The organism is Marinomonas arctica, from assembly GCF_003259225.1.
Taxonomy (GTDB): domain Bacteria; phylum Pseudomonadota; class Gammaproteobacteria; order Pseudomonadales; family Marinomonadaceae; genus Marinomonas; species Marinomonas arctica.
This window is the reverse complement of the sequence record NZ_QHJF01000017.1, coordinates 1-115,343: the sequence shown is the minus strand read 5'-3', so window position 1 is coordinate 115,343 and position 115,343 is coordinate 1. Positions and strand designations below refer to the sequence as shown.

Below are 115,343 nucleotides of genomic sequence, written 5' to 3'. Positions count from 1 at the left end.
TGGCAAATAAACCCTTTATAGCCATCAATTGTTCTACATTTTCTGATGAGCTGTTTGCCAGTGAGTTATTTGGCTATAAGAAAGGAGCATTTACCGATGCGAAAAATGATAAAGAAGGGCTCCTTTCGTCGGTAAACGGCGGTACGATTTTTCTGGATGAAATAGATAGTCTATCTTTAAAGTCACAAGCAGCGTTGCTGAGAGTGTTGCAAGAGTCGGAGTTTAGGCCGATTGGTTCAAATGAGGTATTAAAGACTAATGTTAGATTTATCGCAGCCGCTAACTGTGATCTTGAACTTAAAATTGAACATCATGACTTTCGACAAGACCTGTATTTTAGGCTATTTATCTTGTCTATAAAGGTGCCTGCGTTGAGAGATCGCAAAGAAGATATTGCTTTACTAGTAGAACATTTTATTGAAAAACTCAATTCACAATATGGATTAAACAAGAAAGGGGCCAGTGATAGACTAATGAGTTGGTTTTACTCTCACTATTGGCCTGGTAACATTAGAGAATTGGAAAACAGTGTGCATCGTTATTATTTGCTTGCTAATGGAGAGCTATTAGATACTTCTGAAACGCCAGAGGCTAATTTTGATTTCCCCCCTTCTGCTTTACCTCGATATATACATGATAAACCTAAGCATAATGGCTCGTACGAAAATAATATTATAAATGAATCTGATCTTAATAGTGATATTCAGGATTCAGATTTAATTTTCTCAAGTGCAAAACGTTTAGCAATTGAGAAATTTGAAGCGAAATTTGTATCTAGATTACTTGTTCTGACTAATGGCAATGTCACAAAGGCGGCGAGTTTATGTGGGAAAGAAAGAAGAGCCTTTGGAAAGCTAGTCAAAAAATATCATATAAAAAGTAATGAGATACACCTCTACTAATACTACATTTTTTTAAGAGGCCGTGTTTTTTAACACGGCCTTTTTGTTTCTAAAGAAAAGAGGTGTTTTTTTATACCCACTTAATATGGGGTATTTATAACCCTGATGGGTGTTTAAATTATTACCCACCACATTTAATTATAAATTTTTCTTTAAAATCAAAGGTTTGAAATTCATTATGAGTTGGCACTTATTATGCTTTAAAGATAAATCACAAATGTAATGAGACGAATCTGATGAGCATAAGTTACTACTATCAAACAGATGTAGCTCGATTGATTAAGAATTATTTGAAGGAACATCCAAATAGTGAGGATACTGTTTTAGGTATTACTGATTGGTGGGTAAAGCAACAAAAAATAATGGATTCTATGGCTGCGGTAGATAATGCTTTAAAAATTTTAGAATTACAGGGTGAGGTAAGTTCGGTGACTCGAAATAACCAAACCTATTTCAGGTTAAACGATAGATAACTGACAGTAATTCAATTTATTCACTTGAAAGTTGGAGATTAAATTTTGGAAAGTAATCAGAAAAAATTATCCAGGGTGAGATCACCAAGAGTACACATCACATATGATGTCGAAATAGGTGATGCAATTGTTCGAAGGGAGTTGCCTTTGATTGTTGGCGTGTTAGCTGATTTATCTGGCATGCCAGCGGTTTCGTTACCTCCGGTTAAAGAGCGAGTATTTGTCGAAATAGACCGCGACAACTTTAATGATGTGATGACCGGTAATGCTGTTCGCTTGGTTTATAAAGTTGATAACGTCTTTGACACAAGTGCTGGGCCGCTTAACCTTGAGTTGCTGTTCAATAGTATAGATGCCTTTGAACCTATCAATTTGGTGAAGCAAATTGATGTTACTAATAAGCGCTATGAATCAAGAAATCGCATACGAGATATGATGGCTAAGCTGGATGGCAATGATCCTTTAGACGGCATTCTTGCGGAAGTATTGGCTGATGATACGCTGCAAAAAGAACTTAAGGACCTCTTTGGCGCAGCTGAAAAATGGTCTACGGTGGTGCCAACAGACTTAGTTAATCGAATGTTGAAGCAAGGCCGTATGGCGTTAGATGAAAGCCAAATTCCTTATGCTTTAGAGCTTATTGGTGAATTTTCGGTCTCGATATTGGAGGGGGTTGCTGAATTGAACGGCCGATTCGCCAGTGATTTGATGGGAGATAAAATCGCTCAAATTGACAATCAATTGACCAATCAGATTAATTTGGTGATGCATGCTCCTGAGTTTCAAGCATTGGAGGCAACTTGGCGTGGTCTGCATTTCCTAGTTAAGAATACTGAGACTGGCACCTCTTTAAAGATTCGCTTGTTGAATATTTCTAAGCGTGATTTGCTTAAAGATCTGCAGAAAGCGGTGGAATTTGATCAAAGTGCTTTGTTCAAAAAAATCTATGAAGAAGAATTTGGTACATATGGTGGTGATCCTTTCTCTTTCCTCGTGGGCGATTACGAATTTGGTCGTCATCCAGAAGATATAGAGTTATTGGAAAAAATTTCTGGTGTTGCCTCATCCGCTCATGCTCCTTTTATTTCTTCTGCTTATGCAAAACTCTTTGATATGGAAGATTTTTTTACGCTTTCTCAACCAAGAGACTTAAGTAAGATTTTTGAGAGTGCTGAGTTAATAAAATGGCGTAGCTTCCGTAGTAGTGAAGACGCACGTTATGTGTCCTTAACCCTGCCTAAAGTATTATTACGGTTACCCTATGGCCCCGATACCGTGGTTGCGGAAGGCTTTGATTTTATTGAGGACGTGGATGGTTCGGATGCACATAAATACTTGTGGGGTAACCCAGCTTTTGTACTCGCTCAGCGAATTACCAATGCCTACTCAAAATTCGGTTGGTTAGCGGCTATTCGAGGTGTAGAGGGCGGTGGATTAGTCGAGGGGTTGCCAGCACATACGTTCAAAACACCAGCAGGTGATATCAAGCTAACTTGTCCTACTCAAGTGTCGATTACTGATCGCCGTGAAAAAGAGCTGAACGATTTAGGCTTTATGGCGATTTTGCACTGTAAAGGCAGTGATAAAGCCGCATTTTTTGGAGGGCAGACAACTGGGCAACCTCAAAAATACAATACCGAGGCAGCGAATGCGAATGCGCGAATTTCTACTATGTTGCCTTATGTGTTGAATGCCTCTCGTTTTGCCCATTACATTAAGGTCATTATGCGTGACAAAGTGGGTAGTTTTACCACCAAAGAAGGCGTCTCTGATTATCTTAATAACTGGATTAGTAATTATGTGTTGGTTGACGATAGTGCTCCGCAAGAAATGAAAGCGAGTTATCCGCTCAGAGAATCACGGATTGAAGTGACGGATGTACCTGGTAAGCCTGGAAGCTACCGTTCTATTGTATTTTTGCGTCCGCATTTTCAACTAGAAGAGTTAACGACGTCTATTCGTTTGGTGGCGGAGTTACCTTAACCCTAGAAATTAATACATTAACTACTTAAGAGAGATAGGGATTATGGATTTAATACTATTGCAATTTGGGGTTCCCAATTTTAATGGAACCAATACTGATGCGACGGGTGTCGGCTCGCTTATAGACGGTGCTGCTGGCGAGGGTGATGGACCGGCATGGAGCGAATTAAAAGCGAATGCAGGTGGTGCACAATTTGATTGGACTAATTGTGTTGAGCTGGTGTCTATCAATCAAGGCATTAAACAACAGATTACAACGGATGTGAGTAATAATGCTCGAACATCGGGGCGTCCTATGATTACAGATTTTACTTGTGTGAAATATGTGGATCAGACGTCTCCTAAGATGTATGACTTTTGCCTGAGAGCAAAAACGCTTGATGTGGTTGGTGGTACACCGACGATTATCTGGGTACTACGTAACTCTGGGGATCAGTTTAATATCATTATGCGCTTTGAATTGCGTCTCGCATTGATTAGCGAAATTGACTTTCAATCTCATCCCAATGACATGCCTACCGAGCAGTTTAAGCTGAACTTTACGGAAATAGGTTGGCATCATCAGGTGCAAGGCGCCAATGTTGGTAATCAAGGCGGTTTCTCGGCAGCGGCTTGGAGTGTGGCTAAAAACCGTCCTATTGCAGCGCTATCAAGCTAGGGTAATGTCAAAAATGGCAAAAGCTTTTTTTGAAAAAATTACTCATGCTGGACAAGCAATCAGCACCCAAGAGTCTGTTATAAAAAACGTAGAATATATTTTAAATTTTGGCGGATTTTTAGATGCGGGTGTTGATGGCTATAGCCATCGTTCGATATCTACCATGGAAGGTATATATCGCAACGGATTGACAGCCATAGTGGATCAGTCCTTGGATAATCAGGGACAAATCACTCAGTTTCAAAACGATATTGTTCAAGTACTGAAAGTATTTGAACCGCGCATCAAAAAAATTTGGGTATTGAACATAGGTATTAGCAACCAGCGATCCCGTTGCCAGTTAAAAATAGAGCTAGAAAATGAGCATTTTGAGCAAGGTTTTATTTTTGGGTGAAAAGTAAACAATAACGAAGGAGGCTCCGTGTTTTTTAGCGGTGCATTTCTGATGAGTGCTGGACGTATTTTAGATACAGGATAAAAAGTTTATGTCTCAAAATTATCCCTTTTTTCAACAAGAAATGCGTTATCTACGCCAATCGGTAGAGTCCTTCAGCCATACTTACCCAGATGTTGCCGCAGAATTGAAATTGAGTGCTGGTCGTTCTGACGATCCGCATGTAGAACAATTGCTTCAGTCTTTTGCATTTATGACGGGTCGATTGCGGGCTGATTTAGAGCAACAGCGAGACCAGATACCAAATCAATTATTACATAGCCTTTACCCCAATTTGGTGCGCTCTTTACCGTGCATGGTGGTATTACAAGCGAACGTAGAGGCCGATGGTGCTAATTTTATCAATGGTTATTGTTTCGATAAAGGTCGACAATTTATTGGCACGGCGTCACGTATAGGAAATAGTGGTCAAAAAGAAAAAGTGGAATGCCGATTTGAAAATTGCTATCACACACAATTATGGCCATTGGATGTTATTAAAACAGAGATATTGCCAAAGAATTTATTTTCTGGATTAGACGAGCTAAATATCTCACCTGGACGCGATCTTCAATCGGTAATTTCATTAACTGTTTCTAATATAGGTACAGAGTCAATACAAGATTATCCCATTGAACATTTACGTTTTTATATTGCTGATATTGAGCAAAGAGCGAAAATTTTTAAACTGTTAAATGATGATTTAATAGGCGTTGCTGTACGAGTCGGTGATAAAGTGACTCGATTGGACAGTGACACTTGCCCTTTATCGAAAGTGTTGAAATGGCAAGGTTTTGATGATGATCAAAATGTCTTACCTGATGATGCTGGTAGTCAACGAGCTTATAGATTATTACAAGAATATTTTGCTTTTGTGGAAAAATTTTATTTTTTAGATATAGCCGAATTGCATCATAGTGGTGTACTTCGTCATGCACAGAACAGTTTTGAAATACTTTTTTTACTAGAACAATCTGCAAATGCAATTTATCTACACAAACGCTGCTTTAGGTTAAATTGCTTTCCTGCAATAAACCTATATGAAAAAACATTCAAACCTATTCAACTTCAGCATAATCAACATGAGTATCGCCTTTTAGCAGATGAAAGGCATTATTTACAAGGTGAAGTACACAGTATAACGGAAGTGAAAAGCATTTCTTTTAATGGGCGGAGTCAAGTGCTGAGTTCATGGTTAGGCCCCAATGGAAAAGGTAATGTTAATCAATACTATGTTACGCGGCTATCTGGATTATTAACACCAGGAGAGCGTGGATGTGACACTTTTTTATCCATCTACGATCCAGATTTTTCTCCCAGTCAACCCGTCGATCAGACTCTTATTGTTCAAGGACTTTGTAATAATAGACGTTTGCCTGAGGCGCTTCGTGAGGGACAGAACTTACAGTTAGTTGGCTCAGGTCCTATGTTGAATGCCTCTATTTTAGGCATACCTACTAAGTTTAAAGGTGCCAGTTTAGTAGGTAAAAACAATATAAAATTATTATCACAATTGTCGCTTAACTTGGACGCCCTTGGTTCGGGCAATGAGCGTTTGGCGTTGTTAAAACAAATTCTACGTTTGTATTGTGATCCCTTGTCTCCATCCCATAATAGACAATTGGAAGGGTTAGTCAGTATGTCATCACAAATGGTGACAAGGCGAATTGGTGGTGATATGTGGCGTGGACATTGTCGGGGCAATCAAATCTCATTGGAAATAAATGAAGATTATTTTTCCGATGCTAACCCGTTATTGTTGGGTAGCGTACTGAGCTATTTTTTCGGTTTATATACAACACTGAATCATTTCGTACAGCTGCAATTGATTAGTGATCAACGCGAAGGAGTGTGGCATCAATGGCAACCACGCATTGGCGAAAAGGTTATTCTGTAGCTCAGCTTTATACCCAACCTGATGCTAGTTGGTCATTTCATCAGCTAGCGCATTTGCTACTTGGTATGAAGGTGGGTGAAGACGATGTACTAGAATCCCTGACAGCAAAAATTACGTTTGTGGCTTCCTTGCAACGTAGTCTTCCTCCAGGAGAAATACGAAAAGTGTTATTTTCTGAAGACATGATGGAGACAGCTTTATTAAAAGAGACAGTGAGACAAAAAGAAAAAAATAACAAAGCAGGCTCTACAAACTGGTTGAAAAGTAAGAAACACACAATTGAGTGTTCTTATTATAACTTGACTGGACTAGACGGACCGTTGGCTGAGCCATTTTCCGATATGATGCGTGAAGATAAATATTACGGGGAGGGGGCAATGGCCGCCTTTATAAATATTTTTAATAATCGTATTCACGCATTGCGTTATGTTATTCACGCTCAAACTAATTATACCCTCACTAATAGTAAAGCGAGTGAAAGTACTATAGGGGAGTTTTTATTGGCGTTAAGTGGTCATTACTATTCAACGCAGCGAAGTTTACACGGTCAACATGACGATACTTTATTAGCATTATCCGGTCATTTGGCGAACTGTCGCATGACATTGTCAACCGTTAGAAAACTGTTTGAAATTGTCTTGGCGTTGCCTGTGGTGAAGATGAATAGTTTGATTGGTCGTTGGCTTAGTGTGCAATCGACTGATCATTCTCGTCTCGGTAAAAAAAATCATCGTCTAGGTAGCGAAGCGGCTTTAGGAAAGAGAGTTTGGGACCAACAAGCCGTATTTGAGCTTGAATTAGGGCCGATGACTAGGCAGCGCATCAGTGAATTAGTTCCTGGTGGTATTTTTCATTATCAATTACGAGATCTATTGGCTTGGATTAGTGAAAGACGAGTGGATTGTTTGATTACATTTATTTGTTTGCCAGACAGTCAGGCAGAAAACAATGCCACTTTGCTGAGTGCTCAATTAGGTGTTACGAATCGATTAGGTTACGGATCAGCACTAATCGCTCGGACTCAACGAGTGCAACGTATTCGTTTTTTAATCGCTACGGTGTTTTAAATGTATACCATGAAGATTGCCTTTTATGGTGTGTTTTGGTTATCAATACTTTTTTTGTCAGGTTGTGAGACGGCTGCAAGCATTGGCAATAGTCTTGATAAAGGCATGGCGAAAGTTGTGCCTTTCTATCATTTTGATAAGACATTATTAGAGTCTGTCTACATACAGTCTTCTGTCGACAGTAATAATAATGTACCGGTTGCACTGGATATTGTATTCGTCTTTAACGATAAGGCGGCGGAAGTGTTGAGTGCGTTAAGCGGTCCAGATTGGTTCATAAATAAAAAAAGATTATTACTTCGTTATCAGAAAAAGTTAGTTGTCAGTGAACAGGAAGTGGTGCCATACACAGCAGAATACGTTTTGATTTTGCCAAAAAATTATTTTAATGCCGTTTCTGTTTATCTTTTCGCTAATTATCTTGACCAAGATGGTCAATACCAAGCAGACCTTACTCAATATAAGGTGCTGAAAATAACTTTAAACAGGCAAAATTATTTGCTTGAGGAACATAAACCATGAGCCAATTTGATAGTTTGCCTCTTTCTGTTTGTTGGCATGAAGGAATGTTGTTATCTCCCCAACATTTTCAGCAAAATCATATCTATTGGGAGAATCAATTGCAGAGCCTGATGCGAAATATTCCCTATCATTGGGGCATAATAAATATGGCTATTGACGAGGCAAGGTTATTAGAAGGCGTGGTTTATTTAAAAAAACTACGGGCTATTATGCCCGATGGTCTTCAAATAAATTATGACGTCACTGAGCACGCTCCTATTCAGATTGATTTAAAAAAAGACGTGCAGTTTGACGATCAGGTTGCATTAAAGATTCAGCTAACCGTACCTATTCGCGTATCTGGTAGCGCAAGTAGCAGCTCTGATATTCAGCGTTTTAATGTCGTCGACGGGGAACTGGCGAAAGACGACAATACAGGAGATGGGGAGACTGAGGTTTTACGATTGCAGCCCATCCTGTCATTGCAAGTTTCCAATCGAGTACGAGAGCAATACGTTGCTTTACCTCTTTTGGAAATCAGTAAAATTGATAGTGCACAATACCAAGTAACATCCTATTGCCCACCGATGTTACGTATAGACGCCGACAATTTTATAGCCTATGAAGAAGCTCGAATGGAGCGCTTCCCCCTTCAACTTCGTTTACAAAATATGGCTTTTATGATTCGTAAAAAAGCACGACTTTTGGCTGGTTTTTCTGAAAATGGCGAAGAACTGTTGGGGAGCCGTGTTAGTGATCAACATCGATTGTGGATTCGCTCTATGGTTCAGCATTTAGCGGAGCTGGAATTGATAGTGGATAATGGTGTTAGTTCCCCTTGGATGGTGTATCAAGTATTAGCTCGATTGATTGGTTCAATGTGCGAGTTGGATTCAAGTCGTATTCCTCCTAAATTACCACCTTATCTACATTTAGATTGTGGTAGTGGGTTGGCATTTGCTATTCAGTATATCGAACAGCGATTGGAAGAAGTGAACTTACGTTACTCAAGTTTAGTCTTTGAAGAAAGCCAAGACGGCGTATTTTCCATTGCTTTTGATAAAGCATGGAGCCGAAATAAGTTACTTATTGAGTTAAAACCCCGCCAACAACAAACACAGTCCGATTTAGTTCAATGGATGACAGATTGTCGAATTGCATCAGGAAAAATACACAAAGAGCTTTCTATAAAACGCCTTTTAGGCGCCAGTGTTGAGCGAACTGAATATGATGAGGCGACAGGTATTACCGCTTTGCCTGGACACGTATTATTTTATATTTCAGTTGACCCTTTGTATGTAAAGTCCGGACAACCCTTAGTGGTGGCTTGTACCAATGGTAAGTTAAAACCAATGCAACCGAAGCGCATTGTTTTGCATCTTCCTCATGATGTGAAAATGAAAGAGGGTGAATGACGATGGCCAGAACAGACTTCAATCTTGTTAATTTGATGAATCAGTTTTATCAGCAGATTGCTATGGTTAAGCGTTGGATTAATCATGATCAGTTGGCCTTAGAAGCAAAAAAAATCCTGAAACTTCAGGCTATGCCTAATGACGAAGAAATAGCGACCGCCATTAGTTTACACCTGAGCCAATGGCTGGGTGATAAGCGTTTGTATTGGCGAGATAAATTGACTGAAAGGCAGCAAGTGTTATTAGATCAAGCTTGTTTTGCTATGGTAGCCCTTGCTGATGAATTATTTATTATTGAATTAGATTGGACAGGGCGAGATTATTGGCAGCGGGTATTATTAGAGGAGCATTTTTATGATAGTTGCTCAGCTGGTGGTACCTTTTATAGGCATTTAAATACTCTTTTAGCCCATGGCAAATATGATCAACTTGAAGTACAGCTGTGTGCCGTATATTTGCTTGCGCTGCGGCTCGGCTTTGCTGGGCGTTATCGCGATAAAGAGCCCATATTAGAAGTCTATCGCCATAAGTTATTTAAAATTATCACTCAACATCAACCTATAGCTGCTCAGTATATCCATGTTCAAGCTTATGAACATTGCATGGCGTCACAATATGAGCAGCGTCTCGCCCCATTATCGAATTGGTATCGTTGGACTGTTTACAGTATTAGCCTGTATTTTTTAATAGGGGCAGTGGTGTGGTTGTTATTGAATCAGGGGCTTGAAAAATGGCTACTGACCTAACTGGAATGATACGTTGGATAGAGCAATCTCTTTCAAAATTTGATCGTATTACTCTGCAAGTAGAGCGATTGTATCAAAGTCTTGTGGCGCGATTATCCCCTTTGATTGAGCAGCTTAAACCGATTTGGCAGGATCCTCTTTGGCAAATGATTGGCCTCATCTTATTAGTGATCATTGTCGTTGGGGTAGGATTATGGTTGATTAAAAAAGGCTCTAAATGGTTGCTGTTACTGACCAAGTCTTTGGTTCGGCTTATGTCATGGCTGGTTGATCTTTTTAGTATGCCAGTGCTTTGGTTGATTAAAAAATTTAGAGGAAAAGAAAAACCAAAAAATAAGAAGAAAAGTTATCGCCAGCTCGTTGGTATGGCTCAAATACGTCGCGCAGTGAATGCGATAGAGTATTTAACAACTCAACGAGAATGGCGCTATCAAGTAGAGTGGTCGCTTATAATTGGTCAGGAACAGAGCGGTAAAAGCCAATTAGTGCAATCTATTAAACAAGGTAAGCGAGCACAATTGTTACCAAGAGAGAAGCGCTTATTAACCGCGGCTAGTGGGTGGCATTTTTTTGACCATGGTGTGGTCATCGAATCTTCAATCGATACCTTGGATGATAACCTTGAGCAACTCAATTGGTATCGCCCAGAGCGTGCCCTTGATAAGATTATTTTATGTATTTCTGCAGAATCTCTACTGCATCCAGATGCGCCGGCAGCATTAGAAGAGCTTGGCGAACAGCTGTTTCAACAACTTTGGAAAACTCAAAAGAAGACGGGTTTTGTGCTGCCTGTTTATGTCTTTATCACGCAATGTGATCGCATTGAAGGCTTTCCAGCTTTCTGGAAAGCACAAGATGATAAGGTTAAACAGCAGATGATCGGTTGGTCAAATCCGTATCGCCTAGAAACCGCATTTAATGTCGAGTGGATACACGAAGCGTTTACGCAATTATTGGCGTCTTTACAAATTACTCAGCTGCAAGTGGCATCCGGTGGTGAAGAGATAGCCGACATAGACAGGTTTATGCTCTTCATACACCAATTTTCAGCTTTGCAGCAGCCGCTTACAAAAGTGATGGCGTCGACTTTTGTTCGTAGCAGCTTACAAGAGGCTTTACCCCTTAGAGGTATTTATTTTTGTGGGCAGTTAGACGATAAAACGGCCTTTATTGAAGATGTTTTTCAACAAAAAATCTTTGCAGAAAAACACCTTAGCTCCATATTAGAAAAACGTCGATTTTCTAATAATAAAGTGTTACGACAATTTCAGATTGGGGTTTTGGCTACTGCATTGGTAATGTCTTTGCTGTTTGTGTTCGATGTTACTCGTGTCGTTCAATTTAATACTTTTAGTCAAGATAAACTCAAACAACTTCATTCTATGTTGGTAGATTGTAGTGCTCAAGGCGCCGATACTTTTAGGCTCATGCAAGGTTTGAGTGATGTTGGTGAGCGTTTGTTGACGATATCTATGCCGTTGTCTTGGTTGGACATGATCGAGGTAGAAAAACAGCAATTGGTAGCGCAGCATTTGCTCGAAAAAAACCTTTTTATTGCTCTGGAGTGCCGATTAAAGCAAAGAGCTGATGCTCTGCTGTTGGCAACACAAACCCCTTTGGCAGTGGGTAATTATCAGGCATTGTCTCAACAGCTAGAGGATTACCAGCAAAATTTAATTGAATTTGAAAACGAGCAAGCGTCATTTGAAACACTCGCAGGTCCATTAAAAAATAATCGCGGGTTAAGTACGGCATTAGCTAAGTTACTTAATTATCTGTATGACAACCCGGTACCCAATAGTATTAATTTTGCCAGTGACCTTATTGTTGGGGCGGTACGTCGAGCCGAGTACAGTCCTAGTTGGATGCGTAACGACGAATCCTTAGTAAGCCGTCAGCTTAGTACGCAATTTTTAGAAACGCTCACAGGCGAGCTACAAATTGCTTTATTGCAACATGCTGAAAATATTCCCCTAGCACCACTAGAAGCTTTCAATGCCCAGACTGTTTGGATGGCGAGAGATCGGCGTTTGCCAGCGTCTACGGTCATCCAAGATTATAAAAAGTTAAGGCAATGGAGCGTCAAGACAAGCAATGATTGGCTTGCAAACTCGAACAGCACTAGTCCTTGTGGCCGCATTGCCGAACAAATGAATACATTACGCCAAGAACTGGTAGTGCATGGTTTTGACAGTCGTCAATTAGAGCAATTAGCCGAGCGCTTTTCGCCACAATCGTGTGATCAAATCGTGCGAGAAAGCTTTGCCGAGTTAAGTTTTGCTCCTTTTGGGGCGTTGTTTGAGTTTGGCCCCAAAGGGCTATTGATAAAAACACCTGAGCTGCAAAAATTAGCCGAAAAGGTCGAGGCTATTACAGAGCTGTCTTTTGTAAAAGACAGCTATCCTCCAGTGATAGATTCATCTGAAGGTGTTGATCAATGGCAGCAAGCGCCTTTGCAACAACTGATTGATGTTTTAGTGAATTATCAACAATTCACTGATGAGCATGGAGACACTGCGTTATTTAACAGTGCCTTGGATGTGCGTTTACAACAAGTCACAGAGCGCTTATTAAGTGCAGCCATGATACGACCTGCCCAACGCATAAAAGCGCCAAAACCAGTCAATGATCTTATTGATTATCGTGAAAGAAGTGTCGCAGACGCCGTGAATAGTTTTAAGCAGGTTCAAGAGCTCCTGTTACAAATTCAGATACTTCTTCAACAACTTGGTGATACCAGCAATGTTTTAAGGCTTAACCAACAAGTGCAGAAGTTCATTTTGCAGCAGCTGACTCAATTGGACAGGCTGGTGAGTGATTATCAACTCTATCAGCCTTTGCCTTTTCCTCAATGGCAAAAGCCAGATTTTGCTCAGGCAATGTTTAACATTCAGGATGATAAGCAGGCTGAACTTTATTTGACCAATCAGCAGCAAAAAATGAGCTATTTTGCGTTTAATTATGCTCAGCCATTATTGCAATACTTGCAAAACAGTGACACAGGGTTAAGCGATCCTAAAGTACAAATATGGATGGCTACTTTGCAAGATTTAGGGCGCTTTGAGCGTGGTGAGCCTAATAATCAGGTTGTCTTATTGAATGATCTGGTCACTCAAAAACTGGCCGATATTTCCAATAGCCAATGCCCACAGAGTGAATATTTTGATGCAACACACAGTTCTGGAAGTTGGTTTGCTAAACGTCGTGAACAAATAGAGCAGCAGGTTGGTTTGCATTGTAGCAGTGCCGATAAAAAAGCCCTAGTTGCACGCTATACATATTTAGCTGAACGCTTCAACCAAGAGGTTGCTGGTCGGTATCCATTTGCTGAGATACACCAAGCCGGTAACCAGGATTTGAACTCGAAAGCGTTGCAGGCGTTTCTCAAAGACTACCATGAAAAGTCAGAAAATCTCTTAGCTGATCTGGATAAACAAAACCAAAAAGACGGCAGTATTCCAGCGTCTTGGCGTGAATTTATCGAGCAGATGAATGTGATCGATGATTTCTTCGCTCAAACTTGGCAAGCCAAGAATAAACAGTGGCAAGTTCACATGCAGGTCACTTTTGACGCCCAAGGTGATTTATTAAAGGCTTCAGAAGGCAGTAATCAGATTATTGAATGGGTCTTACAAAGTGGTCGAACACAGGCGCTTTTCCCTAATGGCAATAACACTATCATTTGGTCACCCGGCAGTCGCATGCAATTGGATTTACGCTGGGCGACCGGCTCAGCCTATTTGCCCATTGGCTTACCCGGTATTCATTCTGATCCCACGCAATTGGGGACAGCAAAAGCATTAACCGCAAGTTTTGTCAGCCGAGGTTCATGGGGGTTGTTTGAGTGGCTGACGTTATACGCTAGCGATTCTGCCGAATTAGACAATGAGAGTATGTTGTCGTTTTACGTCCCTGTGGGGGTAAAAGGTGAGCGAGTGTATCTCGAAGAACCCGCGTATGTCAGTCGATCAAACTTATTGGTACAAGCGTTTGTTAGTGATGACAAAGGTGAGCAGCATGCCATTGTTTTACCGCGCCATTTTCCCACTCAGGCGCCGGGGTTAAATGATTAATAGTTAAATAACCAATGATCAAATACTGAATAGTGACAGGATTAAAATAGGAACCCATTATGAGATTCGAAGCGGCTACCCATTCCCCCGATGCCTACATGCAATTTCACATGGGCTATACGCTCACCCAATTAATGGCGCCAATAGGAGAGGAAAGGGTGGGTGCGTCGGTACGCCATAATGGTGTGTATTCTAGTATTAAAGAAGCTCGTAAGGCCGACGATCCGACTTTGCCGATGGGGGTTTGGACCTATGAATTTAAAACAGCCGACTGGTCGCAAGTTAAAAATATTGCTCTTAATGCCTTGGCTGAAAAAAGCAAAGATTTACAGCTAGGTATTTGGCTGTTTGAAGCGAATTTGCATTTAGAAGGTATAGGAGGCATCGCCCCAGCGGCTTTATTAATACAACAAATGTGCGAAATCTATTGGGCAGACATGCACCCAAAAATGCTAGATGGCGACTTGGAGTTTCGAACCAACCCTCTTAATTGGATTAACGACAAACTCACCCCCATTATCAAAAGTTTAGCCATGACTGAAACGAATCTAGATGGCGAAGAATTGAGCTGGAATGATTGGGAAAATGCCCAACATTTTGAAAAATTAAAAAAACAAAATCAACTCAAATCGCCTTGGAAAGGCCCAACCAGCCAAGATTTTAAACAACGTTTGGCCGCTACCGATACAGAGTATTTTTTGGCTCTTATTAGCCAATTAGAGGACGCATTGCAATCATTAGAGCGGCTACAAAAATGGTTAGACGACTGTTGTGGTGATGCGAGTCCAAGCTTTAGTGATATCAAAGGTGTTTTGCACCAAATAAACGACACTTTACATCAAGAGCTTACTCGTCGGGGTGTGTCTTTTAGTAGTCAGCTAATAGGCGAAGATAATGGTGCGGATATGAATGGCGATGGGGAGTCTGAGAATGGCGCAGGCCATAATAACGGTAGCGGAGGTGATGGAGAAGGAGGTAATGGAGAAAGGTCTAATGGTGTTCTGCTCACCCGTGATGACGCTTTTGCATCTCTGCGCAGGGCGGCTGACTTCCTAATCAAAGACGACCCACACTCCATGGTGCCTTACCTTATTTACACCGCCTGCGACTGGGGAAAACTCAGTGCACCAGAACTGTATCGAGAAATTTTTCTACAAAAAGGTGGTCAGATCAACGTGTTTGAAATTATGGGCATTGAAGGACAGGGAGGGAATTAATCCAACCCAATTGGGTAAAGAACAACCCAGCCAATAGAATAAAGTTAGAGCGGTTTTGGTTTTAGTGAATTGAAAAATAAAGGTTTTTATTTTTTATGCCGAATTCTTAAATTGGCAATCTTATTGCAAAACTAATGAAAGTGAAAATTAGGGTCAGATCAAGAAACTGTAGATACGGTAAAATTTTTGAACCTAATGGGTTAATTAACACAGAAAGGCTTATAACGTGGAGGGGTGAGTTTTTGCTCGGACCCTTCATTAGCAAATATTGTACCTCTCAGGTTCGTTATGGAGCATAAGAATGAATACAAGAAATCAAGTAACTAGTCGATCACGTTCTGGTAGTTTCAGTGGAACCATTACAGGTAACGTTAGCACAGGGTTATTTAGTTCACGCGAAGTTGGCTCTGCTCAATATCACCACAGTGCAACCAATAGAGTCACTACTGTATCTTCGCTTACGAATACTTCAGGAGCAACTGGTGCACATGTAGCCGGTGTTGGTACTGGGCTAATGACAGCTGTTGAAGCCTTAGCCGCACGTTCCGGAGCAACAAAAGTCCAAACTTCAAACACAGCTCCAACAGCTCAACCCTTTTATGAAAGAGTAGGGTATACACCGGAAATGAATCAATATGAGAATGCACGAAATGCGTTAGCTCCTTCTTTTGTCGGTGATCCCGTGGGGCTACATGCAACGTCAAAAAGAATGACTGCTACATGGGAAAAACCAATTTGAAAATTGGTGTCAGATCAAGAAACTAGAGAATATGAATAGCGCATGGTGAATAAGATTTGTTGATAATTGAAGACTTATAACCCAGAGAGAATAGTTTTTGATCTGAGCCCCAAATTTGAAGCCCAAAGAGGCAAATAATCATGAATCGAAATGCAAAGAAAAAACGCGATAAAGCACAAGAAAAACATATAGAAGAAGCTCGGACTGGTCAACATGACCATGATCGCGAGAGAACGGAGAAATTCGCCAGCCTTGCAAAGGCAAAATCTGAATCTAGAACCGAACCAGTACACCACGTAGTTATCACGACAAACCCAGCTTCGCACGGTCTAAAAATTAACCAGACTATCAATCCAGCAGATCCTAATACTAATATAGTTGCCAAGGACATAACTGGATCTGGATCTCAAGGACGACAGACGTCATATGAATTATCAGCTGACCCCGTGAAGGGGTCACACGGACGAGATCGTGCGGCACAATTTCATGTGCATTGGAGTGACGGTCCAGGAAAAAGAGCCGAAGCATCACACCAAAAAGTGAGTGCTAACGGTGAAACACGTTATCGAGCACTGAGTGTAGATAGTCGGAAGGCCTTAGAAGAACGTACCCGCGCCACAGGTTATGACGATACTGAGAAGCGTGCCGTAAAGGCATCAAAGTAATCAGTTGTCAAAATTTGGGTCAGATCAAGAAACTAGAGTAAGCGAATAACGTATGGTGAATAAGGGGTGGTTGATAATTGAAGACTTATAAACCAGAGATAATAGCTTTTGATAACCCCTAAATTTGAAAAAGTTACCATCATTTATCTAGAAGGATAATTGTTATGTCTAGTAAAGAATATCCGAAAATACAATCGCTCAGAGATGCTGCATCCGGTTTTTTTGGTGCTACGATAGGTCAATCTTCTAGGATCAAAGAACATTATGGACGCCTAAGCAGTGTGTCTCTTAATCAGCCAAGACACCACAACATGTTGGGAATTTTGTGTCACAGGAAAATCATGCTCTTTGGAACTCTACTACTCCTGTCACTCGACTTGATGTTTTTGCAATGGCTATTACCCCGTTTAGAAGGCCAGTGGCACATTTTTCCGCACAAAATGCAGTGGTAGGAAATCAAGGATATTTTGCTGATAACGAGTATTCAAGAGAAGCGTTGTCGGGTATTACCAGTGGTACCTTCTGACTTGCTAAGGTTCAAGATACCAATACTGTGCTACACATTTTTATATCAACAGATTGGTTTTTTCTAGGTATTGCTGTCGATGCTGTGTAAAACGTGCCATCAATTTCAAGGCAAGTGGTGCGGATAATGAACAGAGTTTGAATAGTCAGCTTGCGAAGACCATTTTTGGGATGGCATATCGGGTGGGTTTAGAGGGTTAGAGTTTTTGACTTGATTACAAATGTCACCATTATACCAAAAAACAGTGAATCACTACTAAAGCCACATGAATAAGAAAATGATAAATGGATAAACCATAAAGTTCTAGACGATATGAATATAGAAAAATAAAAAAAAAACAATGACAGGAGGGCATTTCATGCTCCGATTTTCAGCTAAAAAGAGTTTACAACAGATCGAAAATAAAGCAGGTACACTCAGCTTAAACTTCACACCAAAACGAAATTACCACTATGAAATGCTGAGCGGGAAATGGATAAAAACTGGTGATACTAAGATACCTAACACCATGTCGCACATGAGTAAAGAGTCACTAAATAAACACTTTCATAGCCATGGTCAAAAACATGGAGGGTTCACAGCCGCTGACGATTGGTCAATATCACAACAACAACATCTAAATAGGACATTAGTGGGTAATCAAAGCACATTGAATACGAGTATTAACGTGGGACGTATAACTTCTGTAACGAGATCTAATGACATAACTACAGTTCATGCTAATGACGTCACAACCACAAGTCTGGATAAACACAATCAACAGTGGATGAAACAACCTAAACTTGAAAGTCACAAAAAATTTGCAAAAGCAAAATTTGAGGAACAAAAGAACTACCATTTGAAGGGTATCGACTAATTTAGACGTCTTGGTCTTATTACATGATGATCCGTCATAAATCTATAGCGGCTTTATGAACAAGGGTACGTTAAACACTGTTGCAATGGGCGCGCAGCGGGGTAGAAATAGACTTGAATAAGGTGATAGAACAGAATTTGAAAAGTCAGCTTGCGAAGAGGTGATATAAGACGGAACAATATAAACGGCTGACAACTGCGACGAGCAATGGCACGATGCAGAACAGTAAAGCGTTCATACACAGGTGAAACACGGAGATCATGTTGCAATGGGCATGAATCTGGCTGGTTTGATAGGGTCGTTCTTAAACGATGGTAGGATCGCACATCGAAAACGAGTGACGAGACAAGACTAAAAGGACATTGAGGAACTAAGATGAGACCACACTATAGATCAAGCTTAGAGAGGATCTTGATCAATTGGGTGAGGTTACGTTGACTACTCAAAAGATGAATAACCCTGTCAGAAATCGAGTAGCTTTAATTAAAAAGAGAGTAGATTGCTCAGGTGTCAATAGTCCAGAGTAGAGCCTTGTTGTAGGTTAGCTCTTCATAATGAAACTGTGCAGTCGCTAAGAGCATGCCACGTTGGGAGGTGTGTCTGCTTTATTGTGCTTCTATTTACTCTCACATCATTCCTGCTGGGGCGAAAGTCCGTAAAAAACCACCCAGTAACAGGGTAGGTAATAACCCAATTCCACCGCGTTTTGACTCTTCTTCTAAGCTGAAAGCCAGTACACATGCCCCATAGCGCTCCCCCCCTTTATTGGCATCGATCCTGCTAATTCTCTCGTATAAGTTAAATGTCATGTTGGTAAAACATAGATGAGGCAGAGGAATTATGGTTGCACTGCAAAAACAAAGCCCTGTTATAGAGTCTAATGCTATTGAGCCCCATGAGAAGCTTGAAGAAGAGCATTGCTCTAAACCGAGTCAGCAGGATTGGGTGTTGGCGTTGCGTGATGTTCATCGGCAACCGATTTATGCTGGGGATAGGCTCTATTGGATGTTGCAGCTAAGGGATTATGTATACCAAAACACGTTATCTAATACTGAACTATCTGAGCGTCATTTCGTCACGGCAAAGTATCCAGTGTCAGATTATCTTCTTATGCTAGATCTTGCTGAGCGGCTCTGTGATTGGGTGATGGTTGATGAGATCAGTAACACTCTGTTAAATCTCGATGCTGACTGTTTAAGTAATGAGCAGTATAGCAAAATTATTGTAGCGAATGCCGAAGCCTGCGTTCAGTCGGGTAAGTCTTTTCAAGCGCTGCAAAGCGTTAAATGTGCCTTGCTCAATCAATATCAAAATGCAGAATTGCTTAGCTGTTATCGCTGGGTGCAATATCACGCTGAACGAGCCAATCAAAGCTCTATTCCGTGGCAGGATTATTGTGCAGCAGGACTCATGTTAACGCCATTGGAATCCTACCATATAGATGCTTATCGTTGGGTTTACTGCAAGCAAAGTGAGGGTGCTGCTAGCGTAGCAGATTTATGTAATCTACCGAATTTTAGTCATGATGATGACTGGTTAACTTGGTTACAGAATTGTCGTCATTACCACAATCATTACCTTTATGCGGTCATTCATCAGGAGTGGGGCTTTATTGGTTCAGTTTGCTTAGAGGTTTTTAACGGCATCGGCTTTTTTTATTATTGGCTTGGAGAGGATTTTCAAGGCTATGGTTTTGGGCCGCGAGCAGTGGCTATTTTGCTCAAACTTGGCGATCTGCATAAAGGCATGACAGCTTGCTATGCCAAGGTCTATGACAACAATCTGCACTCGCAAAAAGCGCTAGAAAAGATCGGCTTTTCGGCTTTACCGATTTATCTGGCAGCACCCTACGACAATGAGCTTTTGTATTATTTTGGGCCGGATAAAACTCAACGGCAATGGCGTGATGAATTATTAACCTTGTTCACCGATATGGGTTCTGATTTTAGATTGGAAGTCACCAGAGATTATTTATTGCATCATCTTATTTGATCGGATACCGCGGGTTACTCTTATTTTTAGTGGTTAAACGATAGGGATAGCTTGCTGTCCCTATCGATAATGAATACCTTATTGCTATGATGCGTGTTCTGACTCAGGTTCTGATTCTGGCTCTGGCTCATCTGGTGCGGCTACAACACTTTCTTCTACGGATTCTTCAATAGTGACCTCTTCTTCCACCACCGCTGGGTTTATTTTTGCATCGATGCTGGGTAGTACGACGTTATCCAGAAAGATTTCTAAGCTTTGCATGACTAGGACTTTTACATCATCAAGCGATGGGGCTTCTTCTCCTTCTAATGTGCCTTCTTTAACTAGATTAATGTGGTCTTCAATAATGCTGGTTAGGTTTGTTTGAATCGTGCTTTTTAACTTGGGTAACATAATGCCTAGCTGAATTTTGAATGCGATATTATCTGACATAGTGGTTCCTCTTTTGTAAATAAATTCTGATGAGTAAAACCCACGTGATGTAGTGGGATTCTTTCTTATAGTCATTGCTTTTCGTTTACTAATCGTAGCCAGCATATGTATAGCAGAGGTCATGCCATTACAGCCTTTTTTATTTAAAGGCATAAATATTTTGACTAATGATTTGATTTATAAAACGTTTTGCAGATTTTTAATGATTAAAAGAAAATAATTTACGTTTATTTTTGTGAGAAACTCATAATGTTGGGTATGAAATTCACCCGAAAATGGGTGATTACCGACCCAGTATTAATCACTTTCATGCGATGATTTTAATTAAATCTAATAATATCAACTGGTTAACTATCTGGCACTATTCCTGCTTTTAATTATGAATGACGAAGGATAAAAAATCATTGATACCAAAATGATCGTTGGTGTCTTTTTATTTGATGGATTAGTTGAGCGAAGATGGTATGACAGAAAATAAACTTCCCCTAGATTATATGGCGATAGAACCCAGTCGGCAGTTTGCTACCTCGTTATCGTTTAGTGTGGTGGCTGAATCTTCTGGTGGTGAGCTAAATAGTGACTATTTTCGAGTAGTGTCAGTAGAGGGGCAGGAACAGGTTTCTCAGCCTTTTAGCTTTACCATCAGTCTGCGTGCCAATGAGCGAAATGCGCCGCCCATTAATCCTCAAGATGCCAATCGCTCTTTTGCCAATCTATCAAAACCGTCTTATAGTCCGAATCAATCACTTTCTTTAGTACAGGGTGTTGGAGGAGATCTATTAGCGCAGTGGGCTCAGTTAGTGATTGGTTTTGAATCTTACCCAAACGCTATGGGCGAGCGAGATGGTATGTTTGATGCTCAAGCAACATCGAGTGTTGACCCTCTGCCGTCGCGATATTTTTCTGGCATTGTATCTTCGGTTAGTCAAAGTGCACCAGGAGAGTATAGCTTGGTGATGCAGTCTCCCTTGTTTCCTTTAACATTACGCAATCGCTATTTTGTTCATCAGGGAATGAATCTAGAACAAATTATTGGTGCCTTAATTACCCCCGAGCTATCCCGCTACGGCAAGCATTTTTCGGTACGTTATAAAATCGCTGGTTTAACTGCGACGAGAGTGCAAGATTGGATGCAGGCTGGTGAAACGGATTTTGCTATGTTGCAACGAGTCATGAAAAAAGCCGCTGTGCATTTCTATTTTATTCATAGTGAAAACGGTTTAACGCTTGTTTTTTCTAATCAGACAACGAGCCCTAATGAAGTCTACATTCCGGGCTGTAAAAAAGGGGCTCTCGCGTTACGTTATAGTTATACGGATGCACAATCACTTGGTTTACAGCAGAATGATTTATTCTGTCACTTAGCCTATCAGGTACAGATGGTGCCGCAGACGGTTGGCACAGTGTTAACTCGTCAGCAGGCCAACTGGGAAACTAACGAAGTGGCGAGTTTTAATAGTTTTCCTGCTACAGCAGACACGACAAAGGCGAATTATCTGTTTTATCAGAATTATTCTTATGGCGTCGATAAACGCGAATCTGAAGAAACACATCGACAGATTGCTCAGCAAGTAGCGACTCAACAAGGTACCTTGACGGGGGAAAGTACCTCAACTCTACTTAGCCCAGGATATACCTTTACCTTAAGCCAGATGGCGATAAATCCAAAAGACACAACCGAACAAGATGAAGACGGGAAATTGCCTGTTACCGCTGACAATTTGATGCCTATTCAGTTTAATGATAAGACCTTTGTGGTCACAAAAATAACCCATAAGGTGACGGAAAGTACGCCCTATTCTGGGACGCTAGAAGCGACATTGGTGTCAAACGGCACTGATTCAAAGAGCTCTGAGGCAACCTTTATTACCCCTTTTGAAATACAAGACACTCATCAAGGCAATGTGTTAGCTAAAGTGTTAAAAAGTGCGGTTCCTAAAAACCCTTATTTTTTCGAGAAAAATAACTTTCAAACCGAAATTACGTCCGTCCAGTATGGTGACTCATCATCTGGAGATTCGGTAACGAAACTGAAGCAAATAGGTTGTTTGGTGCAGTTTGCCACGGACGAGGGAACAGATATTAGCCATTGGGTGGCTCTGTCTAGTACATCGCAGACGGCTCCTGCCGTAAATTCTATGGTGCTGGTGGGGCGTGGCGATAATGAAAGTGAAATCCCACAGATTCAGCAGGTCGTGTCTTCTCACGGAGAGAAAACCATTCAGCCTGCCTTTTGGCGCAATAACAGTTGGACCTTTAATACCAATTGGGGAAGCAGCTGTAGTACCAGCTATGGTGATAGCATGAGTATACGCTTTGGCAGTGAGGCTAAGGCCGATTTAAAAACAGCGATGAATATCGTTCAAACTGCCTACAGTAACCCAACTGTCTTAGGGGCTAGTTTTGGCGGTGTGAGTTACGACATGGGCTGTTCTTTTAGTTACTCAACGACGGGCAAGGGAGCACAAGGTTTGGCTGGTGCCAGTGTTTCCCAGGGCAGTCGTTTTAGCGAGAGTCATAGTGAGCAGGAGTACAGCGTCAGTTATAACAATGCGCGGCAAAGCTTTTCTAAATCTAATAAGAGTGTCAATGTGTCTTATCAGGGGGCTTTCTCCGATAAGGTGGATGAAAATAACTTGAGCTTCATCAAAGGCAAAATTCCCAATCAGGAGATTATTGATATTTGCAATACGTTACCAGATGGTTCTAGTTATAACCGAAGTCATATTACTGGTAAAACCATTAATTTGAGTGGAATGGGCGCCGAACCACCGACAGCAGATCCTTCTAGCATCACCAGTCTCTCTTATTCTCATTCTATTATGTATGGAGATTCTGAAAATATTAATGAGCAGACGGGTGATAGTAAAAATACCAATACTCATAATGGTAATAGCACGAATTCATCGATGACGAATGGGAATTCTACCAGTAAAACGACAGTTAATGGCAATTCAAGCAGTGATACTAACGTTACCGGGAATGCGGATAATAATAGTAAAACGACTGGAGAGACGAATCAAAATGATATTTTTATTGGCGCAAGAAATAACTTAACAACAAGTGTGGCGGCGGCCAATGCTGTAAATACTTTTGTGGGGGCAACGAATGATGTTAGTACAAAGTTGTCTGTTGGAAACTCTATAAGCACTAATATAGGTGCATCTAATTCAGTAAATACATTCATCGGAGCTACCAACGATGTCAGTACAAAGTTGTCTCTTAGCAATTCTATAAGCACTAATATAGGTGCATCCAATACAGTAAATACCTTTATTGGAGCTACTAATGATGTCAGTACAAAGCTATCGTTAAGTAATTCTATGAATACGACCATAGGTACATCCAACTCAGTCAGTACTTTTATTGGAGCCACTAATGATGTGAGTACAAGGCTGTCTATGAGTAATTCTGTAAGCACCAATATAGGTTCATCCAGTTCTATTTCAACCAACTTGTCTGCAAATACGTCGATTAGCTCAACAATGGGATTAGATTTATCGGTTTCAACTCGAGGTGGATTATGTATATCTGTTGATAATAATGCAGGCGTAAAAATTCAGTTAGCAACTGGTAATGTCATCATTCAAGAACAAGAAAAAGTAGCTGCCGTCCAAAAGGGAATAGTAGCTAATATGGTCACAATGGCGATGACACTATAATTATGCAAATAATTAAGCCTGGTAAGTTAAGCCTCATTAGTAAGGCCTATGGTTTTAATGGACACCAATTTTCGGTAGGAGCATTGTGTTTTTTTAAGCTTGGCGCAGACAACGCCTTGCTTACTGAAATTAGCCAGTGGCCTAGAATCATAAAATACCTTGAAAATGGTGATTTACTCGATATGGGTTTTGCGAAGCCTAATGGTGAGTTATTAATAGCTGGTAGGGCGTTTGCTCCAAATAAAATCCCAGTCGCCAATATGACCGTGACTGTGTCACTGGGGCAGGTTAAAAAGTCATTAAAGATAATCGGTGATAGGTACTGGGGAGGAGGTTTGTTCAGTTCGGTCAGTACACCGGTAAAGTTCACAGACATGCCGTTGATTTATCAGAACGCTTATGGCGCAGTGGGTTATGAACAGAACCCTTTGGGTAAGGGGGTCATTGATAAAAAATATAAAAGCAAAGAAACAGACAGCTATGCTTTGCCTAATATTTATTTAGAAAAAGAAAGTCCAAAGGCGGATAAAGAGGTTCGTAGCGTAGCCGGCTTTGGTCCTTTAAGTATTCAGTGGCCGCAGCGTACTCGTTATCAGGGTAGCTATAATCAGCAGTGGCTTGAAAACGACCGTTCTGGATTTCCAAAAGACACCAATCCTAAATTATTTAACAGTGCCCCGTTGGATCAGCAAATAGAAGATTTTTTCCAGCCAGATACAGCCTATTCGATTAAAGGTATGAACGTCGACTATCACGTGATTGAAGGGAGGCTTCCTAACATTAAAGTGCGTGCCTTTATTTGTCAGCACGTTAAAGGCGTAGACGTGTTTAAAGAAATTTCAACCGCCATAGATACGGTGTGGTTTTTTCCTGAATTGGAGCTTGGAGTCTGCATTTACCGTGGAGTCACTCAAGTGAATGATTCCGATGGATTGGATGTGAAAAAATTGATGTTGGCCTGCGAAGGCGCGAATGATGCCCCGCGAACGATTGAATATTATCAAGATGTAATAGCCTTACGTACGGACCCAGAAACAGCGCTTGCTCATGTGTTTAATGAGTCGCAGCTAATGCCAATGAAAACGAAAGATCAGCAGCAACATTATGACAACATTCATGCTGAGGCAAAGCGTTTACATCAGCAAAAAATCGATCATATCACTGAGTTACAGATGGCAAAAATACAAGCCGACAATCCAAATATTCAGCTTCCTTCATTAGAAAAAACACCACCAGATGTCGACGAACCTGGTCCTATCCCTCAGGAACTTTTAGAAAGCGGTGATATCGATTTGTCACCCTATATAGCGTACGCCAATATGGCAGCTGAAAAAGCCAACGCTGACATGGAATTACAATTATCCGAGTTAAAGCAGCTACAAGCTAAATACTCGAAACAACAGGATAAGGCGTGTGAATCCAGTTCTAGCATGAAAGCTCGGGTAAATAATAGGGTGTATGTTACGGCAACGGATTTAGAGGCGTTTACTTCTTATCAGCCTCCAGAGTGGATGACTGCGCTACCGCCCGAAAACGCACTCACGTTCGAGCAACAAAAAGAGGTACGGCAGGCCGAACAATCGGCTGCGAAAAGTACCAGAGAGGCTCGCCAAAATGCGCCCGAGGTAACTGTTTTAGCTCAACCATTACCAGAAAACGGCGCTCAACAGATGCGGGAATGGGTAATTGAGCTAATGGCTTCCTCTGTATCATTGGCGGGTAGGGATTTGGCTGGCGCCGATTTATCTGGCTTAGACTTTTCTGGTTTGGACTTGCGCGATGTGATGCTGGAAAAAACAGATTTAACCTCTTGTAACTTTGCTGGGTGCCGTCTTGATGGGGCGGTTTTTACCTCAGCGATATTAAACTCAGCTACTTTTACAAACTGTTCAATGATTAAGGCAAACTTGGCGCTTACTTATGGCAAAGAAACGCGCTTCAACCATAGCAATTTAAGCCATGCGAATGTTACGAAAGCGGAATTTGATCACTGTGACTTCAGCGATGCCATGCTAGATCATATATTAGCAGTGAACGTCAATATGCAATCGAGTGTTTTGCATCGTATTCAATGTGCAAAAGGGACTTTTATGGAGGCTAAGTTTACTCAGAGTGATTGGCAAAAAGCCAGTTTAAAAAACTGTATTTTCTTTCAGCCAGAATTGCAAGGTGCTAACTGGCAAAATGTAACGTTAGAGCGTTGCATGATGTTGGAAACTAAGGCGGAAGGGGCTGACTTCGCCGGTATAAAAGCAGAAAAAGTTCAGTTCAGTAATAAGGGAGATTTTCGGCAAGCTGATTTTTCTAATGGTCTTTGGAAAACATGTGGTTTTCGTGGATTGGATATGAGCCAGAGTAAAGGAAACGGCTCGGTATTTATTGAATGCGATTTTGGCGAAGCCCTACTTGAGAGTAGCCACTATCAGAATGCTCTGTTTCATAATTGCATTATGACGTTAGCTAAATTTGATCGCAGTGACCTAAAAGAGGTGTGTTTTAACGCCAGTTCATTACGAAAATGCCAGTTTATTGCTGTGGATTTACGCGGTGGCGAATTTTTAAATAATGATCTGACTGACGCTGCATTTGATGACTGTTTGACTGACGATATGAAACAAAGCCCCATGCCGTCGATTAACTAGGTGTAACAAGGTGACTGATGAATAAATTACAAATCATTCAAGAAAAACTCGCCATGTGCCAACCTATCATCGGGGTTGATTTAAGTGGTGTGACGTTTGATCGTTGTGTGCTAGAGGGCGCGGTATTTTTAAATTGCAATTTTAGTGGCAGCCATTTTGACCATTGCGATCTGACTCGAGCTGTTTTTACGCAATGTGACTTCACTCGGTCTTTTATAAACCAATGTAAGCTGAATCAATCGAGCTTGATACAGTGTGATTTTAAAGGGTCGTCATGGGAAAGTGCTTGTGAAATGGCAACGCTTAGCGAGTGTGATTTCAGTGAATGTGTCTGGCAGGATATTAGTGTTAAATCGTCCACATGGCATCAGTGTGTATTCACCCGTGCAACCTTTACATCTTGTCAGTGGGATACAGTGACATTATCTGAAATGGAATCCAGTCACGCTGTTTATGAAAGCTGCACTTTTTATAATATTGTTTGGCTAAAAACGGATTTTAAGACCATTCAACTTAATAACTGCAGCTTCATCCAAGCCTTGTTGCTTGAGTGTGACTTTAGTGGTCAAGATCTCAAAAAAATCACCCTAAAATATTGCACTTGTAGTGAAAGCCTATTTGTTGGAACGCAATTATCTGCAGCGGATCTTTATAGTTCTAATTTTTCAAAATGTGTATTAACCGATGTTGATTTTAGTCAGTCAAAATTACAGCAGGCGTTGTTTATCGAAAGTAAAATCAACAACTGTGTTTTTGATAAAGCGGATTTAAGTAATGCGAATTTTCAGCAAGCGGAAATAAGTCAATCAACCTTTGTATCCTGCCCGATGTCACAAACTTGGATGAAAAGTTTAACCGCTGATCAGGTCGATTTTACAGGTACAGATTTGAGTTATAGCAACTTCTCTTATAGTGATCTTAACAAATGTAATTTTAGCCGTTCGACTTTATTACGAACCGTGATTCATCAAGTCATAGAAAAAGACTGTCGTTGGCAGGGGGCAGATAAAAGCCAGTTATTAACCACAGATGCTAATCAGAAAGCGATTGATGACAAGCTTGCAAAATTTGGAGTAACACCATGACTCATGTTTTAAAATTAAGCGCGAAGACGCTTCCTAACGTTGTTCCTAAAGAAATACAAGTGACTTATGGTGGATTAATTACCCGTTTTGATAAGCTTTCTAACTCTTGGATAATTGATGATGTTTATAGTGCTACCTGTGCCGTTAGTTTACTGATCCAGCCTTGTGTGGGTGATACGGTATGTTTTGTTGAGATGGCTGAGGAGTATTACATTACTCAATTGCTGTCTCGAAAAAACGAAATAGAAACGTTAACGATTTCATCGGATAAAAAAATGCACTGGCAGGCACCTGAGCTAAAGTTTACGGCTTTTGAAAATCTAGAATTGATTTCTTTAGACAAGATGGCATTGATGAGTAAGAACTATGTCATGTCTGTGGCAAATACTATGATTCAGCAGGCAGAGAACCTACTTCAAAAAGTAGGTCAGTACTCTTTATCTGCCAAAGGGCTATTGAGAGTTCATGGAAAGCATCAGGTGATAACTGCTGAAAAAGATGTTCGTATTGATGCCGAACGGATAAATATGGGGTAAGGGGAACGATTATGTTTGCTAATACACAAATGCCAGCGATGAATTTTGCTTTTCCAGACGTGTGTAAAACCATTGTAGGGCTCGCTGTTGTACCGATTCCATATCCCAATATTTCTATGACAACGATGGCGATTCCCAATGTTCCTAATATTTTTATTATGGCCATGCCCAATCATAATTTAATGACAATGGTGCCCATGTCTAATGGCGATGAAGCCGGCATTGCGATGGGAGTCGTTTCAAGTTTGATAATGGGCCCAACACGACACTTATTTGGTAGTGTTAAAGTCTTCACATCGATAATGCCAGCCACAAAAATGTTGTCTCCAACTGGGCAAAATGGGATGGTTCCAAATGCTGTTGGTATGACATTAACACCATGCCAGCCAAAGGTTCTAATTATGAGTTAATGTCTTTGTTATTCGAGTGGATAGTTGAATTATGGGGTTGTTGTTTGTCAGCCACAATGTGGTGCGATGGTATAGCGTGCTGATCGGAAGCATAGGATATAGGTTCCCTATGGTCGCTTCGCTTGCGCATTGCATGGGGGAGGGTGTTCCGATTCGGATAAATAGTTTTACTATCAGCATTTGGAGATAATTGTGTTCTCAGTTTCGTGCCTGGTGCAGCATCACTTCTGCTCATAGTTAGCCCTCCGCTCATGCCACTCATATACTCTCGAGTTGAAGGGTTTAGTTTATGAAAAAGGGATGATTCAGTACGGGTTGGAAGTAGCCCTCCGTTGGATGTTTGGCTAGGTCGACGTAATGAACTACTGGTGACATTCATCGCATCTAGGGTGCGGATTTGTTGTTCTGTTGGAGAGATACCACCATTACCAAATAAAGAGTCGAAATGGCTCGTTTGATGATCGCCAAAAGCGTTGCCTAATTTGAAGCTCTGCGCCGTGACAGCATTCATCTTGCCCTTTTCTTTGACAACACGCACCATCTGTTGATGGTTTCTTAGTGGTGGCAAATAGTTCATATCACGCTCCGGTTAGCTCTTTGACATCTTAAGATCTTTAGGCAATAGCATAAGTGTAGCGGATATCTTCTGGTTCTCCAGTACTCGTTTTTGTTGCTCTGCTTTTTCCGCTGTTGGGTATTGATTAAGTAAAAGTAAATACCACTCTCTATTATTATCCACGACCTTTACGATGAATGCTTTACTAGATAGGTCCATAGACTCTGCCGCATTCACGGCTTGTTGTAACTGGCTGTATAAACCTAAACGTAGGGTGAAAACCACGTCATTGGGGGGTGGAGTGATAAGTAAAAATTCTGTCATGGGCAACGGTGCAAAGAGAGAGTCCTGGCTTATTGTGTAATTTGTTTGCTGGCTAAGGTATTGCGAGGAGGGCTGCGGTTTGGGAAGCAATAAACTGAGTCCAATACCGACCAATAATAATACTAAGAACGCGAAAAAAAATTTACGCATGATAAGACTTTATGAGTAATTTAATGAAAATATCCGTTTTTCTAGAGTTTAACTTAAAAGCCTTTACAATATTCTTTTTTTTGTGAGTGTTAACGTGAGACGTCACAGATGTTCACGTTAACACATTGTACTAACCTTGGCTTACGAAGGTCATTGAGATGGAGTTCACACAGTGGCGAATGTTGTTTTCAGTCAGTCTTTCTCCTTCAAACACATGGCCTAGGTGGCCTTTACAATTGGCGCAGACGATTTCGATACGGCGGCCATCAGCGTCGGGTACACGTTTAACAGCATTGGGAATTTCGTCGTCAAAACTGGGCCAGCCACAGTGAGAAAGGAATTTATGTTCTGACGTATAAAGCGGCGCATCACATTGACGACAAAGATACAAGCCACCTTCCATTGTGTCTGTGTATTCGCCGGTAAATGGGCGCTCTGTGCCTTTATCAAGGATGACTCTTGCTTCTTCTGGTGTCAGTTTGTTGTAGGGTTTACTCATCATAACATCACTCTCTTGCCACTCATTAAAAGGGACTTGGTTTGCGTAAATTATGGCATGTCTTATGGTTATTAACTAAGACAATAAAATGCACGATGAGTTCGAGCATTTTTGCCTTGCTGATATAGAAAGAATATTGAACTTATGAAACAGGATGTTAGAGCTAAATCGTGCGTTTTTAGTGGAGGCTCCAGTGGGGGCGTTGAGTATTTTTGCTACGTTATGGTGATGTAAATTTGACAAATAGCCACTATAGATAGCAAGAATATATAATCTATTTTATTTGCTTTTACCAAATTGGATATTCCCTGCTAAGCTTAACATTCCTGTTTGATTGGCCTGAAAATGGAGGGCTGTCTGATGTATCTACACACTACACAAACTATAACACTACCAAGTACTATCTTTATTTCGGAGTCAGTCATGGCTGGTCATTATTCTCTAAGTGATGAGTACGACGAGAATGATGATTTTTACGATGACGCTGACGACGATGAGTCATACTACGGCGACTCAGATGACAGTGATGATGATTTCTGGGATGACTCCAACGACGACTAACGGTCGCACACTACAAAAAAAGGGGAAGTTGAATTGATCGACTTCCCCTTTTTTATCACAAATACATGACTTACACCGTAGGACGTTCCTGATACTGAGGAATATCGTCGCAAATCTCATACCACTCTGCTTTTGAACCGACAAAGATGTGTGATGAGGGTTTGCTCTCTATTTTCGTATCTAAGGTGCCGATACGAAGACGCAGTAGTTCGGGCATGTTGGGGCGTCGGCTATAAAGCGGGGACGCACATTGCTTGCAAAAAACACGAAATACTCCAGGCGTGGATTCGTATTCACCGAGTAGTGCCTTGCCTCTTAACAGTGTGAATGCCGTTGTTGGAATAGCCGCATTGGCGGCAAACGCAGAGCCGTTGGCTTTACGGCATTTTTGGCAATGGCACTGCATAATATCGCCCAGTTCGCCTTTTATTTCGTATTGTATGCCATTGCATAAACAGCTTCCAGATAACATGGTTTTCTCCTTGGTTGAGGGAGGCTTTCCCCGTTTTCCAATTAATAGTTTCGCTTTGGGCAAACGACTTTTGTCGCTTTAAGATGATACATTGTGACTTCTGGGTGGCTAAAAAAGCCCATTTCCCAAGGGTTTTTCTGGATAAAAAGTTCTTGAATTTGTTGGAAAACTGGATTGCTTTTGGGAATTTCATAAACATCACTTTTGATGATGCTGTAGTTCCATTCTATTGCTTCTTCAAACGTAAAGGTGGCTCGGCCATCAATCGCAAAGTAGCACTGGTTATTACGACTTAACAGTTTAGCCTTGAATGTACTCGGGAAAGTGATGAAGAAAATATCATCGTCAACAGAGGATAAGAATGCCATCACAGTAGAGTGTGGCTGTTGTTTGGCGAAGGTCATCAAAACGCCAATTTTATTGTCGTTTTCGCTGTCGTCAATTTCGGGCGCAATAGTAAGTGGGCTGTGTGGCAGATCAACAGCAGGCCGATTGTCACTCGGATGTTCGTAGCCATCTGTTATGAAAGATTTAATGATGCTGGCACCGTAGTAAACTTCGTATTCGATGGCCGTTAGTTGTGCTTTTTTGCCTGTTATGGATGAAATAATGCCTTTGAAAGAGGAACGATACACTTTTAAATCGGCATCGTACTCAGATACGCCGGTACGATTGTCTAAATGTACGGTAACTTTTTGGTTGGCTTTGAGTTGATGTCCATTTGGAAAGAAAAGCTCCAAGGACGTATCAGATAGAATGTTTACACCACAAATATAAACATCCATTTCGTTCTCTGGAGCGCCATAAGTGCCAGCTACGCCAAGTACTTGCTTACCAATGAGATCACTTAAAGCCAGTTGCATCATTACTTCATCCTTATCATGCTGTTTTGAGCTTATTAATGTTTGTAGTCGATGAGCAAAAAGTGTATCAGAAAGTGGTGAGAATAAGCATGAAGATTGATTTCATTCCGTTTGGCTGGTTAAACTGAACGAACAAATGGGATTATTTATATTAATGATTGGAGTATGCCATCTATGAGCCAGACATTCGAATCGATATTTAAAGACAATATTAAGCGTGTACATTATCAGGTTGACGGACTGAGTTCGGAGAAGAGTCATATTCAAGTGGTTATTTGGCCAACGTTTTCAGGTCTAAGTGACTTTGAAAAAGGCATTGCCGATCATATTGCATCACTGGGTTTTTCAGCAACGGCTTTGGATTTATATGGCATTGAACATAACCCGGTTGAAATGGAAGAGAAGCTTGCCACAATGGGGGCTTTGCTTGCAGAAGCTGAGCCGCTGCATGCGTTACTGAATGAGCTGACTCAATCTGCTTGTGATGCGATTCATGGCAAAACCATTGTCCATGTTGGATTTTGTTTAGGAGGCCGTTTGGCATTGGAGGCGGGGTTGCATCTTCATGATAGTGCGGGTGCCGCGAGTTTTCATGGCTTGATGAGCTTTTTCCGCGCTCAGTCAGAAGAAAAAGCCAATACAAAAGCTAAAATGTTGGTCTTAAACGGACACCAAGATTCTTTGGTTACAGAGGCCGATGCCCAAGAAGCGAAACGTTACTGGACAAGTTTGGGGATGGATTTTCAGTTTATTGACTTCAGTAACACCATGCATTCATTTATGTTGCCAAGTGCGAACAATCCAGATCATGGAAGCCAATATAACCCGCAGACAGCACAGCGTGGTTATCGCTACTTAGCGAATTTCCTAGAAGAGTTTGTCTAACATAAGGTGGTGTTTAAGATAGCCCCGCGTAAACAGACTTACGCAGGGCTATTTACCTTAGCGAACAGGCACCGGTCTATCTACGAGTGCTTCGCCAGTACGATTAAATAGGTAACAATCTGCTTTTTTCAGACCGACTTCGACACTTTCTCCGTGGCGGGTTAGGTTAGCGCCACTGACTTCAATAGTGAGTTTGTGACCCTGAAATTGACCGTAAAGGTAGGTAAGGCCACCGAGATGCTCAGCGACGTCGATATCAATTTTTAAGACGATGTCTGCGTCTTGAGTGTTTTCTTTCACGTGTTCTGGACGTATGCCAAGTTTTACGCTTTCGTTGACGGATATTTTTGTGCCATCCACTTCTAATTCGATGGTTTGTCCAGCGATGTCTATCACAGCAATGTCTTTGTTATCTATGCTAATGACTTTGCCGTCTAAAAAATTCATTTTAGGGGAGCCAATAAAGCCTGCTACAAATTCATTAGCAGGATTGTGATAGAGCTCTAAAGGCGAACCGACTTGCTCCACGTTACCCGCGCGTAATACCACGATTTTGTCGGCTAACGTCATGGCTTCCACTTGATCGTGAGTTACGTAAATCATCGTGGCTTTTAGACGATTGTGCAGTTGTGCAATCTGAATGCGCATGTCAACACGAAGTTCCGCGTCTAGGTTAGAAAGCGGCTCATCAAAAAGAAATACTTCGGGTTGGCGAACAATGGCACGGCCGATGGCGACCCGCTGACGTTGACCACCGGAGAGTTGTTTGGGCTTGCGATCCAGTAGTTCATTGAGTTGTAGAATGTTGGCGGCATTTGATACTTGTGCTTTGATTTTGTCTGGTGCGACGCCATTCATACGCAAGCCAAAGCTCATGTTTTCTTCCACTGTCATGTGTGGGTAGAGTGCATAAGATTGAAACACCATAGCAACGCCGCGATCCGCTGGCGCGACGTTATTCATGTTGGTGCCATTGATTTCAAGCTTACCGTCGGTGATATCTTCTAAGCCTGCAATTAAACGCAGTAGGGTGGATTTACCGCAACCTGATGGACCAACAAAGACCACAAATTCGCCGTCTTGTAGATCTAAATTGACGCCATGAATGGTTTCTATGTCGTGAAACCGTTTGATGACGTTTGTTAGTTTTATCGTCGCCATAATGGATTTTCCTATAGTTAATTAGAGGCCATGGCCCCCATGCGGATGGATACTTTCTTACAGGCGTCTTTGACCAGTGTTTGAAAGTGTTGAAAGCGCGCATCGTCTACACGAAACTTAGGAGCGGTAATACTCAGCGCGGCAATGGGTTCGTTTCTGTGGTTTAAAATCACCGAGGCGGCACATTGAATGCCTTCTTCGTGTTCTTCTAAATCCAAGGAAATCTTGCTGTCACGAATCTTGATAAGATCTTGTCTTAACATGCCTTCGTTAATCAGCGTGGTGTCTGTGTGCTTGATAAAGCTTTGTTCTTTGATGGCGGCGGCTAATTGCTCTTCACTGAGAAACGCCATCATGGCTTTACCGACGCCAGTGCAATAGGCCGGTCCTTTTTTGCCAACGGCCGAAAATAAGCGCAAGCTTTTTTGACTTTCTAGCTTGTCGATGTAAATAACATCGCCACGATCCAGCACCGCAAGGTGAATGGTTTCACCGGTTTCATTCCATAATAATTTCATTTGATCCGCAGCAATATCACGCACATCAATTTTTGACCAGGCTTGATGGGCTAACTCGAGTAAGCCATAACCTGGGTGATACAGCTGAGTGGCTTCGTCGAAGCGAATTAAGCCTTTCTCGGTCAATGATGTCAGGGTGCGATGCGCGGTTGCTTTGGGTAGATCGGTTTTTTCGACCAATTCGGCAAAGCGTAATGGCACCGGCGTGACACACACTTCTTGCAATAGGCTAAGTGCTTTGTCTAGCGATGAGCCTCCGCTCTTAGTGTCTTGCTCTGACATGGTTGGGTTTCCTTAATGTCTATTTTTATAATTTTCTAAGGTCTATTTAGCCTCAAAAAAGAGGCCTGACAAAATGTTCTAAATTGAGTATTGCAAAAAATGGAACTTTATTCCATTATTTTATTAGACGAATTACTTGACGCTCAATCTTGGTAGCAAGTAAGGCGGTTTATAAACTAATAAAAATAAGAGGTATGTGCGCCATGCAAAAGTTGCATAGCAAGCAGCAGCAATGGATGCCAGTTTTGTTCTTAGCACCGGCAGTCATTTTGTTTGTGGTCTACGTTATTTTTCCTATTCTTCAAAGTATTTGGTTGAGTTTTTATGAGTGGGATGGCATTGGTGAAAAAACCTTCGTCGGCTTTCGTAATTACATCGAGCTTTTTGAGGACTATCAGTTTTGGGTAGCATTAAAAAACAATCTGTATTGGATGGTTTTTTTCATGCTAGCACCACCTATTGGATTAGGTATTGCGCTTTTTCTGAACCAGAAAGTCATGGGGATACGACTGGTTAAGTCGATGTTCTTCTTTCCTTTTGTCATTTCTCAAGTGGTTGTTGGTCTGGTTTTTTCTTGGTTTTACGATCCTTCTTTTGGCCTGTTCAATAAGGCGATTGGCTTGTTTGGCATGGAGCCAGTTGCGATCTTATCCGATGAAAATTGGGTAACGTTTGGCATTATTGTCGCGGGGCTGTGGCCACAGATTGCGTATTGCATGATTTTGTATCTCACAGGCTTAAACAATCTCAACCCGGATCAAATCGAAGCGGCACGTTTAGATGGGGCGCATGGTTGGAAAATGTTACGTCATGTGATCCTGCCACAATTGCGACCTGCTACCTTTATTGCCGTTGTCGTGACCGTAATCGGTGCCCTGCGAAGCTTTGACCTCGTGGCAACCATGACCAGCGGCGGCCCATTTGGCACGTCGAGCGTCCTTGCTTACTTCATGTATGAACAATCTATCTTTAATTATCGTGCCGGTTACGGTGCGGCGATTGCGACCGTGTTGTTCTTAATTATGGACATTTATATCGCCTACTTCTTGTGGCGTATGCTGAAGAGTGAGAAAGCCTAATGTTTCCAACGCCTATAGAAAAAAGATCATTGCCTTTCAATTTAAGTTATCGCGTGGCGATTTGGATTGCCTTATTGCTTTGGTTGTTGCCTTTAATTGCTGTAATGCTGACGTCAGCAAGATCGACCGCTGACATAAATGCCGGCAATTACTGGGGCATACCTTCCGAATGGATGTTGTTTGAAAACTATGCCTTGGTGTTCACAGAAACCCCGATGGTGCGGTACTTGTTGAACTCTATCCTTATTACTTTACCTGCGGTATTTGGCGCCGTTGCCTTGTCAACACTGGCGGGTTATGCCCTAGCCAAGTTTAAATTTCGCGGTAATGTGGCGCTGTTTGCGGCGTTTATTGCCGGTAATTTTGTGCCGTTTCAAATTCTGATGATTCCCGTACGGGATTTAACCATCAGCATGGGCTTGTATGACACGGCATCAGGTTTGATTCTTTTCCATATCGCTTTTCAAACCGGTTTTTGTACCTTGTTTATGCGTAACTTTATTGTGGGTTTACCCGATGAGTTGATCGAAGCGGCGCGTGTGGAAGGGGTGAGCGAATGGCAAATTTTCTGGCATATCGTATTGCCATTGGTTCGTCCTGCGCTAGCGGCTCTGTCGGTACTGATTTTTACCTTTATCTGGAACGATTACTTTTGGGCATTGGTGTTGGTGCAAAGCGATGAAGTGCGTCCGATTACCGCTGGAATCAGTGCGCTAAAAGGTCAATGGATGGCGTCTTGGCAGTTGATTGCGGCAGGTTCCATTGTGGCGGCTTTGCCTCCGGTTATTTTGTTCTTCGCCATGCAACGCCACTTTATTGCAGGTTTAACTTTGGGCGCTACAAAAGGATAAAAATAATGAAAAATGGTTTGAATGTCAGTCTTTATAGACAAGATTTACCAGAGCAAAACGCACAGGGCAAAACCTTAGTGATTGCTTGTCCAAAACAGGGTGCACCTGAGTTGTTGTATTTTGGTGATGCTTTGCCCAAAGCAACCGATTTAAATAGTCTCTATTTGTCACAGCAGGCTGCCATACCGCAAGGCATGATGGATAAACCAACCCCCATGTCGCTGATTCCTGAAGCGGGCCGCGGTTGGTTGCAAACGCCAGGAGTGGAAGCCATGGCCGCAGATCGGCCAGCGTGGGCAGCTTGCTGGACATTGGTGGATGTGGAAGAGCAGCAAAATGGCTTTTTGATTTGCTTAGAAGACAAGGTTGCGCAGTTGTCGGTTGCTCTGAATATTGGCTTGTTGCCGTCTGGTGTATTGCGTCAGCAGTTAACATTGAGCAACCACGGTCAAGCCGATGTCACGCTGCAACGTTTGGCTTGTACTTTACCTGTTGCCAGTAAATGTACTGAACGAATGGGATTTTATGGCCGCTGGTGTCAGGAGTTTCAGCAAGAGCGCAGTGATTGGTACGCCACTTGGTTGCAAGAAAACCGCAATGGTCGCAATTCTCAAGCGAACTTTCCGGCCGTTATTGTGGGTGAACAAGGCTTTGGTGAGCAACAGGGTGAGCTTGTTGGTGCGCATCTAGCGTGGAGCGGCAATCACAGATTAAAAGCTGATTACACCGCCGAAGGTCATCGCTATTTGCAAGCCGAAGTTTTGTATTTGCCGGGGGAAATCGTGCTGGCGACGAATGAGTCGATCACGACGCCAGAATTTTTAGCCGCACACAGTGCATCTGGTTTAAACACCATGAGCCAACAGTTTCATCAAGAAGCGCGTCATCGTTTGAAGTTAACTAAGCCTCGTCCTGTTCATCTCAATACTTGGGAAGCCTTTTACTTTGATCACGATATGACCAAGCTGAAAGCACTGGCGAAAGCCGCCGCCGAAGTAGGTGTCGAGCGTTATATTCTTGATGATGGTTGGTTCCGTGGTCGTCACCACGACAAAGCGGCGCTGGGTGATTGGTTTGTTGATGTCGGCAAATACCCAGAGGGTTTAATGCCCTTGATTCGTTATGTGAAAGACGACTTAGGCATGGAGTTTGGTTTGTGGTTTGAACCTGAAATGGTCAATCCAGACTCGGATCTATTCCGTGCGCATCCGGATTGGGCACTGCAGTTGCCCCAGTACGCACCTGCTTTGGCACGTAATCAATTGGTATTGAACTTAGCCAAATCAGACGCTTATCAATATATCCGTGAGCGCTTATTTGCCTTGTTTAGCGAATATCCGATTGATTATGTGAAATGGGATATGAACCGAGATTATACCCAACCAAGTGGCGATATTGCGCCACAGGCTCATGCGCAAGTTGACGCTTTGTATCGTTTGTTGAGCGAGCTCAATCAAGCATTTCCTAATATGGAAATTGAGAGCTGTTCGTCCGGTGGTGCGAGAGTGGATTTTGGCATTTTAAATTACACCAAACGTTTTTGGGCGTCAGATTGCAACGATGCCTTAGAGCGTCAAAGTATCCAACGCGGTTTTAGTTATTTTTTGCCGCCAGAGGTAATGGGCTCTCATATTGGCCCAGACAAAAGCCATACCACCAACCGAGTACATGACGTGACTTTTCGAGCAGGAACCGCCATGTTGGGGCATTTGGGCATCGAATGGAATTTACTAGACGCTAATGAAGAGCAAAAAGTAACGATTGCCAATTGGCTCTCTCATTACAAGCAGTACCGAAGCGTGTTGCATCAAGGCAATAATTGGCGTTTGCCCAGTGCCGATGGCCGAGCACAAACCCAGTGGGCGTTGAGCCAAGATCGCCTGCAAGGCTTGGCTGTTTATAGTCAACTCGCCATGCCAAAACAAGCGCAAACCTTGCCTGTTTGCTTGCCGAATTTATTACCAGATCAACTCTACCGAGTAGAGGTTCTGGAACACAGCCCACTGCCAGGCCATCTGATGAAAGCCTTGCCTGCGTGGTGGAAAAAAGACCTTATTTTAAACGGTGCGAGTTTGAGCCAAGTTGGCTTGCAGCTGCCTATTTTTGACCCTGAATCTCTCGTATTGCTAGCGATTCAAGCCGTACCTTTGATGGAGAAACATTGAATGAGCGACAACAATAACAAAGATAAAAAACCATTACGCAGCCAACAATGGTACGGCAAGTTAGATAAAGACGGTTTTATTCATCGTAGTTGGATGAAAAACCAAGGTTTGCCAGATCACAGTTTTGATGGTCGCCCCATCATTGGTATTTGTAATTCATGGAGTGAGTTGACGCCGTGTAATTCGCACCTTCGTGAATTGGCGGAATACGTAAAACGTGGCGTGTGGGAAGCGGGCGGTGTGCCCTTAGAGTTTCCCGTGATGTCGCTGGGTGAAACCCAGATGAAGCCGACGGCCATGCTGTTCCGTAATTTAATGAGCATGGACGTGGAAGAATCCATGCGCGCTTACGGCATGGACGGTGTTGTTTTGCTGGGCGGTTGTGACAAAACCACGCCAGCGCAATTAATGGGCGCGTGCTCAGTGGATTTACCAACTATCGTTGTGTCTTCGGGCCCTATGTTGAATGGTAAATATCGCGGTAAAGACATCGGCTCTGGCACCGATGTGTGGAAATTCAGTGAAGCGGTCCGCGGTGGCAAAATGAGCCTTGATGCTTTCATGCGCGCGGAATCGGGCATGTCTCGTTCTCGTGGCACTTGCATGACCATGGGCACGGCGTCGACCATGTCTTGTCTGATTGAAGCTTTAGGCATGTCGTTACCAGAAAACGGCACTTTGCCAGCAGTCGATGCCCGCCGTCAGGCGTTGGCGCATATGACAGGCGCTCGCATTGTCGAGATGGTCAAAGAAGATCTAAAACCGTCGGATATTTTAACCAAGACCGCGTTTGAAAACGCCATTCGTGCTAATGCCGCCATTGGAGGTTCTACCAATGCGGTGGTGCATTTGTTGGCGATTGCGGGTCGTGTCGGTGTGGAGTTGACTTTAGAAGATTGGGATCGCATCGGGGCGGAAATTCCTTGCTTAGTGGATTTGATGCCGTCGGGTCGATTCTTGATGGAAGACTTCCATTACGCGGGCGGTTTTCCTGCGTTAATTCAGCGCTTGAGCCATCTATTTGATATGAGTGCCAACACAGTGTGTGGTGCTACCTTGGGTGAGATTACCGAAGGCGCAGAGTGTTTCAACGAAGAGGTGATTCGTCCTCTTGATAAGCCATTACGAGCGAACGCGGGCATTGCGGTGTTACGCGGTAACTTGTCGCCACTAGGCGCGATTATTAAACCGAGCGCAGCGACACCGGCGTTGTTGCAACATACAGGCAAAGCTGTGGTGTTTGAAAACATCGAAGACTACAAAGCCCGTATCGATACGCCAGAGCTGGAAGTCGACAAAGATTCGATTCTGGTGTTGAAAGGCTGTGGGCCAAAAGGTTATCCGGGTATGCCAGAAGTGGGCAACATGGCTTTGCCCAGTAAGTTGTTAGAACAAGGGATTAACGACATGGTGCGCATCAGTGATGCGCGCATGAGCGGCACCGCGTTTGGTACTGTGGTGCTGCATGTGGCGCCCGAGTCGACTGTCGGTGGGCCGTTGGCTTTGGTGCAAAACGGCGATGAAATCACCCTTGATGTAGAAGGGCGTGGTTTGCATTTGCATATTTCTGATGAAGAAATGATGCGTCGTAAAGCCGCATGGCAACCAGAAGAAAGCGATTATCATCGCGGCTATGCCAAATTATACATTGACCATGTTATGCAAGCAGACCAAGGAGCCGATCTAGACTTCCTTGTTGGTAACAGTGGCTCAAAAGTGAGCAGGGAGTCCCATTAATGACACACAATAAAAATAAAACGGTTTTTCCCAGTTTGGCGGGGCGTCATGCTCTGGTGAGCGGGGGCGCGTCTGGAATTGGCGAAGCCTTGGTGCGAGCGCTGGCTCAGCAAGGTTGTTTGGTCAGCTTTTTCGATATTGATCAAATAGCAGGTGATAACCTTGCAAAAGAGCTTAACAATCAAGGCTTGAAAACGCATTTTAATTTGGTTGATCTAACGGAAATAGACACGCTTCAAAACGTCATTGCGGAACGAATGGCTGATTGGGGCGCGATTCGAATTCTGGTCAACAATGCCGCCAACGATCATCGTCATACTCTCCAAGACATGACCTCAGACGCATTTGATCAATGTATGTCAGTGAATTTAAAACACCATTTCTTCGCAGCTCAAGCGGTGGCGCCTGCCATGGCTGAAGCCGGTGGCGGAAGCATCATTAATATGAGTTCGAACTCTTGGATGCTTGGCTTATCAGGCTATCCAGGCTATGTGACCGCAAAAGCGGGTATTTCAGGCTTAACCAAAGGCTTGGCCCGTGAGCTTGGTGGGCAGAAAATTCGTGTTAATACGGTACTGCCAGGCTGGGTGATGACGGAAAAGCAAAAGCGTCTGTGGCTAACGCCAGAAGCGGAAGCTGAGTTAATGACACAGCAAGCGCTGAAAGAAAAAATTGAGCCAGAAGATGTTGCCGATTTGGTGTTGTTCTTGAGCGCCGATGACAGCCGTATGATCTCTGGACAAAGTTTGGTGGTGGACGGAGGGCGTTTGTAATGACCCAATTTAATCCTGTTTCACAACCTGCTGGTGGCCAAGCAAGCTTTATCGCCGTTGATTGGGGAACCACCAATTTACGTGTCTTTTTGATGAATCAGGATGGCCATATTCAAGCTCAACGTGACAGTGACCGAGGCATGTTAAAGCTCGGTGCGACTGAGTTTGAACATGTTTTGTCTGATTTATTAGGGGATTGGCTAACGCCGGATTTGCCTATTTATATGGCGGGTATGGTGGGCAGTCGCGGTGGTTGGCAAGAGGTGCCTTACTTACATTGCCCTATTCACCTAGACGATTTGTCCGAGCATCTTTTTTGGCTGACGACATCGTTACCAAACAAAGTAGCGATTGTGCCCGGTTTACGAAGTACTGGTGTTGCAGGGTTGCTTGATGTTATGCGTGGCGAAGAGACGCAATTATTGGGTGCCCTTGATTGGTTAGAAGAGCAAGATCGAGCGGCTGAGTCACCGATATTTTGTCTGCCGGGAACCCATTGCAAATGGGTGCAAATCAAACAAGGCGAAGTGACGCAGTTTTCAACGTCGATTACTGGGGAATTATTCGCGCGCTTAAATGATGAATCAAGCTTAGTCAAAGGCTTACCTAAATCCGATCAGCTAAACGAAGCTGCGTTTCAAAAAGGCGTGTTAGCGAGCCAGCAAGCGGGGGGGATTTTGCACCATCTGTTCAGTGCCCGCAGCCGTTTTGTATGTGGAGAGCTGATGGCGGATGACGTTCGTGATTATCTTTCTGGGGTGGTTATCGGTCACGATGTAAGTGATGTTTTATCGTCGCTTGAGAGACCAACGGTCCCAGTACTGATTATCGGCAGCGAAGCGCTTAGTGCGCGTTATGCTTTGGCGTTGTCTTCACTGAACCTTACTTCAGAATTCTTAGCTGCCAACGAAGCCAGTATTCGTGGTTTAAAACGCTTGGCGAGTCGCCAGGTTAGGTCGGAAGTGTATCCGGCAATAGGAGCGTAATCACATGACACATTCTTTTGATGCATTAATGCAAGCATTCCCCATGGTCGCCATATTACGTGGTGTGACGCCGGACGAGGTGGTTGAGCACGCTCAAGTTTTGCTGAATGCCGGTTTTCGTTTAATTGAAGTGCCGCTTAATTCGCCCGATGCGTTTACCAGTATTCGTACACTGCAAGAACGCTTTGGTGATCAAGCCTTGATTGGTGCGGGAACGGTGTTGACTATGTCTCAATTAACCGAACTGGTCGCCACTGGCGCTAAGCTGATGGTCTGTCCGCACACGGACGTGGAGCTTATTAGAGCGGCAAAAGTCGCTGGCTTGTACGCTATGCCAGGTTTTTTTACCGCGAGCGAGGCGTTTGCAGCACTGCATGCGGGTGCGGATGCGGTGAAACTGTTTCCTGCTGAGGCTTTGCCAACCATTAATGTGGTAAAAGCCTTGGGGGCAGTGATTCCCGCCGAGACTTGGTTGTGTCCCGTTGGCGGTGTAACGCCAGAAAACGTAGCGGATTATTTAAAGGTGGGGGCACGTGGCTTCGGTCTAGGGTCCGCATTGTATAAAAAAGGCCAGTCGGTAACAACGACGCAAGCCAATGCTGAAGCCTTTATGAGCGCTTGGAAAGCTTATAATAAATAGCTTTTTCAGTAGACAAGACAAATTGGAGAATAAAAATAATGCAGAAAATCAGTACGCAACGACACCAATTAGCCGAAGGGCCTTTTTGGAGTCAGTCTGAGCAAGCCTTGTATTGGGTTGATATTCCAGCTTGCCAAGTGTGGCGTTGGCACCAAGCGTCAAATGAAACTCAGTCTTGGACGTTACCGAAAAAAGTGTCAGCGGTATTTACCACGCAAAGTGATCGTTTATTGGTGGCTTTAGCGGATTCTGTCGCCTATTTGGATAAAACGACAGGTGAATTAGAGCACTTGTGTGATTTGGATACGGATGTCCCAGGAAATCGTAGTAACGATGCGAAATGTGATCCAAACGGTGTGTTATGGCTAGGAACGATGGACGATGCAGAGGAGAAAGTATCGGGTCGATTGTGGAAGATTACACCGGAAGGCAAAAAAACTCTGATGCTGGAAGGCGTTGGTATCTCCAATACGTTGGCATGGGATGAGTCTCGTGGACGCTTTTATTTTGGTGATTCCATGACGCGAAAAGTGCATGTTTTTCCGTACCCAGAATTTTATGACATTCGCAGCCAAAAGCCGTTTTTTGAAGTGAAAGAAGGCATTGGTGCGGATGGTTCATGTATCGATTCCGAAGGCTGTATTTGGAACGCCAATTGGAATGGAGCGAGAATAGTGCGCTATAACCCAGAAGGAGAAGTGCTTCAGACCATCGAATTGCCTTTTTCAAAACCAACAAGCTGCGTGCTTGGTGGTCCCGATGGCAATACTTTATTCATTACCTCCGCCAGCGTGGCGACCAGCGAAGGTGAGCTGGCTGAAAAGCCGCTGTCTGGTCACGTGATTGCGATTGATGTGAAAAATGCGATGGGGCTAGATGTCGTCGGCGAGCCAAGTCAACCTTTTGCAGGAGCATAGAATATGAAGTTAGGTGTATGTTACTACCCAGAACATTGGCCAAAAAGTCGTTGGGTTGAAGACGCTAAACACATGCAACGTATCGGTATTGAATACGTGCGTATTGGTGAGTTCAGCTGGAGCACAATCGAACCAACTCCCGGTGAACTGCATTGGGAGTGGTTGGATGAATCCTTGGATATTTTGCATGCTCATGGGTTGAAAGTCATTTTAGGCACGCCTACCGCGACACCACCAAAGTGGTTGGTTGATCGTCATCCGTCGATGTTGGCGAAAGACGAGCAGGGCCGAGTACGTCACTTTGGTTCGCGTCGCCATTATACCTTTGCCAGCCTTGAGTACCGTGAAGAATGTCGTCGTATCGTCACTTTGATGGCGGAACGTTTCGGTCAGCATCCGGCGGTAGCGTCTTGGCAAACCGATAACGAGTATGGCTGCCATAACACCATACTAAGCTATGCCGACGCCGATCTTGCTGCGTTTCGTCTTTGGTTGGCAGAGAAATACGGAACAGTTGCCGCCTTGAATAAAGCCTGGGGCAATGTGTTTTGGAGCATGGATTATCGGTCTTTTGATGAAATTGAATTGCCAAACTTAACCGTGACCGAAGCCAATCCATCCCATCGTTTGGACTTTCAGCGTTGCTGCTCAGATCAAGTGGTGGCTTTCAACAAGCTGCAAGTGGACATTTTGCGTGCGCATTCTGCAGGCCGTGATTTAGTACATAACTACATGGGATTCTTTACGGCGTTTGATCATCACAAAGTGGGTCAAGATCTGGATGTGGCTAGTTGGGACACTTATCCGCTGGGTTTTTTGGATCAAGAAGCGATTTATACCGCAGAAGAGAAACACGATTACATGCGCGTTGGGCATCCCGATTTTGGTGCTTTTCATCATGATTTGTATCGAGGCTGTGGTAAAGGCCGCTTATGGATAATGGAGCAGCAGCCAGGTCCCGTGAACTGGGCGCCACATAATCCTACTCCTGCCAATGGTGCTGTACGCTTGTGGACATGGGAAGCGTTTTCCCATGGCGCAGAGTTAGTGTCTTATTTTCGCTGGCGTCAGGCGCCATTTGGTCAAGAGCAAATGCACGCAGGTTTGCTGCGCCCTGATGCACAAGAGGCCGAAGCCGCAAAAGAAGCGACTTTGGTTGCGAGTGAAGTGAAAAAATTAGCTCAATCGCTTGGATTGGATGCAGAAGAATTGATGTCTTTGCCGAGCGCTGGAAAAGTGGCCTTGATGTTTGATTATGACGCTTGCTGGTCATTAGACATTCAACCGCAATCGCGTGCTTATCGATATTTATTCTGGTGTTATCGCGTGTATGAAGCCATGCGTGAGCTTGGTCTATCAGTGGATATTATTCCAAGCGATGGATCTTTGGATATGTATGAGCTACTGGTACTTCCAGCACAGGCGCATATTACACCGCAACTGCAAGAAAGACTGAATGCTTACAAAGGTGTGTTGCTGGCTGGGCCGAGAACCGGCAGCAAAACAGAAACTTACCAAATTCCAGAAAATCTTGCGCCGGGTCCATTAGCTAGTCTTTTGCCTCTGACGGTTGAGCGGGTTGATGCGCTGCCTGAGCATACTCAGCCAGCAGTTTCTGGTCGTTGGGGGGCAGGGAAGTTGAAGCATTGGCACGAACAAATACACACGCAACTGCCCTGTTTGTTAAAAGATGACGGCGGTAATCCCGTATTAATGGGAGAAGGCCGTCATTATTACCTTGGGTCTTGTGTTGACAATAATGTGTTAAAAGCCAGTTTGGCTAGATTGGCAGAAATGGCCGGTTTAGCAACGGATTATTTACCCAAAGGCGTACGAGTCCGAGAGCGTGGTAATGTGATATTTGTCTTTAACTATGGCGCCAGTTCTGTGTTTTATGCGCCTGAAAATGCGCAGTTAGTGGTTGGTCATAAGACAATAGACGCCGCTGGTATTGCCATTTGGCAAAAAATCTAAAATAAAATGGAACTGAGTTTCTTTTAATGGTTTTTGTGGTTGATAAATGAGCAAACATGGTTAATACTGAAACCCAGTTCCAATTAATAAAAAGAAAAAGAGGGCTTGTTTAAATGAAAAAATTTCAATCGTTATTAGTAGGGGCAATGGCATTAGGTGCTGTCTCTATGGTCAATGCTGGAACCTTGGTGATTAACTCCGACCAAGCCGACCCAGCACCTAAAAAAGCGTTCGCTGAAATTATTCAAAAATTTGAAAGTGAAAACCCTGACATTACCATCAAATACAATTTGTACGATAAAGAAGGCTATAAAACGGCTATTCGCAACTGGTTGTCAACGACCCCCCCAGATATTGTGTTCTGGTATGCTGGTAATCGTATGAAGGCATTTGTTGACCGCGGTCTGTTTGAAGACGTGAGCGATATTTGGGATCAACAAGAATTAAAGAAAAACATGGCTTCCGCTGCGCCTGCCATGACCATCAATAATAAACAGTGGGGGATTCCTTACACTTATTATCAATGGGGTATCTATTACCGCAAGGATATTTTTGACAAGCTAGGTTTATCCGAACCAAAAACATGGGAAGAATTTCTAGCGGTTAATGAAACACTTAAGGCAAATGATATTGCGCCTATTGCGATCGGTACGAAGTATTTATGGACAGCGGCTGGCTGGTTTGACTATATGAACTTGCGTACCAATGGCTTGGATTTTCATATTGATCTGATGGATGGCAAGATTCCTTATACGGATCCTCGTGTACGCAAAACCTTTGAGAACTGGAAAGTATTGATTGATAAGGGCTACTTCTTAGAGAACCATGCCTCCTATTCTTGGCAAGAGGCTCAGCCATTTATGTACAACGGCAAAGCCGCTATGTATCTCATTGGCAATTTTATTGTGCCCAATTTTCCGAAAGAGCTTGATGGCAAGATGGGTTTCTTCCAGTTTCCACAGATAGACCCGGCTGTTGGTATGGCGGAAGATGCACCAATGGATACAATTCATATTCCAGCGAAAGCGGCCAACAAAGAAGACGCTCGTAAATTCTTAACGTTTATGGCACGTGCCGATAATCAAACTCTAGTGAATGATGCACTATTGCAAATTCCTCCTCACGCTAAAGCCAAAGCACCGGATGACTTCTTCTTAAATAAAGGCGTTGAAATGCTCAATAATGCGTCTGGTACGGCTCAGTTTTATGACCGTGATACCGATCCAAGTATGGCGCAAGAAGGCATGAAAGGTTTCCAAGAATTCATGGTGAAACCGGAGCGTCTAGACGCTATTTTGCAACGATTAGAAGGCGTGAGAAAGCGCGTATTTAAATAATCTATGCGGTAGCTTGCTCCAATAAAGAGTAGGTGAAAAATTGTTTGCCAAAACAGAAAGCCAGTTCAATTGATGTTGAACTGGCTTTTTTTGCTTTCAAATTTGTTGCTAAGAAAAACTATTTATACCAATCAGTTAGATGAACACTATTTTTAATAGATGTTATTCTCAAATGATTGTCAGACTCCTTTAATATGTTATATCATAACTTTTTATTTCTTTGTGGATAATATGGATATGATAGTAATGCCTTCTTTGAAGCGAATAATCTCTGGCGTGTTGGTTATCGGTGCTTTATCCGGTACGGCGGCTTTTGCTCAACCAACTCAGTCGAATACCTTGTCAATCAGTGCTGCGTTTGAATTTACCAGTTTAGATCCTTCTAAAAATGGCTTTGTATACAGTCGGATGCAAGTTTTGGAAACATTGCTTGATGTGGATGATAGTGGCTTATTAATGCCAGCCTTGGCTGAACGTTGGGAAGTCAGTGAGGATGCAAAAAGCTGGTCTTTTCATTTGCGTGAGGGGGTGCGTTTTCATGATGGTGCCTCAATGGATGCGGATTCCGTAGTCAACAGTCTTTCTCTTGCGCAAGCCAAACATGGTGCATTACGTAACGCTCCCATTGAAAGTATTCAAGCATTAGATAGAAATATGGTCGTGATTCACTTGTCTCGACCTTACACCTTGCTAGGGGCCGTGTTGGCAAATTATGCCAATGGTATTTTGTCTCCGGCCGCTTATGGAAAAGACGGCGAAGTGCTCGCTTTGTCTGCGACAGGGCCTTATCAGCTCTATCAGTTCGCACCGCCACATAAATTAGTCGTAGAAAAATTTGATGGTTATTGGGGGAAAAAAGCCAGTATCCCCTACGCCAGTTATTTAACGGGGCATCGTACGGAAAGCCGCGTATTACAAGCGCGCAGTGGTCAAGTGGATATTGTGTTTGGTTTAGATCCTGCCAGTCTGCCTTCCTTAAAACGTTTGCCTAGTTTGGATTTATATTCCAATGCGATTCCGCGTACTATCGTTTTAAAAGTGAACAGTGGTCATCCTTTCTTAAAAGAGGTGAGTGCTCGCCAAGCGTTGAGCCTCGCTATTAATCGCCAAGGCATTGCGAATGGTATTTTGCGTACGCCCAATGCTGAGGCCGAACAGTTGATGCCTGCTTCACTGTCTAATTGGCATCTTGATGGTATGTCTGTGCGTCGTGGTGCGCAAGAAGTGAGTGCAGAAGATTTGTTGGCATCGTTAGGTTGGAAGAAGAATGCCAAAGGCCAACTTGAGCGTGATGGAAAACGGTTTGAACTGACACTGATAACCTACGCCGATCGACCAGAGCTAACAACAGTCGCTACAGCCATCCAAGCTCAATGGCAAGCTATTGGTATTACAACAAAGGTTGAGGTGACCAATTCCAGTGCCATTCCAATGGGGCATCAAGATGGCTCATTAGAAGTGGCCTTGATTGCTCGCAACTACGGTTTTATTGCCGATCCATTAGGGGTCATGTTATCGGATTTTGGTTCTAATGGTGGCGGAGATTGGGGGGCTATGAATTGGAATAATGCGGAATTGAGTCAGCTTCTACTGTCTCTTGAGCACACCTCAGATCCTAAACAATACCGGGAAATAGCCCAGCGTAGTGCGCAGTTAATTTATAACGAACGTCCGATGATTCCAGTGACGTTTTATGTGCAGCAAACTTCCGTGAATAAGCGAGTGAAGGGGTTTCGATTCGATCCTTTTGAGCGCAGCTTTTTCTTGAACGAAATGGAGTTTGTTAAACCATGAAGGCAATGCTGTTAAAAAGAGTGTTGCAGTTAGTGACGGTGGTTTGGGGTGTCGGCACCTTAACCTTCATTCTAATGCGCTCTCTACCTGGTGACATGGCCTATCGCATCGCCGCGAGTCGTTATGGTCAAGACAATGTGAACTCAGAAGCCGCGGCTTTAGTTCGTCAGGAGTTGAATTTAGACCAAGGTGCTTTTGCGGCGTATTGGCACTGGTTATTAGACTTATTGCAGTTTAATTTAGGTCATTCTTTGGTGAGTGGTTTACCGGTCATAGATGCGATTCAGCATATGTTAGGGCACTCTTTGCTGTTGGCTTTGGCTGGTTTGTTGGTGTCGATATTGATCGCCGTGCCAGTGGGGTTATTTTGTGCATGGCGAGGTAATCCATTGGATTCTATTTTCATGGGCTTATCGAGCATGATAAGAGCAATGCCAGTGTTTGTATTGGGAGTGTTGTTTATCTTGTTGTTTGCTTTGCATTGGAATTGGTTTCCCGTGGCTGGTTTTGGTACCCCTGCGCATTTGGTTTTGCCTGCATTGACACTGGCGCTGAGTTTGGCGGCTGTCTCGAACAGAGTGGTCAGAGACTCGGCCAAACATACCTTCCAAGCGGCTTTTTACCAATTTTCCAAGGTGAAGGGCTTATCCGCATGGCAGACTTTTAGACGGCACGGGGTGCGCAATATTGCTGTGCCGGTGGTGGCGTTTTTCGGTATTCAGTTGGTGAGTATGATTGAAGGGATTGTGATGATTGAGTCTTTGTTTTCTTGGCCGGGTATTGGTCATGGTTTGGCTCACGCGATTTTTGCCCGTGATATTCCTGTTATTCAGGGGGCGGCGCTGGTGATGGGAGTCTTGTTTGTTGCTTTGAATACCTTGGTGGACATGCTGTGTTTATGGATCGATCCAAGAGGAGTGAGAGAAGCATGAAATTCACAATGACAGGATCTCAGTGGGTTGGTTTGGGTGTGTTGTTAAGTTTGCTGATTTTTGCCGTGCTGGGAATGATGTTTTCCCCCTTTAGTATTTCTCAGCAGGATTTGAATGCCGTGTTAGATTCTCCTTCGGCGGTTCATTGGCTTGGCACGGATCACTTTGGGCGCAGTATGTTGACGCGTATGGCGCACGCGGTGGGTTTGTCGTTTGCCTTGGGTGTGTTGTGTGTGGTGACGTCTTCCTTGCTAGGAACGGCGTTGGGTGTTTGGGCTGTGTGGGGTGGTAAAAAGGTCGATCATATCTTAGGGGTTATGGTGAATATTTTACTGGCATTACCTGGACTGGTCGTCGTACTTTTATTCGCCGCTATTGTGCCTGGGTCGTTTTGGATCTTGTATTTGGCGATTTCACTGGTGCAATGGGTGGAGTATTTTCGTGTGGTTCGCGCTATCACGCAGAATGTCATTCATAGTCCAGCCAGGCAGTCTTCTCAGATGATGGGTTTTGGTCATTGGTATCAGTTTAAACGCCACATTTGGCCGGCCATTGTGCCTTCTGTTTTTACTTTGGCGGCGTTTGGTGGCGCCAATGCAATTTTAACCATGGCGTCGTTGGGCTTTGTGTATGTGGGCATTCAACCTCCGCTCGCTGAGTTAGGCTTGATGACAGTGGAACTGTTTCCATTTTATAGTGATGCCCCTTGGTTATTGGCTCAACCTTTGGTTGTCATTGCCTTAATGGTGTTTGGATTTCATTTGTTGGCAGGGAAACGAGTATGAGTGTATTGCTTAAATTAACCAATGTGGCGGTGTTTGTTGGTGATACTTGTTTGCTGGAGCCGATTTCATTGGAGCTAAAACAAGGCCAACCTTTGACAATTCTTGGGCAGACTGGGTCGGGTAAAAGCCTGCTAGCCCAAGCTATTATGGGGTTATTACCTGACACTTTATCTTTTCAAGGTGACATTGAGGTATTTGGTAAAGCCTTGACTCTCGAACAACGGCAGGCCTTGTGGGGGCGGGATTTGGTGATGTTACCCCAAGAGCCTTGGCATGCTTTGGATCCGTTGATGAAGGGTATCAATCAGGTGGCTGAGGTATATCAGCATGTGCAAGGCAAGAGTCAGAATGACGCGCAAGCTTCTGCACAGCAAGATCTTCTTGATGTTGGTTTGGCTGATAGCGCGCACAAACGGCCAGGCCAATTGTCAGGTGGGATGGCTCAGCGTTTGGCTATCTCGGCCGCGACGGCGGGCGGTGCTCATGTGATTTTGGCGGATGAACCAACCAAAGGTTTGGACGTTTCTCGTCGCGACGGTATCGTGCGCTTACTGCAATCGCGTTCGATAGAGGGCAGTTTGTTGACTATTACCCACGATGTGGCGATTGCTCGTCAGCTAGGTGGTTCGCTGTTAGTGATGAAACAAGGGCGATTAGTAGAGCAGGGCGATGCCCTAGATGTGCTGACTAATCCACAGAATCATTACACTCGGGAATTGATTGCAGCGGAGCCAAAGTCGTGGCCAGATGTTAGCGTCGCTTTGGCGAATAAAACGACAGAAACGGTGCTGGTGGCAGAGAATCTTGCTATTGAGCGAGGCGGGCGAACTTTGTTTGAGAACGTGTCTTTTTCAATTAACAAAGGCGAAGTGGTTGGTGTCGTGGGTGACAGTGGTTGTGGTAAGTCATCTCTAGGGGATGCGTTGCTAGGACTTTTGCCCGTGTCGGCAGGATTAGTGACTCGATCAAATCATACGGCGAAGCCCTATCAATGGTTAAAGTTATATCAAGATCCTCCGTCCGCGTTTACATCAAGTGTGTCATTAGGCACCTTATTAAAGGATCTGGTAGATTTGCATAACATAGCACAAGAACGAATTGTGCCTTTGATGACTCGCTTGAATCTGCCGGAAAGCATTTTGCAGCGTACCTGTCTTGATGTTTCTGGAGGCGAGTTGCAGCGCTTTGCCATTTTGCGAGCTTTGCTTTTGGATCCTGTGTTTTTATTTGCGGATGAACCGACGTCGCGCTTAGATCCAATCACGGCTAAGGATGTCACAAATTTGCTGGTAGAGTTGGCGCGGGAAACAGGGTGCGCTGTCCTTATGGTGAGTCACGATCCTGATTTGGTCCGCAAAACTTGTGATACAGTCATTACCCTATAGAGGGCAATGTTGTTTCTCAAATAAGTAGGTGGTGAAAAATCTGCCTACTTGTTGGATTGTCTAAATATGCAAAAGCACAGCACAAATGCTGCTTTCTGTTTAATTATCGGACGGCCTGTGGTCTAATTTTTGCTAAATGCACATCTTTATTAGGAAATATTATGTCACCAAAAACCTTGTTCTCTGTCGCTTTTGTTAGTGCCGTTACTATTGCCACGTCTAGTAATGCTTTGGCATTTGACGATTATTGTACGCCTAAGCTAGACGCGTATTTGAGTAATGTGCAGAAAACCGTGGACTCTAAGTACGTCAGTCAACGCCAAAAAGACGTTGCACAAAAAATTCTAGACAGAGTGAAGGCGAATAGAAACGAGACTGGGGATTGTGTTTTGGTGGATAAATTATTGCCTTAATCTTTTTTGCTGAATAGAGCGAGTGATAAAAAAACCGAAAATCTCAAGGATTTTCGGTTTTTTTTAGTTAACTGTTAAACCGTTGTGCGATATTAAGCGACAGCAACGTTTTGGTTTTGAGCAACTTTTTGGTTCACTGTGGCCAATAGTGCCTGAATGGAGGCCGAAACAATGTCGTTATCAATGGCGACACCGTTGAAACGATCACCTTCAATGTTGGCTTGAACATAGGCAATGGCTTGCGAGTCACTACCAACGGTCAATGCGTGCTCTTGATATTGAATAATGTCCACTCGCATGTTGAAGTGCTTGCCTAATGCTTCACTAAAAGCAGACAACGCACCATTGCCATTCCCCGTGATTTTCACTTTTGTGCTAGTGCTAATCAATTCAGCGTTGACTGTGTCCACATCGTCCTTAGTAAGATCGTATTTGCCCAATTTATAAGGTGCGTTGCCTGTCATAAAGCTTGTCTCAAACAAGTTTTTCATGGACTCTGCATCGACAACCCCACCATCTTTTTCAGCAAAGCGTTGGACTACAGGGCTGAATTCAACTTGCAACCAGCGCGGCAAAGCCAAGCCGTATTCTTGCTCAAGAGTATAAGCCACACCGCCTTTGCCTGATTGGCTGTTGACGCGAATAACTTCTTGGTAGCTACGGCCCACATCACGAGGGTCAATGGGCAAATACGCCACATCCCAAGGTTTGTCATCGGTTTGGTTTGCCAAACACTTCTTAATGGCGTCTTGATGAGAGCCAGAGAAAGCGGTAAACACCAATTCGCCTGCGTATGGATGACGTGGGTGAACTTGTAGCAAGGTGCAGGCTTGAACCACACTTATGATGCGGTCCATATCGCCTAACGCCAACTCTGGATCAATTCCTTGGCTGTACATGTTCATCGCCATAGTGACGACGTCCATGTTGCCTGTGCGCTCACCGTTGCCAAGCAAGGTGCCTTCAATACGGTCTGCGCCAGCCATAATGCCTAATTCTGCTGCCGCGACGCCACAGCCGCGGTCATTGTGTGTATGCAAGCTAATAAACATACAGTCGCGATTTTTCACGTGGCGACAAAAATATTCAATTTGATCCGCATAACGGTTTGGTGTTGATACTTCAACGGTAGCGGGCAAATTAATGATGATTTTATTGTCTGGTGTAGGTTGCCACACGTCGGCAACCGCATCGACCACTTCAATCGCGTAATCGATTTCTGTGCCCGTAAAACTTTCAGGAGAATACTGGAACACCCATTCTGTTTCTGGGTGTTTCTCTGCATGTTCTTTTACGCATTTTGCGCCGTTGACAGCGATTTGCTTGATGCCATCCATGTCCATACGGAATACTTGTTCACGTTGCGTCGTTGAGGTTGAGTTGTAGACGTGCACGATGGCTTTTTTGGCCCCTTTTAGTGACTCATAAGTGCGAGCAATCAATTCAGGGCGCGCTTGAGTCAATACTTGGATATACACGTCATCTGGTACTTGGTCTTCTTCAATCAACCAGCGAACAAAGTCAAAATCCAATTGAGAAGCGGCAGGGAAACCCACTTCGATTTCTTTAAATCCCACGTCCACTAGAAGGGCAAAAAATTGTTTCTTTTGTTCCACCGTCATAGGTTCAACCAATGCTTGGTTGCCATCGCGTAAGTCTACACTAGACCAAATCGGCGCTTTAGTGATTGTTTTGTCAGGCCAGGTGCGGTTTTCAATAGCAACAGGCTTGAATGGCGTGTATTTTCTATGGTCAAAAGCTGTATGGTCAAAAGATGTCATGATCTTTCCCTTCTTTCTGTATTGGAGCTGGTAAGCTCTAGTGGTTATTGCATTCACTTGGTTAAGTGACTTTCTCTGGTTTCTATCATAACGAATTTTATTGAGTAAAAGATTGCGTTTTTTATAGAAAAAACAAATATAATGGCATTATATTGCGCAATACGTTTGTATTTTAGAGCTTTTGGGGTGATTGATGGGGTTCGATAAAATTGATTTGAGTATTTTGCGAGAGTTACAGCAAGATTCTAGCTTAACCAACCAAGAGTTGGCAGATCGCGTAGGGTTATCTGCTTCACCTTGTCTGCGGCGTGTAAAGGCATTAGAAGAAAGTGGTATCATAGATCGAAAGGTGACGTTGTTAAAACGATTAAGCTTAGGTTTAAAACTCACCGCGTTTATTCAGATCAGTATGGATCGACATACACCGGATCGTTTTAATGTGTTTGAAGAACAGGTAGACAGTTTTCCCGAGGTAAGAAACTGTAATCTGGTGACAGGGCAAAACTGCGATTATTTATTAGAAGTCGTGGTAGAAGACATGGAGAAGTACCACGATTTTTTGTTGGGTAAGCTTACCCGTATTCCTGGTGTCACTGGTGTGCAGTCGAGTTTTTTACTGCGTAGTGTAAAAGAGAGCACATCTTTGCCTTTGGACCATTTGATTTAAGGTGCTATTTCCTTATTTAGCATTGATATTTCAGCTTTTGACCAAATAAATGGGCGATATACTTGTGAAAGTAAAAAATAAGTCCCTAGTAGAGAAACATTATGAGTAATTTGACAATCAAGCGTCGAGTAATTATCCCCGTCAGGGCGGGCGACGTGATGGCCGAATTCATTTCTTTTGATGGAGATGATTCAGGCAAGGAGCATATAGGGATATTTTTTGAAGGAAAGCAAAAGCAAACCAACGCCAGTGTGCCATTAGTACGTCTTCATTCCGAGTGTCTGACGGGCGATGTTTTCGGGTCCGGCCGTTGTGATTGCGGTGAGCAGTTAGACGAAGCGATTGACCGCATTAATGAGGAAGGTGGCTATATTCTTTATTTGCGTCAAGAGGGCCGTGGTATTGGTTTGTACGCAAAACTTGAAGCCTATGCTTTGCAAGATCAAGGTTATGATACGTATCAAGCCAATGAAATGTTGCATTTGCCTGATGATGGGCGCGATTTTGGTATTGCGGCAGAAATGCTGCAAGCACTTGGTGTCGCAAAAGTACGTTTATTAACGAATAACCCGGATAAAGCGCAGCAACTAATAGAGCATGGCATTGACGTTGTTGAACTTGTGCCGACGAAAGTGCATGTTAATCAACACAATCGATCTTATCTGGAAACCAAAGCTAAGCGAAAATTGCATACATTGAAGTTTGATCCCGAGTAGGTAGTGAAATATTGAACGCTACATTACCCATAAAAAAAGGCGCCAACGGTGCCTTTTTTTGTTTCTATAGTGCTTAACCAGCCTTATTTTTTACTTGGTGCTGGTTTTTTCTTTTTCTTCTTGCTGCTTGGTGAGCGTGCTTTGGTCTTCGGTTCTAGGCCTTCAATGCGACCAAACTTGATGTTGGCTTGCATAAAGCGTTGAATTTTTTCGATCATAGGCAGATCGTTAATGTCGATTAACGAAATGCAATCGCCCGGTGCGCCTTCTCTTGACGCGCGCCCAGCTCGATGAATGTAAGAGTCCGCCTTACGTGGTAAACGAAGGTTAATCACGGTATTTATTTCCGGCAGGTCGATACCGCGTGAGGCAACGTCGGTTGCGACTAATACTTGTAAGCGTCCGCGTTTCATTTGTTTCATATGTTCGCTGCGGTCGCCTTGTTTCATTTCGCCGTGCAGGCCGTCACACATTAAGCCCATATTACGAACACGCTGTACCCAAACATCGACATGCTCACGGTTCGAAACAAACAATACGGCTTGTTGAACTCGCTCCTGAGTGAGTAGGTGTTTTAATACAGCCTCTTTGTGTTCTTCACTGTCTACACGATAAGCGATTTGACGAATTTGGCTAGGAACAGTGCGAGATGACTCACCTAGGCGAATTTGTTGTGTTTCGCTGTTTAGCAATGCGCTGGCAAAACGCCCCATTTTTTCGCCTTCTAATGTGGCGGAAAACATCAGCGTTTGGTGTTCTTGTGGTAATTCTTTGGCAATATGATTGATAGCGCTAACAAACCCCATGTCTAGCATGCGGTCAGCTTCGTCGATAACAAAGTAAGTCACATCGGTGAGATCGAGCCAGCGTTTTTCATCCAACTCGACCAATCGACCTGGTGTGGCCACAAGGATGTCGCATGGTTCGCTTAATTGTTGTTGTTGCATGCCGTAGGGTGTGCCACCAATAATCAGGTGTGACTGGATGCGTGTGTGCTTGGTTAGTTGTTCAACCACATTAAAAATTTGACGTGCAAGCTCTCGGCTTGGGGCCAATATCAGTACCTTTGGTGCTGTGGTGGATTGTTCATCACGGTCAAGAATATGCTGAATAGCTGGTGCGCAGAAGGCGATGGTTTTGCCTGTGCCTGTTGGTGCAGTGGCAAGAAGGTCAGAGCCATCTAGGGCGATTGGAATGGCTTGCTCTTGTATTTCTGTTGGGGTTTCGAAGCCGAGATCACTAATGGCTTGTTCGATGGTGGGATCCAAATCTAATTCAGCAAATGACATGTAAACTCTCTGTAGCGGGATAAATGGCAAGACCACCTATGAATTTCATAAATTGATTATGGTTATCATACTAAATATGGGCCTATAGCCACTATAATGGACTGTATTGTTTGCCATGATACCTTGTTTTTTGAGGTTTCGAAATCGAAACCTCAAAAGGTCTGTTGGATAAGTTAGACCCTTTGTGTGGTTTGTTCTAAAATACAAACAAATATTGATAAGAAGACTGGTTATGTTGTTATCTGATGAGTTGGTCACTGCTCAAACAATGAAGTGGGTAAAAGACTTTATTGTGGCGTTAAATGTTTGCCCCTTTGCAAAGCGCGAAGTGGAAAGGCAAAGTGTTCGTTGCATGGTGTTGCGTTCAAAGAAGATGGATGTGGCTTTAGAGGAGTTGATGGCTGAGGTGCAGTGGTTAGACGAGCACCCAGAGACAGAGACGACGCTGTTGATTTTTCCGACTCTTTTTAAAGACTTTCATCGTTATTTGGACTTTGTGGAAACGGCAGAAAATCTCATGTTTGATCAAGGTTGTGAAGGCGTTTATCAATTAGCGACGTTTCATCCTGATTATTGTTTTTCTGGTGCTGAACCGGATGATGTCTCGAATTATACCAACCGTTCACCTTACCCTATGTTGCACTTGTTGAGGGAGGCCAGTGTTGATAAAGCGATTGAGTTTTTTGGCGACACTTCTGAAATACCAAATCACAATATTGAAAAAATGGACGAGATTGGGAAGTCTAAGTTAGACGATATATTTACAACTTGTATGAAAGTAGATAACGACTGATTCGAGATTTAAAATGATCTGTATTGCGCTTATGAATGAAGTGCGTATAGTGCGAAAAAAATTGCTTGCCGGAGAACTCATGGCCACACAAATTGGGCGTTTAAATACATTAAGAATAGTGAAAGAGAAAGATTTTGGGGTGTATTTAGACGCCGATCAATTAGGTGAAATTTTACTGCCTAAACGTTATGTGCCAAAAGGTGCGACGATTGATGACGACGTGGACGTGTTCGTCTATCTAGATTCCGATGACAAGTTAATTGCGACGACGGATTTTCCTAAAGCACAGGTAGGGGAATTTGCGGCGTTGACCGCGATAGCGGTCAACCAAGTCGGCGCATTTTTTGACTGGGGGCTACCAAAAGACTTGCTGGTGCCTTTTAGCCAACAGAAAACTCGGGTTGAAGAAGGCGAGACGCATCTGCTCTTTATTTATTTGGACAATATCACTAACCGAATTGTGGCAACAACAAAAGTAGATGCTTTACTCAACCGTGAGGCGGCGCCTTATCGAGTGGGCGATAAAGTGTCTATTATCATTGGCGACAAAACAAATATCGGTTTTAAGTGTGTTATTGATAATCGCTTTTGGGGCGTGCTGTTTTTTGAAGATGCGTTTAGACAGCTGCGAAAAGGTGAAAAAACCACTGGTTTTATTAAGCAATTGCGTGAAGATGGTAAAATCGACTTGAGTTTACAGGAAGTTGGCTACAAGAAAGTACGCAATATTTTGGATGATATTTTGGATTATTTGGACGCGCAGGGTGGAGAGTCGCCTTTGACAGATAAGGCCTCTCCAGAAGCCATTTATGCGGTTTTTAAAGTCAGTAAAGCGACGTATAAAAAAGCGCTTGGTGCTCTTTATAAAGAGAAAAAAATTCTCTTAACCAAAGAGAAAATCACTAAGATTTAACGCACGTTTTATAACGAAAAGCTGCTAAGCAATGCTCAGCAGCTTTTTTTTCACCTCTTCACGCTGTTCTGCAAAGGCAACGCCTTCAAACAGCAAGCGTTGTACCGGAAGATCAATTGGGCTGTTATCAAGAAGAAAGCCAGAGATAAAGCTGTTTTCGGTTTGTCGTTGTAGCCTGACATCTTCATGCATTGATGAGCGATTTAGGCGGGTCAGTTGGGCAATTGTATTGACTCTGTTTTTCAAATTGTCCGAGGTTAAATGTTGGCTTTCTTGAGCGTAGCTGAATTTAGGATGAGCAAAAACGCTGGCCAGTTCGGATAGGGTGGCGCTCATTAATGGCTTGAACTCATCATTTAAAAGGTCACCATTGTGTATGTTAAATATCGCGGTAATCGGATTGATCACTGCGTTGACTGCTAGTTTTTCTATCATTCGTTGGCGAATGTTTGTTACTGTCAGGTCTTCAATTGGGAAGGTCTTTGCAGGGTTTGAGGGTTGCCATTCACCAAAATACGTGTCACCTAAGCCGGTATGTTTGATGTGATCGGCTTCTACTTTTAAAACGCCTTCACTGGTTATGCCTGCCCAGAGCGTCTGAGTGTCTAGTAGAATGTGTTGCAACTCTTCTTGAGCGCCTATGCCATTGCATAAGCAGGCTATGTCTGCGTCGGGTGTAATGTATGCGGAGACTTGAGAGAACGCGTTCTTTAGGTCAAAAGATTTTGTGCAGATGAGGACTTTGTCGTATTGATCTGTGAGCTCATGAGCTGTGAGGCTTTTGATTTTATGCTTTGAGACACTGACTTGCTGTTGACCGTCTTCATCGGTGAGCGATTCCAAGGTAATTTTTTTACCGGGACTTTCAGATCGATATACTAGATGGACTTTATTACCGAGTTTTTCTAGCTTGCAAGCCCAAAAAAGACCGATAGCACCAGCGCCGATAACCAACCAAGGCGTGTTCTTCATAATAGGTTTCCATTAGGTGTTTTATTTCAATCCCTGTTATTATCGCCCCAAAATACATTATTGAAAATGCAAAGGAGCAGAAAATGCCATCATTTGACGTAGTATCTGAGCTGAACTGGCACGAGGTCAGCAACGCAGTCGATCAGGCTAACAGAGAAATTACCACTCGTTATGACTTTAAAGGCGTGAAAGCGCACTACGAAATTAAAGACAAAACCAGTGTTGTGATGGAAGCAGAAGCAGAGCCTCAACTTCGCCAGATGTCTGATATTCTAAATCAAAAACTGGTTGGGCGTGGAATTGATTTAAAGAGTTTAGAAAAAGAAGACGTTGTAAAGGGAAATATGCGCGCGTCTCAGGCGATCAAAATGAAAGAAGGTCTCGAGTCTGATGAGGCGAAAAGAATTGTTAAAATGATCAAAGACAGTAAGGCGAAGGTGCAAGCGCAGATACAAGGGGATCAGCTCCGTGTTACGGGTAAAAAGCGTGACGATCTTCAGGAAGTCATGGCATTGTTGCGCAATGCTGACTTAGCGCAGCCTGTTCAATTTACGAATTTTAGAGATTGATCTAATACAGAGCGTTGCATTTTTACTGTCAACGCTCTTCTTTTTGATCAAATTCATTGAGGGTTAATTTATTTCCCACAATGATCCAGCCCTCACTTTCCAACTTGTGTCTCTGCTGCCAGTAAGCGTCTGTATTTTCAGCAAAGCTGATTTTGCGTTGTGAGTTAACCACTCTATGCCAAGGTAATTTGCTGTCTTTGGGAAGGTTTTTCATGAGATGCCCAACTTGTCGAGCATAGCCTGGGAAGCCGGCTTGCTTTGCCAGCTCCCCATAGCCAATGCATTCACCGGATGGTAGCTCGTTTAAAATGAGAAACACTTGGGATTTAAAGTGTGTCATTGCTTGATTTGTCACATTTAGCCCTTAAATAAATAGCTACACTTTATAACAAAGAAGGTAAATATGAGATTTGCACTTTTGCTTTTCATACTCATTCCCGTCATTGAGCTATCAGTAATGATAAAAGTTGGTAGTCAAATTGGCGCGCTGGCAACGGTAGGTTTGGTTTTTTTAACCGCTATTGTAGGTGTGACGTTAATTCGTAAGCAAGGTTTAGAAACGTCACTGAAAGCCCAAGAGAAAATGCGTCGTGGTGAACTTCCTGCCTCTGAAGTGGCAGAAGGTATTATGCTGATTTTTGCAGGCTTATGCTTGCTAATGCCAGGTTTTGTAACCGATATTATCGGTGGCTTGTTGTTAATACCGCCATTGCGCAAGTTGTTCGCGGCTGGCTTGTTGGTGAATTTCGTTGCATCCATGGTGAAAAAGGGGTCTAAATGGGCGCCATACGGTAATGCTAGTGCTCAGCATCGAGGTGAAACGATTGATGGTGAGTACTCAAAAGAACCTAAAGATGACAATGAGTTAATAGATAAAAAATAATTTATTAATAGGGTTGAAATCGGTTTGTCTAGCCGTATATAGACACTTGTTAAAGATTCCTACTATGTATGCGGTAGGGTTATCCAGCCAGGGGAGTCCTGGTATTGTTTTAATTGGAGAAGATGATAAATGAATATTCGTCCTTTGCACGATCGTGTCGTTGTTCGCCGTAAAGAAGAAGAGACAACAACAGCGTCTGGTATCGTATTGCCTGGATCTGCTACAGAAAAGCCTACACAAGGCGAGGTTTTGGCTGTTGGCACTGGTCGTATTCAATCTAACGGTGATGTGCGAGCATTGGCTGTTAGCGTTGGTGACACTGTGTTGTTTGGTCAATACTCTGGTCAAACAGTGAAAATCAATGGTGAAGAGCTACTTATCATGAAGGAAGACGAAATCTACGGCGTTGTTGAAGCCTAATTCGTTTTGTAGTTCATATTCGATTTGTAACACTTAAAACAGTTAAGGGTAATAAAAATGGCAGCTAAAGAAGTTAAATTTGGTGATAGCGCTCGTCAGCAAATGCTGAAAGGTGTAAATATTCTAGCGGATGCAGTAAAAGTAACCTTAGGGCCAAAAGGCCGTAACGTTGTTATTGAGAAATCTTTTGGTTCTCCGCTGGTCACTAAAGATGGTGTTACTGTCGCCAAAGAAATTGAACTTGAAAACAAGTTCGAAAACATGGGCGCACAAATGGTTAAAGAAGTGGCATCTCAGGCCAATGATGTGGCTGGTGATGGTACGACTACGGCAACGGTATTGGCGCAAGCGCTTGTAACAGAAGGCTTGAAGTCTGTTGCAGCAGGCCGTAACCCAATGGACCTTAAGCGTGGTATTGATAAGGCGGCAGCAGCGGTTGTTAAAGAGCTTGCTACGTTGTCTACGCCATGTACTGATACTCGTGCCATTGAACAAGTAGGTACGATTTCTGCTAACTCTGATTCTTCTGTTGGTAAAATCATTGCAGAAGCCATGGAGCGCGTTGGTAAAGAAGGTGTTATTACAGTTGAAGAAGGCTCAGGTTTTGATGATGAGCTGGCTGTTGTTGAAGGTATGCAATTTGATCGCGGCTACCTATCTCCTTACTTTATCAATAACCAAGAGACCATGAGTGCGGAGCTTGAAAACCCATTCATTCTATTGGTTGATAAGAAAATCACTAATATCCGTGAATTGCTTCCAGTATTAGAAGGCGTTGCTAAAGCGTCTCGTCCTTTGCTAATTATTGCAGAAGACGTTGAAGGTGAAGCGTTGGCAACCTTGGTTGTGAACAGTATGCGCGGAATTGTCAAAGTTGCAGCGGCTAAAGCGCCTGGTTTTGGTGATCGTCGTAAAGCCATGCTTGAAGACATTGCGGTTCTTTCTGGTGCGACAGTGATTTCTGAAGAAGTCGGTCTGAGTCTTGACACTGCGACTTTAGAACAACTTGGTACGGCTAAACGTGTTACTTTGACCAAAGAAAGTACAACGATTGTTGATGGTGCGGGTAATGCTGCAAATATCACCAGTCGTGTTGATCAGATTCGTGCAGAAATCGCGAACTCTTCTTCTGACTATGATAAAGAGAAGCTTCAAGAGCGTGTTGCTAAATTAGCTGGTGGTGTTGCAGTTATCAAAATTGGTGCGGCAACTGAAGTGGCAATGAAAGAGAAGAAAGCACGTGTAGATGACGCGCTTCACGCGACACGCGCCGCCGTAGAGGAAGGTGTTGTTGCGGGTGGTGGTGTTGCCTTGGTTCGCGCGTTGACGAAAGTGATTGGCCTTGTTGGTGACAATGAAGACCAAAACGTTGGTATTGCTTTGGCACTACGTGCGATGGAAGCGCCAATGCGTCAAATCGTAACAAACGCAGGCGATGAAGCTTCTGTGGTTGTGGATAAAGTGAAGCAAGGTGAAGGTAACTACGGTTACAACGCAGCCACTGGTGAATACGGTGATATGTTGGAAATGGGTATCCTAGATCCAGCAAAAGTAACGCGTTCTGCGCTTCAAGCAGCGGCCTCTGTTGCTGGTCTAATGATCACAACCGAAGCTATGATTGCTGATTTGCCGAAAGACGACGCTGGCATGCCTGATATGGGTGGCATGGGCGGAATGGGTGGCATGGGCGGGATGATGTGATCTCCCTCTAACCCATTGATAAAAAAGAAAAACCTCGCTATTTGGCGGGGTTTTTTTTTATAATTATTTCTCCTTGATAATGTGTATTGTTTTTATTTACTCTCTTAGGATTTGCTGAATGGATGGGTTGTCGCCACAGGTTTTGTTGGAGTTGGTTGAGTCTAAGCGTTTTGGCGTGGAGTATCAGCCAATTATAGAGTTGAAAACTGGGGATTTGTTTGCCTATGAGGCGCTTTCTCGGTTTAGGGCGATGGATGGTGCTTATATACGACCTGATCATGTTTACGCGGCATTACATGATAATCCGCTGCTGTTATTTCAAGTGGAGCTTGCTCAGAAAAAAATCCAGCTAGAAAGGCTTGTTTGTTCAGAAAAAATCTTTGTTAATTTGGATCAGGATGCGTTTTATGCGTGCGGACAAACCGCAGCAGAGAATCCTTTTGTTGATCTTATTTTGTCGGCTGGGCGCGATAAGGTTGTTGTTGAATTGATCGAAAACTCTGAAATGAGCGACGCTTTAATGAGCTTGTCGATGATTGAGGTGTTTAATGGGTTGGGAATTCGCACAGCTCTAGATGATTTATGCAATCCTAAATCTATGTTATCTGTTGCTGTATTGCAGTTAGTTGAATGGGTTAAGTTAGATAAGTGCGTGCTAGAAAATAGATACGACAAGCATTTTATGATATTTGTATCGAAAATAATCGATTTCGCCCATGCGACAGGCAAACAAGTCATATTGGAAGGTGTCGAAGTTGAAGAAGATCTACAGTTTGCTCGATCTATTGGCGTAGATTTTGTGCAAGGGTTTTATTATAAGCCACTTTTTTTATGTTATTAGACTGAAAAAGCGTTGCTTTTGATTTTTTTTGATTTCTCATGTCTTTATGGCAAACCATTGATTCTAAAGCTATTGATAAATCGCCACCCGTGTAAGATACTTGTTAAGATATTTATCTCCATTATTTGCAAATAAAGGGAAGCTTATGCTCAGAAAAACCCTCGTTAGTATTGCTGTATCAGGCGCGCTTTTTGTGTCCAGCAGTTACGCATTGGAACTGGGCGAGTTGACCTCTCAATCAAATTTAAATGAACCTTACCGTGGTAAGATTGCATTATCAGATGTTGGGTCCTTAACAGACAACGATATATTGATTCGTTTAGGCAGCGAAAGTGAATTTCGACAAGCGGGTTTTGCTCCGACGCGAGTGCTGTCTCAATTAAAGTTTGATGTGGTTCGTGAAAATAACAATCTTGTTGTGGCGGTATCTTCTGATCAGCCATTGCAGGTAGAAGAGCTGCATTTTATATTGGCTGCTCGTTGGCCTAGTGGGCAAGTGGTTCGAGAATACCAAACACCATTAAACCAATCTGCATTGGTCAATAAGTCGCAGAATGAAGTGGTTCAGTCTGTTCCTATTGCCAAAACGCCAACGACTCCCAAAGTTACCAAAACCGATTCGTCAGGAACGGTTTTTCGCCAAGAAACGATAGCGGCAACCAACATGCCTTCGAAAGGGCGAGTCAATGTGGTGAAAGGCAATACGCTTTGGTCAATTGCTGGAGAAAATACCCCAGCAAATCAATTAACCATTTATCAAACCATGATGGCCATTCAGGCTCTTAACAAAGACGCTTTTTATTCTAATAATATTAATTTATTGAAAGAAGGGGTTGTTTTACGCTTGCCGACCCAAGAGCAGGTAGCGCTGTTCAACCAAGCGGTCTCAAAAGAGGAATTTGAACGTCAGCATGATGCATGGATGGCATTGAAAGGTAATAAAAACCGAGCGGCTGTTGATCAAGCGCAATTAAATACCCAAGCAAAAGCCAAGGCGGCTGCGAATACGCCCGCTAAAAATGGCGATAAACTCACTTTGGCGTCTGGACAAAGTGTGCTGCCAGAGCGTAATGCGGGGTCTAATGCGGGTTCCGATCAAAATACTAAACTCAGTGCGTTGCAGGGAGCCTTGTCAGCATCGAAAGAGATGCTCGACAAAGAGCAGCGTGAGAAAACTGAGTTGTCAAATCAGTTAGGCGATTTAAATACGCAGTTAGAAACGCTTGAGAAATTAATTAGTTTAAAAGATAAGCAATTGGCCGATTTGCAACAGCAGTTTGCCAGTGCACAGCAAACGCTTCAAGAGCAAAAAAATACGGTTGATCAACTGCTAGAAGCGGATCAAATTCGTAGAGAAAAAGAGCTGGCAGAGGCCGACTCCCTTGTTAATAAAATGTTCAGTAATCCAATAGTGGTCTCTATCGGTGCTGTTGTTTTGCTATTACTTGGTTTCTTGATTGGTTTAGTGATGCGAAAAGCTGGCAAAAAACAGGAGGAGCATGATTCATCAAAAAAGAATGAATTTGATCTTTCTAGTGCAGCGGTGGTTGCGCCTGTTGCCGCGGTCGCTGCTGCAGACTATCTGTCGGACGAGAAAGATAAGGTTGAAGAGAAACCAGAATGGCAAGAAGAAGACCCGTTTGCTTTTGACTTTGACACGCCTGATCAAGATGATAAGACGGAAGATTTCAGTGCGTTTGCGGGTGATGACATTGATTCTAACGATATTGCTGACCCAACATTTGATGAAATGGATGACAGTGATGAGCTGGAAAGTGGTTTAGAAGATACATCAAGCGATGACATTGACGATATGTTTGCGTCATTTGATGAGAATGATGATTTGCCTGATCCTGTCTTAGACCTGGAAGATGATTTAGACGATGAGTTAGAAGCGTTTACAGAAGAGGATATTCCCACCGTAACACCAGAAGCGGGTGAATTGGAAAGCAAAGCCGATCAAAATGATGAGGCAGAAAGTGAGGAAGAGTCTTTTGTTTCTAGTTTACTGAATGATGTTGATCAAGAAGACGTGGATGAAGCAGCGATTTTTGATGGTACACCGAACGATTCTTTAGCTAATTCTATTGAAGAAACGTTGGCAAAAGCGCAGCAAGAAGATGATTCTGAGTTTCCAGCATTTGGCGAAGCAGAAGCCGCTGAAGATGAAGAAATAAATGATGATGAAGAAGAGTTTGACTTCTTTGATGCCAGTGGTGATGAGGTTGCTACAAAGCTTGATTTAGCAAGAGCTTATATGGATATGGGTGATGAAGAGGGTGCTCGCGTTATCTTAGAGGATGTGATTGAATCCGGAAATGAGACACAAATTGCCGAAGCGCAAAATATGATGGAGCGAATGTTCCCAAGTGACTAAAAAAGTTGTACTGGTTGTTGAATATGATGGCTCTGATTACAAGGGCTGGCAGGCGCAAAAATTTGGTGTTCCCAGCGTTCAAGAGAATTTAGAAAAAGCCTTGTCAGTGATCGCAAACCACCCTGTTAAGGTGGTTTGCGCTGGTCGAACGGATGCTGGCGTTCATGCTAGTGCTCAGGTTGTTCATTTTGAAACGGATGTTGAGCGAAGTGAGCGTTCGTGGACAATAGGGGTGAATACTTACCTTCCTGATACTATTGCCGTGGTGGCGGCGCGTTACGTGTCGGATGAGTTTCATGCACGCTTTAGTGCTTTGAGTCGCCGCTATCGATATGTTATTTACTCGTCTGATTTTTGCCCAGCAACCTTGTCGAAAGGTGTTACTTGGACTCATAAAGTGCTAGATGTGGCGGCGATGCAAAAAGCCGCTAAAGTCTTTTTGGGCACTCATGATTTTTCATCTTTCCGCGCAATTGGTTGTCAGGCCAAAACGCCTTTTCGAACCGTGTTAAATTTTGAAGTACATCAATTAGGGCAATATGTTGTTCTGGATGTGAGAGCGAATGCATTTTTACATCACATGATTCGTAATTTTGCCGGTGTTTTGATGTCGATTGGATCTGGTGAAAAGCCAATTTCTTGGGCGAAAGAGACGCTAAACGCGAAAGATCGAACCAAAGGCGGAATTACTGCATCGCCGTCAGGCTTGTACTTTGTTGATGCCCAATACCCCGAAATCTTTAATGTACCTAAAAGACCTTTAGGTCCTCATTTTTTACCTTATGTAGACGAGCCATCCTATGAGTTGCCGAGTTAAAATCTGCGGAATAACGAATGTAGAAGATGCTTTGATGGCATGTCATTACGGTGCAGATGCATTGGGTTTTGTTTTTTATGCAAAGAGCCCAAGGTATGTTTCACCAGAAATGGCGAATGACATCGTATCGCAGTTGCCTCCATTTGTGACTCCAGTGGCTTTGTTTGTTGACGCGGATTCGTCCTTAATTGACTCTGTGCTAAAAGGCTGCAGTCGTTGGCTTATTCAATTTCATGGTAACGAGTCTGAATCTGAGTGCCTGTTTTATCAGCGTCCTTACGTGAAGGCTCTAAGAGTAAAGCAGGGCGATGATGTGGCGGCATTAGTGGATCGTTATCCTAGCGCAAGCGCCATGCTGTTAGACGCATATAAAGAAGGTGTCCCTGGTGGTACTGGGGAATTGTTTGATTGGTCTATTATTCCTGCGCGTTTATCTAAGCCTATTATTTTGGCGGGTGGTTTAACTCCGAGTAATGTGAAACAGGCAATACATCAAGTCAGTCCTTACGCTGTCGATGTAAGTGGCGGTGTTGAGTTGGCTAAAGGCATTAAAAGTGAGCCTAAAGTTCAAGAATTTATTAATGGAGCAAAATGTGGATAGCAAAGACATCAATTTAGATTTACCGGACTCTCATGGTCGTTTTGGTCCTTATGGTGGTACTTTTGTCTCTGAAACGCTCATGTCTGCTTTGGATGACTTAGCGAAAATGTATGAGCGGTTGTCCAAAGATAGTGACTTTCAAGCCGCATTTGATTATGACTTGGCGCATTATGTTGGGCGTCCCTCGCCGCTTTATTTTGCCGAACGTCTAACGAAAAAAGCGGGCGGGGCAAAAATTTATTTAAAACGCGAAGACTTGAACCACACTGGTGCCCATAAAATCAATAATACAATTGGTCAAGCTTTGCTCGCCAAGCACATGGGTAAGCCAAATATTATCGCTGAAACGGGGGCGGGTCAGCATGGGGTTGCATCAGCAACTGTGGCCGCTCGTTTGGGATTAAAGTGCAAGGTCTTTATGGGCGCCGAAGACATTCGTCGCCAGTCACTGAATGTATACCGCATGAAGTTGTTGGGTGCTGAGGTAGTCTCTGTTGAATCTGGCACAAAAACATTAAAAGATGCGCTAAACGAAGCCATGCGTTATTGGGTCAGTCATGTAGATGATACCTTTTATATTATTGGAACGGCGGCAGGTCCTCATCCCTATCCTAAATTGGTTCGAGACTTCCAGTCTATTATTGGCCGTGAAACCAAGGCGCAATGTTTAGCGCAAGAGGGGCGTTTACCAGATGCCTTGGTCGCTTGCGTTGGCGGTGGCTCAAATGCAATTGGCATGTTCCATCCTTTTATCAAGGACGAAAGCGTTGCCATGTATGGTGTTGAGGCCGGTGGCGACGGCATTGAAACGGGTCGCCATGCCGCGCCTTTGAGTGCAGGTCGCCCTGGTGTTCTGCATGGTAACCGTACTTATGTAATGGCTGATGATGATGGTCAGATTATTGGTACCCACTCTATTTCTGCAGGGCTGGATTACCCAGGTGTTGGGCCTGAACATGCATGGTTAAAAGACATAGGCCGCGCTAATTATGTAGCCATTAATGACGACGAGGCAATGGATGGGTTCCGTGATCTTACCCGTTTAGAGGGGATTATGCCGGCATTGGAATCGAGCCACGCGGTCGCTTATGGTATGAAGTTGGCTTCTACTATGGATAAAGATAAAATCGTGGTGATTAATTTGTCTGGTCGAGGTGATAAAGACATTCTCACGGTGGCAGAATTGGATGGGATTGAAGTATGAGTCGCATTAAACAATGTTTTGATAATTTAGAAAAATCTGGTAAAAAGGCGCTCATTCCGTATATTACCGCTGGCGACCCTGGTCCAGACTATACTGTGACTTTAATGAATGCTTTGGTAAATGCCGGAGCGGACGTGATCGAAATTGGAATGCCTTTCTCTGATCCAATGGCTGACGGTCCTGTTATACAGCTGGCTTGTGAGCGTAGTTTAGCGGCGGGTACTAGCGTTAAAAAAGTGCTGCAAATCATCACTGAATTTAGGCAAGGCAATAAAGACACACCGATTGTTTTGATGGGCTATTTAAATCCCATTGAATTTTTTGGTTATCAAGCTTTTTCAGATTCGGCAAAAGAAGCAGGCGTTGACGGTGTTTTATTAGTAGATCTGACTCCTGAAGAGGCGACAGATGTAGTAGAATGCTTCCGAGAAAATGAGATAGATCTTATTTATTTGCTGTCACCTACAACAACACCTGAGCGCGCAAAGAAAATTTGTGATTTAGCGTCAGGTTATGTGTATTACGTTTCTGTAAAAGGTGTGACTGGTTCCGCAGAGCTGGATGTTGATAGTGTTAAAAAGCATGTTGATTCATTGCGTGAAATCACCACCTTACCTATTGGTGTTGGTTTTGGTATACGCGATGCAAAAACAGCGGCGGCAGTAAGTAAATGTGCTGATGGTGTTATTGTGGGTAGTGTATTAGTGAATGCTATCGCTGCAAATAAAGATCATCAAAAAGAATATATAGCTGATGCCTTAGAGGCTATTTTGGCGCCTATGCGCAAAGAAATGGATGCTTAAAGCGACAGCAAACGAGAAATTTGGAGAAATAAATGAGTAGCTGGTTAGATAAATTTGTCCCTTCCATTGTGCGCAGCGAATCAAAGCGTAGTGCCGGTTCTGTGCCTGAGGGTCTTTGGAAAAAGTGCCCTAAATGCGAAAATGTTTTATATCGCCCAGAATTAGAAAAGAACTTAGATGTTTGTCCTAAATGTAACCACCATCTTCGTATTAGTGCTCGCCGTCGCTTGGACATCTTTTTGGACAAAGAAGGTCGTCATGAGATTGGTGCACATCTTGAGCCTGAAGATAAATTAAAGTTTAAAGATTCTAAACGCTACAAAGATCGTTTGGCAGATGCACAAAAAGCCACGGGTGAAAAAGATGCCTTGGTTGCAATGCAAGGCGCTTTGAGCGGCATGCCTATTGTTGTTGTGGCGTTCGAGTTTAGTTTCTTAGGTGGCTCTATGGGGGCCATTGTTGGTGAGCGTTTTATACAAGCCGTGAACGTTTGCTTGGAAAAACGTATTCCTCTGGTTTGTTTTTCTGCCAGTGGTGGTGCGCGTATGCAAGAAGCACTGATCTCGTTGATGCAAATGGCGAAAACAAGCGCGGCTTTAGAGCGCATGAAACAAGAAGGCATTCCTTATATTTCAGTTATGACGGATCCTGTGTTTGGTGGTGTATCGGCGTCCCTTGCGATGCTTGGCGATTTGAATGTGGCTGAACCTAATGCTTTGATTGGTTTCGCAGGTCCGCGCGTTATAGAGCAAACGGTTCGTGAGAAATTGCCTGAAGGTTTTCAGCGAAGTGAGTTCTTACTGGATAAGGGCGCGCTAGATATGATCATTAAACGTGATGAAATGCGTTCTCGACTGCATAATATTTTATCTTTGCTTACTGCCAATAAGGTTGCGTAATTAAATGACGCATACGTCATTAGCGAGTTGGCTTTCATACATTGAGAGCCAACATCCCTCTGAGATAGAGTTAGGTTTAGACAGAGGCAATCTGGTTTTATCCAGATTGCATTTGTCTCGGCCAAAACAAAAAGTCATCACGGTGGCAGGAACCAATGGAAAAGGTTCTACTTGTGCCATGTTGACACAATATCTTTGCTCACAAGGCCATACGGTCGGTACGTACACATCCCCACATTTTCTTGCTTTTAACGAGCGTATCGCGCTCAATAATGCGTCTTGTGACGATGCATTTATTTGCCGTGCGTTTGAAGTGATTGAAGCGGCTCGTGAAAATATATCCTTGACGTATTTCGAGTTCAGCACTTTGGCAGCCTTATGGATTTTTGATCAATCAGGGTTAGATTATTGGGTACTGGAAGTCGGTTTAGGCGGGCGTTTAGATTCCGTCAATATGGTCGATACCGATGTGGCGGTAGTTACCTCAATTGCATTGGATCACATGGACTGGCTAGGCGATAATCTGGAGGTTATAGCTCGGGAAAAAACCGGCATTGCCAGAAAAGATAAGCTTTTAATTAGCGGGGTTGTTAACCCACCTGAAGCTATTGCCGCCACTGCAGCAGACATTGGGGCATGCCTAAAACAGAAAAATATCGATTTTAGTTTTCATCGCTTGTCTGATAAATGGTCATGGTCTGGTCATGGCCTGCAATATGAAAATTTACCAATACCTTCCTTGCCTTTGCAAAATGCGGCTACGGTGATTGCTGTGTTAGTTTATATGGGGTTGATTCCCACTTCGGCTGATTTGGTAACGTTATTTAGCACAGCTCAATTAACGGGGCGTTTTCAGCAGGTAGCTTCGTCACCTGATGTCTATATTGATGTGGCACATAATCCAGAAGCCGCTATTGAACTTGCTCAACGTGTTAGCTTTTTTGCAAGTAAACCCATTGCGGTTTGTGGCATGTTGAAAGACAAAGATATTGCCAGCGTGGTGTCACATCTTTCAAGTTCCTTTTCTGACTGGTTTTGCTGTGATTTAGGTGGGCCAAGGGGCGCGAAAGCTCAAGAGTTGATGAAAAACATTTCATTGTATGCACCAAGCCTTTCTTCACATATGTATGCTTTCCCTTCCGTTAAAGAGGCTTTTGATGCCGCGGTATTAAAAGCCAAAGAAGAACAGCGTGCGCTGATTGTGTTTGGTTCCTTCGTCACGGTTTCAGACTATTTGGCTCTAAGCCAAACAAAAGAGTAATTTATGATAGATAAAACGATAACCTATAGGCTGATTGGTGCTGGCATCATGGTCTTGTCTGCCGCCATTATTTTGCCTTTAATTTTAGATGGTGAGCGTCCTGCTGAGCTTGATGTTCAAGTCCAGGTCACAACGCCTCCTGCATTTCAACCGTTAGAAATTGCTTCTGTTCAGCCCGTGGAGCGTTTGCCAGTGGAGCCTTTTGTAGAAGAAGAGAGCGCCGTTGACGATATTCAATTGATACCTGTACCACAACCTGCGAACGACGTCGAAGTGCCCGAAAACGTGTCATCTACAACCGTGGCTCCTCAAACAACGCCGAAAACTACACCTCAAGTTAAGCCAGAAGTAAAAGCGCCAGTTGAGAATGTTGCTGCGTCAGCGGTGGCTGATCGTTGGACATTACAGATTGCGACTTTTAAGAGCAAAGATAATGCCGTCCGTTTGGTTGAAAAGCTAAAAGAAGGCAATTATGCCGCCTACAGTTTAACGACAAATTCACTATACAAAGTGTATGTTGGCCCTGAGTTTAAGCGTGAGACCGCTGAAAAAATGCGTGAAGAGATTAAACAGAAATTTAGTTTAACGGGATTTGTTACAAAATATTCTGTGAATTGATGTGTGGTCTGGGTGCTCAGTATTTTGAATGCCTAGGCCATCTGTTACACTGCGCAGCAAATTTTAGAGGTACTCATGGAGCAAGTAAGTTCAATAACAACCATTGATTGGCTGATCATTGCTGTGGTGATTCTTTCGACCCTTTTGAGTTTAAAAAGGGGGTTTGTAAAAGAAGTGTTGTCCTTGTTAACGTGGGTTATCGCTTTTGTAGTCGCAGTAAAGTTTTCCAACCAAATGCAAGTGCTTCTGGTTGAACAAGTGCAAAATGATCAAATTCGCTACATAGTGGCATTTATAACCTTATTTATTGCCACCTTGATAGTAGGCGCTTTAGTGAGTTTTTTACTGGGCTCTTTGATTCAAGTGACGGGCTTATCGAGCACTGATAGGGTGCTTGGTATGTTGTTCGGTTTTGCTCGCGGTAGTTTGATTGTTATCGCTTTTGTTGCCTTATTAAGCTTGAGTCCAGCTATTGAGCAAAGTGAGTTTTGGAAAACATCGCAATTGATTCCTCAATTGAGTCAATTGAATGATTGGACGCGAGATATGGTAGGCAAGAGTTCGAATCTGATGGATTCGTCTCTCATTGACCGCGCCCTTGGTAACTAGCTGTTGTTTTACAGCGAATTAGATAAAGAACCTTTACGGTGTTTACCGTAATTCCCCAACACGAGGATCTAGAACATGTGTGGTATCGTTGGTGTCGTAGGCACGTCTGTGGTTAACCAAGCTATTTTTGATGCGTTAACCCTTCTTCAGCATCGTGGGCAAGATGCTGCGGGTATGGTGACAAGCCATAATGGACGACTCTGTTTACGTAAAGACAATGGTCCGGTGAGTGAGGTATTTCGCACTCGTCATATGAAAAAACTACACGGTAACATAGGTATAGGGCATGTCCGGTATCCAACGGCAGGCACTTCTAGCTCAGCAGAAGCACAACCTTTTTATGTTAACTCACCTTATGGTATTTCTCTTGCACACAACGGCAATCTGACCAATACCGAAAAATTGAAACAAGAGGTGTTTGAATCGGATCTGCGCCATATTAACACCACGTCTGATTCTGAAGTGTTAGTGAATGTGTTGGCGCACGAGCTTCATGAAGAAGGTAAGTTAATACCAACGCCAGAAGATATATTTAATGCTTTAGAGCGTGTTTATAAGCGTATCGAAGGTGGCTATGCCGTCGTGACTTTGATAACTGGCTACGGCATTTTGGCCTTTCGTGATCCTGATGGTATTCGTCCACTGATCTATGGCTCTCGTCAAACGGAAGCCGGCGTTGAGTACATGGTGGCTTCTGAGAGTGTTGCACTTGATGCGGCTGGTTTTAAAATTGAGCGTGATATTCAGCCGGGTGAAGCGATTTTCTTCGATTTGAATCACAATGTTCACGTTCGTCAATGCACACCCAAAAAAGCCGCGCGTCCTTGTTTATTTGAATACGTGTATTTTGCACGTCCTGATACGGTCATTGATAGTATTTCTGTTTACAAAGCGCGCATTAATATGGGTGATCGTCTTGCGGCTAAGATTCAACGCGAATGGAAAGATCATGATATTGATGTCGTCATTCCTATTCCTGATACGAGCCGTACCGCGGCCTTACAAATTGCCCAAGCGCTGAATATTCCGTTTCGTGAGGGGTTGGTTAAAAACCGCTATATTGGTCGTACATTTATCATGCCAGGACAGGCTGTGCGCAAGAAGTCTGTGCGTCAGAAACTAAACCCAGTGCCTTTTGAGTTCAAAGACAAAACCGTTCTGCTTGTTGATGATTCCATCGTGCGTGGTACGACGAGTAAGGAAATCATTGAAATGGCAAGGGAAGCAGGTGCGAAGAAGGTATATATCGCGTCCGCCGCTCCGGAAGTCCGTTATCCGAACGTGTACGGTATTGATATGCCCGCTGCGAAAGAACTGATTGCGCACAATCGTAACGTGGATGAAATTTGCGAACTGATTGGCGCTGATAAGCTTATTTTTCAAGACCTGCAAGATTTGATCGATGCGTGTATTGATGAGAAGCATTCAGACGTGCGTGAATTTGATACATCGGTTTTTGACGCAAAATACATCACAGGTAATATTGATGCGGCCTATTTGGCCAGTATCGAAGGCGCCCGCAATGATTTAAATAAAGCGTCTGTTGAAGACCAAGAAGCGAGTGATATGATGCACCCTATGTAATTTGGGCTGTATTTTGTGACAGATAGAACTAAGCCAGGTCACGCCTGGCTTAGTTGTTTTTGGGTTTAATTTTTTGAAAGAATGGCTTGGAGTGAAGTAATGGCTGATTATAAAGATGCAACGAATGCGATTCGTGCTGGTATTCGTCAAACACAAGAACAGGAAAACAGCGAAGCCATTTTTATGACCTCAAGCTTTGCTTATGGTAGTGCGGAAGAAGCGGCGGGGAAGTTTTCTGGCGAAGAAGAGGGGAATGTGTATTCTCGATTCACCAATCCAACGGTTGAGCTATTTGAGAAACGCTTAGCGACTCTGGAGAAAGGCGAAGCAGCGATTGCAACAAGCTCTGGTATGGCGGCGCTAATGACCTTGGCTTACAGTTTGTTGAGCGCAGGCGACCGAGTTGTTTGCTCACGTAATATTTTTGGTTCAACCGTTAAGTTTTTTAATACCTACACAACCAAATTTGGTGTGGAAGTAGTCTATGTTGATGCAACGGATTACGCCGCCTGGGAAGAAGCGATTAACGAAAATACACGGTTTTGTTATTTTGAAACACCCTCTAATCCACTGTATGAAGTGGTCGATGTTGCACGTGTTGCTGAGTTGGCTCATGCCAAAGGTGCGTTGCTTTGTGTGGATACGGTTTTAGCGACGCCTGCGTTGCAGAATCCTCTTACTCAAGGCGCTGACATCGTTATGCAGTCTGCGACTAAGTTTATTGATGGGCAAGGTCGTTGTTTGGGTGGTGCGTTAATAGCCAGCCAAGAGATAGTGGATGTTTTCACGGCCTTTATGCGCAGTGCTGGGCCATGTATGAGTCCGTTCAATGCTTGGGTGTTATTGAATGGGCTTGAGACCTTGTCTTTGCGAATGGCAGCGCATTCGGCAAACGCATTAAAATTAGCAACGTATCTAGAAGCGCACCCTAAAGTCATTAAGGTAAATTATGGTGGGCTGCCAAACCACAAGTATCATGAGTTGGCTAAAAAGCAACAAAAAGACTTTGGTGGTTTGTTGTCGTTTGAAGTAGAAGGCGGACGTAAAGCCGCTTGGTCTGTGATCAATGCCACAAAATTGATGTCTATTACCGGCAATTTAGGCGACACCAAAACCTTAGTGACTCACCCAGCTACGACGACACACGGTCGCCTAACGGATGAAGAAAAAGCCAAAGCAGGTATTGCTGAAGGTTTAATTCGTGTGTCTGTAGGTTTGGAAGATATCGACGATATTATTGCCGATGTAGAAGCTGCCTTGGCACAGTTATTCTAAGCTTTAAACAGTTATCTTAAATAGTATGTATATTTAGCACTAAAAAGCGGACTGGAGTCCGCTTTTTAGTGCTTAGATTTATTCACACTACGCTGTTTTGGTCTTCATTCTGTTTTGTTATTACCCTCATTATAGCGCGTTTCTTCATGCCGTATGGTTGCTGCTTGTAACGCTTCCAGTTGTTTTTTCTCTTTGCGTCGAGCCACTAAAACCAACAGACAAGGTGTCAGTATCAATGTTAATGGGGTAGCGAAAGTGAGGCCACCAGCAATGGCGGTTGATAACTGGGTCCACCATTGAGCCGATGGCGCGCCAATGCTAAATGATTGATGAATCAAATCAATATTGAATTGGAAAACCATGGGGACCAAGCCAAGAATAGTCGTAATGGTAGTCAACATAACAGGTCTTAATCGCTGCACACCTGTTCGTATTGCGGCTTCTCGAACCATCATTCCTTGTTTTCGTAAGCCGTTATAGGTGTCGATTAACACGATATTGTTATTCACAACAATGCCCGCTAAAGCAATAACGCCAACACCACTCATTACCACACCAAATGGTTGTCCTTTTACCATTAGACCAATTAATACGCCTATGGTTGAGAAAATGACCGCGCTTAAGATGAGTAGGCATTGGAAAAAGTTATTGAATTGGGTGACCAAAATAATAGCCATGATGAAGAACGCCACACCAAATGCCTTGATTAAGAAGACCATGGATTTCTGCTGTTCTTCTGTATTGCCGCGAAATTCATAGCTAACAGACTTGTCTATACCGGCTGCGTCCAATTTCGCTTTAATGGCTTTGATGACTTCATCGACAACAAGGCCATCTTTTACATCGGCATCAATAGCGATGGTTTTTTTGCCATCGGTTCTATTGATAACGCCTTGCTTAGGGGCAGCATAACGATAAATAAAGTTACTGGCAGGAATACTGCCTTGGTTGGTTGGGATTTGTAGTTGATCTAACTGCTCCAAGCTGCGTTGATTGACGGGATAGCGTAACACTATGTCAATTTTGTCATCGGCCCCTTCGGGGAGAAAATCGCTTAAGGTAATCCCCGTCGTGACCAACTTAACAACATTGCCTAGACTGTTGACATCCACGCCATAGCGGCTTGCCTCTGCGCGATTGATGTCAATACGCCATTCAATACCGGGTAATGAGCGATCATCACTGACGGTCATGATTTCATCTCTTTCCAAAAGTTGTTTGCTGATTTCGTCAGCGGCTAGGTTAAGGGCTTCGCTGTAGTTTGAACTTAATTGCAATTGTATGTCGGCTCCAGACTGAGGGCCGCCTTGCTCTTTTTCGGCACTGACTTCGATGCCTGGTATTTGTTTCGTTTTTTCTCGAATGCGATCTAATATGACGCTGGCAGACTCACGTTGATACCAATCAATAAACTCCACACTGATGGAGCCAATGCTATCAGGTGCTGCGTTATTACCCGGCGTTGAATAAGAGGTTACCACAACACTTTTTAATTCAGGTGTACCAAGCACTTGTTGTTCCACTTGCCTTACCAATGCGTCTTTCTCATCAAGGGATAAATCGCCTCTGGCGCGTATGTCTAAGTTGGCCGATTCAGGTTCAATATTGGGAAAGAACTCCACGCCTTTTCCAAAGTGGCCATAACTGATAAAGACACTGATCAGTAGGGCGATGGTGAAGAGGAGAACCCATATAGGATATTCTACTAAACGAGTCAGCATTCGGCCGTATAATCCGGTTGGACCAGTGAGTTCACTTAGGTCGCCTGTTTCGGTAATTTGTAAAGCGTGCATGGTTTTTTCGGTATAGGCGCCTTTTTTACCGATCATGGAGCCTATAGTGGGTAATACGATTAATGCCATTACGAGGGAAGCGGCCAAAGTCGCAATGATGGTAATGGGCATAAAACGCATAAATTCGCCAACGATATCTGGCCAAAACAGTAAAGGCATAAAGACGGCTAAGGTCGTTGCTGTAGAGGCGGTTATTGGCCAAGCCATGCGTTTAGCGGCTTCGCTGTAGGCCTGCATCTTAGACGCCCCTTCAGCAAGCTTTCTATCGGCATACTCGGTGACGACAATAGCCCCATCTACCAGCATGCCGACACTTAGGATTAACGCAAAAAGCACCACCATGTTGATGGTATAGCCTTGTAGGTCGAGTATTAAAATACCCGCTAAGAAGGCCCCAGGTATTGCCAGTCCAACCAAGAGGGCGCTGCGAATGCCCAAGGCCCAAACGATGACGATCATCACGAGCAATGTGGCGGCTAACACGTTATTAAATAGGTCATTAAGGGAGGTTTCAATATCCGTAGATTTGTCTCCTGTTAAATTGTATTCAACGCCGCTAGGCCACTGCTGACTCTCATTTTCGACCACTGTCTTGACGGCGGCGATAGTATTAATGATATTAGCGCCAACGCGTTTTGATACCGCTAAGGTAATGCTGCGCTTGCCTTCTACACGAGCATAGCTAGTAGGATCTTCAAACGTTAACTCGCCTGTGGCTATATCCCCTAACAAAACGACTTGATCACCATCGGCTTTGATGGGCAAGTTCATGATGTCTTCTTTGGTCTTTAGTAACCCAGGTACTTTTAATGAGAAACGGCCTGCACCGGTATCTAAATTACCCGCGGCCACCAAGCGATTATTGCCAGAAACAAAGTTGGCAACTTCGGTCAAGGATAAGTTGTAAGACTCAAGCTGTTCAGGGCGAATAATAATTTGCGCCTGCTGTTCTCTGTCACCACTGATGTTGGCCTCTAAGACACCATCCACCGCTTCAATCGCATCTTGTAGGTTTTTTGCGGTGCGGCTAAGAGTGGCAAAATCCACATTGCCAGATAAATTGACCCGCAACACAGGGAAAGTTGAAAGGTTTATTTCTGTAACAGTCGGTTCATCAGCGTCGTCTGGCAATTCACTTTTTGCTCTATCGACTTTGTCTTTTGTGTCGATGATCGCCTGATCAATGTCTACACCAGATAAAAATTCCAGCATAATCGAGGCATGACCCTCTGAAGCAGTAGACTTGAGTTCTTTCAGCCCCTCAAGGCCTTTTAATTCTTTTTCGAGTGGATGCACGAGTAAGCTGTCAGCGTCTTCTGGGGAAATGCCTTCTAAGGTTACGGAAACATAGGCCATAGGAATGGTAATGTCAGGATCATTTTCTTTGGCAATCTCGATATATGACACCGTTCCCATTATTAAAATGAGAACAAAAAGCATCATGACGGTCCGTGAGCGAGCTAAGGCCGCTTCAATTAATGTTTGCATACTTAGCCTCCTCAGTTTTGATAATGCGCGTCAACTTTATCGCCGGCAGACACAAACCCTTGTCCAACAGTAATAATGTTTACATTATCGGGAAGCCCGCGTACCCAAACTTGATCACGTTCTGATTTGACGATGTCAACCGGTAAAATGACCACCCGATTGTCTAAGTCGATGGTTTTAACGGCTGTTCTGCCAGCATCGTCTAAAGTGAGCAGGGCCGCTGAAAACGCATGCGCTTTTTGCTCGTCTAAAATAAACTCAACCGCGGCAGTTAAGCCTGCTGGAATGTTATTTCCTGGATTATCAACTTGCATTTCGACGGTAATCGTACGACTGGATTCATTCGCTGTAGCACTGATATAAGAAACAAAACCTTCGGCTGTGTAGCCTGATTCAAGGCGAATATTGCCTTGTGTCCCAAGTGTCACCTGTTGGATTTTATTTTGTGGGATGTTGACGCTGATTTTAATGGGGTTAATGGATATTAATGTGCCAATATTAGCCCCCGCTGCAAGAACTTGTCCCTCTTGCACCGTTAAAGTGTTCAATATACCGGTGAAAGGCGCAGTAATCGTGGCGTTTTCCAAATCCACTAATAAAGCTTTCTCTGTTGCTTGAGCCGAAGCTAGATCGGTTTCCGCTTGGGCTAGATTCACTTTTGATGTTAAATTTTGCACATTGAGCTTTTTGATGCCCTCAAGTTCTAATTGCCTTTGTTTGACCAGTAGTCCAGCTTGCGCTATCTGAGCTTTTAGTGTGCGGGTGTCTATTTGGGCAATGGTGCTGCCTTTTTTAACAAATTGGCCTTTTTCTATCGGCAGTTTGATTATTCGTCCCGGATAGCTGTTAATGAGTTGTAAGGTCTCATCGGCTTGAGTTTTGCCACTCAAGGGTAAGTGCATCTCGATGGATGTTGCCGTTAAGGTCTTCGCTTGAACAGGATAGATAAGTTGGCTTTCAGCAGTTTGTGATGACACCGTGTTTTCTTTTGGTGTTGGCTCCGTTGGACTGACCGTGACGCCATTTCCTCCTACCCACATCCATGTCACAGCCGCTGCCGCAACGACTACCGCTGTGATCGGCCCTACCTTACTTTTTACATCCATTAAATGCTCCATTAGACAGAAGAAATATCATTATATTACGCTCAGTATATTCTCAAATAATGATCAATAAAGGGGTTTGATTCAAAAATTGTTAACACGCGCTTTACACACGTTATGGATGAATAACGTAAGCGTACTTTGGTGCCTCTATTAACGACTTTTTATTATCCGATATAAAGTGTAAAACCTGTCGGTAGCCTATAGGTCAAGTCTTTGAAAAACAAAATAGCGAAGAAGAATGAAACAAGGCTATTTTAATTAAAGTGCTTAATGCGTCGGATAATTATCCTTTTCACCCTCGATTAAACAAGAACCTAGCGTGTATTCAACCGTTTTTTGGTGAACCTTCTCTCAGAAGGATGATACTATACGGCCACAAAATTTTTACTTTATATGGATAGATATGAGTCTATTGTCGTTAGAACAGATCAGTGTTGCTTTTGGGCATAATCCGCTGCTGTCAAAAATCAGTTTTTCAGCGGAAGCTGGAGAGCGTGTTGCCATTATCGGTCGTAACGGTGCAGGTAAATCCACGCTGTTAAAAGTCATTTCAGGCGAGCAAATTCCGGATGAGGGTGTCGTGCGTCTAGAAGGCGGTATGACCATTGGACAGCTCCCACAAGAGTTGCCTGATGCAAATGAAAAAACCGTCCGTGAAGTGGTTAGTGAAGGGGCGGGTGAAGCCCATTCATTGATGAGCCGCTATTTTAAGTTATTAGAAGACTTCGAAAATGATCATTCGAACGAATTAAGTGATATTCAGACGGAGTTGGACCGCATTCAAGGTTGGGATCTGGAGCAACGAGTCAATCACATGATTCAACGCTTGGCTTTGCCAGCAGATAAGCTGATGTCTGAGCTGTCGGGTGGTTGGCGTCGTCGCGTTATCCTAGCGCAAGCCTTGATTTCGAATCCAGATGTTTTATTGCTCGACGAGCCAACCAACCATCTGGACGTACCGACCATAGAGTGGATGGAGCAACAGCTTCAACAGTTCCGAGGGTTGATCCTATTCATTACCCACGATCGTCGTTTCCTGGAAAAATTGGCCAACCGTATTATTGAACTTGATCGCGGTAACCTGATTTCGTTCAGCGGTAATATTACGGCGTTTCTTGCTTTTAAAGAAAAAATGCTTGAAGAGGAAGAGCGTGCAAACGCTTTGTTCGACAAACGTTTGGCAGAAGAAGAAGTGTGGATTCGACAAGGCATTAAAGCACGTCGTACCCGCAACGAGGGCCGAGTTCGTGCTCTAAAAGCGTTACGTGAAGAGCGTTCTGAGCGTATCAATCGCCAAGGTAACGCCAAAATGGCCATTGAAACCAAAGATAAGTCTGGCAAGTTGGTGGCTGAATTCACCCAAGTCGGACATTCTTTTGAAGACAAGGTGATCCTGCAACCGATGGATTTCGTGGTCAATCGCGGTGATCGTATTGGTCTAATTGGTCCAAATGGTTGCGGTAAAAGTACCTTCCTGAAAATTTTATTAGGGGATCTTGAACCTGAAACGGGTTCGGTTCGTCAGGGTACCAAACTCAACGTAGCGTATTTCGACCAATTGCGCGAGCAACTTGATCCAGAGCAAACCGTCGCAGAAAACGTCGGCGAAGGCAAAGACATTATTGAGATCAATGGTCAAAATAAACACGTGATTGGCTACTTGGGTGACTTCCTTTTCCCACCTGAGCGTGCTCGAACACCTGTAAAAGCCTTGTCTGGTGGTGAGCGAAACCGTGTGCTGCTGGCGAAATTATTTACCCGTCCAGCTAACCTTCTGATTATGGATGAGCCAACCAACGACCTTGATGTGGAAACATTAGAATTGCTTGAAGAGCTGCTAATGAATTACGAAGGTACTTTGTTGTTGGTCAGCCATGACCGTGCTTTCTTAGATAATGTTGTCACCAGTGTGATTGCGTTTGAAGGCGAAGGCCGAGTCAAAGAATACGTTGGCGGTTATCAAGACTGGATTCGTCAAGGGGGCAAGTTTCCCACAGAGTCCACATCGCAAACGGACAATGTAGTAAGCAAAAAAGAAAAAGCCAAAGCTGACGCGAAAAAAACAGAAGAAACAAATCAAAGTACGACTGCTGCACAAGCTAAGCCCAAAGCCAAGCTAAGTTATAAATTACAGCGTGAATTTGACGATATGCCAGCCACGATAGCCAAGTTAGAGTCAGATATTGCGGCGTTACATGCCACGACAAGTGCTCCTGAATTTTATACAGGAGAGGCAGATCTTGTGCAAAAAACCTTAGCGAAGTTAGCTCATAAAGAAGAAGAGCTTGAAAGTGCGATGGAGCGCTGGCTAGAGCTTGAAGAGATGCAAAACGGGTAAACTGTGCAAAACGGGTAAATTATGACGAATAAAATCAAACCAGTTTCATTTGTGCCGCGCTTTTTCGGTGCGTTTGGTCAGTTTTTTAAATACATGGGGAGCGGCGATTATGCCGCTCGTTGTCAAACGGTTGGTCAAGGCGAGCAGTTTGCCTTCGAAGTGGAACCGAAAGTGATTACGGAAGAAGTCGAAGTGATTCGTGAAATCGAAGTCGCAGCGCCTGCTTTGGATTCGGTCAACACGGACGGTGCACATCAGTTATTGCAATTGTTGCAACAAGAAGCGCGCTTTATCGACTTCATTCAAGAAAGTATTGATGATTATAGCGATGCGGATGTGGGGGCGGCGTCTCGTCAGATCCACGCGGGTTGCGCCAAAGTATTGAAGCAGCACTTCACGATCGATGTTGTGTCTATGGATGTTGTCAATACAGCGGTAGAGAATAGCCGTGTCGAAGTACCCTCTGGTTACGATGCAAAACAGATCAAGCTTGAAGGTCGTCTGGAAGGTGATGGTCCATATACCGGAACCCTGATTCATCCAGGTTGGAAAGTGACCGAAACACGTTTGCCGAAAATCACCAACACTGACAGTCTGAATATTCTAGCGCCAGCTGAAATCGAGGTATAACTCATGAGTCAATATTTCATTGGTATCGACTTGGGTACCACGCATTCGGCTGTCTATTATTCGCCATCTAATCCAGCTGGGGTAGAAACCAACCAAGTAGGGCGCATTCAGCAATTGGCCATTCCGCAGTTTATTGCGGCAGGTCAGGTGGATGCTCGACCCTTACTGCCTTCGTTTGTCTATTTTCCTCATAAAACGGAGTTTCTAGAAAGCGACTTGCTACTGCCTTGGGGTAAAGCGACGTCCATTGTGGGGCAATTGGCTCGTGAATTGGGCGCTAAGTCTTCTGGTCGATTGGTGCAAAGTGCGAAGAGTTGGTTGTGTCATTCTCGCGTCGGTGCGGATGAAGCGGTTTTGCCGGTGGATGCACTGGAAGAAGTGGAAAAAGTGTCTCCTGCGCAAGTCACGGAAACGCTTTTGGCCCATCTGGTGAGTGCATGGACGAGTCAATTTCCTCATGCTCCCATTGCCGAGCAAACCGTTGTGATTACCGTACCCGCATCATTTGATCCTGCAGCTCGCGCCATTACTGAGCAAGCGGCAGAGAAAGTCGGTTTGCGTGCCCGTTTGATCGAAGAGCCACTAGCGGCGTTTTACGCTTGGCTGAGTGACCAGCAAAATTGGGCAGACAGCCTAGTCGTCAATGATCATATTTTGGTTGTGGATGTTGGCGGTGGTACCACGGATCTGTCATTAATCCAAGTGGTTGAACAAGAGGGTGCGCTTGGTTTAGAGCGAGTGGCAGTGGGTCGTCATATTTTGCTTGGTGGCGACAATATGGATCTGACGCTGACTTATCATGTAGCCGCGCAACTGGCACAAAACGGTACCCATCTCGAACCTTGGCAAATCAGCGGTTTAACGCAAGCTTGTCGGGAGGCAAAAGAGCGCTTGTTGTCTAATGCTGACCTAGAGGACGTCAGTGTTGTCGTTCCAAGTCGGGGTCGCAGTTTGTTCAATAACAGCATCAAAGCGACCTTGACACAAAATGACGTTCAGCAGCTTTTGATCGATGGTTTCTTTCCACAGGTGCAACTGGGTGAGCAAGCTCAAAAAGCAGCGCGCAGTGGTTTTAGTGCGATCAACTTGGATTACGAAGGGGATCCAGCGATTACCCGTCACATCAGTGAGTTTATAGCACAGCATGATGTGAAGCCCAGCAAAGTATTGTTAAACGGCGGTGTGTTTAACGCCAGTGTGATTCGCAGCACGTTAGAAACTCGCTTGGCAGCCATGTTGTCTGAGTCGTTAAGTGGCCGTGAATTAACCATGCTGACGCCATCGCATTTGGATCACGCGGTCGCCAAAGGCGCGACTTACTATGCTCAAGTGCAAGCGCAAGGCGGTGTTAAAGTAAAGAGTGGTTTGGCGGCTAATTATTACATTGGTGTGGCTAGTCCAATGCCAGCCATACCGGGTATGGCACCACCAGTCGATGCGATCTGTGTCGCTCCTTTTGGGCTAGAAGAAGGCTCAGAAGAGCAGATGCTTCCGAACGAGTTTTCGCTAGTGGTGGGTGAAAGTGTGACCTTCCGTTTCTTCCAATCTAAAATAAGCGAAGCGCATGCCGTGGGTAAGGTTATTGGGGCTTTTTCGCTTGCTCAACTCGAGGAGCTCAATCCCTTGTCGGTTCGTTTAGATGCGGGTCATTATTCGTCTGGTGAGATGGTTCGAGTGTATTTAACGTCGCGTGTCACCGAATTGGGATTGCTGTTATTGCAAGCACATGATACCCAATCTGACCTAAGTTGGACGATTGAGTTTCAAGTTAGGGAGTCTTAATACATGGCGCAAGCGGCTTTTCAAAACAAATATCGAGTAGGCATTGATTTAGGGACAACCAATTGCGTTGTCTCCTTCATTCCTATTTATGGTGATGGAACTTTTCCTAAGCAAGCTGAACCAGAGTTGCTGTCTATTCCACAAGTGATGGTCGATGGTTCAGTGCAAGAATTTACCTATTTGCCGAGTGCCATTTACGTATTGGCGTCTGATGAAGTGGGTAAACTCGATCCGGTTTTGCCATGGCGTCATTGCGATAAAGAACGAATCCTTGGTGTTGGGGCATTAGCTTTAGGTCAACGTCGAGCTGGTCAGCTCATCCAAAGTGCGAAAAGCTGGTTGAGCCATCGTCAAGTAGATCGTCGCTCGGCGATTTTGCCATGGGCCAGTGAATTCCCTAAAAAGCTCAGTCCACTTGAGGCGAGTAAAATGCTCTTATTGCACATTAAGCAGAGCTGGAACCATCGCTTTGCCGATGCGCCGTTAGAGTCTCAAACGATCGCGTTAACCTTGCCAGCTTCTTTTGACGAAGAGGCGCGAGCATTAACACTGGAAGCCGCTAAACTGGCTGGTCTAAACGATTTATACCTTTTAGAAGAGCCACAAGCGGCTTGTTACCATTACATTAATAATGACGAAAGGCTTGCCGCGCTGGCCGATAAAAAAATGCTTTTGGTTGTCGATATTGGTGGGGGGACCAGTGACTTTAGTTTGGTTGCTATTCAGCCGACATCGACAAAAAATACCAGCGTGGCGCTTAAGCGTATCGCGGTAGGGGAACATCTGTTGCTGGGGGGCGATAATTTAGATCAAGCCTTGGCGTTCCAGCTCGATCCGAAGCAAATTTCTGCCTTGTCAGCGACCCGCTTAGGCGCTTTGGTTCAACAGACACGTCAAGCCAAAGAAACCTTGCTAGGCAAAGACGCGCCCGAGTCATTAAGTATTACCGTGCTGGGTGGTGGTAGTCGTTTAATCGGCGGTTCACAAAAGTTTGAGGTGTCGAGAGACACCCTATTAGAACAAATTCGTAGTGGCTTTTTTCCTTTGGTAAGCCTTGATGACAAGGTGCAAAAGAGCGATTACGCCATGCACACCTTGGGCTTGCCCTACGAATCGGATCCTGCTTTTACACGCCATTTAGCGGCGTTTTTACAGCAGCATAAAACCGTAATCGAGGCGGCAACGGGCTCGTCTATGCCGGATGCCGTTTTATTTAACGGCGGCTTATTTAACAGCCCTGTGTTAAAAGCGCGTTTGTTAGAACAGCTTAATGCTTGGTCTGCCAAGCCGATTCTTGCTTGTAGCGCGGATGAGCCTAACGACGCGGTGGCCAAAGGGGCGGCCATGTATTTGAATGCCTTGGTGGGTGACAGTACGCGTATTGAAAGCGGTGTTGCACACAGTTTGTATCTGCAAGTTGGCGAGGATCAATTCGTCGGCATTTTGCCAAAGGGTACGTTAAAAGGCGAAGTCATTCGTTTAGAGCAAGAGTTCTTTGTCACTCTTGGTCAACAAGTACAATTCCCTTTGTATCGCTCTGACGATCATCTTGACTGTGTCATTGGCAAAGTACGTAATCAAGAGGGATTGCATTATATCTCTACTTTGATGACAGAACTGGATGGCACTAGCGATTCGCAAGAAATGTCGGTGATCTTGTCAGTGCAAATGACCGAAGTCGGTGTTTTGCAAGTGATGTTAAACGCTAATAATCAGAAAGATCAATGGCGCTTGGATTTTTCCGCTCGTGCCAGTTCGCCTCAAGACTCTGAACAAGCGGATGAAAGGGGGTTACTGCATGCCAATATGGGACAGGCTGAAGAGCATTTAACGAAATGCTTTTCGAGCGCCGGTCAAAAGCAACACCCTGACTTAGTGAAATCTCTGAAGCAAGATTTGGATCAATTATTGGGCAATCGAGACGACTGGAACCTTGTTACGTCACGTCGCCTAGTGGATAAACTTCTGAGTGTAAAATCGGGTCGAACGAAAAGCGCGCAACATGAGCGCCAGTGGTTGCAGTTAATGGGCTATTGTTTGCGTCCCGGTTTTGGTGCAGCGGATGATTTGGCTCGTGTACAGCAAGTAGTGAACGCCACTAAGGCGGGAGCTCAGTTTGATACAGCGCCAGTTTGGGGACAATATTGGACCTTATATCGTCGCATTGCGGGTGGGTTAACCTTGGAACAACAGACCCTTTTGTTCAAACAATTTAGCCAATATTATTCGCCCACAGGACAACGTTCACGGGATAAAATGAAAGACCTCACCACCAAGTCCAGCGATGATTTGATTCGCTTGGTAGGGGCGTTGGAGGGGTTATCAAACGATGACAAAGTCACCACGATCGATTGGCTACTGAAGCGTTTACAGAAAACGTCTGAGCCGGATACAGCGTGGTGGACGATAGGGCGAATTGCTTCCCGACACCTTCTTTGTGGTAAGCAAGAACAACGCATTGCAGAAGACAGTTTGTTTCCCATTTTAGAGACGGTGCTTAAAGAAGACTGGAAAAAACGAAAACAAGCAGGTTTAGCGGCGGTTTTGATGAGTCAAGTCAGTGTCGGTGAATCCGATAAACTCGTTGCTTTGCGCAAGAAAGTGGCTAATAAGCTTAAAAAAGACAAATGTCCCGCTCAATGGCTGGAGCGCTTAGAGAGTCAAATTGAGATTAATAGTGACGAGCTTAATGCATTAGTTGGGGAGAGTTTGCCAATCGGGTTGCGTTTGTAGCCACAAAATAAGCAGATCTGATCCGGCGATATCTCACCAGATCAGACCTGCTTTCTGGCTGATTTAGTTCCTGACTCGCTTCATATTGATAAGAATGGGGCTGCCTGTCATAGGGTCTGGTATCAGGTCGCACTCAACGCCATACAATTCACGTACTAACTCTTTTGTCATCACGTCTTTAGGGCTGCCTTGGGTGATGATTTCACCTTTCTTCATCGCAATAATATGATCAGAATATCGACAAGCACTGGGTAGGTCATGAACCACCATGGCGAGTGTTTTGCCTTGTCTCGATAGGTCTCTAATCAATTCAAAAACTTCAATTTGATGACCTAAATCCAATGCGGATGTAGGCTCATCCAGTAACAGCAAAGGGGTTTCTTGGGCAATCGACATGGCGATCCAAGCACGTTGTCGTTGTCCCCCTGATAAAGTGTCTAGTAGTCGGTCTTTTAATCCAATCAAGTCCGCTGCATGTAATGCGTATTGAATGGCTTCTTGATCGTCCATGGCCCACTGTTTTAAGAGGCTTTGGTGAGGGTGGCGACCAAAGCGAATCAGCTCTTCAATAGTAATGCCATCAGGTGCGAGTGTGTCTTGTGGTAGTAAAGCAAGACGTCTGGCGACTTCTTTGGATGGCAATGAGTGAATGTCTTTGCCATCGAGCAGTACCGCACCTGTGCTGGGTGAGTGTACACGTGATAGACCATTCAATAGGGTAGACTTGCCGCAGCCATTTGGTCCGACAATAGCCGTTACTTTGCCTTCTGGTAAGCTGACAGTTAAGTGCTCAATAATACTGACCTTGCCATGTTTTAACGTCAGATTGTCGGCACTGAGACGAGATTTCATGAAGTGTGTTGAAGTCTGCTGATGCAGAGTCGTGACGGTCATAGGGAAGTCCTTGAGGTGCGTCGAATCAATATCCAAATTAAATAAGGGCCACCAACGACGGCGGTTACAATGCCGACTGGCAGTTCAATTGGGGATAAAATCGTGCGGCCAAACAAATCGGCTAAAACCATCACTAGGGCACCCGTTAGTGCAGAGCTGATTAGCGGAATGCCTCGATAACGTGCCAGCACACGGGCAATTTCAGGTCCGGCCAGGGCGACTAGACCAACGGGTCCCGCCACGGCAACAGCCAATCCTGTGAGCGTTACGCACAACACCAAAGCCAAGATTCTTATGTGTCTTATGTTCGCTCCTAGTCCTGTAATCACTTGATCTGAAAAGGGCATTAAGGCGAATTGAGTGGAAAATAGCAGGCAAGCGATAAGACAAAGGGCGATACCAGCTCCCAAAAGATTCACCATGAAAGGGTCTCGAGCGCTTAGGCTACCAACGGTCCAAGGGTAGGCACTGTTGGCCACATCAATACTGACTTGGCTTAATAGTAATTGTGTTACCGCGCCGGCAATAGCGCCAATGCCAATGCCGGCCACAATAAAGCGGTAGCCCCGTGTGCCGCTGCCACCGGCTAGGCCAAACGCCAGAGCCGTTGCTGTGGCGGCGCCCGCTAGTGCCATAGCGGAGGGGGCTAAAGAAATGCCCATCCCAACCACGGAAGAGACGGCAAAAGCCATGGCGGCGTTATCTATGCCAATAATGCCCGGTGTCGCGAGCCGATTACGAGCCATCGTTTGCATTAAACATCCAGCCAAACTAAACGCGGCCCCCGTAAACAGCGCGGCCAGTAGACGTGGCAAGCGTAAATCTTGCACAATGAACTGGCTCATGGCGTCACCGTGACCCAATAATACCGCGATGACATCTTTTGGCGATATTGGCATGGTACCAATGGCAAGAGTGGCAATACACGCGCACGACAATAAAATCAGCAAACCAATATTTCGGATAATGGCGTGTTTTTCAATCAGAATCGTCATATGACGACCTAGAGACAGCAGGTAGTGCCCGCTTGGCGCCGACACAGTGTCTGCTGGGTGAGTAATAGAAAGACTTTGATTTATCATAAAGTAGGCATTCTTCGAGATCGCACAATCAATAAAAGTACTGGCGCACCAATAATAGCGGTTAGAACGCCCAAAGGCATTTCCGCAGGCTGAGCCACAAGGCGGGAAACAACGTCTGCAGCAATCACAATGATGGGGCCGAGAGGCAAGCATAACCACAAGGTACGACGAATATCTGGTCCGACCAACGCACGAGCGGCGAAGGGAACCACTAGACCAATAAATGCCACTGGCCCTGCGATGGCGGTAGCACCGCCCACTAATAACGCAACGGCCACAATGACCACAGCACGAATTCGTTTGGGTTTATGGCCAAGACCAATGGCAACGCGTTCCCCTAGCGCTAAGGAAGCTAATGGTTTAGCAACGTATAGAATACAGAGGGCAGCCATTAGCATAGAGGGTAGTACAGAGAGTAATGTCTGGATATCTCGTCCTGCCACACTGCCTGTCACCCAAAAACGAATTTCATCGGCGGCTCTTTGATCAAACAAGAGTATCAAAGAGGTGATGGCAAATAATAAGCTCGACAAAGCGGCCCCCGCGAGCACCAAACGAATAGGATCATTTTGCTGCCCTTGCATTCGGGCCACCCCGAGCACGCATAGACAACCCAACAAGGCGCCAAATTGTGCGACACCAACGGTCAGAGTGGCCGTGCTCGCCCCAAGCACTAATGTCAGTGCGACAGCAAATGAGCTTCCAGCACTGACGCCGAGCAAACCGGGCTCTGCCAAAGGATTGCGTGCGACAGATTGCATCATGGCGCCAGCAATGCCCAATGTTAGGCCAACAAATACACCAACGAGAGTTCGAGTAGTGCGCAAATGAAAGACGGTGAATTGATCGTCCGATGAACCATTACCTAATAATGTTTGAAAGGACGCTTGCGGACTTAAGCCTCCCGCACCAAGCAACAAACTACAGAAACAGCAAAGTGCCAGCACCAAAAGTGCTGACACAAAAACGCGAAACAGTGGTCGTTGTGATGGAGGCGTTTGAAACCAACTGATCATCGGATTTATTGAATCTTATTATCGATAATGGCTTCAATGTTATCCAAGATTGCATGAGCGGCCAGTGGACCTGCAGCACTTGTCCATAGTTGACCATTTACTGTGATGACTTTATCGTCTTTTACGACATTCAGGCGAGAGAAAGAAGGCGATGTTTTAGCGGCTTCTAATGCGTCTTTGCCTTCCGTATTTAGCGTGGCTAAAAACAGCCAGTCACTGTCTACTTTAGATAAATTTTCTAGGCTGAGCGGGCTGCTGTGAGGGCGGCCTTCTTTGATAACATCCGCATCATTAATGATGAAGCCAGTAGCGGCTAGGACATCTGTCGAGAAGATTTGTGATGACATAACAATAGGGCCTTGAGGCATCCAACGTGCTAAGGTAGCTGAACGTTTGTCTTCTGGTAAGATCGCAGTAATACGGTCTTTTAATGTGTTTTCACGCTCTTTTATGTCGTTTAGTATGATGTCCATTTCTTGGCTTTTGTTGAGTGCTTGCGCGTAGACTTTTGCAATACTAATCCAGCTGTCTGACACCATTCCAGGAGAAAGCGGGACGATAGTCGGCGCAATTTTCGATAAAATATTGTATTGGTCCTGCGGTAAGCTTGCAGACGCTAAAATAAGATCAGGGCGCTGTGCTGCAATGGCTTCAAGGTTGTTTTGACGTGAAGTACCGACCATATTTACCCCCTTTGCACGTTCTTGGATGTATTCTGCTACGGAATCTCCACCACGTGTCGCAACGGCCCCTAAAGGCTGAATGCCAAGAGCAATGGCACTGTCTAGAGCGTCTTCAGATAGTGCCACAATGCGACTTACATTATCGTTTACTTTTACTTCGCCATATTTCGTTGTAACACTATGATCCTTGGCAAAAGCGCCGAAAGAAGCGGTAACACAGGCACAAAGCAAGATTTTCTTAAAAGAAGGTCGGTTAAGCAGCATAATGATTCCTTTGAATTGAATATCTACAGCGACGTATTTACTAGAATGCTTTGGAAAAGGATAAGGCACCCTAAAGACGTTAGTAGGCGAATAAACGGTGCTAATGATAACGCTTCTTATTAAAATTGGTAATAGAAGGGGGCAATAAAATAGAACGGAATCTGCAACATCGTGTTTTACGATGTGAGTTTTTATACTCTATTGTAGGAAAACGTCCATAACACTATTAATAAAGTAAAAAAGCGTTCCGTTTAGAGCGAACGCTTTCGAAATATTCATAATGTTGAAGCATCTAACTAATTTGCGAAAGAAGTTGTGTCATTCAGCCTTGCTTCTGTGTGATAGCAACAATCCAAAAGCATTTTTGTATAAGGCTCTGATGCACCATGATTCGCGAGATTACTGGATGAAATGGTTTCGACAATGTGTCCATTTTGCATGACGGCCACACGATCACACAGATAAGTGACGACCCCAAGATCATGAGTCACCATCAAATAGGTTAGCCCCTCTTTTTCTTTTAACTCTTTTAGTAGATTAAGAATTTCTGCCTGTACAGAAACATCCAGTGCCGACGTTGGTTCGTCTAAGAGTAAAATTTGGGGTTCAAGTATTAAGGCTCTGGCAATCGCAACGCGTTGGCGTTGACCACCAGACAATTGGTGCGGTGAGCGATAACGAAAGCTGTCATCTAATCCTACCTTTTTGAGTATGCTACTGATGCGTTGGTCTTTATTGTCCATCTTGTGGATCTTTAACGGTTCCGCAAGCGCTGTTTCAATGCTGTGTCTTGGATGCAACGAACCATATGGATCTTGAAAAACCATTTGCATATCGATGCAGCGTTTTTTGTCGAGCTTATGCTGCAGAGAATTGCCATTAACGGAAAGTTGCCCTGACCAATGATGATATTGTCCTGCTAGACAGCGCAAAACGGTGGTTTTGCCTGAACCAGATTCCCCCACCAAGCCAAAAGATTCACCGGCTTTAACCTGAATATTGACATCATGTAATATTTTGCTTTCGTTTGAGCCTGAGCCAAAAGATAAATTGAGTCCTTCGATGTTGATCATGTTCATAAATACTCCTCAATTGTATAACCAGCTAGGGTCTCGTTCTAAAGTAGGTAGGCGGTGTCGAATATCGCCGATTCTTGGTGGTGCCTTGAGCAAACCTTGTGTGTATGGATGGTGAGCATTTTCCAGCTCACTGGCTTTGATGGATTCCACCACGCGACCAGCGTACATTACGAGTACACGATCACAGTAATTGCGCACCAAATCTAAGTCGTGACTGATAAAAATGAGTCCGATGTTGCTTTCATTAATCAGCTCGTCCAATAGATTCAGCACTTGGCGTTGCACAGATACATCAAGAGCAGAAGTGGGCTCGTCTGCAATAATGATTTCTGGCTCGGGAATCAGCATCATGGCAATCATCACCCTCTGTCCCATGCCGCCCGATACCTCATGAGGATAAAGTGAATAAACGCGTTTGGGATCACGAATTTGAACTTTCTCAAGCATGACCAAGGCTTTTTCTTGCGCGATTTTTTTGCTCACCTTGTAATGAGCAAGATACGCTTCGGCAATTTGGTCACCGACTTTCATAACGGGATTAAGTGAGTATTTGGGGTCTTGCATAATCATAGAGATACGACGACCACGAATATCTCGCATGGTTTTTTCACTGGCTTTTAACAAATCAATATCACCAAAGAGCAGTTTTTCGGCTTCCACGGTGGCGTTTTTTGGGTGTAGTTTTAATAAGCTACGTCCTACCGTGGACTTACCAGAGCCAGATTCTCCAACAATGGCGAGTTTTTCTTGCCCAAGAGAAAAAGACACGTCGCGTACTGCGTTTACTTGGTTTCCTTCATGTGAAAAGCTAATTTGAAGGTTTTTGACTTCTAACTTTGTATTTTGCATAAAAATCACACCTTTAATTTCTAGGATCGAGTAGGTCACGTAGACCATCACCAAGTAAGTTGAACGCTAGACTGACCAGCATAATTGCGGCACCCGGAGCAGCGACGAGCCACCAGTGTTCTAACATGTAACTGCGGCCGGTAGAGATCATAGCTCCCCATTCGGGAAGGGGGGCTTGAGCGCCTAATCCTAAGAAGCCTAATCCTGCTGCGGTCAAAATAATTCCCGCCATGTTCATAGTAAGTCGCACAATAACGGAGGACAGACACATTGGAACGATATGGCGGAAGATGATGCGAGTAGAGGATGCACCTTGTAACTGGACCGCTACAATGTAATCCGCTTTGCGCAATTGCAGGGTTTCTGCACGAGCCAAGCGAGCGATTGGTGGCCAACTAGTCAATGCAATCGCAATGACGGCATGCTCTAAGCCAGGTCCTAACGCAGCGACAAAAGCAAGTGCAAGTACTAACCCTGGAAAAGAAATAAAAATATCGGTAATGCGCATGAATATGGTGTCGATTACACCACCAAAGTAACCAGAAATGGTGCCAATGGCTAAGCCAATTGGACCGACAATTACGGTGACTAAGGTAATGATGTATAAGGTGATACGAGAACCATAAACCAAGCGACTAAAGATATCGCGACCGAATTCATCGGTACCAAACCAATGTTCAGAACTAGGCGGCTGTAAACTATTGCTAAGTTCCTGAGCCAAAGGGTTATGGGTGGCAATCCATGGAGCGAACATGGCCACAATAAGCAGTAACATCACGACAAAAAGTCCTGCAGCCGTCAAAGGATTATGTATGATTCTTTTACTGCCATGGACGAGCATTTGCAATAACATCACCATGCCAGCACTGGTGGATTTTGAGGTGGCGGATGACGCCATCGTAGAGTTTGTCATCATTTTCTTGTCCTTGGATCGAATACTTGATAAAGCAAATCTGTCAGCAAGTTCATTGAAATAAAGATTAGACCAATGAGTAAAACAGAGGCGACGACGGCATTCATATCACCAAGCAAAAGGCTGCTGGTGAGGTATTGCCCAAATCCTGGCCAAGCAAAGACAGTCTCAATTAACACCGCACCTTCCAGCAGCGAACCATAGGAGAGGGTGATAATAGTGAGTAATTGCACAAGAATATTACGAAATGCATGGCGCCAAATGACAACATGCTTAGGCAAACCTTTTACTTGAGCCGTTAAAATGTATTCTTGAGAAAGTTGTTCCAACATGAAACTGCGTGTCATACGAGTAATAAACGACACGGCGTTTAAACCCAATATAAAGGCAGGCAAAATAATGTGTTTGACAGCACTTTGAAAAACGTCCCAATCTTTTGCGAGAGCGGAATCTATTAGCAACATCCCTGTTACTGGATCAACAAAACCATCGTAGGCTAGGTCAACACGACCTGATCCGCCAACGACATTGAGCCAAGCATAAAAGATAATTAGGCCTATCATGCCAACCCAGAACACGGGCGTGGAATAACCAAATAAGCTGATTACACGAATGATATGATCGATAACTCGACCTTTATTGACCGCAGCGTAAACGCCTAAAGGAATACCAATAACAATGCCAAAGATAATGGCCACAGTGGCAAGTTCTAAGGTCGCTGGAAAGACGCGTGCAATATCTTCTATTACAGGGCGTCCGGTGAGTAAGGCATTACCAAAGTCACCATGAGCAAGGTCATTTATGTAATAGAGATATTGCACGTAGATGGGCTTATCGAGCCCCATCTCTTGATAAACTTGCTCGTATGTTGAATTATCGGCGTCCGGGCCAATAACCGATAGAACGGGGTCAATGGGCATAACCCGACCAATAAAAAACGTCAGCGCAAGCAGGCCTAGTAACGTGATGGCAACAGAGCTAAGGCCACCAAAGAAACTTTTCACCTTTGGTCTAAATAATTGAAAAGTAAACACAATAAGTCTCCAGAATAGTGGGAAGACCACGGCGCAAAATGAGCCAGTGGTCGACGCAAACATAAAATTGCTTTAGCGTTCTTTAGTGACTTCACGTAATCGTGTTGTGGCGGCTTGATGACCTTCGTAATGCTTAACATCGCTTCTAATCAGCACGGTATCGACCATCTGTGAAATAGGGAAAATGGCACCAATTTGAGTGTCGTAAAGGTTTTGGACGTCTTGATACATTTTGATTTGTTTCTTAGCGTCTTTTTCCAATAAAGCGGTATCGATAATGCTATTAATGTCTGGGCTGTAAAATGCCGTACGCCAACCCTGGAAATTAGTGAGTTTGGCTTCATCACTGTTATCAGGGTTATAGACTAATGAACGTAGACTAGAATGTGGATGTGGCTCTATGCCACCACCACCTCGACCAACGAGCATTTCAAAGTTACGCTCGCGCATTGCCCCATAAACCTGATTGCCAGTACCAGTTATGATTTCCGCATTAATGCCTGCTTGAGCCAAGGTGGATTGCACGTTGGTGGCGATGTTAATAAAAGGCAATTGAGAGAGCACACGAATGCTGGTTTGAAAGCCTTCCGGGTAGCCTGCTTCCGCTAAGAGCGTTTTGGCTTTTTCTACGTTTAAGGCATAGCCGGGTCCAGGAAGAGTTGCAGGTAAGCCTGATTTAACAGGTCGTTGATGCAAAACGCCGTAGTTTGGCATAATGGACTCGTTGATACCCTGATAATCAATTAAATAACGCACGGCTTCACGTACTTTTTTATTGGCAAATTTAGGGTCTTTCATACTGACAGCAACGTAGTAAAGTGTGCCTCGTGTATTCGCCTCTGTTCGTATATGACTGTCTTGTTTTAGGGCTTCTATATCGGGTATAGACATGCCCATAGCAACGTCTATATCACCACGCTGTAACATTAAGCGTAACGACTGCGACTCTGTCATATGGCGCATTACAATACGCTTCATCTCTGATGGCTCACGCCAATAATCGTCAAAGCGGTTCATTAATACCCGGTCTTTTGCACGCCAATTTTGCAGTTGAAACGGGCCTGATCCTGCAACGTTAGTGGTAAGCCAAGTGTGAGCTAAATCGCCATCGACTTCGTGTTTAAGCGCTTCTTTTCGATCTACAATAAAAGCACTTGGGGAACTGCCAAGCGTATAAAGAACCAATTTTGGGTCCGTTATTTCTGGTAATGTAATTTCCAGTGTGTAGTCGTCTATTGCTTGAACCACCTGATCGACGTTATCCGCAGTGAAACCATAAGTTTTCCAGGTAGAAGCGAGGGCTAAATTGAGCTTTAAAACACGCTGTAATGACCAAGCCACGTCTTGCGCTGTTAGTTTATTACCTGAGTGGAAAGTCACATCGTCACGTAGTTTAAACGTAATACGAGTACCATCATCACTAATAGTCCAACTTTGAGCGACAGCAGGGGAGATTTGGGATGGATCTTTTGGTGCAAGTTCAATCAACATATCGTATAGATTTGAGTTAACGCCGACGACATCTAAACCACTTGCCGCTGCTGGGTCGAGGGACAGCAAGTTATCCATGCTCATACCGATAACGAGTTGATCATCGGGTGTGATTGCGTTTGCATTTGGCACAATTGCTATACCGATTGCCATTGAAAGCGCGCAGTATTTAAGTAGATTTGAAACGTTCATTTTGCTTCCTCTTTATTTTTGTAATGGATAAGCATGGCCGCTGGCTTGTCTTCTTTGTTGGTTTTAAACAAGTGGCAACGGCGTTTCATTTTAATGTCAGTTGATTAATAGGTTTCTACCGTATTGTTAGCTATGTATTCGAAGTTAATGTCTTCACCCAGACCTGGTCTTTGAGGGAGGTGGACATAACCGTCCTTATCCATAGGGTCGACGATACTATTTAGATAGGCTGGAACGTCATCGTATTCTAGGAAGGGATGAAGCAATCCACGCTCATACCAAGCGCAGTTTTTGATCGCACCCACCACCGCAAGGTTAGCGGCACCGTTACCGTGGATTTCACAATTCATACCGAAAGAATCGGCAAGGTGGGAAACCTTCATGCAGGGCCCAATACCGCCAACACCTGCCACGCCCGCTCGTAAAATGTCACAGGCTTCATTTTTAACCCAACTGGCACGACTAAAATGTTTACCAGAAAGTGACTCTGGGCCTAAAACAGGAATATCTAGGTTTTTGGCGAGCCATGCATAAGACTCCGTGGATTCTTCCGGCATGGGTTCTTCTATCCATTCAAAATTTAGGCGTTCTAGTGCTTTACCAATTTTGAACGTGTCAGTGCGGCTGTACCAATGATATCCATCAAGCATTAAGGCGATGTCAGGGCCAACGGCTTCACGCACTGCCGCGCAGGCTTGAATATCCATTTTTGGGCTAGGAGCAAAAGATACAGGAGGCATCCAAGTATGCAGTTTGATGGCTTTGTAACCACGTTTTACCAATGTCTCAGCGAAGCGAGCGTAATCCTCTGGTGTCGCTAGACCGCCTTTTAGTTCGTCACCACACATGGTACTGCCATACGCTAAAACTTTATCGCGGTATCCGCCAAGTAATTGATAAACAGGCGTGTTAAATTTACGACCAATAAGATCCCATAACGCTTGCTCAATTAACGCTAGAGCACGATCTGTTAGTTGTCCCGCGCTGCCACGTTGCCAGTGAGCCAGCTCTTGCCACAAACGCTCCCTATGCATGGCATTTTGTCCAATCAGGACTTTACGAGCGAAGGCGTCGAGGATGTGTTTCCGTATTACTTCTGGTGGGCCAAAAGCATAACCTTCGTCACCAGATTCGGTTGTAATTCGCAGCATAGCCATTTTAGTTGGCTTTTCATCACCTGGGTGAGCATGGCCTGCGGTGTCTACTGATCGACGGCTAAGAAAAGTAAAAACGTCCACTGAAATGGATTTAATGATCATAAAGTAAGTATCCTGTTTAGTATTTTTATCTTTTAAGAGACTTTTTAATGCTTAAATAAGGTGTTTGAGAATCTACTAAAACGCTTAAACTTTAAAATTAAAACGCTGTTTCACTACACCTTTAATAAGTTGTATGATGTATAACTAACTTAGTCAAGTGCCAATTTTCTTGATCTCGTTATTTATTTGTCTTGATCGAAGATAAATTTTAATAAAAACAATGATTTAAGTTATTTTCTTAAGAAATAGAAGAATTAAGAAAATAACAAAGAGACTGAGTGTAAGGATGCTTTTTATTGGCAGCGAGCGCTAATTGATGACTTTTGCATCACACTATAGCGCCCTCATGATTGTTAAATATAGAATGGAAATATCTAGTTCAAGGGCGAGGTTATGGCCTAGATTGCAGCAATAAGTGGGATGCCCTAATCGAGTGAAAAGCCGAATAGGCTAATGTCAGTTTTATAAGGCATTTCTTGCGGAGTGGTTTGTAGCGCTTCAATTAAGTTTACATAAGTTGTCATTTTGTGAGCGATGAGATTTTGTTCGTTTGGTATAGAAGTGGTGAATTTAGTGGCTCTTAGCATACTTTTTATGCCATTTGTTTGGGTGAATGTTTTGCCGCCAAGCAGAATAACTTCTTCGCCCATATGCCAGAAAATATCTAAGTCTTTAATTTGCATTGGGCTGATGGGTGGAACCAGTGGCACAATATCGTTTGGTGTGACAACTCGTGTCAGTGGCAGGCGGCTAAACATTTTGGCGCCTGTGGCATTCGTCACTTTAGGTTGACCAAAGGTAATGACTTGTTCAACAGCAAAGCCGTCTTTTTCTAAGTACATGGCAAGAATGACCGCAATAGCGCCACCTAAACTGTGTCCTGTTAGGTGGATGGGGTGTTCTTTACTAAGAAAAGGCTGGATATCTTCGTAAACCGCCTTTGCTCCAGATCCAAAGCCCTGATGCAGCTTTATATTCAATAGGCTGTCTGGTTGTAATTCTAGGTCCAAATCCAACATGGCATTTTCTAAATTTGCCGTACCTCTAATAGCAATGGTCTGAACACCATTGGCACGACTCAAAAAGTAGCTTACTTGAGACAAAGGAATAATAGACTGATGAAGTAATGATTGGCCTTGTTCTTCGAGTCGTTGTTCAAGTGTATGGGCTTCTAGGTAGGTATCTTCTGCTAATTGGGCTTGGGCTTTTATGGCGACAAAATCGGGGGCAGCCATGAGCGGCTGAAAAGACACGGTAAGGATAAGCAATAGACAGAGAAGCGCATTTTTTAACATTAGGGGATTTGAGCACCATAATAAAAGGAAGGCGCAGGGTACTAAAAATTGGTTATGTCGAACAGTAGTTTCTTGTGCGCTGAAACTTTTGGTAAGTCGTGTCATGACTTACCAAAGCATCAAAGAGGAAGGGATGTAAGCAACTATAAATCGCAACCACTCCAATCAATCCGTCTAACGCCTTCTATTTTTAGTGTGGGTAAATTCTTAAACGTGTCTTTCATCATATAGACGGCGTAAGCACGAGATAAGGCTTTTTTTACGGTTTTTAAGGTGATTTTTTTCGTTGTTGTTGCCATGACAATTTCCTCTTAGGATGATGAATGTCGCGATCATAAGCGGATGAAATTTGCTCAACAAACGACATATTTTCACTTTATTGATGAAATAAAATCACCATTTTTAAATGCTGTCTTTTTGGTCAGAAAAAGGTTTAAAACGTCAAAAAAAACTTTTTTTATGCATAGTTTTGCCATAAAGACGCTCAATTATGAGGGGGTTCTGTGCGCAGCTGACGACAGTTTTGACCGATTGGACATATAAGTTGAAACACATCAAACATTACAAGTTTTGCCTAGCGGTTTTTAGGCGATTGTTGATATATCACTTAGCTTTATCATCATCTTATTGTATTAATAGTAGACAATTGAATGCGCGAGGCAAAAATGACCATAAAGCAGTTTTGGGTAGATCCATATCAAACTGAATTGGTAACAAGTGTTACCTACGTTGTCCATAATCAAGTTCAGCTTGCAGAAACTATTTTTTATGCTGAGTCTGGAGGGCAAGAAAGTGATTCGGGCAGTATTGGTGGTCATGATGTGATCAAAGCAGAAAAGATAGGCCAATCTATTCTTTATACGCTTGCCGAACCCCCAACTTTTTATGTTGGTCAAGCCGTTCTCGTTAAAATAGACTGGCCCCGTCGATACAACCTAATGCGTTTGCATTTTGCTGCGGAGCTTGTCTTGGAGTTGTTTTATAAGACATTACCGAATCTAGCCAAAATGGGGGCTCATATCTCAGAAAATAAAAGTCGTATCGACTTTGAATGGCCTGAAAGTATTTTATCGTTGTTGCCAAACATTGAAGCTCAGGCTCAGTCGTTGATTGATGCAGATTTGTCGATTGAAAAAGATTTTTCAGACCAACATGAAGAGCGTCGCTACTGGAAGATTGATGGCTTCGCGCAAGTGCCTTGTGGTGGAACGCACGTGAAAAGTACAGCAGAATTAGGGCTTATTAAATTGAAGCGAAAAAATGTAGGTAAGGGGAAAGAGCGGGTGGAAATTTATCTTTCTTAGATAAAGCGAAAAGATGAGATTTAATTGTGCATCAGCGTGCTGGTGGTTGTTCTTGTTGCCTAGGCTCAATAGAATCAAATGCAAATATATAAAAAGTAAGAAGGTTTGTATGAAAAAAGTACTTCTTAAAAAATTGCAGTCTCTCACGGCCATTCTGGTATTGAATGCGTTGCCCGTTAGTTTTGCTCAAGCAAGTGTCGGTTATGAAGCAGAAGTGCTTCAAACTAGAGCGTTTACGGATGAGCGAAGAAATACGCTGAGTAATACAAGATCTCCTAGCAAAGATCTTAAGCAATTGTATTTAGATAATGCTCTGGTTTATGTTCAAAAGCGTACCGAACAACCAATAAGCTACCAACACCAAATGGCTTTAGCGTTAGTCGAAGAAGCATATCAAGATGATTTTGACGCTTTGCTTGATCATTATGAGCATGAGTTGGCCCAGCTTTCTCACGGCAATGATGTTGATTTGATCGAGGCGACAAAACGCAATGTGGAAGATCAATTGTTGGCATTAAAAGCAATGCGTGATGCGAAAATTGTGGAGTTTAACCAGCAATTTAGCCTTAGTTAATCGGGTGGTTATGAGTCAGAATGTCGTCTGTTTATTCTGCTATGAATTTTGTATTGATCCGTCGACAGTTCGACTTCCGTGGTATTGAAATGGGGCGTTGGGTAACGCCGCAAGAAAGAGACAGAGCGGCGGTGAATTTTCATCGTGCGCTAGAAGACTTGATGGATGTGTTGCATGGGCCAGAGCATTTAATCTCTTTGCGTGGCACTTTAGGTCTTCAATATGGCAAAGGTGGTAGGCCAGGTGTTGCGGCGCATTATGTACCGGCTACAAGACAGTTATCTCTCGCGAAAAATGCAGGTGCTGGTAGCCTGGCACACGAATGGTTTCACGCTTTCGACCACTACATGGGCGAAAAAATGTTTCAGCACACTTTGCCTTCGCAATTCGCCTCTGAAAGATGGTTGAATAATGCCACCATCCGCTTGTCTAAAAATGATCGGCCTCATCCTTTAAACGGTTTACTGGCAGACTGTTTTAAAGCCATAATGTTAAATGAGCTTGGTGATGAGCCGAGTGAGTTGTTTCAAGCATCCCGCCTTGCAGACCAAAAGCTAAAAATACTCTACTACGCCAAACCAGAAGAGATGTCAGCAAGAGCCTTCGAAGCCTTCGTTGAAGACACAAAACCTACCAGTACCTTTTTAGTAAAAGGAAGCCGCTATTCTGAAGAAGCCAAAATGGGTCTATACCCTCAAGGCGAACAGCGACATCGAATTAACCAAGCCTTTTATCATTATTTCAGTCTGCTTGGTCGTGGGTTAAGCAAAGAGTAGTTTTTCTTTTAATGTGCATTACGCACTCACGATGCACGTGCACGAGACGTAAGTTGGTATTCTATTTGATAATTTAAATATTATTTTTATTTAAATTACTTTTATTTGTTTCATTGGGTAGGTTGGGGGGCAGCACCGAATAAAAAAAGGTGAATCATTGCTGATTCACCTTTTTGGTTTCGAGTACTTTTTAGAAGCTTGGAAGATTAATCTTCGTAGCTATCAATTGGTGGGCATTCACAGAATAAGTTGCGGTCACCGTAGACGTTGTCGATACGTCCAACGGACGGCCAGTATTTACGTGCCTTGATCCAGTTCAATGGATAAGCCGCTTCTTTACGAGAGTAAGCGTGCGTCCATTCTATATCCAGTAGGCTGTCTGCAGTATGTGGTGCGTTAACCAGTGGGTTGTCTTCTAGTGGCCATTCGCCCGCTTGCACTTTACTGATCTCTTTGCGGATCTGAATCATGGAATCACAGAAGCGATCTAGCTCTTCAATGTTTTCTGATTCTGTCGGTTCGATCATTAATGTACCAGCAACAGGGAAAGACATGGTTGGTGCGTGGAACCCAAAGTCCATCAAACGTTTAGCGATGTCTTCTTCGCTAATGCCTGACTCTGCTTTTAGTGGGCGAATGTCGATAATGCACTCATGTGCCACGGTGCCGTTTTTGCCAGTGTAAAGAACAGGGTAGTGTTCACCTAGACGTTTGGCGATGTAGTTAGCATTCAAAATGGCATTAAAGGTAGCATCACGTAAACCTTTATCACCCATCATTTTGATGTACATCCAAGTGATTACTAGAATGCTGGCGCTACCGTACGGTGCAGCAGATACCGCGCCGTGTTGTTCAAGCATGCCCATCACCGGCGCGACTGTATGACCTGGTAGGAAAGGCGCAAGGTGAGATTTCACACCAATCGGACCCATGCCAGGGCCGCCACCACCATGTGGAATGCAGAAGGTTTTGTGTAGGTTAAGGTGAGACACGTCACCACCGAATGTGCCTGGAGGTGCGACGCCGACCAGTGCGTTTAGGTTTGCGCCATCAATGTATACCTGACCGCCAAACTTATGAACGATGTCACAGACTTCGCGAATGTGTTCTTCGAACACACCGTGAGTCGATGGGTAAGTTGCCATGATACAGCTTAGTTCAGCGGCATATTTTTCAGCTTTTTCTGCAAGATCAAGCAAATCAATGTTGCCATTTTCATCGCATTTAACAATCACCACTTTCATGCCTGCCAGTGCAGCAGAGGCTGGGTTCGTGCCATGGGCAGAACTTGGGATCAAGCATACATCACGCTCATGATCACCACGAGATTTGTGGTATTTATCGATCGCAATCAGACCCGCGTATTCGCCTTGCGCACCAGAGTTTGGTTGCAAAGAAACGGTGTCATAACCTGTTGCCTTAGAAAGCAGTTCAACCAGCTCTTGCAATAAAGCGTGGTAGCCAGCAACTTGATTGCTTGGTGCAAATGGGTGAATTCGTCCAAACTCAGCCCAAGTCACTGGGATCATTTCAGAGGCTGCGTTTAGCTTCATCGTGCACGAGCCAAGAGGAATCATACTCTGGTTTAGCGCGATGTCTTTTACTTCTAATTGGTGCATGTAGCGCATCAATTCGGTTTCGCTGTGATGGCTGTTAAACACTGGGTGAGTCAGGATGGCATCTTGACGCAGCATGGCAGCATCAAAACCATATGCCGCCTCAGTATTCGTGATGTCTTCTAATGACAGTTCTGCGCCGAAACATTCTGTCAAATCGATAAGGTCGTTTGGTGTGATGGTTTCGTTTAGCGCGACAGATACTTGGCCTTCAGACATTTTGTAGAAGTTCATTAACTTCGCCGCGCCTTTTGCCATAATACTGTCTGTTTGATCACCCGTATTGACGATGACGGTATCAAAGTAGCTTGCGTTGGTTGTAAAGCCTTGTTTGTGAATGGCGTTAGCAAAGCAATTTGTCAGTGCAGCGATGCGATTGGCAATTTTTTTAAGGCCAGCAGGGCCGTGATAAACCGCATAGAAGCCAGCCATCATGGCAAGTAATGCTTGAGCAGTACAAATGTTTGATGTCGCTTTTTCGCGGCGAATATGTTGCTCGCGAGTTTGCATTGCCATACGAAGCGCGGGTTTGCCATGGCTGTCTTTAGAAACGCCGATAACGCGACCTGGCATGGAGCGTTTGAACGCGTCTTTGGTTGCTAAGAAAGCCGCGTGAGGTCCGCCAAAGCCCATTGGGACGCCAAAGCGTTGTGCAGAACCAAATACAATGTCTGCGCCCATTTCGCCTGGAGATTTCAATAGAACAAGAGACAGTAAATCCACTGCAATACTCACAAGAGCATCTTGTTCGTGTGCTTGTGCGATCACGGTCGTCAAATCGGCAACGGTGCCATCAATGCCTGGATATTGGAAAATCGCGCCAAATACATCATGTTGTGCAAAGTTAGCGATGTCATCCACAATGACTTCTATGTCTAATAGCTCAGCACGTGTTTTAACAACGTCAATGGTTTGTGGCAAGCAGTGGCTGGCAACGAACAATGTGTCGCTCTTTTTACGGTTTGAGCGTTTCATGAGTGTCATGGCTTCGGCCGCCGCTGTGGCTTCGTCCAACAAAGAGGCGTTGGATATTTCCATGCCGGTTAGATCGATAATGACTTGCTGGAAGTTTAACAGTGCTTCCAAGCGACCTTGAGAAATTTCGGGTTGGTAAGGTGTGTATGCTGTATACCAACCTGGGTTTTCTAATAGGTTGCGCAAAATAGGGGATGGCACATGCGTGTCGTGGTAACCCATGCCGATAAAAGAACGTGCCACTTTATTTTGATTGGCAATGGCTTTAAGTTGTGCAAGCGCTTCGCTTTCGCTAATAGGTGTAGCTGAAAGGTCTAGATTTGCTTGACGAATGGCTTCTGGAACGGTTTTTTCGATTAGTTCTGGAAGGCTATTTATGCCGATCGTTGCCAGCATTTTGGCTTGTTCTGATTCATCAGGGCCAATATGGCGGGCAATAAATTCATCGTTATTTAACAAATCGCGGATGCACGAAGTCATGGTTCAATCACCTATTAAGATAAAAATCTGGGAGATTAGGCTCTCAATACTGAGATGGAGGGAGAGCCTATATTTGAGACTATTCGATAGTGGCTGAATAGCCTGCAGCATCAAGTAGCTTATCAAGATCCGCTGTGTTGCTTAGCTTGATTTTGGCAATCCATGCACCTTCATAAGGCGCTTCGTTGATCAGTTCTGGCGCATCGTTCAGGGCGTCATTCACTGCAATGACTTCACCATTCACTGGAGCATAAATATCAGACGCCGCTTTAACAGATTCTACTAGAGAAAACTGCTCTGTCGCGACGACTTCTGCGCCTACTTCTGGCAACTCAACGTAAACAACGTCGCCAAGTAGGTCTTGCGCATGGTCGGTAATGCCCACAGTGACAGTGCCGTCACCGTTGTCTAAAACCCACTCATGAGAGTCTGCGTATTTTAGATTGTCTGGAATAGTGCTCATAATATTTATGCCTCTTTAAAAAAATACCCAAGGACGTTTGTCCTTGGGTATGTGATTTTAGCGGTAAAGTGGGAAGCGTTTACAAAGCTCTTTAACTTCTGCAAGTACACGAGCTTCTACTTCAGGGTTGCCTTCTGGCATGTCAACTAAACCGTCTAGTACGTCACTGATTAGGTGGCCTACTTTTTGGAACTCTTCGATACCAAAACCACGTGATGTTGCTGCTGGTGTACCAATACGGATACCAGAAGTAATCATGGGTTTTTCAGTGTCGAAAGGAATGCCGTTTTTGTTACAAGTGATGCCGGCGCGTTCTAGTGCTTTATCAACAACATTGCCTTTCAAGCCTTTAGGACGAAGGTCAACCAACATTAGATGGTTGTCTGTTCCGCCCGTTACGATATCGCAACCACGTTCGATCATCACGGCGGCCAAGGCTTTTGCGTTAGCCACTACTTGGTCGATGTACACTTTGAATTCAGGTTTCAGGGCTTCACCAAATGCGACTGCTTTACCAGCAATGACGTGCATTAGTGGGCCACCTTGGTAGCCTGGGAAAACCGCTGAGTTGATTTTCTTGCCAAGCTCTAAATCGTTGGAAAGAATCATCCCGCCACGTGGTCCGCGTAGTGTTTTGTGTGTGGTTGTCGTAACAACGTGTGCATACGGTAGCGGTGACGGATGAGCCCCTGTTGCAACAAGGCCAGCGATGTGTGCCATGTCAACGAATAGATAAGCGCCAACTTTGTCAGCAATCTCACGGAAGCGTTTGAAATCAATAACGCGAGGGATGGCTGAGCCACCTGCGATGATCATTTTTGGTTTGCATTCTAGCGCTTGCGCTTCAATGGCGTCGTAATCGATCAACAGTGTATCAGGGTTAACTTGGTACTGAACCGCATTGAACCATTTGCCAGACTGAGCTGGTGGCGCACCATGAGTTAAGTGACCACCTGCATCCAAAGACATGCCTAGGATTGTGTCGCCTGGTTGAAGTAGGGCAAGCATCACTGCGCCATTTGCTTGGGCACCAGAGTGAGGTTGTACGTTAGCGAATTCACAGCTGAACAATTGCTTAGCGCGATCAATGGCAAGTTGTTCCGTCACATCAACCGCTTCACAGCCACCGTAATAACGACGATTCGGATAACCTTCTGCGTATTTGTTGGTTAGAACAGAACCTTGGGCTTCTAAAACGGCTTTTGAAGTGATGTTTTCAGATGCGATCAGTTCAATGCCAGTTTCTTGGCGCTCTTGTTCTTCCACGATCGTTGCAAAAAGTTCTGGGTCTCGTTCAGCGAGAGTTTGGCTGAAAAAGGCTTCGGTGTTGGCCATGGGGAAATTCCTCTTAAATAAACATGTATGCCCAAAAGACAATGAGTCTTGCGTATAATAACACTAAGGCAGTCTAAGATGATGAAAAAAGATCATCTTTCTAAGAGCGTCAGTCATTGTTCGGTTTGCGTCAATTTTGCTTATCATAATCAAAAAGTTTCCAATTGGAAACAGTAAACAGGGCGTAATTAAAAAGTTTGTTTTCAAATATATTTGACCTTTTGTACAGGTTTTTTATTGATGTCTGTTGCATTTGATTGCAAATATTCTTCAATAAATAGTGCTTAATGCTTGTCAAACTCAGTTTGTTTTAGATACTCTGTTTCCAATCGGAAACAGATCTAATCACAATTTTAATGAAGGTTATCGTTATGAAACGTACTGCTCTGTGTGATCTACATATCGCCTCTGGCGCTAGAATGGTTGAGTTTGCTGGCTACGAAATGCCTGTTCAATATCCGTTGGGTGTCATGAAAGAGCATTTATGGACACGTGAAAATGCGGGGCTGTTTGATGTGTCGCACATGGGGCAAGTCATTCTTCGAGGTGAAAATGTAAAGTCGGCGCTTGAGTCAATTTTACCGGTAGATGTGCTAGGGCTTGCTGAGGGGATGCAGCGTTATGGCATGTTTACCACAGCTGATGGTGGTATGACGGACGACTTGATGTTTGCCAATTGGGGAGCGGATGAAGTCTTCATGGTAGTGAACGCTGGCTGTAAAGAGCAAGATTTCGCCTATTTAAAGGCCTCTCTGGTTGATTGTGATGTAGAGGTTGTTGAAGATCGATCCTTGCTTGCTATCCAAGGGCCAAAAGCACGTGAAGTGTTTGCTCGTATGGTTCCTGATGTGGCAACCATGATCTTCATGCAGAGTGTGAAGTTTGAATGGCAAGGTGTTGAGTTATGGGTAAGTTGTTCTGGCTACACGGGTGAAGATGGTTATGAGGTGTCGGTATCAAATGACCATGCGGAAGCTTTTGCTAATGCCTTGCTAGCGTTTGATGAAGTGGAGTGGATTGGACTTGGCGCGCGCGATTCTTTGCGCCTCGAGGCAGGCTTGTGCTTGTATGGTCATGACATTGACACCACCACGACGCCAATCGAGGCTTCTCTTAATTGGGCTATTCAAAAAGTACGCCGCTTAGAGGGTGAGCGCGCTGGTGGTTTCCCGGGTGCTGATATCATATTGCCGCAATTTTCGGATAAACCCGCAAGAAAACGTGTTGGCTTCTTGGTTGATGGTCGTGCGCCAGTTCGTGAAGGTGTGGACATTGTTAATGCGTCAGGTGAAGTGAAGGGCACAGTCACAAGTGGTGGCTTCTCGCCAACTCTTGCTCAGCCTATTGTGATGGCGTATGTATCGACTCAGGTTTTAGACGCTGGTGAGCCCTTGTTTGCTAATGTGAGGGGGAAAAGTATTCCTCTGACACTGACAGCAATGCCTTTTGTTGCTGCTCGTTATTATCGCGGGTAAGAGTCGACAATTTGTTTTAATGATTGGCTACTTTGATAGATCTTAAAAAGTGAGATCTTAAAAAATCCTGCTAACAGTTTATTTATTGTGCGCCACGTGAAGTTTGCTCCTTTGCGTGGCGCATTTTTGTTTCTTATGTATAATTCTTCACTTTTGGAGTGTTATCGTTGGCAAGTGCAACGCAGCTTGTGGCCGCTTTTGGCGCCTGTTTCTTTTCAAATTTCAATACTCGTCTTATTGCTGGCGCAGATGAACCTCTCTATCAACCGGCAATGGCAAATGATCCTGCGATGATTTTTTTTCGTTATGATTACCCATCGAGCGCTTTGCATGAGGTGAGTCATTGGTGTATCGCAGGTGATGAAAGGCGATTGCTCGAAGATTATGGCTATTGGTATGAGTCAGACACCCGTGACCTGTTAACACAACAAGAATTTGAGCGAGTGGAAGTCAAGCCGCAAGCCGTTGAGTGTGTATTGCACTGGGCTGCTGGTTTGCCTTTTCGGGTAAGCGTGGATAATTTGTCTTTGCCGGATTATGACGCAACGCATTTTGAACGGGCCGTGATGATGCAGGTTGGTCTTTATATCCGCTCTGGATTGCCAGAAAGAGCGGACGTTTTTTCTAGATATTTATTGGCACAGCGTTGCCCTAACGTATTATTTGATGAGTTTTTGAAGCGACAGTATGAAGATTATTGCAGATGAAAATATGCCAAATGTGGAAGCCCTGTTTTCGCATTTAGGTACTGTAGAGTTAGTAAATGGTCGAAATTTAACTCATGAACAAGTGAAAGATGCCGATATTCTTTTAGTCCGATCTGTGACTAAGGTGACACAGGCGTTGCTGGCTGGCAGTTCAGTTCGTTTTGTCGGGAGCGCGACCATTGGTGTTGATCACATTGATTTAGAGTATCTTGCACAAGCAAATATTGCGTTCAGCAGTGCGCCAGGTTGCAACGCTGAGGCGGTCGCCGATTACGTCTTTAGTGCGTTAAGTCATCTTTATATGACCAAAAAATTGCCTTGGTTGAAGCGGAAAATAGGCGTGGTTGGTTACGGCAATGTTGGGAAAACCGTGTATCAACGCTTCGCTCAAATGGGGTGTGAAGTGTGTGTGTATGATCCTTTCAAAGTGCCGGATCAAGGGGATGTGAATTTTGTTTCTTTGGCTGAAATATTGACCTGTGATGTTATTTCACTGCATGCCCCTTTGACAACATCAGGAAGTTACCCCACAAAAGACATGCTGGGTGCCGAAGAATTAAGTCAGCTGTCATCTGGTGTTGCTATTATTTCGGCGGGTCGGGGCGGCGTTATCAATGAGAGTGCTTTGATTGAGCGCCATAAGCAGTTGCAAGGTAATATGCACCTAGTGTTGGACGTTTGGGATGGTGAGCCTCTCATCAATCAAGAGCTTGCTGCTATCGTTGATATTGCGACACCTCATATTGCAGGATACAGCAAGCAAGGTCGAGAAAAAGGGACATGGATGGTGTATTTGGCTTTATGTGAGTATTTAAAGATAGATGCACCTTCGGTTGTTAGGGGGGATGCCATTAGTGCTGGATGGTTCGCTTCTTTTGATCTGAGTATTCAGCTTCCCCATGAAGAGGTGCTCGCTCGTTGCGTTCAGGCTATTTATGATGTGGCGCGAGACGATGTTCGATTACGTTATAAGTATAGAGAAAACAAAGAAAGTAATGTGTTTGACTGGTTGCGTAAGAATTATGTAGAAAGAGACGAGTTTAATACTTGTTTAATAGGTTCCACTGGTGATGCATCTTCTTTGTTAGGTGCGATCGGCTTTTCAGTAAAATAATATGAGAACTAAGGTTAATGCATGGCTGGAGTAATGCAGGTCGATTTAGGTGATCTTGATGTGCCAATAGGAACCAGTGTTCAGTTGGAGTTTATTTCTCCGCCTGGGCGTTACATGGTGAAAGTGCTTGGTAGTCTTCCTGGGCGATCGTTGATTTTATCAACCCCTAAGCTAAATGGTAAAAACATTCTGGTAAGGGAAGGTCAGATTGTCAACGTTCGACTTATGCTCAGTACCCATGTTTGTGCCTTTTCGAGTAAGGTGGCGAAAAGTTATTTGGAGCCAGCTGCGCATTTGCATATTGCGTACCCTAGTTATGTTGAGACATCGGAAGTAAGGCAAGCGGTTCGCGTTGAGACGCGTTTAATCTGCAATTTGGAACCAAATACTTCTGATGAAACGATTAGTGCCTCCTCATCGGCGATTGTGATAGATCTCAGTTTTGGTGGTGCTAAGCTGATATCGAAGGAAGATTTTGGCTCGGTAAATCAAACCATGCGCTTAGTCTGTAATGTGAAAATTGGACCATACAATCATATTTTAAAGCTAGACTGTGAAATTCGTTCGCAAGAAATTCAGATGCTTGAGCAAGTTCAAGCGGGTTTGGTCGACAATGATTTCCTCACGCGTATGGGAGTCGAATATTTTTACGTGTATGGCGTGCGCTTTGTGGATCTTGTCAAAGAGTTTGGCATTCCATTGATGGCGTTTATTTTAGAGACACAGCACAATAAAACGAAATAAACTCAGTTTATGGTTGTTTAACACCATCAATAAAAAACGCCAGCAAGCTGGCGTTTTTTATTTGTATGGATGCGTCTTAAAGTGCTTGAAGCGCTTTGATTCTGACCTCGATTGGCGGGTGGCTTGAGAATAGCTCGCCTAATGTTGGTGTCTTGCCGCGGCGAATGCCAAATGCCAGCATAGAGTCAGGCATACGACTTTCTTCATGCTCTTGTTGGAGTCGTGCTAATGCAGCGATCATAGCGCCTTTACCTGCTAGTCTAGCGCCGGCTTCATCTGCTCTGAACTCTCTGAAGCGAGAGAACCACATGACGATCATGGAAGCCAATACACCAAAGATGATCTCAAATACAAATGTGGCGATATAGTAGCCCCAGCCGACTGAGCCTTCGTTATCATTTCGACGCAAGAACTGATCAACGGCATAAGCGGCAATTCGTGCGAAGAACATCACAAACGTATTCACGACACCTTGTACAAGGGTAAGAGTAACCATGTCTCCGTTCGCTACGTGGCCAATTTCATGACCAAGTACGGCTTTGATTTCATCTGGAGAAAAGCGATCTAGCATACCACTTGAAACCGCCACCAATGCCGCATTTTTATTCCAACCGGTTGCAAACGCGTTGGCCTCATGAGCAGGGAAGATAGCCACTTCTGGCATTTGAATGCCGGCTTTTTGAGACAGTTCTTTGACGGTGTCTAATAGCCACGCTTCTTTGTGGTTGCGAGGTTTCTCTATCACGACCGCCCCAGAACCACGCTTTGCCATGAACTTGGAAAGGAATAAAGAAATGAAACTCCCTGTGAAGCCAAAGACAGCACAAAAAATTAATAAAGACGTAAAGTTTAGACCATTGCTGGTCATGTAACCGTTAACGCCTAAAAGGCTTAAGACAATCCCCGCTACCACCATGACAGCGAGGTTTGTCAGTAAGAAAAGAATGATACGCATAAGTATGCTCCTTAATAAGTTGTTAAGGAGCATAGTAGGGGTTTATTGGATTATTTCAAGAAAAAATGGCGCTATATTAACGCTTCCTTAATCGCCCTAAAAATGCCGCAAATCGGTCCATGGCTGGGGTGAGTTCTTCGATATGAGGAAGGAAAACAAAGCGTACGTGATCGGGTGTGGGCCAATTAAATCCTGTACCTTGAACGATGAGGACCTTTTCTTCGCGTAAAAATTGCAGAACGAGATCCATGTCGTTTTTAATTTTGTACATTTTGGGGTCTAGCCTAGGAAATAGATAAAGTGCGCCCTCGGGTTTATGGCAATGAACACCAGGGATCGAGTCTAGTGCTTCCCATGCTACTTTACGTTGTTCATAGAAGCGTCCACCTGGAACGATAAGCTCGTTTATGCTTTGATACCCACCTAGAGCCGTCTGGACAGCGTGTTGAGCCGGTACGTTGGCACACAGTCTCATAGAGCTAAGTATGTCTAACCCTTCTATATAGTCAGTGATGCCGCTGCGGTCGCCAGTAATCACCATCCAACCAGAACGGAAGCCCGCCGTACGATACACTTTTGATAGGCCGCCAAAGGTGATGCAGGGGGCTCGGCCTTCTGTCAACGTGGCCGTGGGTATGTGCTGGGCGTCGTCATAAAGAATTTTGTCGTATATCTCATCGGAGAAGATAAGTAGGTTGTGTTCCTCCGCCAGATTGATAATGGCCTCAAGAACGCCTTTTTCATACACCGCGCCTGTTGGGTTATTGGGGTTGATAATAACGATGGCTTTGGTTTTGTTGGATATTTTTGACTTGATGTCTTGAATGTCTGGCTGCCACCCTGAGCCTTCATCGCACATATAGTGGCGAACATATCCGCCTGCTAATGTGGCAGCCGCCGTCCAAAGTGGATAGTCCGGAGCGGGGATGAGGATTTCATCGCCGTCATTTAGTAAGCCTTGCATTGCCATTACGATCAGTTCGCTGACACCATTGCCCATCCACACATAGTTGACGTCAGCAGATTTAATGCCCATGGCTTGATATTTTTGCATGACCGCTTTGCGTGCCGAATATAGCCCTTTTGATTCGGAATAGCCTTGTGCTGTAGGTAGGTTACGGATGACGTCGACAAGTATTTCGTCGGGGGCTTCAAAACCAAATGGGGCAGGGTTGCCGATGTTAAGTTTGAGTATGCGATGGCCTTCTTCTTCCATACGCACGGCCTCTTTTAAGACTGGCCCACGAATTTCATAACATATATTGGCGAGTTTATTTGATTTGCGAATTTGCACCACTTAATCCTTACTGAAGCTGGGTGAAAGACACTAACTCTACACTGAACTTGGGAGCATTCAAGATGGGAGGTTTACATAGAGAGAAAAAAACTCAATATTAGGTAGGAGCAGGGGGGAGAGGGTGTCGGCTTTCTGTACTAGACTAGAAAGCCGACTTTTAGACTATTTTAACAAAGTAATGATGTTTGGGTCACTTAAGAGGCGTGTTACTGTTTGGCTTGCCAATTCATTCATGTCGTCTTCAATGGCTTGTTGATAAGGCATGGTTCCATATTCTCTAACTTTTTCAGAGCCATAGTTTGCTTTATAGGTTTGGCCTTTAGCCGCTAATGTTGTTTTTAGTTCAAATTCTAACGTAGCAACCGTTTTTAATGCTTCAACTTTTGTGGTGTAGCTCATTTTGCTGATTTCTATTTGTAAATCAGCCGCTGGCATGACGCCTTGTTCTGGCGTGAAGCCCATTTCTCGTAAGCCACTCAAAACACTGTCTCGCACACTTTGCTTTATGTCGTTCGTAGTGAATATATCTGCTCGCTCATTTATTCCGGTTTTAATAGAGCCGACAGCATTGCTTAGTCTAGTGCTGGTGGAGACATTGATAACTCGCTCATTAGATAGTGCGATGGTCTTTACATCCGCCTGTGGTGTGATGCTTATATAGTGGGTTGTAGAGCAGCCTGCTAACAAAAGCGTTGATAGGGATAAGGTTAAAAAAAGTTGTTTATTTAGCATAATAGCTCCGATCAGATTGATTTCTAAAGCGACTTTTTATCTAAGTTGCTTAAATTAATGAAAAAAACTGTTGATTTTAAGATTGGTAACAGTAATATACGCACCCGCTCACACAGCAAGATTGTAACGATGTCCCATTCGTCTAGAGGCCTAGGACACCGCCCTTTCACGGCGGTAACAGGGGTTCGAACCCCCTATGGGACGCCATCTTCTAAATCAGTTGGCGTATAGTTTACATAAAATTAATGCGAAGTGAGAGTGTTAATTGCGGGAATAGCTCAGTGGTAGAGCACAACCTTGCCAAGGTTGGGGTCGCGAGTTCGAGCCTCGTTT

At 43.9% G+C, this 115,343-nt stretch carries 103 protein-coding genes, 1 tRNA gene and 1 pseudogene (1 of these 105 running past the window's edge); 72 read left to right on the top strand and 33 right to left on the bottom strand.

What is annotated here, in order from left to right; genetic code table 11:
* From DK187_RS12090 to DK187_RS12015, 16 genes are all read left to right on the top strand, one after another.
* On the top strand, positions 1 to 902 hold the 3' portion of the coding sequence (locus DK187_RS12090; RefSeq protein ID WP_111607604.1) for a sigma 54-interacting transcriptional regulator. 163 nt of this gene lie to the left of the window's left edge; only the last 902 of its 1,065 coding nucleotides appear in the window; the start codon falls outside the window, past its left edge; its stop codon occupies positions 900 to 902.
* Positions 903 to 1,138: 236 nt separating this feature from the next.
* Positions 1,139 to 1,375, top strand: a complete 237-nt coding sequence (locus tag DK187_RS12085; RefSeq protein ID WP_111607603.1) for a hypothetical protein — start codon at positions 1,139 to 1,141, stop codon at positions 1,373 to 1,375.
* 45 nt (positions 1,376 to 1,420) lie between these two features.
* Entirely contained in the window at positions 1,421 to 3,358 is a 1,938-nt protein-coding gene (gene tssC, locus DK187_RS12080; protein WP_111607602.1) for a type VI secretion system contractile sheath large subunit, read from the top strand.
* A 43-nt stretch (positions 3,359 to 3,401) separates the two neighbouring features.
* Entirely contained in the window at positions 3,402 to 4,016 is a 615-nt protein-coding gene (locus DK187_RS12075; RefSeq protein ID WP_111607601.1) for a type VI secretion system tube protein Hcp, read from the top strand.
* A gap of 13 nt (positions 4,017 to 4,029) precedes the next feature.
* On the top strand, positions 4,030 to 4,410 hold the full coding sequence (locus DK187_RS12070) for a hypothetical protein (protein WP_111607600.1): 381 nt from the start codon (positions 4,030 to 4,032) through the stop codon (positions 4,408 to 4,410).
* A gap of 91 nt (positions 4,411 to 4,501) precedes the next feature.
* Positions 4,502 to 6,346: a type VI secretion system baseplate subunit TssF gene (gene tssF, locus DK187_RS12065; RefSeq protein WP_111607599.1), complete on the top strand. Its 1,845-nt coding sequence runs from the start codon at positions 4,502 to 4,504 to the stop codon at positions 6,344 to 6,346.
* Positions 6,310 to 7,413: a type VI secretion system baseplate subunit TssG gene (locus tag DK187_RS12060; RefSeq protein WP_111607598.1), complete on the top strand. Its 1,104-nt coding sequence runs from the start codon at positions 6,310 to 6,312 to the stop codon at positions 7,411 to 7,413. Before tssF ends, DK187_RS12060 begins: the two co-directional genes overlap by 37 nt.
* A 9-nt stretch (positions 7,414 to 7,422) precedes the next feature.
* The gene (locus DK187_RS12055; protein WP_162623509.1) at positions 7,423 to 7,935 is read left to right on the top strand and encodes a hypothetical protein; all 513 of its coding nucleotides are present in this window, start codon (positions 7,423 to 7,425) and stop codon (positions 7,933 to 7,935) included.
* Positions 7,932 to 9,329, top strand: coding sequence for a type VI secretion system baseplate subunit TssK (gene tssK, locus DK187_RS12050; protein ID WP_111607596.1), 1,398 nt, complete (start codon positions 7,932 to 7,934; stop codon positions 9,327 to 9,329). Before DK187_RS12055 ends, tssK begins: the two co-directional genes overlap by 4 nt.
* Positions 9,326 to 10,075, top strand: coding sequence for a DotU family type IV/VI secretion system protein (locus DK187_RS12045; RefSeq protein WP_111607595.1), 750 nt, complete (start codon positions 9,326 to 9,328; stop codon positions 10,073 to 10,075). Before tssK ends, DK187_RS12045 begins: the two co-directional genes overlap by 4 nt.
* Complete coding sequence (locus tag DK187_RS12040; RefSeq protein ID WP_111607594.1) at positions 10,060 to 14,148, top strand: type VI secretion system protein; 4,089 nt, start codon at positions 10,060 to 10,062, stop codon at positions 14,146 to 14,148. The genes DK187_RS12045 and DK187_RS12040 overlap by 16 nt, the downstream gene beginning before the upstream one ends.
* A gap of 59 nt (positions 14,149 to 14,207) precedes the next feature.
* Positions 14,208 to 15,365 (top strand): type VI secretion system protein TssA, encoded by a 1,158-nt coding sequence (gene tssA / locus DK187_RS12035; protein ID WP_111607593.1) that lies wholly within the window; start codon positions 14,208 to 14,210, stop codon positions 15,363 to 15,365.
* Between the two features lie 301 nt (positions 15,366 to 15,666).
* Positions 15,667 to 16,104, top strand: coding sequence for a GNAT family N-acetyltransferase (locus DK187_RS12030; protein WP_111607592.1), 438 nt, complete (start codon positions 15,667 to 15,669; stop codon positions 16,102 to 16,104).
* A gap of 140 nt (positions 16,105 to 16,244) precedes the next feature.
* On the top strand, positions 16,245 to 16,769 hold the full coding sequence (locus DK187_RS12025) for a hypothetical protein (RefSeq protein ID WP_111607591.1): 525 nt from the start codon (positions 16,245 to 16,247) through the stop codon (positions 16,767 to 16,769).
* A gap of 164 nt (positions 16,770 to 16,933) precedes the next feature.
* The gene (locus tag DK187_RS12020) at positions 16,934 to 17,221 is read left to right on the top strand and encodes a hypothetical protein (protein ID WP_111607590.1); all 288 of its coding nucleotides are present in this window, start codon (positions 16,934 to 16,936) and stop codon (positions 17,219 to 17,221) included.
* 432 nt (positions 17,222 to 17,653) lie between these two features.
* Positions 17,654 to 18,151 (top strand): hypothetical protein, encoded by a 498-nt coding sequence (locus DK187_RS12015; protein WP_111607589.1) that lies wholly within the window; start codon positions 17,654 to 17,656, stop codon positions 18,149 to 18,151.
* 626 nt (positions 18,152 to 18,777) lie between these two features.
* Here DK187_RS12015 and DK187_RS21095 read toward each other — a convergent pair.
* Complete coding sequence (locus DK187_RS21095; protein WP_162623508.1) at positions 18,778 to 18,960, bottom strand: hypothetical protein; 183 nt, start codon at positions 18,958 to 18,960, stop codon at positions 18,778 to 18,780.
* A 31-nt stretch (positions 18,961 to 18,991) separates the two neighbouring features.
* Between DK187_RS21095 and DK187_RS12010 the strand changes: the two genes are divergently transcribed.
* Entirely contained in the window at positions 18,992 to 20,143 is a 1,152-nt protein-coding gene (locus DK187_RS12010; RefSeq protein WP_111607588.1) for a GNAT family N-acetyltransferase, read from the top strand.
* Positions 20,144 to 20,227: 84 nt separating this feature from the next.
* Here DK187_RS12010 and DK187_RS12005 read toward each other — a convergent pair whose 3' ends face one another.
* On the bottom strand, positions 20,228 to 20,575 hold the full coding sequence (locus DK187_RS12005; protein ID WP_111607587.1) for a hypothetical protein: 348 nt from the start codon (positions 20,573 to 20,575) through the stop codon (positions 20,228 to 20,230).
* 464 nt (positions 20,576 to 21,039) lie between these two features.
* Here DK187_RS12005 and DK187_RS12000 point away from each other — a divergent pair, with 464 nt between their 5' ends.
* The 6 genes and pseudogenes from DK187_RS12000 (at position 21,040) to DK187_RS11980 (ending at position 28,910) form a co-directional block, all read left to right on the top strand.
* A complete protein-coding gene (locus DK187_RS12000) occupies positions 21,040 to 24,237 on the top strand; it encodes a contractile injection system protein, VgrG/Pvc8 family (protein ID WP_162623507.1) in 3,198 nt (1,065 codons plus the stop codon).
* A 2-nt stretch (positions 24,238 to 24,239) separates the two neighbouring features.
* Positions 24,240 to 26,879: a DUF2169 family type VI secretion system accessory protein gene (locus tag DK187_RS11995; RefSeq protein ID WP_111607585.1), complete on the top strand. Its 2,640-nt coding sequence runs from the start codon at positions 24,240 to 24,242 to the stop codon at positions 26,877 to 26,879.
* 17 nt (positions 26,880 to 26,896) lie between these two features.
* Positions 26,897 to 27,139, top strand: a pseudogene (locus tag DK187_RS21575) (pentapeptide repeat-containing protein); the annotation flags it as partial.
* Between the two features lie 33 nt (positions 27,140 to 27,172).
* Positions 27,173 to 27,964 carry a pentapeptide repeat-containing protein gene (locus DK187_RS11990; protein WP_420870151.1) on the top strand — a complete coding sequence of 264 codons (792 nt, stop codon included), beginning with the start codon at positions 27,173 to 27,175 and terminating at the stop codon, positions 27,962 to 27,964.
* On the top strand, positions 27,961 to 28,500 hold the full coding sequence (locus DK187_RS11985; protein ID WP_111607583.1) for a DUF3540 domain-containing protein: 540 nt from the start codon (positions 27,961 to 27,963) through the stop codon (positions 28,498 to 28,500). Before DK187_RS11990 ends, DK187_RS11985 begins: the two co-directional genes overlap by 4 nt.
* Positions 28,501 to 28,511: 11 nt before the next feature.
* Positions 28,512 to 28,910, top strand: a complete 399-nt coding sequence (locus DK187_RS11980; RefSeq protein WP_111607582.1) for a DUF4150 domain-containing protein — start codon at positions 28,512 to 28,514, stop codon at positions 28,908 to 28,910.
* On the opposite strand, the gene DK187_RS11975 is transcribed toward DK187_RS11980, so the two are convergent.
* From DK187_RS11975 to DK187_RS11965, 3 genes are all read right to left on the bottom strand, one after another.
* Complete coding sequence (locus tag DK187_RS11975) at positions 28,900 to 29,487, bottom strand: hypothetical protein (protein ID WP_111607581.1); 588 nt, start codon at positions 29,485 to 29,487, stop codon at positions 28,900 to 28,902. The two genes, DK187_RS11980 and DK187_RS11975, sit on opposite strands and share 11 nt — an antisense overlap.
* A 12-nt stretch (positions 29,488 to 29,499) precedes the next feature.
* A complete protein-coding gene (locus DK187_RS11970) occupies positions 29,500 to 29,940 on the bottom strand; it encodes an SPOR domain-containing protein (protein WP_111607580.1) in 441 nt (146 codons plus the stop codon).
* 130 nt (positions 29,941 to 30,070) lie between these two features.
* On the bottom strand, positions 30,071 to 30,442 hold the full coding sequence (locus DK187_RS11965) for a methionine-R-sulfoxide reductase (protein WP_223232363.1): 372 nt from the start codon (positions 30,440 to 30,442) through the stop codon (positions 30,071 to 30,073).
* Between the two features lie 420 nt (positions 30,443 to 30,862).
* Between DK187_RS11965 and DK187_RS11960 the strand changes: the two genes are divergently transcribed.
* On the top strand, positions 30,863 to 31,000 hold the full coding sequence (locus DK187_RS11960) for a hypothetical protein (protein ID WP_162623506.1): 138 nt from the start codon (positions 30,863 to 30,865) through the stop codon (positions 30,998 to 31,000).
* A 70-nt stretch (positions 31,001 to 31,070) separates the two neighbouring features.
* Here the strand turns inward: DK187_RS11960 and DK187_RS11955 are convergent, their stop codons facing one another.
* Both DK187_RS11955 and DK187_RS11950 read right to left on the bottom strand, forming a co-directional pair.
* Positions 31,071 to 31,472 (bottom strand): GFA family protein, encoded by a 402-nt coding sequence (locus DK187_RS11955; protein ID WP_111607578.1) that lies wholly within the window; start codon positions 31,470 to 31,472, stop codon positions 31,071 to 31,073.
* Positions 31,473 to 31,513: 41 nt separating this feature from the next.
* Positions 31,514 to 32,338: a pyridoxamine 5'-phosphate oxidase family protein gene (locus DK187_RS11950; protein ID WP_111607577.1), complete on the bottom strand. Its 825-nt coding sequence runs from the start codon at positions 32,336 to 32,338 to the stop codon at positions 31,514 to 31,516.
* A 171-nt stretch (positions 32,339 to 32,509) separates the two neighbouring features.
* Here DK187_RS11950 and DK187_RS11945 point away from each other — a divergent pair, with 171 nt between their 5' ends.
* The gene (locus DK187_RS11945) at positions 32,510 to 33,220 is read left to right on the top strand and encodes a dienelactone hydrolase family protein (protein ID WP_111607576.1); all 711 of its coding nucleotides are present in this window, start codon (positions 32,510 to 32,512) and stop codon (positions 33,218 to 33,220) included.
* Between the two features lie 57 nt (positions 33,221 to 33,277).
* Here DK187_RS11945 and DK187_RS11940 read toward each other — a convergent pair whose 3' ends face one another.
* Both DK187_RS11940 and DK187_RS11935 read right to left on the bottom strand, forming a co-directional pair.
* A complete protein-coding gene (locus tag DK187_RS11940) occupies positions 33,278 to 34,381 on the bottom strand; it encodes an ABC transporter ATP-binding protein (RefSeq protein ID WP_111607575.1) in 1,104 nt (367 codons plus the stop codon).
* Between the two features lie 17 nt (positions 34,382 to 34,398).
* A complete protein-coding gene (locus DK187_RS11935) occupies positions 34,399 to 35,181 on the bottom strand; it encodes an IclR family transcriptional regulator (protein ID WP_111607574.1) in 783 nt (260 codons plus the stop codon).
* A 203-nt stretch (positions 35,182 to 35,384) separates the two neighbouring features.
* On the opposite strand from DK187_RS11935, the gene DK187_RS11930 reads away from it, so the two are divergent.
* The 15 genes from DK187_RS11930 (at position 35,385) to DK187_RS11860 (ending at position 52,949) form a co-directional block, all read left to right on the top strand.
* Positions 35,385 to 36,260: a carbohydrate ABC transporter permease gene (locus DK187_RS11930; RefSeq protein ID WP_111607573.1), complete on the top strand. Its 876-nt coding sequence runs from the start codon at positions 35,385 to 35,387 to the stop codon at positions 36,258 to 36,260.
* Positions 36,260 to 37,111 carry a carbohydrate ABC transporter permease gene (locus tag DK187_RS11925; RefSeq protein ID WP_111607572.1) on the top strand — a complete coding sequence of 284 codons (852 nt, stop codon included), beginning with the start codon at positions 36,260 to 36,262 and terminating at the stop codon, positions 37,109 to 37,111. Before DK187_RS11930 ends, DK187_RS11925 begins: the two co-directional genes overlap by 1 nt.
* A 5-nt stretch (positions 37,112 to 37,116) precedes the next feature.
* Positions 37,117 to 39,276 carry an alpha-galactosidase gene (locus DK187_RS11920; RefSeq protein ID WP_111607571.1) on the top strand — a complete coding sequence of 720 codons (2,160 nt, stop codon included), beginning with the start codon at positions 37,117 to 37,119 and terminating at the stop codon, positions 39,274 to 39,276.
* Positions 39,277 to 41,013: an IlvD/Edd family dehydratase gene (locus tag DK187_RS11915; protein ID WP_111607570.1), complete on the top strand. Its 1,737-nt coding sequence runs from the start codon at positions 39,277 to 39,279 to the stop codon at positions 41,011 to 41,013. It abuts the gene before it with no gap.
* Positions 41,013 to 41,786, top strand: a complete 774-nt coding sequence (locus DK187_RS11910) for an SDR family NAD(P)-dependent oxidoreductase (protein WP_111607569.1) — start codon at positions 41,013 to 41,015, stop codon at positions 41,784 to 41,786. Before DK187_RS11915 ends, DK187_RS11910 begins: the two co-directional genes overlap by 1 nt.
* A complete protein-coding gene (locus tag DK187_RS11905) occupies positions 41,786 to 42,772 on the top strand; it encodes a 2-dehydro-3-deoxygalactonokinase (protein WP_111607568.1) in 987 nt (328 codons plus the stop codon). The genes DK187_RS11910 and DK187_RS11905 overlap by 1 nt, the downstream gene beginning before the upstream one ends.
* A 4-nt stretch (positions 42,773 to 42,776) precedes the next feature.
* Positions 42,777 to 43,412, top strand: a complete 636-nt coding sequence (locus DK187_RS11900) for a 2-dehydro-3-deoxy-6-phosphogalactonate aldolase (RefSeq protein WP_111607567.1) — start codon at positions 42,777 to 42,779, stop codon at positions 43,410 to 43,412.
* 38 nt (positions 43,413 to 43,450) lie between these two features.
* Positions 43,451 to 44,329 (top strand): SMP-30/gluconolactonase/LRE family protein, encoded by an 879-nt coding sequence (locus DK187_RS11895; protein ID WP_111607566.1) that lies wholly within the window; start codon positions 43,451 to 43,453, stop codon positions 44,327 to 44,329.
* 3 nt (positions 44,330 to 44,332) lie between these two features.
* Positions 44,333 to 46,303 carry a beta-galactosidase gene (locus DK187_RS11890; protein WP_111607565.1) on the top strand — a complete coding sequence of 657 codons (1,971 nt, stop codon included), beginning with the start codon at positions 44,333 to 44,335 and terminating at the stop codon, positions 46,301 to 46,303.
* Between the two features lie 113 nt (positions 46,304 to 46,416).
* Positions 46,417 to 47,640: an ABC transporter substrate-binding protein gene (locus tag DK187_RS11885; protein ID WP_111607564.1), complete on the top strand. Its 1,224-nt coding sequence runs from the start codon at positions 46,417 to 46,419 to the stop codon at positions 47,638 to 47,640.
* Between the two features lie 231 nt (positions 47,641 to 47,871).
* A complete protein-coding gene (locus DK187_RS11880) occupies positions 47,872 to 49,434 on the top strand; it encodes an ABC transporter substrate-binding protein (protein WP_223232364.1) in 1,563 nt (520 codons plus the stop codon).
* Positions 49,431 to 50,366 carry an ABC transporter permease gene (locus DK187_RS11875; RefSeq protein WP_111607562.1) on the top strand — a complete coding sequence of 312 codons (936 nt, stop codon included), beginning with the start codon at positions 49,431 to 49,433 and terminating at the stop codon, positions 50,364 to 50,366. Before DK187_RS11880 ends, DK187_RS11875 begins: the two co-directional genes overlap by 4 nt.
* Entirely contained in the window at positions 50,363 to 51,151 is a 789-nt protein-coding gene (locus DK187_RS11870) for an ABC transporter permease (protein ID WP_111607561.1), read from the top strand. Before DK187_RS11875 ends, DK187_RS11870 begins: the two co-directional genes overlap by 4 nt.
* Entirely contained in the window at positions 51,148 to 52,536 is a 1,389-nt protein-coding gene (locus tag DK187_RS11865) for an ABC transporter ATP-binding protein (RefSeq protein WP_111607560.1), read from the top strand. The genes DK187_RS11870 and DK187_RS11865 overlap by 4 nt, the downstream gene beginning before the upstream one ends.
* Before the next feature lie 161 nt (positions 52,537 to 52,697).
* Positions 52,698 to 52,949, top strand: a complete 252-nt coding sequence (locus tag DK187_RS11860) for a hypothetical protein (protein WP_111607559.1) — start codon at positions 52,698 to 52,700, stop codon at positions 52,947 to 52,949.
* A gap of 92 nt (positions 52,950 to 53,041) precedes the next feature.
* On the opposite strand, the gene leuA is transcribed toward DK187_RS11860, so the two are convergent.
* Entirely contained in the window at positions 53,042 to 54,730 is a 1,689-nt protein-coding gene (leuA, locus tag DK187_RS11855; RefSeq protein WP_111607558.1) for a 2-isopropylmalate synthase, read from the bottom strand.
* Positions 54,731 to 54,923: 193 nt separating this feature from the next.
* On the opposite strand from leuA, the gene DK187_RS11850 reads away from it, so the two are divergent.
* Positions 54,924 to 55,397 (top strand): Lrp/AsnC family transcriptional regulator, encoded by a 474-nt coding sequence (locus tag DK187_RS11850; protein WP_111607557.1) that lies wholly within the window; start codon positions 54,924 to 54,926, stop codon positions 55,395 to 55,397.
* Between the two features lie 101 nt (positions 55,398 to 55,498).
* The gene (gene ribA, locus DK187_RS11845) at positions 55,499 to 56,113 is read left to right on the top strand and encodes a GTP cyclohydrolase II (protein WP_111607556.1); all 615 of its coding nucleotides are present in this window, start codon (positions 55,499 to 55,501) and stop codon (positions 56,111 to 56,113) included.
* An 83-nt stretch (positions 56,114 to 56,196) separates the two neighbouring features.
* On the opposite strand, the gene DK187_RS11840 is transcribed toward ribA, so the two are convergent.
* Positions 56,197 to 57,402 carry a DEAD/DEAH box helicase gene (locus tag DK187_RS11840; RefSeq protein WP_111607555.1) on the bottom strand — a complete coding sequence of 402 codons (1,206 nt, stop codon included), beginning with the start codon at positions 57,400 to 57,402 and terminating at the stop codon, positions 56,197 to 56,199.
* Positions 57,403 to 57,634: 232 nt separating this feature from the next.
* Between DK187_RS11840 and DK187_RS11835 the strand changes: the two genes are divergently transcribed.
* Together DK187_RS11835 and DK187_RS11830 are read left to right on the top strand one after the other, a co-directional pair.
* Positions 57,635 to 58,195, top strand: a complete 561-nt coding sequence (locus DK187_RS11835; RefSeq protein ID WP_111607554.1) for a DUF1415 domain-containing protein — start codon at positions 57,635 to 57,637, stop codon at positions 58,193 to 58,195.
* 79 nt (positions 58,196 to 58,274) lie between these two features.
* A complete protein-coding gene (locus DK187_RS11830; protein WP_111607632.1) occupies positions 58,275 to 59,108 on the top strand; it encodes a CvfB family protein in 834 nt (277 codons plus the stop codon).
* Positions 59,109 to 59,132: 24 nt separating this feature from the next.
* Here the strand turns inward: DK187_RS11830 and DK187_RS11825 are convergent, their stop codons facing one another.
* Positions 59,133 to 60,080, bottom strand: a complete 948-nt coding sequence (locus tag DK187_RS11825; protein WP_111607553.1) for a ketopantoate reductase family protein — start codon at positions 60,078 to 60,080, stop codon at positions 59,133 to 59,135.
* An 83-nt stretch (positions 60,081 to 60,163) separates the two neighbouring features.
* Here DK187_RS11825 and DK187_RS11820 point away from each other — a divergent pair, with 83 nt between their 5' ends.
* The gene (locus DK187_RS11820) at positions 60,164 to 60,649 is read left to right on the top strand and encodes a YajQ family cyclic di-GMP-binding protein (protein WP_111607552.1); all 486 of its coding nucleotides are present in this window, start codon (positions 60,164 to 60,166) and stop codon (positions 60,647 to 60,649) included.
* A gap of 28 nt (positions 60,650 to 60,677) precedes the next feature.
* Here the strand turns inward: DK187_RS11820 and DK187_RS11815 are convergent, their stop codons facing one another.
* Positions 60,678 to 61,004, bottom strand: coding sequence for an MGMT family protein (locus DK187_RS11815; RefSeq protein WP_223232365.1), 327 nt, complete (start codon positions 61,002 to 61,004; stop codon positions 60,678 to 60,680).
* 48 nt (positions 61,005 to 61,052) lie between these two features.
* On the opposite strand from DK187_RS11815, the gene DK187_RS11810 reads away from it, so the two are divergent.
* The 15 genes from DK187_RS11810 (at position 61,053) to DK187_RS11740 (ending at position 76,542) form a co-directional block, all read left to right on the top strand.
* On the top strand, positions 61,053 to 61,532 hold the full coding sequence (locus DK187_RS11810) for an FxsA family protein (protein ID WP_111607551.1): 480 nt from the start codon (positions 61,053 to 61,055) through the stop codon (positions 61,530 to 61,532).
* A gap of 129 nt (positions 61,533 to 61,661) precedes the next feature.
* Positions 61,662 to 61,952, top strand: a complete 291-nt coding sequence (locus DK187_RS11805) for a co-chaperone GroES (RefSeq protein ID WP_111607550.1) — start codon at positions 61,662 to 61,664, stop codon at positions 61,950 to 61,952.
* A 57-nt stretch (positions 61,953 to 62,009) separates the two neighbouring features.
* Entirely contained in the window at positions 62,010 to 63,653 is a 1,644-nt protein-coding gene (gene groL / locus DK187_RS11800; RefSeq protein WP_111607549.1) for a chaperonin GroEL, read from the top strand.
* 118 nt (positions 63,654 to 63,771) lie between these two features.
* On the top strand, positions 63,772 to 64,494 hold the full coding sequence (locus DK187_RS11795) for an EAL domain-containing protein (protein WP_111607548.1): 723 nt from the start codon (positions 63,772 to 63,774) through the stop codon (positions 64,492 to 64,494).
* A gap of 145 nt (positions 64,495 to 64,639) precedes the next feature.
* Positions 64,640 to 66,871 (top strand): FimV/HubP family polar landmark protein, encoded by a 2,232-nt coding sequence (locus DK187_RS11790; protein ID WP_111607547.1) that lies wholly within the window; start codon positions 64,640 to 64,642, stop codon positions 66,869 to 66,871.
* Complete coding sequence (gene truA / locus DK187_RS11785; RefSeq protein ID WP_111607546.1) at positions 66,864 to 67,688, top strand: tRNA pseudouridine(38-40) synthase TruA; 825 nt, start codon at positions 66,864 to 66,866, stop codon at positions 67,686 to 67,688. Before DK187_RS11790 ends, truA begins: the two co-directional genes overlap by 8 nt.
* Positions 67,672 to 68,289, top strand: coding sequence for a phosphoribosylanthranilate isomerase (locus tag DK187_RS11780; protein WP_111607545.1), 618 nt, complete (start codon positions 67,672 to 67,674; stop codon positions 68,287 to 68,289). The genes truA and DK187_RS11780 overlap by 17 nt, the downstream gene beginning before the upstream one ends.
* Entirely contained in the window at positions 68,270 to 69,493 is a 1,224-nt protein-coding gene (gene trpB / locus DK187_RS11775) for a tryptophan synthase subunit beta (protein WP_188322980.1), read from the top strand. The genes DK187_RS11780 and trpB overlap by 20 nt, the downstream gene beginning before the upstream one ends.
* A complete protein-coding gene (gene trpA / locus DK187_RS11770; protein ID WP_111607544.1) occupies positions 69,490 to 70,296 on the top strand; it encodes a tryptophan synthase subunit alpha in 807 nt (268 codons plus the stop codon). The genes trpB and trpA overlap by 4 nt, the downstream gene beginning before the upstream one ends.
* A gap of 32 nt (positions 70,297 to 70,328) precedes the next feature.
* A complete protein-coding gene (accD, locus tag DK187_RS11765; RefSeq protein ID WP_111607543.1) occupies positions 70,329 to 71,195 on the top strand; it encodes an acetyl-CoA carboxylase, carboxyltransferase subunit beta in 867 nt (288 codons plus the stop codon).
* Positions 71,196 to 71,199: 4 nt separating this feature from the next.
* On the top strand, positions 71,200 to 72,456 hold the full coding sequence (gene folC, locus DK187_RS11760; RefSeq protein WP_111607542.1) for a bifunctional tetrahydrofolate synthase/dihydrofolate synthase: 1,257 nt from the start codon (positions 71,200 to 71,202) through the stop codon (positions 72,454 to 72,456).
* Between the two features lie 3 nt (positions 72,457 to 72,459).
* Entirely contained in the window at positions 72,460 to 73,074 is a 615-nt protein-coding gene (locus DK187_RS11755) for an SPOR domain-containing protein (protein WP_223232366.1), read from the top strand.
* A 75-nt stretch (positions 73,075 to 73,149) separates the two neighbouring features.
* Positions 73,150 to 73,683, top strand: a complete 534-nt coding sequence (locus tag DK187_RS11750) for a CvpA family protein (RefSeq protein ID WP_111607541.1) — start codon at positions 73,150 to 73,152, stop codon at positions 73,681 to 73,683.
* 75 nt (positions 73,684 to 73,758) lie between these two features.
* Positions 73,759 to 75,267, top strand: a complete 1,509-nt coding sequence (gene purF / locus DK187_RS11745; RefSeq protein WP_111607540.1) for an amidophosphoribosyltransferase — start codon at positions 73,759 to 73,761, stop codon at positions 75,265 to 75,267.
* A 99-nt stretch (positions 75,268 to 75,366) separates the two neighbouring features.
* Positions 75,367 to 76,542, top strand: a complete 1,176-nt coding sequence (locus DK187_RS11740) for an O-succinylhomoserine sulfhydrylase (protein WP_111607539.1) — start codon at positions 75,367 to 75,369, stop codon at positions 76,540 to 76,542.
* A gap of 104 nt (positions 76,543 to 76,646) precedes the next feature.
* Here the strand turns inward: DK187_RS11740 and DK187_RS11735 are convergent, their stop codons facing one another.
* Together DK187_RS11735 and DK187_RS11730 are read right to left on the bottom strand one after the other, a co-directional pair.
* A complete protein-coding gene (locus tag DK187_RS11735; RefSeq protein ID WP_111607538.1) occupies positions 76,647 to 79,823 on the bottom strand; it encodes an efflux RND transporter permease subunit in 3,177 nt (1,058 codons plus the stop codon).
* Between the two features lie 11 nt (positions 79,824 to 79,834).
* A complete protein-coding gene (locus DK187_RS11730) occupies positions 79,835 to 80,929 on the bottom strand; it encodes an efflux RND transporter periplasmic adaptor subunit (protein WP_111607537.1) in 1,095 nt (364 codons plus the stop codon).
* A 403-nt stretch (positions 80,930 to 81,332) separates the two neighbouring features.
* Between DK187_RS11730 and DK187_RS11725 the strand changes: the two genes are divergently transcribed.
* From DK187_RS11725 to DK187_RS11710, 4 genes are read left to right on the top strand one after another with little or no spacing between them, the layout of a single operon-like run.
* Positions 81,333 to 83,267 (top strand): ATP-binding cassette domain-containing protein, encoded by a 1,935-nt coding sequence (locus tag DK187_RS11725; protein WP_111607536.1) that lies wholly within the window; start codon positions 81,333 to 81,335, stop codon positions 83,265 to 83,267.
* A 21-nt stretch (positions 83,268 to 83,288) separates the two neighbouring features.
* A complete protein-coding gene (locus DK187_RS11720) occupies positions 83,289 to 83,897 on the top strand; it encodes a DUF2760 domain-containing protein (protein ID WP_111607535.1) in 609 nt (202 codons plus the stop codon).
* A gap of 3 nt (positions 83,898 to 83,900) precedes the next feature.
* The gene (locus DK187_RS11715) at positions 83,901 to 85,679 is read left to right on the top strand and encodes an Hsp70 family protein (protein ID WP_111607534.1); all 1,779 of its coding nucleotides are present in this window, start codon (positions 83,901 to 83,903) and stop codon (positions 85,677 to 85,679) included.
* A 3-nt stretch (positions 85,680 to 85,682) separates the two neighbouring features.
* Positions 85,683 to 88,412, top strand: coding sequence for a hsp70 family protein (locus tag DK187_RS11710; RefSeq protein ID WP_111607533.1), 2,730 nt, complete (start codon positions 85,683 to 85,685; stop codon positions 88,410 to 88,412).
* Positions 88,413 to 88,475: 63 nt separating this feature from the next.
* On the opposite strand, the gene DK187_RS11705 is transcribed toward DK187_RS11710, so the two are convergent.
* From DK187_RS11705 to DK187_RS21090, 12 genes are all read right to left on the bottom strand, one after another.
* Positions 88,476 to 89,306: an ABC transporter ATP-binding protein gene (locus DK187_RS11705; RefSeq protein ID WP_111607532.1), complete on the bottom strand. Its 831-nt coding sequence runs from the start codon at positions 89,304 to 89,306 to the stop codon at positions 88,476 to 88,478.
* On the bottom strand, positions 89,303 to 90,388 hold the full coding sequence (locus tag DK187_RS11700; protein ID WP_111607531.1) for a FecCD family ABC transporter permease: 1,086 nt from the start codon (positions 90,386 to 90,388) through the stop codon (positions 89,303 to 89,305). The genes DK187_RS11705 and DK187_RS11700 overlap by 4 nt, the downstream gene beginning before the upstream one ends.
* Positions 90,385 to 91,404, bottom strand: coding sequence for a FecCD family ABC transporter permease (locus tag DK187_RS11695; protein WP_111607530.1), 1,020 nt, complete (start codon positions 91,402 to 91,404; stop codon positions 90,385 to 90,387). Before DK187_RS11695 ends, DK187_RS11700 begins: the two co-directional genes overlap by 4 nt.
* A gap of 5 nt (positions 91,405 to 91,409) precedes the next feature.
* Positions 91,410 to 92,351, bottom strand: coding sequence for an ABC transporter substrate-binding protein (locus DK187_RS11690; protein ID WP_111607529.1), 942 nt, complete (start codon positions 92,349 to 92,351; stop codon positions 91,410 to 91,412).
* A 296-nt stretch (positions 92,352 to 92,647) separates the two neighbouring features.
* The gene (locus DK187_RS11685) at positions 92,648 to 93,430 is read right to left on the bottom strand and encodes an ABC transporter ATP-binding protein (protein WP_111607528.1); all 783 of its coding nucleotides are present in this window, start codon (positions 93,428 to 93,430) and stop codon (positions 92,648 to 92,650) included.
* 9 nt (positions 93,431 to 93,439) lie between these two features.
* A complete protein-coding gene (locus DK187_RS11680) occupies positions 93,440 to 94,279 on the bottom strand; it encodes an ABC transporter ATP-binding protein (protein ID WP_111607527.1) in 840 nt (279 codons plus the stop codon).
* Between the two features lie 13 nt (positions 94,280 to 94,292).
* The gene (gene nikC / locus DK187_RS11675) at positions 94,293 to 95,195 is read right to left on the bottom strand and encodes a nickel transporter permease (RefSeq protein ID WP_204355624.1); all 903 of its coding nucleotides are present in this window, start codon (positions 95,193 to 95,195) and stop codon (positions 94,293 to 94,295) included.
* The gene (locus DK187_RS11670) at positions 95,192 to 96,226 is read right to left on the bottom strand and encodes an ABC transporter permease (protein ID WP_223232367.1); all 1,035 of its coding nucleotides are present in this window, start codon (positions 96,224 to 96,226) and stop codon (positions 95,192 to 95,194) included. The genes nikC and DK187_RS11670 overlap by 4 nt, the downstream gene beginning before the upstream one ends.
* A 72-nt stretch (positions 96,227 to 96,298) precedes the next feature.
* Positions 96,299 to 97,909, bottom strand: a complete 1,611-nt coding sequence (locus DK187_RS11665; RefSeq protein WP_111607525.1) for an ABC transporter substrate-binding protein — start codon at positions 97,907 to 97,909, stop codon at positions 96,299 to 96,301.
* A 104-nt stretch (positions 97,910 to 98,013) separates the two neighbouring features.
* Entirely contained in the window at positions 98,014 to 99,168 is a 1,155-nt protein-coding gene (locus DK187_RS11660) for a mandelate racemase family protein (RefSeq protein WP_111607524.1), read from the bottom strand.
* A 425-nt stretch (positions 99,169 to 99,593) separates the two neighbouring features.
* Entirely contained in the window at positions 99,594 to 100,463 is an 870-nt protein-coding gene (locus DK187_RS11655; RefSeq protein ID WP_223232368.1) for a lipase family protein, read from the bottom strand.
* Between the two features lie 143 nt (positions 100,464 to 100,606).
* Complete coding sequence (locus tag DK187_RS21090) at positions 100,607 to 100,762, bottom strand: hypothetical protein (protein WP_162623505.1); 156 nt, start codon at positions 100,760 to 100,762, stop codon at positions 100,607 to 100,609.
* 351 nt (positions 100,763 to 101,113) lie between these two features.
* Between DK187_RS21090 and DK187_RS11645 the strand changes: the two genes are divergently transcribed.
* The 3 genes from DK187_RS11645 to DK187_RS11635 all read left to right on the top strand — a co-directional run bounded on the left by DK187_RS11645 (position 101,114) and on the right by DK187_RS11635 (position 103,117).
* Complete coding sequence (locus tag DK187_RS11645) at positions 101,114 to 101,767, top strand: alanine--tRNA ligase-related protein (protein WP_223232369.1); 654 nt, start codon at positions 101,114 to 101,116, stop codon at positions 101,765 to 101,767.
* A gap of 109 nt (positions 101,768 to 101,876) precedes the next feature.
* A complete protein-coding gene (locus tag DK187_RS11640; protein ID WP_111607521.1) occupies positions 101,877 to 102,341 on the top strand; it encodes a hypothetical protein in 465 nt (154 codons plus the stop codon).
* 20 nt (positions 102,342 to 102,361) lie between these two features.
* Entirely contained in the window at positions 102,362 to 103,117 is a 756-nt protein-coding gene (locus tag DK187_RS11635; protein ID WP_111607520.1) for a CLCA_X family protein, read from the top strand.
* Positions 103,118 to 103,323: 206 nt separating this feature from the next.
* Here the strand turns inward: DK187_RS11635 and gcvP are convergent, their stop codons facing one another.
* The 3 genes from gcvP to glyA form a co-directional block, all read right to left on the bottom strand.
* Complete coding sequence (gcvP, locus tag DK187_RS11630) at positions 103,324 to 106,188, bottom strand: aminomethyl-transferring glycine dehydrogenase (RefSeq protein ID WP_111607519.1); 2,865 nt, start codon at positions 106,186 to 106,188, stop codon at positions 103,324 to 103,326.
* A gap of 79 nt (positions 106,189 to 106,267) precedes the next feature.
* A complete protein-coding gene (gene gcvH, locus DK187_RS11625; RefSeq protein ID WP_111607518.1) occupies positions 106,268 to 106,651 on the bottom strand; it encodes a glycine cleavage system protein GcvH in 384 nt (127 codons plus the stop codon).
* Positions 106,652 to 106,708: 57 nt separating this feature from the next.
* Positions 106,709 to 107,986, bottom strand: a complete 1,278-nt coding sequence (glyA, locus tag DK187_RS11620; protein WP_111607517.1) for a serine hydroxymethyltransferase — start codon at positions 107,984 to 107,986, stop codon at positions 106,709 to 106,711.
* A gap of 371 nt (positions 107,987 to 108,357) precedes the next feature.
* Here glyA and gcvT point away from each other — a divergent pair, with 371 nt between their 5' ends.
* From gcvT to DK187_RS11600, 4 genes are all read left to right on the top strand, one after another.
* A complete protein-coding gene (gene gcvT / locus DK187_RS11615) occupies positions 108,358 to 109,461 on the top strand; it encodes a glycine cleavage system aminomethyltransferase GcvT (protein ID WP_111607516.1) in 1,104 nt (367 codons plus the stop codon).
* A gap of 167 nt (positions 109,462 to 109,628) precedes the next feature.
* Positions 109,629 to 110,168, top strand: a complete 540-nt coding sequence (locus DK187_RS11610; protein ID WP_111607515.1) for an elongation factor P hydroxylase — start codon at positions 109,629 to 109,631, stop codon at positions 110,166 to 110,168.
* Positions 110,149 to 111,282 (top strand): 4-phosphoerythronate dehydrogenase, encoded by a 1,134-nt coding sequence (locus DK187_RS11605; RefSeq protein ID WP_111607514.1) that lies wholly within the window; start codon positions 110,149 to 110,151, stop codon positions 111,280 to 111,282. The genes DK187_RS11610 and DK187_RS11605 overlap by 20 nt, the downstream gene beginning before the upstream one ends.
* Positions 111,283 to 111,303: 21 nt before the next feature.
* Entirely contained in the window at positions 111,304 to 112,026 is a 723-nt protein-coding gene (locus DK187_RS11600; protein WP_111607513.1) for a flagellar brake protein, read from the top strand.
* A 76-nt stretch (positions 112,027 to 112,102) separates the two neighbouring features.
* Here DK187_RS11600 and htpX read toward each other — a convergent pair whose 3' ends face one another.
* The 3 genes from htpX to DK187_RS11585 all read right to left on the bottom strand — a co-directional run bounded on the left by htpX (position 112,103) and on the right by DK187_RS11585 (position 115,010).
* Complete coding sequence (htpX, locus tag DK187_RS11595; protein ID WP_111607512.1) at positions 112,103 to 112,981, bottom strand: protease HtpX; 879 nt, start codon at positions 112,979 to 112,981, stop codon at positions 112,103 to 112,105.
* Between the two features lie 76 nt (positions 112,982 to 113,057).
* On the bottom strand, positions 113,058 to 114,275 hold the full coding sequence (locus tag DK187_RS11590; protein ID WP_111607511.1) for a pyridoxal phosphate-dependent aminotransferase: 1,218 nt from the start codon (positions 114,273 to 114,275) through the stop codon (positions 113,058 to 113,060).
* A gap of 165 nt (positions 114,276 to 114,440) precedes the next feature.
* The gene (locus DK187_RS11585) at positions 114,441 to 115,010 is read right to left on the bottom strand and encodes a YajG family lipoprotein (protein ID WP_111607510.1); all 570 of its coding nucleotides are present in this window, start codon (positions 115,008 to 115,010) and stop codon (positions 114,441 to 114,443) included.
* A 131-nt stretch (positions 115,011 to 115,141) separates the two neighbouring features.
* Here DK187_RS11585 and DK187_RS11580 point away from each other — a divergent pair.
* Positions 115,142 to 115,217, top strand: a tRNA-Glu gene (locus DK187_RS11580).
* Positions 115,218 to 115,343: the final 126 nt, after the last annotated feature.

Coding starts and splice junctions, on each gene's coding strand:
- DK187_RS12085 (WP_111607603.1), top strand. CDS start 1,139: ATGAGCATAAGTTACTACTATCAAACAGATGTAGCTCGATTGATTAAG.
- DK187_RS12075 (WP_111607601.1), top strand. CDS start 3,402: ATGGATTTAATACTATTGCAATTTGGGGTTCCCAATTTTAATGGAACC.
- DK187_RS12070 (WP_111607600.1), top strand. CDS start 4,030: ATGGCAAAAGCTTTTTTTGAAAAAATTACTCATGCTGGACAAGCAATC.
- tssF (WP_111607599.1), top strand. CDS start 4,502: ATGTCTCAAAATTATCCCTTTTTTCAACAAGAAATGCGTTATCTACGC.
- DK187_RS12060 (WP_111607598.1), top strand. CDS start 6,310: ATGGCAACCACGCATTGGCGAAAAGGTTATTCTGTAGCTCAGCTTTAT.
- DK187_RS12055 (WP_162623509.1), top strand. CDS start 7,423: ATGAAGATTGCCTTTTATGGTGTGTTTTGGTTATCAATACTTTTTTTG.
- tssK (WP_111607596.1), top strand. CDS start 7,932: ATGAGCCAATTTGATAGTTTGCCTCTTTCTGTTTGTTGGCATGAAGGA.
- DK187_RS12045 (WP_111607595.1), top strand. CDS start 9,326: ATGACGATGGCCAGAACAGACTTCAATCTTGTTAATTTGATGAATCAG.
- DK187_RS12040 (WP_111607594.1), top strand. CDS start 10,060: ATGGCTACTGACCTAACTGGAATGATACGTTGGATAGAGCAATCTCTT.
- tssA (WP_111607593.1), top strand. CDS start 14,208: ATGAGATTCGAAGCGGCTACCCATTCCCCCGATGCCTACATGCAATTT.
- DK187_RS12030 (WP_111607592.1), top strand. CDS start 15,667: ATGAATACAAGAAATCAAGTAACTAGTCGATCACGTTCTGGTAGTTTC.
- DK187_RS12025 (WP_111607591.1), top strand. CDS start 16,245: ATGAATCGAAATGCAAAGAAAAAACGCGATAAAGCACAAGAAAAACAT.
- DK187_RS12020 (WP_111607590.1), top strand. CDS start 16,934: ATGTCTAGTAAAGAATATCCGAAAATACAATCGCTCAGAGATGCTGCA.
- DK187_RS12015 (WP_111607589.1), top strand. CDS start 17,654: ATGCTCCGATTTTCAGCTAAAAAGAGTTTACAACAGATCGAAAATAAA.
- DK187_RS21095 (WP_162623508.1), bottom strand. CDS start 18,960: ATGACATTTAACTTATACGAGAGAATTAGCAGGATCGATGCCAATAAA.
- DK187_RS12010 (WP_111607588.1), top strand. CDS start 18,992: ATGGTTGCACTGCAAAAACAAAGCCCTGTTATAGAGTCTAATGCTATT.
- DK187_RS12005 (WP_111607587.1), bottom strand. CDS start 20,575: ATGTCAGATAATATCGCATTCAAAATTCAGCTAGGCATTATGTTACCC.
- DK187_RS12000 (WP_162623507.1), top strand. CDS start 21,040: ATGACAGAAAATAAACTTCCCCTAGATTATATGGCGATAGAACCCAGT.
- DK187_RS11995 (WP_111607585.1), top strand. CDS start 24,240: ATGCAAATAATTAAGCCTGGTAAGTTAAGCCTCATTAGTAAGGCCTAT.
- DK187_RS11990 (WP_420870151.1), top strand. CDS start 27,173: ATGGCAACGCTTAGCGAGTGTGATTTCAGTGAATGTGTCTGGCAGGAT.
- DK187_RS11985 (WP_111607583.1), top strand. CDS start 27,961: ATGACTCATGTTTTAAAATTAAGCGCGAAGACGCTTCCTAACGTTGTT.
- DK187_RS11980 (WP_111607582.1), top strand. CDS start 28,512: ATGTTTGCTAATACACAAATGCCAGCGATGAATTTTGCTTTTCCAGAC.
- DK187_RS11975 (WP_111607581.1), bottom strand. CDS start 29,487: ATGAACTATTTGCCACCACTAAGAAACCATCAACAGATGGTGCGTGTT.
- DK187_RS11970 (WP_111607580.1), bottom strand. CDS start 29,940: ATGCGTAAATTTTTTTTCGCGTTCTTAGTATTATTATTGGTCGGTATT.
- DK187_RS11965 (WP_223232363.1), bottom strand. CDS start 30,442: ATGATGAGTAAACCCTACAACAAACTGACACCAGAAGAAGCAAGAGTC.
- DK187_RS11960 (WP_162623506.1), top strand. CDS start 30,863: ATGGCTGGTCATTATTCTCTAAGTGATGAGTACGACGAGAATGATGAT.
- DK187_RS11955 (WP_111607578.1), bottom strand. CDS start 31,472: ATGTTATCTGGAAGCTGTTTATGCAATGGCATACAATACGAAATAAAA.
- DK187_RS11950 (WP_111607577.1), bottom strand. CDS start 32,338: ATGATGCAACTGGCTTTAAGTGATCTCATTGGTAAGCAAGTACTTGGC.
- DK187_RS11945 (WP_111607576.1), top strand. CDS start 32,510: ATGAGCCAGACATTCGAATCGATATTTAAAGACAATATTAAGCGTGTA.
- DK187_RS11940 (WP_111607575.1), bottom strand. CDS start 34,381: ATGGCGACGATAAAACTAACAAACGTCATCAAACGGTTTCACGACATA.
- DK187_RS11935 (WP_111607574.1), bottom strand. CDS start 35,181: ATGTCAGAGCAAGACACTAAGAGCGGAGGCTCATCGCTAGACAAAGCA.
- DK187_RS11930 (WP_111607573.1), top strand. CDS start 35,385: ATGCAAAAGTTGCATAGCAAGCAGCAGCAATGGATGCCAGTTTTGTTC.
- DK187_RS11925 (WP_111607572.1), top strand. CDS start 36,260: ATGTTTCCAACGCCTATAGAAAAAAGATCATTGCCTTTCAATTTAAGT.
- DK187_RS11920 (WP_111607571.1), top strand. CDS start 37,117: ATGAAAAATGGTTTGAATGTCAGTCTTTATAGACAAGATTTACCAGAG.
- DK187_RS11915 (WP_111607570.1), top strand. CDS start 39,277: ATGAGCGACAACAATAACAAAGATAAAAAACCATTACGCAGCCAACAA.
- DK187_RS11910 (WP_111607569.1), top strand. CDS start 41,013: ATGACACACAATAAAAATAAAACGGTTTTTCCCAGTTTGGCGGGGCGT.
- DK187_RS11905 (WP_111607568.1), top strand. CDS start 41,786: ATGACCCAATTTAATCCTGTTTCACAACCTGCTGGTGGCCAAGCAAGC.
- DK187_RS11900 (WP_111607567.1), top strand. CDS start 42,777: ATGACACATTCTTTTGATGCATTAATGCAAGCATTCCCCATGGTCGCC.
- DK187_RS11895 (WP_111607566.1), top strand. CDS start 43,451: ATGCAGAAAATCAGTACGCAACGACACCAATTAGCCGAAGGGCCTTTT.
- DK187_RS11890 (WP_111607565.1), top strand. CDS start 44,333: ATGAAGTTAGGTGTATGTTACTACCCAGAACATTGGCCAAAAAGTCGT.
- DK187_RS11885 (WP_111607564.1), top strand. CDS start 46,417: ATGAAAAAATTTCAATCGTTATTAGTAGGGGCAATGGCATTAGGTGCT.
- DK187_RS11880 (WP_223232364.1), top strand. CDS start 47,872: ATGGATATGATAGTAATGCCTTCTTTGAAGCGAATAATCTCTGGCGTG.
- DK187_RS11875 (WP_111607562.1), top strand. CDS start 49,431: ATGAAGGCAATGCTGTTAAAAAGAGTGTTGCAGTTAGTGACGGTGGTT.
- DK187_RS11870 (WP_111607561.1), top strand. CDS start 50,363: ATGAAATTCACAATGACAGGATCTCAGTGGGTTGGTTTGGGTGTGTTG.
- DK187_RS11865 (WP_111607560.1), top strand. CDS start 51,148: ATGAGTGTATTGCTTAAATTAACCAATGTGGCGGTGTTTGTTGGTGAT.
- DK187_RS11860 (WP_111607559.1), top strand. CDS start 52,698: ATGTCACCAAAAACCTTGTTCTCTGTCGCTTTTGTTAGTGCCGTTACT.
- leuA (WP_111607558.1), bottom strand. CDS start 54,730: ATGACATCTTTTGACCATACAGCTTTTGACCATAGAAAATACACGCCA.
- DK187_RS11850 (WP_111607557.1), top strand. CDS start 54,924: ATGGGGTTCGATAAAATTGATTTGAGTATTTTGCGAGAGTTACAGCAA.
- ribA (WP_111607556.1), top strand. CDS start 55,499: ATGAGTAATTTGACAATCAAGCGTCGAGTAATTATCCCCGTCAGGGCG.
- DK187_RS11840 (WP_111607555.1), bottom strand. CDS start 57,402: ATGTCATTTGCTGAATTAGATTTGGATCCCACCATCGAACAAGCCATT.
- DK187_RS11835 (WP_111607554.1), top strand. CDS start 57,635: ATGTTGTTATCTGATGAGTTGGTCACTGCTCAAACAATGAAGTGGGTA.
- DK187_RS11830 (WP_111607632.1), top strand. CDS start 58,275: ATGGCCACACAAATTGGGCGTTTAAATACATTAAGAATAGTGAAAGAG.
- DK187_RS11825 (WP_111607553.1), bottom strand. CDS start 60,080: ATGAAGAACACGCCTTGGTTGGTTATCGGCGCTGGTGCTATCGGTCTT.
- DK187_RS11820 (WP_111607552.1), top strand. CDS start 60,164: ATGCCATCATTTGACGTAGTATCTGAGCTGAACTGGCACGAGGTCAGC.
- DK187_RS11810 (WP_111607551.1), top strand. CDS start 61,053: ATGAGATTTGCACTTTTGCTTTTCATACTCATTCCCGTCATTGAGCTA.
- DK187_RS11805 (WP_111607550.1), top strand. CDS start 61,662: ATGAATATTCGTCCTTTGCACGATCGTGTCGTTGTTCGCCGTAAAGAA.
- groL (WP_111607549.1), top strand. CDS start 62,010: ATGGCAGCTAAAGAAGTTAAATTTGGTGATAGCGCTCGTCAGCAAATG.
- DK187_RS11795 (WP_111607548.1), top strand. CDS start 63,772: ATGGATGGGTTGTCGCCACAGGTTTTGTTGGAGTTGGTTGAGTCTAAG.
- DK187_RS11790 (WP_111607547.1), top strand. CDS start 64,640: ATGCTCAGAAAAACCCTCGTTAGTATTGCTGTATCAGGCGCGCTTTTT.
- DK187_RS11780 (WP_111607545.1), top strand. CDS start 67,672: ATGAGTTGCCGAGTTAAAATCTGCGGAATAACGAATGTAGAAGATGCT.
- trpB (WP_188322980.1), top strand. CDS start 68,270: ATGGAGCAAAATGTGGATAGCAAAGACATCAATTTAGATTTACCGGAC.
- trpA (WP_111607544.1), top strand. CDS start 69,490: ATGAGTCGCATTAAACAATGTTTTGATAATTTAGAAAAATCTGGTAAA.
- accD (WP_111607543.1), top strand. CDS start 70,329: ATGAGTAGCTGGTTAGATAAATTTGTCCCTTCCATTGTGCGCAGCGAA.
- folC (WP_111607542.1), top strand. CDS start 71,200: ATGACGCATACGTCATTAGCGAGTTGGCTTTCATACATTGAGAGCCAA.
- DK187_RS11755 (WP_223232366.1), top strand. CDS start 72,460: ATGATAGATAAAACGATAACCTATAGGCTGATTGGTGCTGGCATCATG.
- DK187_RS11750 (WP_111607541.1), top strand. CDS start 73,150: ATGGAGCAAGTAAGTTCAATAACAACCATTGATTGGCTGATCATTGCT.
- purF (WP_111607540.1), top strand. CDS start 73,759: ATGTGTGGTATCGTTGGTGTCGTAGGCACGTCTGTGGTTAACCAAGCT.
- DK187_RS11740 (WP_111607539.1), top strand. CDS start 75,367: ATGGCTGATTATAAAGATGCAACGAATGCGATTCGTGCTGGTATTCGT.
- DK187_RS11735 (WP_111607538.1), bottom strand. CDS start 79,823: ATGCAAACATTAATTGAAGCGGCCTTAGCTCGCTCACGGACCGTCATG.
- DK187_RS11730 (WP_111607537.1), bottom strand. CDS start 80,929: ATGGATGTAAAAAGTAAGGTAGGGCCGATCACAGCGGTAGTCGTTGCG.
- DK187_RS11725 (WP_111607536.1), top strand. CDS start 81,333: ATGAGTCTATTGTCGTTAGAACAGATCAGTGTTGCTTTTGGGCATAAT.
- DK187_RS11720 (WP_111607535.1), top strand. CDS start 83,289: ATGACGAATAAAATCAAACCAGTTTCATTTGTGCCGCGCTTTTTCGGT.
- DK187_RS11715 (WP_111607534.1), top strand. CDS start 83,901: ATGAGTCAATATTTCATTGGTATCGACTTGGGTACCACGCATTCGGCT.
- DK187_RS11710 (WP_111607533.1), top strand. CDS start 85,683: ATGGCGCAAGCGGCTTTTCAAAACAAATATCGAGTAGGCATTGATTTA.
- DK187_RS11705 (WP_111607532.1), bottom strand. CDS start 89,306: ATGACCGTCACGACTCTGCATCAGCAGACTTCAACACACTTCATGAAA.
- DK187_RS11700 (WP_111607531.1), bottom strand. CDS start 90,388: ATGATAAATCAAAGTCTTTCTATTACTCACCCAGCAGACACTGTGTCG.
- DK187_RS11695 (WP_111607530.1), bottom strand. CDS start 91,404: ATGATCAGTTGGTTTCAAACGCCTCCATCACAACGACCACTGTTTCGC.
- DK187_RS11690 (WP_111607529.1), bottom strand. CDS start 92,351: ATGCTGCTTAACCGACCTTCTTTTAAGAAAATCTTGCTTTGTGCCTGT.
- DK187_RS11685 (WP_111607528.1), bottom strand. CDS start 93,430: ATGAACATGATCAACATCGAAGGACTCAATTTATCTTTTGGCTCAGGC.
- DK187_RS11680 (WP_111607527.1), bottom strand. CDS start 94,279: ATGCAAAATACAAAGTTAGAAGTCAAAAACCTTCAAATTAGCTTTTCA.
- nikC (WP_204355624.1), bottom strand. CDS start 95,195: ATGATGACAAACTCTACGATGGCGTCATCCGCCACCTCAAAATCCACC.
- DK187_RS11665 (WP_111607525.1), bottom strand. CDS start 97,909: ATGAACGTTTCAAATCTACTTAAATACTGCGCGCTTTCAATGGCAATC.
- DK187_RS11660 (WP_111607524.1), bottom strand. CDS start 99,168: ATGATCATTAAATCCATTTCAGTGGACGTTTTTACTTTTCTTAGCCGT.
- DK187_RS11655 (WP_223232368.1), bottom strand. CDS start 100,463: ATGTTAAAAAATGCGCTTCTCTGTCTATTGCTTATCCTTACCGTGTCT.
- DK187_RS21090 (WP_162623505.1), bottom strand. CDS start 100,762: ATGGCAACAACAACGAAAAAAATCACCTTAAAAACCGTAAAAAAAGCC.
- DK187_RS11645 (WP_223232369.1), top strand. CDS start 101,114: ATGCGCGAGGCAAAAATGACCATAAAGCAGTTTTGGGTAGATCCATAT.
- DK187_RS11640 (WP_111607521.1), top strand. CDS start 101,877: ATGAAAAAAGTACTTCTTAAAAAATTGCAGTCTCTCACGGCCATTCTG.
- DK187_RS11635 (WP_111607520.1), top strand. CDS start 102,362: ATGTCGTCTGTTTATTCTGCTATGAATTTTGTATTGATCCGTCGACAG.
- gcvP (WP_111607519.1), bottom strand. CDS start 106,188: ATGACTTCGTGCATCCGCGATTTGTTAAATAACGATGAATTTATTGCC.
- gcvH (WP_111607518.1), bottom strand. CDS start 106,651: ATGAGCACTATTCCAGACAATCTAAAATACGCAGACTCTCATGAGTGG.
- glyA (WP_111607517.1), bottom strand. CDS start 107,986: ATGGCCAACACCGAAGCCTTTTTCAGCCAAACTCTCGCTGAACGAGAC.
- gcvT (WP_111607516.1), top strand. CDS start 108,358: ATGAAACGTACTGCTCTGTGTGATCTACATATCGCCTCTGGCGCTAGA.
- DK187_RS11605 (WP_111607514.1), top strand. CDS start 110,149: ATGAAGATTATTGCAGATGAAAATATGCCAAATGTGGAAGCCCTGTTT.
- DK187_RS11600 (WP_111607513.1), top strand. CDS start 111,304: ATGGCTGGAGTAATGCAGGTCGATTTAGGTGATCTTGATGTGCCAATA.
- htpX (WP_111607512.1), bottom strand. CDS start 112,981: ATGCGTATCATTCTTTTCTTACTGACAAACCTCGCTGTCATGGTGGTA.
- DK187_RS11585 (WP_111607510.1), bottom strand. CDS start 115,010: ATGCTAAATAAACAACTTTTTTTAACCTTATCCCTATCAACGCTTTTG.